At 36.0% G+C, this 115,343-nt stretch carries 106 protein-coding genes, 1 pseudogene, 1 riboswitch and 1 other annotated feature (1 of these 109 only partly in view); of the genes and pseudogenes, 70 read left to right on the forward strand and 37 right to left on the reverse strand.

Annotation, left to right across the window (positions count from 1 at the left end):
• Positions 1-191: 191 nt before the first annotated feature.
• Positions 192-1,703 carry a histidine ammonia-lyase gene (gene hutH, locus ACQKNZ_RS01425; RefSeq protein ID WP_340862439.1) on the reverse strand — a complete coding sequence of 504 codons (1,512 nt, stop codon included), beginning with the start codon at positions 1,701-1,703 and terminating at the stop codon, positions 192-194.
• 276 nt (positions 1,704-1,979) lie between these two features.
• On the opposite strand from hutH, the gene ACQKNZ_RS01430 reads away from it, so the two are divergent.
• Positions 1,980-2,864 (forward strand): DUF4349 domain-containing protein, encoded by an 885-nt coding sequence (locus ACQKNZ_RS01430; RefSeq protein ID WP_340862440.1) that lies wholly within the window; start codon positions 1,980-1,982, stop codon positions 2,862-2,864.
• 182 nt (positions 2,865-3,046) lie between these two features.
• Here the strand turns inward: ACQKNZ_RS01430 and ACQKNZ_RS01435 are convergent, their stop codons facing one another.
• The 3 genes from ACQKNZ_RS01435 to ACQKNZ_RS01445 form a co-directional block, all read right to left on the reverse strand.
• Positions 3,047-4,009: a polysaccharide biosynthesis protein gene (locus ACQKNZ_RS01435; protein ID WP_340862441.1), complete on the reverse strand. Its 963-nt coding sequence runs from the start codon at positions 4,007-4,009 to the stop codon at positions 3,047-3,049.
• Positions 4,010-4,049: 40 nt separating this feature from the next.
• Positions 4,050-4,679, reverse strand: a complete 630-nt coding sequence (locus ACQKNZ_RS01440; RefSeq protein ID WP_144538510.1) for a DUF1796 family putative cysteine peptidase — start codon at positions 4,677-4,679, stop codon at positions 4,050-4,052.
• 268 nt (positions 4,680-4,947) lie between these two features.
• Complete coding sequence (locus ACQKNZ_RS01445) at positions 4,948-5,322, reverse strand: DUF4183 domain-containing protein (protein ID WP_229653964.1); 375 nt, start codon at positions 5,320-5,322, stop codon at positions 4,948-4,950.
• Positions 5,323-5,492: 170 nt separating this feature from the next.
• Between ACQKNZ_RS01445 and ACQKNZ_RS01450 the strand changes: the two genes are divergently transcribed.
• The 8 genes from ACQKNZ_RS01450 to ACQKNZ_RS01485 all read left to right on the forward strand — a co-directional run bounded on the left by ACQKNZ_RS01450 (position 5,493) and on the right by ACQKNZ_RS01485 (position 14,509).
• Positions 5,493-5,852, forward strand: coding sequence for a DUF4183 domain-containing protein (locus tag ACQKNZ_RS01450; protein ID WP_154311738.1), 360 nt, complete (start codon positions 5,493-5,495; stop codon positions 5,850-5,852).
• 86 nt (positions 5,853-5,938) lie between these two features.
• Positions 5,939-7,192 carry a glycosyltransferase family 4 protein gene (locus tag ACQKNZ_RS01455; RefSeq protein ID WP_340862442.1) on the forward strand — a complete coding sequence of 418 codons (1,254 nt, stop codon included), beginning with the start codon at positions 5,939-5,941 and terminating at the stop codon, positions 7,190-7,192.
• Positions 7,167-7,814 (forward strand): hypothetical protein, encoded by a 648-nt coding sequence (locus tag ACQKNZ_RS01460; protein WP_340862443.1) that lies wholly within the window; start codon positions 7,167-7,169, stop codon positions 7,812-7,814. The genes ACQKNZ_RS01455 and ACQKNZ_RS01460 overlap by 26 nt, the downstream gene beginning before the upstream one ends.
• A 149-nt stretch (positions 7,815-7,963) precedes the next feature.
• Positions 7,964-8,911 carry an NAD-dependent epimerase/dehydratase family protein gene (locus tag ACQKNZ_RS01465; protein ID WP_154311732.1) on the forward strand — a complete coding sequence of 316 codons (948 nt, stop codon included), beginning with the start codon at positions 7,964-7,966 and terminating at the stop codon, positions 8,909-8,911.
• Between the two features lie 36 nt (positions 8,912-8,947).
• A complete protein-coding gene (locus tag ACQKNZ_RS01470) occupies positions 8,948-9,847 on the forward strand; it encodes an NAD-dependent epimerase/dehydratase family protein (protein WP_427657638.1) in 900 nt (299 codons plus the stop codon).
• Positions 9,848-9,959: 112 nt separating this feature from the next.
• Positions 9,960-11,855 (forward strand): PrkA family serine protein kinase, encoded by a 1,896-nt coding sequence (locus ACQKNZ_RS01475; RefSeq protein WP_340862444.1) that lies wholly within the window; start codon positions 9,960-9,962, stop codon positions 11,853-11,855.
• 108 nt (positions 11,856-11,963) lie between these two features.
• On the forward strand, positions 11,964-13,115 hold the full coding sequence (gene yhbH / locus ACQKNZ_RS01480; RefSeq protein ID WP_154311727.1) for a sporulation protein YhbH: 1,152 nt from the start codon (positions 11,964-11,966) through the stop codon (positions 13,113-13,115).
• Positions 13,115-14,509 carry a SpoVR family protein gene (locus ACQKNZ_RS01485; RefSeq protein ID WP_144538519.1) on the forward strand — a complete coding sequence of 465 codons (1,395 nt, stop codon included), beginning with the start codon at positions 13,115-13,117 and terminating at the stop codon, positions 14,507-14,509. The genes yhbH and ACQKNZ_RS01485 overlap by 1 nt, the downstream gene beginning before the upstream one ends.
• Before the next feature lie 175 nt (positions 14,510-14,684).
• Here ACQKNZ_RS01485 and ACQKNZ_RS01490 read toward each other — a convergent pair whose 3' ends face one another.
• On the reverse strand, positions 14,685-15,557 hold the full coding sequence (locus ACQKNZ_RS01490; protein ID WP_144538520.1) for an SDR family oxidoreductase: 873 nt from the start codon (positions 15,555-15,557) through the stop codon (positions 14,685-14,687).
• A 149-nt stretch (positions 15,558-15,706) separates the two neighbouring features.
• Here ACQKNZ_RS01490 and ACQKNZ_RS01495 point away from each other — a divergent pair, with 149 nt between their 5' ends.
• The 8 genes from ACQKNZ_RS01495 (at position 15,707) to ACQKNZ_RS01530 (ending at position 22,604) form a co-directional block, all read left to right on the forward strand.
• Entirely contained in the window at positions 15,707-16,432 is a 726-nt protein-coding gene (locus ACQKNZ_RS01495) for a gamma-glutamyl-gamma-aminobutyrate hydrolase family protein (RefSeq protein WP_427657641.1), read from the forward strand.
• A 25-nt stretch (positions 16,433-16,457) separates the two neighbouring features.
• Positions 16,458-16,601: a hypothetical protein gene (locus tag ACQKNZ_RS01500; RefSeq protein ID WP_427657643.1), complete on the forward strand. Its 144-nt coding sequence runs from the start codon at positions 16,458-16,460 to the stop codon at positions 16,599-16,601.
• Positions 16,602-16,916: 315 nt separating this feature from the next.
• Positions 16,917-17,081: a hypothetical protein gene (locus tag ACQKNZ_RS01505; RefSeq protein WP_186318161.1), complete on the forward strand. Its 165-nt coding sequence runs from the start codon at positions 16,917-16,919 to the stop codon at positions 17,079-17,081.
• A 335-nt stretch (positions 17,082-17,416) separates the two neighbouring features.
• Positions 17,417-18,289, forward strand: a complete 873-nt coding sequence (locus ACQKNZ_RS01510) for a patatin-like phospholipase family protein (protein ID WP_427657645.1) — start codon at positions 17,417-17,419, stop codon at positions 18,287-18,289.
• Between the two features lie 69 nt (positions 18,290-18,358).
• On the forward strand, positions 18,359-18,775 hold the full coding sequence (locus tag ACQKNZ_RS01515; protein WP_154311717.1) for a pyridoxamine 5'-phosphate oxidase family protein: 417 nt from the start codon (positions 18,359-18,361) through the stop codon (positions 18,773-18,775).
• 179 nt (positions 18,776-18,954) lie between these two features.
• On the forward strand, positions 18,955-20,409 hold the full coding sequence (locus ACQKNZ_RS01520) for a spore germination protein (RefSeq protein WP_427657648.1): 1,455 nt from the start codon (positions 18,955-18,957) through the stop codon (positions 20,407-20,409).
• 30 nt (positions 20,410-20,439) lie between these two features.
• Positions 20,440-21,510 (forward strand): GerAB/ArcD/ProY family transporter, encoded by a 1,071-nt coding sequence (locus ACQKNZ_RS01525; protein WP_427657650.1) that lies wholly within the window; start codon positions 20,440-20,442, stop codon positions 21,508-21,510.
• Complete coding sequence (locus tag ACQKNZ_RS01530) at positions 21,507-22,604, forward strand: Ger(x)C family spore germination protein (protein ID WP_427657652.1); 1,098 nt, start codon at positions 21,507-21,509, stop codon at positions 22,602-22,604. Before ACQKNZ_RS01525 ends, ACQKNZ_RS01530 begins: the two co-directional genes overlap by 4 nt.
• 79 nt (positions 22,605-22,683) lie before the next feature.
• Here ACQKNZ_RS01530 and ACQKNZ_RS01535 read toward each other — a convergent pair whose 3' ends face one another.
• From ACQKNZ_RS01535 to ACQKNZ_RS01545, 3 genes are all read right to left on the reverse strand, one after another.
• On the reverse strand, positions 22,684-22,833 hold the full coding sequence (locus ACQKNZ_RS01535) for a YfhD family protein (protein ID WP_186318162.1): 150 nt from the start codon (positions 22,831-22,833) through the stop codon (positions 22,684-22,686).
• Positions 22,834-22,916: 83 nt separating this feature from the next.
• The gene (locus tag ACQKNZ_RS01540) at positions 22,917-24,203 is read right to left on the reverse strand and encodes an ATP-binding protein (protein WP_427657655.1); all 1,287 of its coding nucleotides are present in this window, start codon (positions 24,201-24,203) and stop codon (positions 22,917-22,919) included.
• A gap of 33 nt (positions 24,204-24,236) precedes the next feature.
• Positions 24,237-25,172 (reverse strand): histidine kinase dimerization/phospho-acceptor domain-containing protein, encoded by a 936-nt coding sequence (locus ACQKNZ_RS01545; protein WP_427657657.1) that lies wholly within the window; start codon positions 25,170-25,172, stop codon positions 24,237-24,239.
• Positions 25,173-25,717: 545 nt separating this feature from the next.
• Between ACQKNZ_RS01545 and ACQKNZ_RS01550 the strand changes: the two genes are divergently transcribed.
• Entirely contained in the window at positions 25,718-26,869 is a 1,152-nt protein-coding gene (locus ACQKNZ_RS01550) for a retropepsin-like aspartic protease (protein ID WP_427657659.1), read from the forward strand.
• A 77-nt stretch (positions 26,870-26,946) separates the two neighbouring features.
• Positions 26,947-27,444, forward strand: coding sequence for a DUF6985 domain-containing protein (locus ACQKNZ_RS01555; protein ID WP_427657661.1), 498 nt, complete (start codon positions 26,947-26,949; stop codon positions 27,442-27,444).
• 226 nt (positions 27,445-27,670) lie between these two features.
• Here the strand turns inward: ACQKNZ_RS01555 and ACQKNZ_RS01560 are convergent, their stop codons facing one another.
• Positions 27,671-28,108 carry a hypothetical protein gene (locus tag ACQKNZ_RS01560; RefSeq protein ID WP_427657663.1) on the reverse strand — a complete coding sequence of 146 codons (438 nt, stop codon included), beginning with the start codon at positions 28,106-28,108 and terminating at the stop codon, positions 27,671-27,673.
• A gap of 436 nt (positions 28,109-28,544) precedes the next feature.
• Here ACQKNZ_RS01560 and ACQKNZ_RS01565 point away from each other — a divergent pair, with 436 nt between their 5' ends.
• Both ACQKNZ_RS01565 and ACQKNZ_RS01570 read left to right on the forward strand, forming a co-directional pair.
• Positions 28,545-29,066 carry a sigma-70 family RNA polymerase sigma factor gene (locus ACQKNZ_RS01565; protein ID WP_427657665.1) on the forward strand — a complete coding sequence of 174 codons (522 nt, stop codon included), beginning with the start codon at positions 28,545-28,547 and terminating at the stop codon, positions 29,064-29,066.
• Positions 29,059-30,438 carry a DUF4179 domain-containing protein gene (locus ACQKNZ_RS01570; RefSeq protein WP_427657667.1) on the forward strand — a complete coding sequence of 460 codons (1,380 nt, stop codon included), beginning with the start codon at positions 29,059-29,061 and terminating at the stop codon, positions 30,436-30,438. Before ACQKNZ_RS01565 ends, ACQKNZ_RS01570 begins: the two co-directional genes overlap by 8 nt.
• A gap of 80 nt (positions 30,439-30,518) precedes the next feature.
• Here ACQKNZ_RS01570 and ACQKNZ_RS01575 read toward each other — a convergent pair whose 3' ends face one another.
• Entirely contained in the window at positions 30,519-31,427 is a 909-nt protein-coding gene (locus ACQKNZ_RS01575) for a DL-endopeptidase inhibitor IseA family protein (RefSeq protein ID WP_427657669.1), read from the reverse strand.
• 140 nt (positions 31,428-31,567) lie between these two features.
• On the opposite strand from ACQKNZ_RS01575, the gene ACQKNZ_RS01580 reads away from it, so the two are divergent.
• The 3 genes from ACQKNZ_RS01580 to ACQKNZ_RS01590 all read left to right on the forward strand — a co-directional run bounded on the left by ACQKNZ_RS01580 (position 31,568) and on the right by ACQKNZ_RS01590 (position 32,340).
• Complete coding sequence (locus ACQKNZ_RS01580; protein ID WP_427657671.1) at positions 31,568-31,816, forward strand: hypothetical protein; 249 nt, start codon at positions 31,568-31,570, stop codon at positions 31,814-31,816.
• Positions 31,817-31,892: 76 nt separating this feature from the next.
• Positions 31,893-32,138, forward strand: coding sequence for a hypothetical protein (locus tag ACQKNZ_RS01585; RefSeq protein WP_154311697.1), 246 nt, complete (start codon positions 31,893-31,895; stop codon positions 32,136-32,138).
• The gene (locus ACQKNZ_RS01590) at positions 32,110-32,340 is read left to right on the forward strand and encodes a hypothetical protein (protein WP_229653959.1); all 231 of its coding nucleotides are present in this window, start codon (positions 32,110-32,112) and stop codon (positions 32,338-32,340) included. The genes ACQKNZ_RS01585 and ACQKNZ_RS01590 overlap by 29 nt, the downstream gene beginning before the upstream one ends.
• A 53-nt stretch (positions 32,341-32,393) precedes the next feature.
• On the opposite strand, the gene ACQKNZ_RS01595 is transcribed toward ACQKNZ_RS01590, so the two are convergent.
• Complete coding sequence (locus tag ACQKNZ_RS01595; protein ID WP_144538535.1) at positions 32,394-32,696, reverse strand: nucleotide pyrophosphohydrolase; 303 nt, start codon at positions 32,694-32,696, stop codon at positions 32,394-32,396.
• 206 nt (positions 32,697-32,902) lie between these two features.
• On the opposite strand from ACQKNZ_RS01595, the gene ACQKNZ_RS01600 reads away from it, so the two are divergent.
• The 7 genes from ACQKNZ_RS01600 (at position 32,903) to ACQKNZ_RS01630 (ending at position 40,455) form a co-directional block, all read left to right on the forward strand.
• Positions 32,903-34,039 (forward strand): MFS transporter, encoded by a 1,137-nt coding sequence (locus ACQKNZ_RS01600; protein ID WP_427657674.1) that lies wholly within the window; start codon positions 32,903-32,905, stop codon positions 34,037-34,039.
• Between the two features lie 113 nt (positions 34,040-34,152).
• A complete protein-coding gene (locus ACQKNZ_RS01605; protein ID WP_340862457.1) occupies positions 34,153-35,148 on the forward strand; it encodes a LacI family DNA-binding transcriptional regulator in 996 nt (331 codons plus the stop codon).
• Between the two features lie 109 nt (positions 35,149-35,257).
• The gene (gene hisD / locus ACQKNZ_RS01610; RefSeq protein WP_427657676.1) at positions 35,258-36,535 is read left to right on the forward strand and encodes a histidinol dehydrogenase; all 1,278 of its coding nucleotides are present in this window, start codon (positions 35,258-35,260) and stop codon (positions 36,533-36,535) included.
• A gap of 26 nt (positions 36,536-36,561) precedes the next feature.
• Positions 36,562-37,884: a GntP family permease gene (locus ACQKNZ_RS01615; RefSeq protein ID WP_154311686.1), complete on the forward strand. Its 1,323-nt coding sequence runs from the start codon at positions 36,562-36,564 to the stop codon at positions 37,882-37,884.
• An 84-nt stretch (positions 37,885-37,968) separates the two neighbouring features.
• Positions 37,969-38,916 (forward strand): 3-hydroxyacyl-CoA dehydrogenase family protein, encoded by a 948-nt coding sequence (locus ACQKNZ_RS01620; protein ID WP_151111511.1) that lies wholly within the window; start codon positions 37,969-37,971, stop codon positions 38,914-38,916.
• Positions 38,909-39,673 carry an SDR family NAD(P)-dependent oxidoreductase gene (locus ACQKNZ_RS01625; RefSeq protein WP_151111509.1) on the forward strand — a complete coding sequence of 255 codons (765 nt, stop codon included), beginning with the start codon at positions 38,909-38,911 and terminating at the stop codon, positions 39,671-39,673. Before ACQKNZ_RS01620 ends, ACQKNZ_RS01625 begins: the two co-directional genes overlap by 8 nt.
• Before the next feature lie 17 nt (positions 39,674-39,690).
• Entirely contained in the window at positions 39,691-40,455 is a 765-nt protein-coding gene (locus ACQKNZ_RS01630; RefSeq protein ID WP_151111507.1) for a 3-hydroxybutyrate dehydrogenase, read from the forward strand.
• Positions 40,456-40,544: 89 nt separating this feature from the next.
• On the opposite strand, the gene ACQKNZ_RS01635 is transcribed toward ACQKNZ_RS01630, so the two are convergent.
• A complete protein-coding gene (locus ACQKNZ_RS01635) occupies positions 40,545-40,943 on the reverse strand; it encodes a hypothetical protein (RefSeq protein ID WP_144538543.1) in 399 nt (132 codons plus the stop codon).
• A gap of 274 nt (positions 40,944-41,217) precedes the next feature.
• Here ACQKNZ_RS01635 and ACQKNZ_RS01640 point away from each other — a divergent pair, with 274 nt between their 5' ends.
• The 4 genes from ACQKNZ_RS01640 (at position 41,218) to ACQKNZ_RS01655 (ending at position 45,002) form a co-directional block, all read left to right on the forward strand.
• Positions 41,218-41,343 (forward strand): hypothetical protein, encoded by a 126-nt coding sequence (locus ACQKNZ_RS01640; RefSeq protein WP_263619331.1) that lies wholly within the window; start codon positions 41,218-41,220, stop codon positions 41,341-41,343.
• Between the two features lie 490 nt (positions 41,344-41,833).
• Positions 41,834-42,508, forward strand: a complete 675-nt coding sequence (locus ACQKNZ_RS01645; protein ID WP_427657680.1) for a response regulator transcription factor — start codon at positions 41,834-41,836, stop codon at positions 42,506-42,508.
• The gene (locus tag ACQKNZ_RS01650) at positions 42,505-43,878 is read left to right on the forward strand and encodes an ATP-binding protein (protein ID WP_427657682.1); all 1,374 of its coding nucleotides are present in this window, start codon (positions 42,505-42,507) and stop codon (positions 43,876-43,878) included. The genes ACQKNZ_RS01645 and ACQKNZ_RS01650 overlap by 4 nt, the downstream gene beginning before the upstream one ends.
• A 134-nt stretch (positions 43,879-44,012) precedes the next feature.
• Positions 44,013-45,002, forward strand: coding sequence for a YecA family protein (locus ACQKNZ_RS01655; RefSeq protein ID WP_427657684.1), 990 nt, complete (start codon positions 44,013-44,015; stop codon positions 45,000-45,002).
• Between the two features lie 178 nt (positions 45,003-45,180).
• Here ACQKNZ_RS01655 and ACQKNZ_RS01660 read toward each other — a convergent pair whose 3' ends face one another.
• Positions 45,181-48,969, reverse strand: a complete 3,789-nt coding sequence (locus ACQKNZ_RS01660) for a S8 family serine peptidase (protein ID WP_427657686.1) — start codon at positions 48,967-48,969, stop codon at positions 45,181-45,183.
• 422 nt (positions 48,970-49,391) lie between these two features.
• Between ACQKNZ_RS01660 and ACQKNZ_RS01665 the strand changes: the two genes are divergently transcribed.
• The 6 genes from ACQKNZ_RS01665 to ACQKNZ_RS01690 all read left to right on the forward strand — a co-directional run bounded on the left by ACQKNZ_RS01665 (position 49,392) and on the right by ACQKNZ_RS01690 (position 54,785).
• Positions 49,392-49,631, forward strand: coding sequence for a hypothetical protein (locus ACQKNZ_RS01665; RefSeq protein ID WP_144538547.1), 240 nt, complete (start codon positions 49,392-49,394; stop codon positions 49,629-49,631).
• Positions 49,632-49,704: 73 nt separating this feature from the next.
• Positions 49,705-50,145 carry a YusW family protein gene (locus ACQKNZ_RS01670; protein WP_427657688.1) on the forward strand — a complete coding sequence of 147 codons (441 nt, stop codon included), beginning with the start codon at positions 49,705-49,707 and terminating at the stop codon, positions 50,143-50,145.
• A gap of 235 nt (positions 50,146-50,380) precedes the next feature.
• The gene (locus tag ACQKNZ_RS01675; protein WP_427657690.1) at positions 50,381-51,232 is read left to right on the forward strand and encodes a general stress protein; all 852 of its coding nucleotides are present in this window, start codon (positions 50,381-50,383) and stop codon (positions 51,230-51,232) included.
• A gap of 623 nt (positions 51,233-51,855) precedes the next feature.
• Positions 51,856-52,770, forward strand: a complete 915-nt coding sequence (locus tag ACQKNZ_RS01680; RefSeq protein WP_427657692.1) for an exonuclease domain-containing protein — start codon at positions 51,856-51,858, stop codon at positions 52,768-52,770.
• Positions 52,771-52,986: 216 nt separating this feature from the next.
• The gene (locus tag ACQKNZ_RS01685) at positions 52,987-53,838 is read left to right on the forward strand and encodes an MBL fold metallo-hydrolase (protein WP_427657694.1); all 852 of its coding nucleotides are present in this window, start codon (positions 52,987-52,989) and stop codon (positions 53,836-53,838) included.
• 101 nt (positions 53,839-53,939) lie between these two features.
• Entirely contained in the window at positions 53,940-54,785 is an 846-nt protein-coding gene (locus ACQKNZ_RS01690) for a DUF1028 domain-containing protein (RefSeq protein WP_427657696.1), read from the forward strand.
• An 88-nt stretch (positions 54,786-54,873) separates the two neighbouring features.
• Here ACQKNZ_RS01690 and ACQKNZ_RS01695 read toward each other — a convergent pair whose 3' ends face one another.
• Positions 54,874-58,176: a DUF6359 domain-containing protein gene (locus tag ACQKNZ_RS01695; RefSeq protein WP_427657698.1), complete on the reverse strand. Its 3,303-nt coding sequence runs from the start codon at positions 58,174-58,176 to the stop codon at positions 54,874-54,876.
• Between the two features lie 404 nt (positions 58,177-58,580).
• On the opposite strand from ACQKNZ_RS01695, the gene ACQKNZ_RS01700 reads away from it, so the two are divergent.
• Genes ACQKNZ_RS01700 through ACQKNZ_RS01715 form a run of 4 tightly spaced genes read left to right on the forward strand, consistent with a single transcriptional unit; the run spans position 58,581 to position 63,239 of the window.
• Complete coding sequence (locus tag ACQKNZ_RS01700) at positions 58,581-59,600, forward strand: ABC transporter substrate-binding protein (protein WP_144538592.1); 1,020 nt, start codon at positions 58,581-58,583, stop codon at positions 59,598-59,600.
• Between the two features lie 16 nt (positions 59,601-59,616).
• The gene (locus ACQKNZ_RS01705; protein ID WP_144538554.1) at positions 59,617-60,747 is read left to right on the forward strand and encodes an ATP-binding cassette domain-containing protein; all 1,131 of its coding nucleotides are present in this window, start codon (positions 59,617-59,619) and stop codon (positions 60,745-60,747) included.
• On the forward strand, positions 60,744-62,447 hold the full coding sequence (locus ACQKNZ_RS01710; RefSeq protein WP_144538555.1) for an ABC transporter permease: 1,704 nt from the start codon (positions 60,744-60,746) through the stop codon (positions 62,445-62,447). The genes ACQKNZ_RS01705 and ACQKNZ_RS01710 overlap by 4 nt, the downstream gene beginning before the upstream one ends.
• Positions 62,448-62,456: 9 nt before the next feature.
• Entirely contained in the window at positions 62,457-63,239 is a 783-nt protein-coding gene (locus tag ACQKNZ_RS01715; RefSeq protein ID WP_313955893.1) for an HAD-IIA family hydrolase, read from the forward strand.
• Here the strand turns inward: ACQKNZ_RS01715 and ACQKNZ_RS01720 are convergent.
• Positions 63,234-63,797, reverse strand: a complete 564-nt coding sequence (locus ACQKNZ_RS01720; RefSeq protein ID WP_144538557.1) for a glycerol-3-phosphate responsive antiterminator — start codon at positions 63,795-63,797, stop codon at positions 63,234-63,236. The genes ACQKNZ_RS01715 and ACQKNZ_RS01720 overlap by 6 nt on opposite strands.
• A gap of 162 nt (positions 63,798-63,959) precedes the next feature.
• On the opposite strand from ACQKNZ_RS01720, the gene ACQKNZ_RS01725 reads away from it, so the two are divergent.
• The gene (locus tag ACQKNZ_RS01725) at positions 63,960-65,606 is read left to right on the forward strand and encodes a glycerol-3-phosphate dehydrogenase/oxidase (RefSeq protein ID WP_427657702.1); all 1,647 of its coding nucleotides are present in this window, start codon (positions 63,960-63,962) and stop codon (positions 65,604-65,606) included.
• Between the two features lie 47 nt (positions 65,607-65,653).
• On the opposite strand, the gene ACQKNZ_RS01730 is transcribed toward ACQKNZ_RS01725, so the two are convergent.
• Both ACQKNZ_RS01730 and ACQKNZ_RS01735 read right to left on the reverse strand, forming a co-directional pair.
• Positions 65,654-66,094 carry a hypothetical protein gene (locus ACQKNZ_RS01730; protein WP_154311669.1) on the reverse strand — a complete coding sequence of 147 codons (441 nt, stop codon included), beginning with the start codon at positions 66,092-66,094 and terminating at the stop codon, positions 65,654-65,656.
• 97 nt (positions 66,095-66,191) lie between these two features.
• Positions 66,192-66,689, reverse strand: coding sequence for a TspO/MBR family protein (locus tag ACQKNZ_RS01735; RefSeq protein ID WP_427657704.1), 498 nt, complete (start codon positions 66,687-66,689; stop codon positions 66,192-66,194).
• A 136-nt stretch (positions 66,690-66,825) separates the two neighbouring features.
• Between ACQKNZ_RS01735 and ACQKNZ_RS01740 the strand changes: the two genes are divergently transcribed.
• A complete protein-coding gene (locus ACQKNZ_RS01740) occupies positions 66,826-68,217 on the forward strand; it encodes a bifunctional metallophosphatase/5'-nucleotidase (RefSeq protein ID WP_427657706.1) in 1,392 nt (463 codons plus the stop codon).
• Between the two features lie 14 nt (positions 68,218-68,231).
• Positions 68,232-69,278 (forward strand): P1 family peptidase, encoded by a 1,047-nt coding sequence (locus ACQKNZ_RS01745; protein WP_427658889.1) that lies wholly within the window; start codon positions 68,232-68,234, stop codon positions 69,276-69,278.
• 161 nt (positions 69,279-69,439) lie between these two features.
• Here ACQKNZ_RS01745 and ACQKNZ_RS01750 read toward each other — a convergent pair whose 3' ends face one another.
• Positions 69,440-71,581, reverse strand: coding sequence for a DNA topoisomerase 3 (locus tag ACQKNZ_RS01750; RefSeq protein WP_427657708.1), 2,142 nt, complete (start codon positions 71,579-71,581; stop codon positions 69,440-69,442).
• A gap of 364 nt (positions 71,582-71,945) precedes the next feature.
• Between ACQKNZ_RS01750 and ACQKNZ_RS01755 the strand changes: the two genes are divergently transcribed.
• Entirely contained in the window at positions 71,946-73,100 is a 1,155-nt protein-coding gene (locus tag ACQKNZ_RS01755) for an MFS transporter (protein WP_427657710.1), read from the forward strand.
• A gap of 23 nt (positions 73,101-73,123) precedes the next feature.
• Here the strand turns inward: ACQKNZ_RS01755 and ACQKNZ_RS01760 are convergent, their stop codons facing one another.
• A complete protein-coding gene (locus tag ACQKNZ_RS01760; RefSeq protein ID WP_144538564.1) occupies positions 73,124-73,450 on the reverse strand; it encodes a general stress protein in 327 nt (108 codons plus the stop codon).
• 137 nt (positions 73,451-73,587) lie between these two features.
• Between ACQKNZ_RS01760 and ACQKNZ_RS01765 the strand changes: the two genes are divergently transcribed.
• The 5 genes from ACQKNZ_RS01765 (at position 73,588) to ACQKNZ_RS01785 (ending at position 80,945) form a co-directional block, all read left to right on the forward strand.
• The gene (locus tag ACQKNZ_RS01765; RefSeq protein WP_154311660.1) at positions 73,588-74,085 is read left to right on the forward strand and encodes a flavin reductase family protein; all 498 of its coding nucleotides are present in this window, start codon (positions 73,588-73,590) and stop codon (positions 74,083-74,085) included.
• A 398-nt stretch (positions 74,086-74,483) separates the two neighbouring features.
• Positions 74,484-75,356: a response regulator gene (locus tag ACQKNZ_RS01770; RefSeq protein WP_427657713.1), complete on the forward strand. Its 873-nt coding sequence runs from the start codon at positions 74,484-74,486 to the stop codon at positions 75,354-75,356.
• Positions 75,347-76,396: a HEAT repeat domain-containing protein gene (locus ACQKNZ_RS01775; RefSeq protein ID WP_427657715.1), complete on the forward strand. Its 1,050-nt coding sequence runs from the start codon at positions 75,347-75,349 to the stop codon at positions 76,394-76,396. Before ACQKNZ_RS01770 ends, ACQKNZ_RS01775 begins: the two co-directional genes overlap by 10 nt.
• Complete coding sequence (locus ACQKNZ_RS01780; RefSeq protein WP_427657717.1) at positions 76,396-77,817, forward strand: glycosyltransferase family 2 protein; 1,422 nt, start codon at positions 76,396-76,398, stop codon at positions 77,815-77,817. The genes ACQKNZ_RS01775 and ACQKNZ_RS01780 overlap by 1 nt, the downstream gene beginning before the upstream one ends.
• Positions 77,818-77,822: 5 nt before the next feature.
• Positions 77,823-80,945, forward strand: a complete 3,123-nt coding sequence (locus tag ACQKNZ_RS01785; protein WP_427657719.1) for a hypothetical protein — start codon at positions 77,823-77,825, stop codon at positions 80,943-80,945.
• A gap of 164 nt (positions 80,946-81,109) precedes the next feature.
• Here the strand turns inward: ACQKNZ_RS01785 and ACQKNZ_RS01790 are convergent, their stop codons facing one another.
• Both ACQKNZ_RS01790 and ACQKNZ_RS01795 read right to left on the reverse strand, forming a co-directional pair.
• Positions 81,110-82,147, reverse strand: coding sequence for a PTS transporter subunit IIC (locus ACQKNZ_RS01790; RefSeq protein WP_427657721.1), 1,038 nt, complete (start codon positions 82,145-82,147; stop codon positions 81,110-81,112).
• Between the two features lie 561 nt (positions 82,148-82,708).
• Positions 82,709-83,446: a metallophosphoesterase family protein gene (locus tag ACQKNZ_RS01795; RefSeq protein WP_340862472.1), complete on the reverse strand. Its 738-nt coding sequence runs from the start codon at positions 83,444-83,446 to the stop codon at positions 82,709-82,711.
• Between the two features lie 205 nt (positions 83,447-83,651).
• On the opposite strand from ACQKNZ_RS01795, the gene ACQKNZ_RS01800 reads away from it, so the two are divergent.
• The gene (locus tag ACQKNZ_RS01800; protein WP_144540032.1) at positions 83,652-84,767 is read left to right on the forward strand and encodes a hypothetical protein; all 1,116 of its coding nucleotides are present in this window, start codon (positions 83,652-83,654) and stop codon (positions 84,765-84,767) included.
• 63 nt (positions 84,768-84,830) lie between these two features.
• A pseudogene (locus ACQKNZ_RS01805) lies at positions 84,831-85,474 on the forward strand (SMI1/KNR4 family protein).
• Between the two features lie 293 nt (positions 85,475-85,767).
• Here the strand turns inward: ACQKNZ_RS01805 and ACQKNZ_RS01810 are convergent.
• From ACQKNZ_RS01810 to ACQKNZ_RS01825, 4 genes are all read right to left on the reverse strand, one after another.
• Entirely contained in the window at positions 85,768-86,826 is a 1,059-nt protein-coding gene (locus ACQKNZ_RS01810; RefSeq protein ID WP_427657724.1) for a sensor histidine kinase, read from the reverse strand.
• Positions 86,823-87,509, reverse strand: a complete 687-nt coding sequence (locus ACQKNZ_RS01815) for a response regulator transcription factor (RefSeq protein ID WP_427657726.1) — start codon at positions 87,507-87,509, stop codon at positions 86,823-86,825. The genes ACQKNZ_RS01810 and ACQKNZ_RS01815 overlap by 4 nt, the downstream gene beginning before the upstream one ends.
• Before the next feature lie 34 nt (positions 87,510-87,543).
• Positions 87,544-88,101, reverse strand: coding sequence for a class I SAM-dependent methyltransferase (locus ACQKNZ_RS01820; protein WP_427657728.1), 558 nt, complete (start codon positions 88,099-88,101; stop codon positions 87,544-87,546).
• A 314-nt stretch (positions 88,102-88,415) separates the two neighbouring features.
• The gene (locus ACQKNZ_RS01825) at positions 88,416-89,102 is read right to left on the reverse strand and encodes a TVP38/TMEM64 family protein (RefSeq protein WP_427657730.1); all 687 of its coding nucleotides are present in this window, start codon (positions 89,100-89,102) and stop codon (positions 88,416-88,418) included.
• 124 nt (positions 89,103-89,226) lie between these two features.
• Here ACQKNZ_RS01825 and ACQKNZ_RS01830 point away from each other — a divergent pair, with 124 nt between their 5' ends.
• The gene (locus tag ACQKNZ_RS01830) at positions 89,227-89,964 is read left to right on the forward strand and encodes a class I SAM-dependent methyltransferase (protein WP_427657732.1); all 738 of its coding nucleotides are present in this window, start codon (positions 89,227-89,229) and stop codon (positions 89,962-89,964) included.
• On the opposite strand, the gene ACQKNZ_RS01835 is transcribed toward ACQKNZ_RS01830, so the two are convergent.
• On the reverse strand, positions 89,961-91,166 hold the full coding sequence (locus ACQKNZ_RS01835) for an MFS transporter (RefSeq protein ID WP_427657734.1): 1,206 nt from the start codon (positions 91,164-91,166) through the stop codon (positions 89,961-89,963). The genes ACQKNZ_RS01830 and ACQKNZ_RS01835 overlap by 4 nt on opposite strands.
• A gap of 63 nt (positions 91,167-91,229) precedes the next feature.
• Positions 91,230-91,489, reverse strand: a binding site (T-box leader).
• A 103-nt stretch (positions 91,490-91,592) separates the two neighbouring features.
• Here ACQKNZ_RS01835 and ACQKNZ_RS01840 point away from each other — a divergent pair.
• The 4 genes from ACQKNZ_RS01840 to ACQKNZ_RS01855 all read left to right on the forward strand — a co-directional run bounded on the left by ACQKNZ_RS01840 (position 91,593) and on the right by ACQKNZ_RS01855 (position 97,385).
• Entirely contained in the window at positions 91,593-92,843 is a 1,251-nt protein-coding gene (locus ACQKNZ_RS01840) for an erythromycin esterase family protein (protein ID WP_427657736.1), read from the forward strand.
• Between the two features lie 165 nt (positions 92,844-93,008).
• Positions 93,009-94,493: a D-alanyl-D-alanine carboxypeptidase/D-alanyl-D-alanine endopeptidase gene (dacB, locus tag ACQKNZ_RS01845; protein ID WP_427657738.1), complete on the forward strand. Its 1,485-nt coding sequence runs from the start codon at positions 93,009-93,011 to the stop codon at positions 94,491-94,493.
• A 119-nt stretch (positions 94,494-94,612) separates the two neighbouring features.
• The gene (locus tag ACQKNZ_RS01850; protein WP_186318226.1) at positions 94,613-95,188 is read left to right on the forward strand and encodes a TetR/AcrR family transcriptional regulator; all 576 of its coding nucleotides are present in this window, start codon (positions 94,613-94,615) and stop codon (positions 95,186-95,188) included.
• A gap of 100 nt (positions 95,189-95,288) precedes the next feature.
• Positions 95,289-97,385: an MMPL family transporter gene (locus ACQKNZ_RS01855; RefSeq protein WP_427657741.1), complete on the forward strand. Its 2,097-nt coding sequence runs from the start codon at positions 95,289-95,291 to the stop codon at positions 97,383-97,385.
• Between the two features lie 92 nt (positions 97,386-97,477).
• Here ACQKNZ_RS01855 and ACQKNZ_RS01860 read toward each other — a convergent pair whose 3' ends face one another.
• From ACQKNZ_RS01860 to ACQKNZ_RS01880, 5 genes are all read right to left on the reverse strand, one after another.
• The gene (locus ACQKNZ_RS01860; RefSeq protein ID WP_427657743.1) at positions 97,478-98,212 is read right to left on the reverse strand and encodes a polysaccharide deacetylase family protein; all 735 of its coding nucleotides are present in this window, start codon (positions 98,210-98,212) and stop codon (positions 97,478-97,480) included.
• A gap of 250 nt (positions 98,213-98,462) precedes the next feature.
• Positions 98,463-99,032: a manganese catalase family protein gene (locus tag ACQKNZ_RS01865; protein ID WP_144540007.1), complete on the reverse strand. Its 570-nt coding sequence runs from the start codon at positions 99,030-99,032 to the stop codon at positions 98,463-98,465.
• A gap of 15 nt (positions 99,033-99,047) precedes the next feature.
• Positions 99,048-99,314 carry a spore coat protein CotJB gene (locus ACQKNZ_RS01870; protein WP_144540005.1) on the reverse strand — a complete coding sequence of 89 codons (267 nt, stop codon included), beginning with the start codon at positions 99,312-99,314 and terminating at the stop codon, positions 99,048-99,050.
• The gene (locus ACQKNZ_RS01875; RefSeq protein ID WP_144540003.1) at positions 99,311-99,529 is read right to left on the reverse strand and encodes a spore coat associated protein CotJA; all 219 of its coding nucleotides are present in this window, start codon (positions 99,527-99,529) and stop codon (positions 99,311-99,313) included. Before ACQKNZ_RS01875 ends, ACQKNZ_RS01870 begins: the two co-directional genes overlap by 4 nt.
• Before the next feature lie 120 nt (positions 99,530-99,649).
• Positions 99,650-100,555: an AEC family transporter gene (locus ACQKNZ_RS01880; RefSeq protein ID WP_427657746.1), complete on the reverse strand. Its 906-nt coding sequence runs from the start codon at positions 100,553-100,555 to the stop codon at positions 99,650-99,652.
• A 378-nt stretch (positions 100,556-100,933) separates the two neighbouring features.
• Here ACQKNZ_RS01880 and ACQKNZ_RS01885 point away from each other — a divergent pair, with 378 nt between their 5' ends.
• Together ACQKNZ_RS01885 and ACQKNZ_RS01890 are read left to right on the forward strand one after the other, a co-directional pair.
• Positions 100,934-101,353 (forward strand): MarR family winged helix-turn-helix transcriptional regulator, encoded by a 420-nt coding sequence (locus ACQKNZ_RS01885; RefSeq protein WP_427657748.1) that lies wholly within the window; start codon positions 100,934-100,936, stop codon positions 101,351-101,353.
• Complete coding sequence (locus tag ACQKNZ_RS01890) at positions 101,341-101,688, forward strand: DUF3147 family protein (RefSeq protein ID WP_144539999.1); 348 nt, start codon at positions 101,341-101,343, stop codon at positions 101,686-101,688. The genes ACQKNZ_RS01885 and ACQKNZ_RS01890 overlap by 13 nt, the downstream gene beginning before the upstream one ends.
• Before the next feature lie 24 nt (positions 101,689-101,712).
• Here ACQKNZ_RS01890 and ACQKNZ_RS01895 read toward each other — a convergent pair whose 3' ends face one another.
• Entirely contained in the window at positions 101,713-102,405 is a 693-nt protein-coding gene (locus tag ACQKNZ_RS01895; RefSeq protein WP_427657750.1) for a Crp/Fnr family transcriptional regulator, read from the reverse strand.
• A 145-nt stretch (positions 102,406-102,550) separates the two neighbouring features.
• On the opposite strand from ACQKNZ_RS01895, the gene ACQKNZ_RS01900 reads away from it, so the two are divergent.
• The 4 genes from ACQKNZ_RS01900 (at position 102,551) to ACQKNZ_RS01915 (ending at position 104,481) form a co-directional block, all read left to right on the forward strand.
• Complete coding sequence (locus ACQKNZ_RS01900) at positions 102,551-103,237, forward strand: HAD-IIB family hydrolase (RefSeq protein WP_427657752.1); 687 nt, start codon at positions 102,551-102,553, stop codon at positions 103,235-103,237.
• 144 nt (positions 103,238-103,381) lie between these two features.
• Positions 103,382-103,582 carry a helix-turn-helix transcriptional regulator gene (locus ACQKNZ_RS01905; protein WP_427657754.1) on the forward strand — a complete coding sequence of 67 codons (201 nt, stop codon included), beginning with the start codon at positions 103,382-103,384 and terminating at the stop codon, positions 103,580-103,582.
• Entirely contained in the window at positions 103,582-104,280 is a 699-nt protein-coding gene (locus tag ACQKNZ_RS01910) for a DUF3169 family protein (protein WP_427657756.1), read from the forward strand. The genes ACQKNZ_RS01905 and ACQKNZ_RS01910 overlap by 1 nt, the downstream gene beginning before the upstream one ends.
• Before the next feature lie 21 nt (positions 104,281-104,301).
• Positions 104,302-104,481, forward strand: a complete 180-nt coding sequence (locus ACQKNZ_RS01915) for a DUF6019 family protein (protein ID WP_144539991.1) — start codon at positions 104,302-104,304, stop codon at positions 104,479-104,481.
• Between the two features lie 48 nt (positions 104,482-104,529).
• Here the strand turns inward: ACQKNZ_RS01915 and ACQKNZ_RS01920 are convergent, their stop codons facing one another.
• The 5 genes from ACQKNZ_RS01920 to ACQKNZ_RS01940 all read right to left on the reverse strand — a co-directional run bounded on the left by ACQKNZ_RS01920 (position 104,530) and on the right by ACQKNZ_RS01940 (position 110,489).
• Positions 104,530-104,832 (reverse strand): hypothetical protein, encoded by a 303-nt coding sequence (locus ACQKNZ_RS01920; RefSeq protein ID WP_144539989.1) that lies wholly within the window; start codon positions 104,830-104,832, stop codon positions 104,530-104,532.
• Between the two features lie 156 nt (positions 104,833-104,988).
• A complete protein-coding gene (locus tag ACQKNZ_RS01925) occupies positions 104,989-106,095 on the reverse strand; it encodes a 5-methyltetrahydropteroyltriglutamate--homocysteine S-methyltransferase (protein ID WP_427657758.1) in 1,107 nt (368 codons plus the stop codon).
• On the reverse strand, positions 106,092-107,276 hold the full coding sequence (gene metC / locus ACQKNZ_RS01930; protein WP_427658891.1) for a cystathionine beta-lyase: 1,185 nt from the start codon (positions 107,274-107,276) through the stop codon (positions 106,092-106,094). The genes ACQKNZ_RS01925 and metC overlap by 4 nt, the downstream gene beginning before the upstream one ends.
• Positions 107,277-107,284: 8 nt before the next feature.
• The gene (locus tag ACQKNZ_RS01935) at positions 107,285-108,403 is read right to left on the reverse strand and encodes a methionine biosynthesis PLP-dependent protein (protein WP_427657760.1); all 1,119 of its coding nucleotides are present in this window, start codon (positions 108,401-108,403) and stop codon (positions 107,285-107,287) included.
• A gap of 169 nt (positions 108,404-108,572) precedes the next feature.
• Positions 108,573-108,677, reverse strand: a riboswitch (SAM riboswitch).
• A gap of 69 nt (positions 108,678-108,746) precedes the next feature.
• Entirely contained in the window at positions 108,747-110,489 is a 1,743-nt protein-coding gene (locus ACQKNZ_RS01940; RefSeq protein ID WP_427657762.1) for a dipeptide ABC transporter ATP-binding protein, read from the reverse strand.
• Between the two features lie 245 nt (positions 110,490-110,734).
• Here ACQKNZ_RS01940 and ACQKNZ_RS01945 point away from each other — a divergent pair, with 245 nt between their 5' ends.
• The 3 genes in view from ACQKNZ_RS01945 to ACQKNZ_RS01955 are tightly spaced (at most 27 nt apart) and all read left to right on the forward strand, a layout consistent with a single transcriptional unit that may run on beyond the window.
• The gene (locus ACQKNZ_RS01945; RefSeq protein ID WP_427657764.1) at positions 110,735-112,159 is read left to right on the forward strand and encodes an ABC transporter permease subunit; all 1,425 of its coding nucleotides are present in this window, start codon (positions 110,735-110,737) and stop codon (positions 112,157-112,159) included.
• A gap of 15 nt (positions 112,160-112,174) precedes the next feature.
• The gene (locus ACQKNZ_RS01950) at positions 112,175-113,665 is read left to right on the forward strand and encodes an ABC transporter permease (RefSeq protein ID WP_427657766.1); all 1,491 of its coding nucleotides are present in this window, start codon (positions 112,175-112,177) and stop codon (positions 113,663-113,665) included.
• A gap of 27 nt (positions 113,666-113,692) precedes the next feature.
• Positions 113,693-115,343: the 5' portion of an ABC transporter substrate-binding protein gene (locus ACQKNZ_RS01955; RefSeq protein ID WP_427657768.1), read on the forward strand. 164 nt of this gene lie beyond the right edge of the window; 1,651 of the gene's 1,815 nt are visible here — the first part of the coding sequence; it begins with the start codon at positions 113,693-113,695; its stop codon lies off the right edge, out of view.

The raw sequence follows: 115,343 nt of genomic DNA on the forward strand, positions 1-115,343 counted from the left end.
TATTATATGTGAATGGCTAGGAAACGTTTAAAGAAGAGAAGGATGAATGCATGGTCCCTGTCTAAGGGTGGGCGAGTTATTCCATAAATCGAATATGGTTCAAGAGGATTGAAAAAAGTGAAAAGGCTTTTCTACTAGCGACTATAACACTGTAGAGGATGCCTTTTCACAATTCTATATAAGAAATTATTTTAACTATTATTAAGCACTTTGCTTTTTATAGTTTCTTCTTTTAAATATGCTTGCATAAGTTTTATATCATTACTAAAGACGCGATCTTCTTTTATAGATGGGATGAAGGAACGGATTTCTTGCCACTTCTTCAGAAGTCTTGGAGACATAAGATCCTTCCCGCGATATTCAGTACCTTGAATAGCACAAATAGCCTCGATAGCAATAACATGACGAGTATTTTGGATAATTTGAAAAGCGTGCCTTGCACCTATTGTTCCCATGCTTACATGATCCTCTTGGTTTGCTGAAGATGGAATGGAATCGACAGAAGCAGGGTGGGCAAGTGTTTTGTTTTCTGAAACAAGACTTGCGGCTGCATATTGTATAATCATGACTCCAGATTGTAGGCCAGGCTCAGGACTTAAAAAGGGAGGAAGTCCATTGTTTAACTGTGGATTTACTAATCGTTCAATACGACGCTCCGAAACATTTGCAAGCTCTGCCATACCCACTTTTAAAAAGTCCATAGCAAACGCGATGGGTTGCCCATGAAAATTTCCTCCTGAAATAACAGAACGTCCGTCTTCAACAATTAACGGATTATCTGTAGCCGCATTCATTTCAATCTCTAACTTTTCCTTCACATAGGAAAGAACCTGCCATGTAGCTCCGTGGATTTGGGGGATACATCTTAACGAATAAGCATCCTGCACTCGTTCCTCCCCTTGCTTAGTGACGAGTTTGCTTCCCTCCAACCATTGGAGCATTCGCTTAGCCACTTCTACTTGTTCTATATAACCTCTTGCTTCATGGATTGCGGGATGAAAGGCATCTGTTATTCCATGCAAAGCCTCCATAGTAATAGCAGCAATCCACTCACTTTGGTAAGCGAGTGTTTCAGACTCTAACCAGTTAATCACGCCTTGCGCAGTCATCGCTTGGGTTCCATTTATGAGAGCTAGACCTTCCTTTGCCTCTAGAACTATTGGATCTAAGCCATGTCTTTTCCATATCTCTGCTGAAGAGATATGTTTGTTATTCTCCCAAACTAGTCCTTCACCGACTAGAACAAGAGCTAGATGAGATAATGGAGCTAAATCTCCTGATGCTCCAAGTGAGCCTTGAGATGGAATTACGGGATGAATGCTATGATTAGCCATATATGCTAGTCTTTCCAAAACCTCTAAACGAATGCCTGAAAACCCCTTCAATAACGCATTCAAGCGAAGTACAACCATTGCTCTAGAAACCAACTCATCAAAAGGAGCACCGATTCCACAGGCATGTGATCGGATAAGGTGTAGCTGGAGTGCATGAACATCTTCTTCATTTATACTCACATCACTAAATTTTCCAAATCCTGTATTAATTCCATAGACAGTTTGCTTACTACTAACAATATCTTCTACAACTTTTCTACTATTAAGTACGCGGTTGACAGCTTCCGTGTTTAAAGCTATTTTTTCATTATTATATAAAATAGCTCTCATTTGTTCTAATGTTAGGCAATATCCATTTAAATGAATCATTTTTCACAGTCCTCACGTCATTGTGTAATTTATATAAAATAATTCTTTAGCTAAGAGTAGTGTAATTTCAGCGCTGATGTTTTCAACTGCTTTATCACAGCAAAAAAATTCTCTTCTTTATTCTATCGAAATATTTAAATAAATTAAGTGTTTTTACTATAAAAGTAAAAATTTCTCATCTGCTAATAAAATATCCTGTTAGTGTACTAAAACAAATGGCTGTAACTAAACGAAACTATATCCGTCTATTTATACAAAGAAAGGGGATATTTGGAAATGGTAAAGTGGATTAGACATGTTAGCTTCCTATTCGTCTTTTTATTGGTAGGTTGTAGTGCAAACGAAGAATCTGCTAAAAGTGATATGCTTGAAACAGATTCAGCCGATTATTCCAATGAAGTAGCGAATATAAGTGAAGAAGCAAAAGAAGAGAGCTTAACAGATCAAAGCAAAGAGACAGAGAGTTCCAATGAAACAAAAACACAAAGAATGATTATTCATAATGCAGCCATAAGTGCAAATGTTAAAGAGCTTTCGGTTGCCCAAGAAAAAATCACGCAAAAAGTAAAAAAATATAATGGATACATTGTAGAATCAACCGTATATCAAGAGAGTGAGTCTAACAGTTATGGTAAAATGGTTGTCCGAGTTCCAGAGGAGCATTTTGAAACCTTTTTAGTAGAAGCAGAATCCGAAGTAACCAAGGTACTAGAGCATAATGTTACTGGAGAGGATGTAACTGAGCAATATGTTGATTTAGAATCAAGACTAAAATCAAAAAGAGCAGTGGAAGCCCGTTTACTAGTGTTTATGGAAAAGGCAGAAAAAACCGAGGATTTACTTAAAATTTCAGATGATTTAGCGAAGGTACAGGAAGAAATAGAAATAATAGTAGGGAAAATGAAGTTTCTAGAAAATCAAACTTCGTTATCAACGATTGAAATGACCTTGTATGAAAATAAAATAGTTGTTCCAAGCATTGAAAATGATGACTTAAATACATGGGAGAAGATAAAGAAGCAATTTGTTACAAGTATTAATTTTCTTTTATCCATAGGTTCCAATATTCTTGTCATACTACTTGGTAATTTGCCGGTGTTAGTTATTTTAGGTGTGCTTGCATTTATCTCGTACTCGTTATTTAAAAGAAGAAAGAAATAACTAAGCAATATCATCTAAAAATCTATTCTTTATAGTTTTTGTTTTTATGTAAATTGAAATAATAAAATTTAGTGGATATTAATAACTAAAAGCCAACTCTTATTTGATCTTGTCTCTTGAGTTGATCAGATAAAGTTGGATTTTAGTTATAATCTAATTTTGTAGTAGGTATTTTTATTTGCTTATGATAAGAAATTGCCTTCTATAAGCATTTGTTTTATTTCTTCCTTAGTCATGATTATGTTATTAGTATCTAGTAGCACGTCAGGTATGGCTTGGTCATTATTAGAACCTGTATTAGATATAAGGATTAAGTTATTGTTAAAGATGCTCGCTAATGGTCTCTCATTTTCAGCTATTAGAGCTTCGTGAATTTTCTCTCCTCTTCTAGCACCTATTTCTATTAGACTTACATCTTTCTTTTGGTAATACTCAATAAGCACCTCTGCTAGGTCGAGGATTTTACATGCACCCATTTTCATGACAAAAATCTCTCCCCCATTACCTAACTCAGCTGCCTGTAGTAGAGTTTTAATGGCATATTGGGGTGTAACGAAGTACCTTGTCATAGCTTTGTCTGTGATAAGAATCTGGTTATCTTCTTGTAATTGCTTTATAAATAAAGGAACTACGCTCCCGTTGCTTCCTAATACATTTCCACCTCTAAGGCACATGAATCTAGTAGTTGATGAAGTGTTATTAGCATGAATAATTAATTTTTCACCAAGTGCTTTAGTCATTCCGTAAGTATTAGCTGGATCAGCTGCTTTATCGGTCGATACATAAATCACTTTTTTCACCTTGTTAGCAATAGACGCCTCGATAACATTGTAAGTACCTAATACATTTGTTTTAAAAGCTTCTAAAGGGTTTTCCTCACATACAGTAACATGCTTTAAGGCAGCTAAGTGAAAAATATAGTCAACTTGCTGGCAAGCGTGATTTAATGCCTCTCTGTCTCTTATATCACCAAGGAAAAAATGTATTCTTGAATCATCGAGGCTTCTACGTAAGGTAACTTGCTTATCCTCATTTCTTGAGAGAATAATAATCTTCTTCGGGTTAAAAGGTAGTAGCTGATCAGTTAACTCAATACCCCATGAGCCTGTCCCCCCGGTTATCAGTATCGTTGAATTTGTAAACACTGCATTTCCTCCTGAATTAAATTTATTTTGTTTTGATATGTCATTTACTTTTTGTTAAATAAATATCACTTAATACCTCTTTCCACAGTTCTCCATTCCCTTCCCAAATATCTTCATTTGGAAATTCCATCATGCAGACTTTTTCTAAAGGACAGTGTTTTTCGACCATCCATTTGACTGGAGTATGATTAATTAGTAATACATTAAAATCGTGTTTGACCATTTCAGATAAAGTATTTTGAAGTGATGCTGCATCCTCTAAAGTTCCTTCTGTTCTAACGAAAAGTATACGTTTAGCTGTCTGCATTTGATGAAGAAACCTTTGGATTCTTCTTTCGTATTTCTCCATCACTTCTAGATATGATCCTAAAAATTCTAGGGTATTTTTTTCTCTACTAAAATCATGGTTAGAAACTAGGTTGTAGGCATCATCTGACACACAAATATTAGAGTCAGCATAGCCTATAACACGTAAGTTATCGTAATCCATGAATCCAATGAATCGATTTTCTAAAAGTTCATTTACTGTTGATAAAGTAGGACTCGCCATCCAATCAAGGACACCAGAGAAGGGTCTCAGATTATGTTTTTTTAACTGAATAGATGCTAAGCATAAATCTCCTAAACTGAAAACTGCATCGTAGCCCCCTTTTAGCTTCGATAGTTCCATAATTTCACCTCCTTATATTTTTAAAGGTTTAAGAATGAGCAGAAAGCATAATAACCATACTTTTCATTCCTATTTGTATTAGATGCAGCAAATGAAAAGAGAACAGGGGCTGATTCCTACCTTTTTTAAATATTTAATAGAGAAAATGGTTTCCAAAAAGTTTTACTTATTTCTTTACTGGAGCGAGTCCATGTTTAATAGCGCTTCATTTAAATAGACAAAATAAAAGAAGGCTCGTGAACAATTCACGAGCCTTCTTATCTTTATATCAATCTGGTGTATTAATTTCGGGAGCGAAGTTAATGATTTCCATAATAATTGGCGTTCCTTTAGGAATTTCAGCATCCTCTGGTAGAGAAATTAATAAAGAGCCTACTCCATCTTCTCCAGCAGTATAGGCAAAATTGTCATCCATCTGTAGTACACCATTTATATATACATTAAAGTAGCTATTGTTTAAATTGAGTAAAGGTAAATTTTGAGCAACCTCTCCACGATCATCTAAAAACATAGATGTATCAATCTTATGGGTACTGACATCCGTTATGATCTCAGGAACTTCATGAAAAAGCCGCGTTACCATCGGTGAAGCTGAAACACTTTGTTTAGGGCCAATAGCAAGTTTAATTATTTTTAATGACAAGTATTTTCCTCCTTTGAACTTCTTTAACAACATATGTGTCCAAAGGAATTCATGTTAAACAGGGACATGTACTTTTTTGAAAATAGGAATAAAGACCTTATGTGTACACATAATGATTTACTTATGGATACAATATGGCATATAAATTTATCTGTATGATGGGGGATATAATGAATAACCAGCCATATATACCACGAAAATCCATTGAGAGACACTCGCGTCCGATATTATTTCCTGTGTCTGTCAACAAAGCAGAAAGAGAGGTTTTTAGCCCTAAGGAAGTTAATACTTATGAATTTTTTGTCTTGTCAGATGGAAGTAAAAGGATTTACTCAGAGAATGATGCAATGTTGGAATATGGAGTTCAAAAAATACCTGATCCTTCTACAGTTTCCTACATGAATTTATTTATAAATGGAATTTTACAGCCTAAAGCAAATTATGAAATTGCACAGGGAAAAATAACGTTATTGACTGAAGATGTTCCATTAACAGGCTGTCCTATCATATTGCAGATGATAAAAATATAAATGCTAAAAAAAGTTTAATGCGCCCAATCTCTTACATGGTGGAAAAATAAATTAGAATAAGTGGTTAAAATAGGGGGATGTATACATTGAAAATACTGTTAGCGACGTACTGGCCTGTTCCTCATTTAGGCGGAGTGTGGAATTACATGGTGCAGTTGAAAAATAAGCTAGAGTCAAATGGCCATGAGGTGGACATAATTGGCTACGACGAAAATAATATAAATATTTGTCTTTATAATCAAAATAAGATTGTTTCGAGAGACAAGTTGCTACCTTTGCTACAGGCTAAGATTAATCAGCAAAATTTTCCGGAATTATACGAAAACAAGCTTATTGAATATACAGAGTTCCAAAGGTACGTGTTTGAATTGGGAGTGGCGTATTTTGGGTTAGAGAAATATGACATAATTCACACGCAGGATGTTATTTCTAGTGCTTGTATAAATCGGATTCGTCCAGATCATGTTCCGCTGGTTGCGACTCTACACGGCTCAGTAGCACATGAAATTCACCATCAGTTGACTACCATTCATAAAACTCCAAATGCCTACATGGCTAGAACTTATTATGATGCTTTAGAAGAAGAGGGAGCAACTTCTCCGGAAGTAACAATTGTTGCAAATAACTGGTTAAAGCATATTTTGGTAAACGAATTTAATGTACCAGATGAACAAGTGAAAGTACTTCATTATGGTTTTGATACTGAAAATTTCATTAAGCAAATGAAGGTGAAGTCTAGTGTTCCTGCTGCTAAAAATAAAAAAGTTATTATTTATACAGGTAGATTAACAGATTTAAAAGGAGTACAGCATCTCATCACGGCATTAGGGAAACTTAAAAAGAAACGTCAGGATTGGGTATGTTGGATAGCGGGAGTTGGAGATGATGAATCTAAGTTAAGAGTTAAAAGCAAGGTATTTGGATTAGAGGACTATGTTGTTTTTTTAGGAAAACGAGATGATGTCCCGTATCTTTTAGGGAAATCAGATATATTTGTTCTGCCAACCTTATTAGAAAACCAACCTTTATCTCTTATTGAAGCCCAAATTGCTGGGAGAGCATCCATTGTAAGTGATGTTGGTGGAATAAATGAAATGATAGAACATAAAGTTACTGGTTTATTAATTCCTCCAGCAAATCCTGATCTATTGGCTGAGAATCTTGACTTGCTTTTATCGGATGAGCAGCTCAGAAAAAATTTAGGATCTAATGCAAAAAAATGGGGAATGACACATTGGTCCATTGAACAGGGAATCAAAGATCTATTAAATGTTTATAATGAAGCAATATCCATGAGGAAGAACGGTGTTGAGAATGTCACAGATGTTTCAACAAATTAAACTTTGGATATTGTCGTGGCTAGTAAAGGGTAGGGATTTTTGTCAAAGAGTTTGGAAATCATTTTTTCCTTCAAAGATTGATCATCTTAAAGAAGACAAGGTAGAGATAGAAGAAAATGTTTTTGCCACTAGTCGAAAATACGATCGTCTTTTCCCATTACAGCAGTCAAAAGAGCATATTTTAGTATCTGAAACGGTTTGGAATAAAATTCAAGATTCAATACCGAGTGGTTATATAATTCCCAATGAACAATCTCTTCACTTGCTATCAACTATGAGTTCCGACTACTACAATAATTTCTTCCATGATCCTCCTTCTACGCCTCACCTATTTGTAGAAGGGGAAGTTTGGAAAAAGATTATGGAGAATATAAGAGAAGATTATATTATTCCTACCTCTTTGTTTGAGAAAGTTATGACACCCATGAGTAGTGATTATTACGATAAACTTTTCCCTCAATCATATAAAACCTCCAAAGTTTTTGTAGATAATCAGATTTGGGAACAAATAATTAAAAATATACCAGAATCGTATAGTATACCTAGTAAACATACAGATAGTCTAATTTCTAAACTCTCTCATAGTAACCATAACTCTATTCTAATGAAGCCCCAATTTTAACTAATTTATCTAATTCAAAATCCTCTTTTGTCGATGAATGGAATACCCAAGCTACCCTTTTCCTTCATTCATCGATTTCTTTGGGAATATGTCCATGAACGATACTATTTTGCGGCATATGATAAGGAAAATCTTAAGGAGGACAAATTTTGAAAGTAATTGTAACAGGTGGTGCAGGCTTTATTGGATCCCATCTTGTTGATGAGCTTATTTCTCGAGGGATAGAAGTTCATGTTTTAGACAATTTAGTCTCAGGTCAGCTACATCAAGTTAACCCAGAAGCCCATATGTATGTAGTAGATATTCGAAGTGAAGAAGCAAGGCGAATTATTCTACAAGTGAAACCAGAGGCAATATTTCATTTAGCAGCGCAGGCGGATATTGGAAGATCTGTACAGCATCCCAATTATGATGCTGATGTCAATATTATTGGTACCATTAATTTATTGGAAGCAGCAAGAAATGCCAAGGTAAGAAAGTTTATATTTGCTAGTACTTCGGCTGTTTATGGTAATTCATACAATGCGCTTATTTCTGAAGCCGATGTAACGATTCCTTCTTCTTATTATGGTTTGTCCAAGCTCACTGCGGAGTCTTACATAAGACTTTATTATGAGCTTTATAGACAATCATACACTATTTTAAGATACGCGAATGTATATGGTCCTAGGCAAATACCGAAGGGAGAAGGAGGGGTTGTATCTGTATTTCTTGACCGTATAAAAAAAGGAGAAAGTTTAAATGTTCACGGGGATGGTCAACAGACGAGAGACTTTATCTATGTAAAGGATGTTGTAGCAGCTAATCTTGCTGCAATGAATAGCGGTGACCAACAAATTCTCCAAGTTAGTACCTCACAGAAGACTTCTATTAATGAAATACTAAAGCTTTTATCCAACAAATTTGATGTAAGTGTCAAAAAAGTATTCACCTCCCCAAGAGAAGGAGATATTATGCACAGCTGTCTATGTAACAAAAAGGCTGCTGATATATTAAATTGGCAACCTCATTATACGATAGAGGATGGATTAGAAGAAATCCGTGCTTTTGTCTCTCAAACAGAAGACGCTTTAAAGGAGATGGAAAGGTATGAGTAATCCATTTATTGAAGTTGAGCGGAATGTTAAGTGACTATGAAACAGAAAATAATGATAACAGGTGCCACTGGTTTTACGGGAAGTCATGCTTGCCAACATTTTAAAAGAAATGGTTATAATGTGATAGCTGTTTCAAGAAGCATAAAGACTTACGTAAACGAAGAAAACATTTTGGTTGAGCAATGTGATTTAACAAACAAATATGAAGTTAATAAATTGATTCAAAGAGTGCAACCAAACTATTTACTGCATCTAGCTGGGCAAAATCATGTGCAAGAATCTTGGTTAGACCCAATTGCTTCTCTTGAAGCAAATGCTCTATCTACTGCTTTTTTAATGGAAGCACTACGACAATATAGTCCCCCTTGCAAAGCAATTGTAGTAGGATCAGCTCTTCAATTTAATTTAAGTAATATATCCTCTCTTTCTCACCCTTATAGCCTAAGCAAATCGCTTCAAGTACTAATAGCCCAATCATGGGAAGCACTTTTTGATATGAACATTATTATTGCCAAGCCCTCCAATTTAATAGGACCAGGAGTATCTAATGGAGTGTGCTCCATACTGGCAAAGCAGGTGGCTGAACTGGAGATACTTAAAGGAGCGGGAAACATTACAGTAAATAATTTATACGCTCAGAGAGACTTTATTGATGTAAGAGATGCAGTTCTTGCGTATGAGAAAATATTACAATATGGACAGTCAGGAGAGGTTTATGATATTTCCTCTGGAACGCCAAGGTTTGTAAAGGATATTACTGATTGCTTAATGGCCCTTTCTAACGTGCCATTGGACGTCAATGCTGTAGAGAATATTCCAGAAAAAATACAAGCGGTTGAACCTAAGGCGCTTTTAGACATAGGATGGAATCCTAGTATTCCATTTGAAAATTCGATGGAGGACATCCTTAACTATCATCGAGAATTATTAAAGTAGCTTGGTTGAGTTAGCTTATTAATTTTCCAAGCAAAAGGAACCCTTATAAACGTGTATCATTTATATAATCTTTTCATACAATGTATAAACTAAGCCCTGAATGGAGGGAAACATGGACATTTTAAACAAAGTGAGAAATTACCGGGAAGCAGAAAATGATCTGAAATGGGAAGGTACATTCAGTGAATTTTTAGACATTGTAAAAGAACGACCAGAGGTAGCTCAAACAGCACATGCACGAGTATATAGTATGATTAAAAGTGCTGGGAGTTCGAATAAGAACGGAAAGAAAAGTTATCACTTTTTTGAAAATGAAATGTTTGGTCTTGATGAAGCATTAGAGCGTCTCATAGAAGAGTATTTCCATCCAGCAGCGAAGCGATTAGATGTTAGAAAGAGAATTTTGCTGTTGATGGGTCCAGTAAGTGGTGGCAAGTCGACGATTGTAACTTTGTTGAAGAGAGGTTTTGAGCAGTATTCTAGAACGGATGCAGGAGCAGTTTATGCTATTAAAGGCTGTCCAATGCATGAGGATCCGCTTCATTTAATTCCTTCACATCTACGGGAGGACTTTTTCGAAGAGTTTGGTATTCGTATAGAAGGAAGCTTATCGCCCCTTAACTCTATGCGCTTGGAGCAGGAGTATGGCGGAAGAGTAGAAGATGTTTTAGTAGAAAGAATTTTCTTTTCAGAAGATAAGAGAGTAGGTATTGGTACTTTCACTCCTTCTGACCCTAAGTCACAGGACATTGCAGATTTAACAGGCAGTATAGATTTTTCAACGATAGCAGAATTTGGTTCAGAATCAGATCCACGTGCTTATCGATTTGATGGAGAACTAAACAAAGCCAATCGAGGAATGATGGAATTTCAAGAAATGCTAAAGTTGGATGAGAAGTTCTTGTGGCATTTACTTTCTTTAACGCAAGAAGGTAATTTTAAGGCTGGTCGATTCGCATTGATTAGCGCTGACGAACTTATCGTTGCCCATACGAATGAAACGGAGTATCGATCTTTTATATCCAATAAAAAAAATGAAGCCCTGCATTCTCGTATTATAGTAATGCCTATTCCGTACAATCTGAAGGTTAGCCAAGAAGAACGTATATACGAAAAAATGATTCATGAAAGCGATATGGCTCATGTGCATATTGCACCTCATGCATTAAGAGCGGCTGCAATTTTCTCTATACTAACTAGACTAGAGGACCCTAAAAAACAGGGTGTAGATATCGTAAAGAAAATGAAATTATATGATGGAGAAAATATAGAAGGCTTCAATGAAATAGATGTGGAAGAAATGAAGAAGGAATCCTCGAGTGAAGGTATGCATGGAATTGACCCAAGATACGTGATTAATAGAATATCCTCTGCCATTATTCGTAAAGAGGTACCGTCTATTAATGCATTAGATGTATTACGAGCACTTAAAGAGGGCCTTGATCAGCACGCCTCTATTTCAGATGAGGACAGAGAAAAGTATTTAAATTATATTGCAATTGCTCGGAAGGAATATGACGAAATCGCTAAAAATGAGGTCCAAAAAGCATTTGTTTATTCATATGAAGAGTCTGCTATTACGATGATGAATAACTATTTAGACAACGTAGAAGCATTTTGCAATAAAAATAAGATGAGAGATCCTCTAACTGGAGAAGAAATGAATCCAGATGAAAAATTAATGCGTTCTATTGAGGAGCAAATTGGTATCTCTGAAAACGCTAAAAAAGGATTCCGAGAAGAAATCTTAATCAGGCTTTCCGCATATGCGAGGAAAGGCAAACGTTTTGAGTATAACTCTCATGAACGGTTGAGAGAAGCTATTCAAAAGAAGCTGTTTGCAGATTTAAAAGACGTAGTGAAAATTACTACCTCTACTAAAACACCTGATGAAGCTCATTTGAAAAAGATAAATGAAGTAGTTGCTAGGTTAATTGATGAGCATGGCTATAACTCCATATCAGCAAATGAATTATTACGCTATGTAGGAAGTCTTCTTAATCGATAACATCATAAACACAAGACTAATATGTTTCATTGGTCTTGTTTTTTTTATACTTTGGCAATAACTCTGTCGCACCGGCATATGATAAAAAAATATAGGTAGGTGTTAAGGATGGATGAAAAAGAAAAAAATCAATTTGTTATTTCACAGGAAAACTGGTCGCTACATCGAAAAGGACATCAGGATCAGCAACGGCATGCAGAAAAAGTGAAGGAAGCAATAAAAAATAATCTACCAGATTTAATAAGTGACGAGAGTATTATCATGTCAAATGGACGAGACGTTATTAAAATTCCGATTAGATCGTTGGACGAATATAAAATTAGATATAACTATGATACTTCTAAGCATGTGGGTCAGGGTAAGGGTGACAGTAAAGTTGGTGATGTTGTAGCGAAAGGTCCAGGAGAAGGTAATGCTTCCGGCAATGGTAAGAAGGCGGGTGACAAAGCAGGTCAGGATTACTATGAGACAGTTAGTATGGAAGAAATAGAAAGTGCCCTTTTTAGTGATATGGAGCTGCCTAGCCTAGAAGACAAAGAAAAAGCTGAAATTCTCACAGATCATATCGAGTTTAATGATATACGCAAAAAAGGATTAATGGGTAATATTGACAAAAAAAGAACGCTTATAACAGCTATCAAAAGGAATGCATTAAAAGGAGAAGCTTCCATTTCTCCTATACATCAAGATGATCTACGATTTAAAACATGGGATGAAGTAGTTAAGCATGAATCTAAAGCAGTGGTTCTTGCTATGATGGATACAAGTGGTTCTATGGGAGCATTCGAAAAGTATTGTGCACGTAGCTTCTTCTTTTGGATGACGAGATTTTTACGTTCTAAATACGAAGCAGTAGAAATTGAATTTATCGCTCATCATACGGAGGCAAAGGTCGTTTCTGAGGAAGCATTTTTTACAAAAGGAGAAAGTGGGGGCACTATTTGTTCCTCTGCTTATAAAAAAGCACTTGAGCTTATCAAGGAAAAGTACCCTCCTTCACGATTTAATATATATCCTGTTCATTTCTCGGATGGTGAGAATATGACAAGTGATAATGAAAAATGTCTAAAGCTAGTTAACGAATTGATGAGTGTTTCACAAATTTTTGGCTATGGGGAAGTAAATGAGCATAGCAGATACTCATCATTGATGAATACCTATAAAACAATAGAAAATTCCAAGTTCCGTCACTATGTGATTAAAGACAATAAAGATGTCTACGAAGCATTGAAAAGTATTTTTAAAAAGGGAGTTAAGTGATGGACACAAAACTTCAATATGCAATTGCTGAAATTACTGAAATTGCAACTGGTTTTGGTTTGGATACATTTCCGATGAGATACGAAATATGTCCCGCAGATATCATTTATACATTCGGAGCATACGGGATGCCAACTCGATTTGCTCATTGGAGCTTTGGTAAACAATTTCATAAAATGAAAATGCAATATGATTTTGGGTTAAGCCAAATCTATGAATTAGTAATTAATTCTAATCCCTGCTATGCATTTTTGTTGGATACAAATAGTTTGATACAGAATAAGCTAATCATTGCTCATGTGCTTGCCCATTGTGACTTTTTCAAACATAACGTTCGCTTTTCCAATACAAGACGGGACATGGTCGAAAGCATGACTGCTACTGCTGAGAGAATTGCCCACTATGAAATGATTCATGGGAAAGAAGAGGTAGAAAGCTTTTTAGATGCTGTCCTTGCGATTCAAGAACATATTGATCCATCTATTGTGCGTCCCAAGCTCCCAAGCTACGATTTAGAACAAGAAGAAACAGAGGAAGTTAAAAAGAGTGAATATGATGATTTGTGGAATATAGATAAGAAGGATAATCCTAAGCTTATTCTTCCTTACCGAAAAAAGTTTCCTCCGCGCCCCGAAAAGGATTTACTACTTTTTATAGAGCAATATAGTAGAGAATTAGAAGATTGGCAAAGGGATATTTTAACCATGATGAGAGAAGAAATGCTTTATTTTTGGCCACAGCTAGAAACTAAAATTATGAATGAGGGATGGGCAACTTTTTGGCATCAGCGGATTATAAGAGAAATGGATTTAACCTCAGATGAAACAATTGAATTTGCTAAGTTAAATGCAAATGTGGTTCAACCTTCTAAAACATCTATTAATCCTTATTATTTAGGACTTAAAATCTTTGAAGATATAGAGAGAAGGTATGATTCCCCAACAGAAGAAATGAGAAAGCATGGTATCCTAGCCGGACAGGGAAGAGAAAAAATATTTGAGGTAAGGGAAATTGAATCTGATATTTCTTTTATACGAAATTATCTTACGAAGGAATTGGTTAAGCAGGAGGATCTGTATCTTTTTGAAAAGAAAAATGGGAACTATGAAATAACAGATAAGGATTATGAGAATGTTAGAGATGAAATTATAGCTATTCGGGAAAATGGAAGTTATCCATATATAGTAGTGGAAAATGGTGACTACTCAAGAAATGGAGAACTACATCTAAAACATAATTATGAAGGAACGGAACTTGATGCACATTATTTGGAGCATGTGCTTCCGTATATTTATCAGCTTTGGGGGCGATCTATTCATATGGAAACGTACATGGATAAAAAGCCTGTCTTTTATACTTATGATGGTAAAAAGGTTTCAAGGAGTCTAATGTAATGAAAAATAAAGAGGTTTCATAAAAGGAAGTAAAGCGTTTTAAACAAGGGGGGACGCCCCTAAAAGGTAGAAAAGCGCACCTAAATAGCTGGAAACCGCCCCTAAAGAAGGTGGAAGTGGCTCATAAAAGGGACTGTGAGTATTCACAGTCCCTTCCTCTATATTTTATGAAGTTTTATGAACCTACAAAATCTCCACCATCTACGTGAATTGTTTGCCCTGTAATATAGCTTGAATCATTGGAAGCTAAGAATACATAAGCAGGTGCATTCTCTGCTGGTTGACCTCGTCTGCCAGTAGGGTTGCTATCACCATGCTTCTCTACTGTTTCAGCATCAAAAGTTGCCGGAATTAGTGGAGTCCAAATTGGACCAGGTGCAACTGCATTTACGCGAATTCCTTTTTCTACTAAGTTTAGTGCTAAGGAACGTGTAAATGAAGTAATTGCTCCCTTGGTTGCTGAATAATCGATTAACTCAGGCGCACCTCTGTAAGCTGTGACGGAAGATGTATTTACAATTGTGTCTCCTTTAGACATATGAGGAAGAGCGGCCTGTGTTAAATAGAACATAGAGTATATGTTGGTAGAGAATGTCTCCTGTAGTTGATCAGGAGTAATCTCTAAGAAATTTTTTGTAGGGAACTGTTTCCCTGCATTATTTACTAAAATATTTAATTGGCCAAATTCTCCAATAACCTGTTCTACTAATTTCTCGCAGTTTTCATCATCACTGATATCTGTAGCAATACTTAGCGCCTTCACGCCATAGTTTTCAATTAGCTTCACAGTCTCTTTTGCATCCTCATGCTCATCTAAATATGCAATAGCTACGTTTGCTCCTTCTTTTGCAAATGCAATAGCAACCGCTTTACCAATACCGCTATCTCCACCAGTAATTAAAGCAGTTTTTCCTTTTAGCTTTTCAGATCCCTTATAATTTTCATCATCAAAAATAGGTTTAGGATTCATCTCATTTTCAAAACCTGGTTGACGATCCTGAGTTTGTCCAGAAATTTCATTTTCAATTTTTTCGTATTTATTACTCATTGTAAGTCCTCCTTTAACGCTGTCTAGTAAATATATTCCCCAAAGAATTTAAAAACAAACGTGAAAATAAAAAGGGATGAGTAGTTTGTATACTCTAAGATTAGGGTATTAATATAAGGCGTCAAATTATAAAGAGCGGAGAGTTTAATATGAAACCAATAATAGGAATTACAGCTGAAGTTAAAGATGATAAAAGTTATTACTTATCTTCAGTTTATTCAGATACAGTTTTACAAGCGGGAGGTGTTCCTTTACTAATACCATTAATACCTGACAAGGATATGAATCAGCTATGTCAGCAAATAGATGGGCTAATTATTACAGGCGGAGAAGATATTGACCCGGCATATTATGGTGAATTACCACATCCCGCATTAAAACGAATAACTCCACAATTAGATGAGATGGAATTTGCACTTGTACAAAAAATTCTAGAATTGGACAAGCCATATATAGGAACATGTAGGGGTCTGCATATGCTAAACGTTGTGATGGGTGGTTCTTTACATCAATCAATACATGATCAAAGGGAGGAATATTCATTCCTGCACAGACAAAATGCTATAAGAACTCATAGATCCCATCCTGTAAAGTTAGACAAGAAAAGTAAAGTTTTTCAAATGTTTCAGGAGGAAGAATTTAAGGTGAACTCTTTTCACCACCAAGGGGTAAATAGAGTAGGCGAAGGCTTAAAGGTAGCTGCTACAGCACCTGACGGCATAGTGGAGGCAGTGGAGAGTGAGAACCATACATTTATCTATGGTTTTCAATGGCATCCAGAAGAGTTTGCTCTTATTGGAGATGAACCATCCAAAAAATTATTTGCTAAGTTTATCGAAGCGGCTATTGAAAGAAAAAATAAAGAACGAGCATAGTCACTAATTAGGAGGTGTGCCTTATATGGGAAAAGATAAGAAAGAAAATGATATTCAATATAATTCAAATTTAAATCCAGATGACTTTAAAGAAACCGATAAAGACAATGCAGATAAGAAAGATATTACTAAGCCAGGGGAAAAGAAAGAAACTGAAAAGAAATGGTAAAGGAAGAGTCAGTTTGAACGTTAAGTTCAAGCTGACTTTTTAATATTTGTGCAAATCAATACATCTGATATGAAAAGCGACAAATAATAGATGGTAGATTTCTGCTCACGAGCTCCAACGGGAGTCGTCGCCTGCATGTCCAATCACATGTTATGTACGAAATATTAAAAGTGGAGAATCCAAAATTTACTGAAATAAAAGAGAAATAGTGGCAGGAGCTTCCTTATTGCTTGTTAAAGCAGAAAGAGACGTTTGTGCTTTTTTAGCATAAATAATACAAAATAGTACAAGTTATTCTTCAGGAGGTGAAGTCTCATGACGGATAAAAAGAAAAAGAAGGAAAACACTTTAGATCGTGAAGAATACGGTTATGGTTATGATATTAGTCCGAAAGATTTAGGTGTGGTCGGCCAAAATGAAGCCGCGAAAAGAAAAAATAATGGCAAACAACAAGAATACGCTAGTCCAAAATTAAAATAATAATTTTAGAGCCAGTAGAGGATATCTGCTGGCTCTTTGAAGAATAAAACAGTACTAAATAGCACTTTACCAATCAAACACGAACAATTATTTTTGTTGATTGTTGCAGCAGGTTGGCGGGAACAGTGAGATAGATAAGACATCACAATGCGCACGTAGAGGTGAGTAGGGTCATCACAGTTTTGTTCAAAGCCATCCCAAGAAAAGTGTTATTTTAAACTTAAGCACTTTGGAAAAATTCATACATAGACAATATATTTGTCGATTATTGTTCTAATCATCCTTCCTCTTTCTTAGAGTGATATAACAACATTTTAGAAAAGAAAGGGTTGTGTATGTATATAGATGGAGTATTCTCAGGCGGGGGTATGAAAGGAATTGGTTTAGTAGGTGCTTACCAGGTGTTGGAGGAGAAGGGATATCGATTTAAAAGAGTCGCTGGCACAAGTGCTGGTGCTATTTTAGCCTGCTTGATAGCTGCCGGATATAATGGCAGAGAGATGGAAGAGCTTATGATGGAACAAAATTTTCAAAAGCTCTTAGATCAACGTAGGAGAGTTATACCTCTTCCTTTTATGAAATGGCTCAATTTGTATTGGGGTTTGGGTCTATACCAGGGAAAAGCATTGGAGGATTGGTTTCTAGAAAAATTGGCGGTTAAAGGTATTTATACGTTTGGAGATTTACCTAAAGGTTCCTTAAAGTTAGTTGCCTCCGATTTAACAAATGGAAAGATGATTATTCTTCCGGATGATTTAAAAAATTATGGCATAGAGCCTGATACCTTTTTAGTAAGTAGAGCCTTGCGTATGAGCTGTGGAATTCCCTTTTTCTTTGAGCCAATAAAATTACAAACAGGTCTTGGTGACGTCGTAGTTGTGGATGGGGGCGTATTAAGTAATTTTCCAATGTGGATATTTGATAATGGGTTAAGAGAGAGACCGGTATTAGGCATTCGACTTAGTGCAAACATTGAGGAACCACAACCAAAGCAAATAAAAAATGGGCTAGACCTATTTGAAGGCTTATTTACAACGATGAAAGATGCACATGATACAAGGTATATATCGAGGAAAATTGAAAAGAATATTATTTTTATACCAGCCGATGAATATAGTGCTACCCAATTCGATTTAGATTATGATTCCAAATTAAGCTTATTACAAAAGGGGAGAACGTCCTCAACTCAATTTTTAAAAACATGGTAGTGTGATAAATGTTTAATATTATCAGGTGAAGGAATAATACTAATAAATATAAAAGTGAGGGGATTTATAATGACAAATGCTAAAGAACAAGCACTGAAAATTCTAAACGATAATATGATTGGAACAATGGCCACTGTGCAACAAAATAAACCACATTCTCGTTATATGACTTTTTTTAATGATGATTTCATCCTCTACACAGCCACTAGTAAAAAAACTCATAAAGTAGAAGATATTGAACAAAACCCATATACACATATCCTTTTAGGATACGATGGAAATGGACTTGGTGATTCATTTTTAGAAATTGAAGGTAAAGTAGAAGAATCGGATGACGAGTCTATGAAAGAAAAGGTTTGGAATGATGCATTAAAAGGCTGGTTTGATGGCCCAGAGGATCCAGACTTAGTCATCCTAAAGATTGTACCAACTCAAGTCCGCGTCATGAATTCAAAAGGCAAAGAGCCAGAGGTAGTTAAATTTTAAATACTAGAAACGCTCAAGACCAAAAGGTCTTGAGCGTTTTTTACATTTTGGGAGAAATTCTACAACAATTATCAACTAAATGCAGTCGCTTGTTCTTTTCTTATCGACGAGGTTTGTTTGAATACATAATCAATAAATGGACAAACTAATCAAATCTATAGGAAAGGCAAGTGATTCTTATGAAAAAAATGATATTAGTAAAGAAGAGTTTGCTTGCTTATTTTACGGATCGCGGAGTATCAAAGGGAGATTTAGTTGAAAAAAATATTCAATATTATAAAAAAGTTACACGAGAAAATAATGATATTATTTATAAAAAAGTACCGACAAGCGAAGGAATTGTAACACTTATTTATTCAAACTCCTTAACAGATAAAATGACCTTAGAAATGATTGTCATGATCCCTATAGCAAATTACATCCATCAAATACACCAAGTTGCAGAAAGCGTAAATCCTTTTAATATAGCTGACATTACAAAAAGGCTTTCAATCGGAGAAACTCTCTTGTACTTCCATGAAACAAATCAATTATTGAGTATGGACACTTACAGTGTGAACACTCGAGATATTTCTATTTCTGAGATGGAAAGTACATTCATTGGTCCACAGGATGTTTTTACAGAATCATTGGAAACAAATCTTTCACTTGTAAAAAGAAGAATACAAAATTCCATGCTCAAAGATGAAGAACTAATAATAGGCAACGTCACCAATACGAAAATTGCTCTCTTATATATTGATGATTTGGTGGAAAAAAAGAAACTAAAAAATTTAAAAAATCGTTTGGACAAGATTGATTATCCTACATTTTTGGATATTTCCATTCTAATGCAGTTAATTGAAGACAATCCATATTCCCCATTTCCCCAATATTACATGACGATAAAACCTGACACTATTTCTCACTATTTAGCAGATGGAAGAATAGTTATTTTAATGGATAATAGTCAATCTGCTCTAGTATGTCCGACCTCTTTCTTAGAAATGTTTATCACTATGGAGGATTACTATAATCGCTGGCCATCTGCGAGTTTAATGAGACTACTAAGGTTTTTTGGTTTTTTCTTAACAATTATGATTACTCCAACTTATGTTTCCTCCTTAACTTTTCATCAGGAGGTGCTTCCTTATGAGCTCTTACTTAATCTGCAGGAATCTAGAATGAAGGTACCTTTTTCTCCTCTATTTGAGGTTTTATTTATTGAATTAATTATTGAGGTATTAAGAGAAGCAGGTGCTAGGATGCCTGCAAAAATAGGACAAACGATAGGGATTGTTGGCGGGATTGTTATTGGGACTGCAGCAGTTGAAGCAGGACTCGTAAGTAATATTTTAATCGTAATAGTTGCAACCTCTGCACTACTATCCTTCCTGCCGCCTGTTTTTCATATGAGTAATACGAGCAGGTTTATACGTTATATTTTTATTCTTGCAGCGGGCATTTTTGGTTTATATGGTCAAATGCTTGCATTCGCTTGGCTTATTGCTCATTTATTAAGAGTAAATTCTCTTGGCACACCTTTTATGTCAACGGTAATACCTAGAAGAATTTCTGATTTGAAAGATAGTGTTGTGCGTTTTCCGACAGCGTATTTAAAGAAGAAAAGTGGAATCTCTAGTGAAAATAAATGAAGTATATAGGTTGGTGAGAGCAACTTGAGTGTGAATAAAGAAACGCTAAAGGGCTACCATGTAATTTTTTTAGTACAAAGTATTATGTTTGGCACAGGAGCGCTTTCACTGCCTGAAAGATTGAGTATTCTTGGATACAGCCAGACATTAATGCCAATCTTTTTTGGAATAATTGCGAGTATTTCTATATGGCCGATGGTTTGGATTTGCTCCAAATACCAATCAAAGAACTTGTTTGAAATAAATGAAGAAGTTCTAGGGAAAAACCTAGGAAAGTTTATTAATGTCTTTATAGTTATTCAATTAATTTTACTTCCAACTGCTAAAGTAAGTAATTATGTCCAATTGATACAAAGTACAGCTCTACAAGAGCAAACAACAACTATACCACTTATTTTATTGTTGCTATTAGTGTTATACATCGTAAATGGTGGAATAAAAAATATTGCTAGATTTTGTATTATGGCTTTTTTTATTACTCTACCAATGGTCTATTTCCTGAAATGGTCTCTAGAAAAGGGAGATATAAGCCATGTATTTCCTGTCTTTAATCATAGTTGGAGTGAATTTTTTATAGCGTTTGACCGAGGGTACAATAGCATAGCGGGCTATGAGGTAATATTAATATTTTTCCCATATATTATATCTAAACAAAAAGCATATAAGCATGCGTTAATAGGTATTTGGATTAGCGTATCGCTGTGTTTCATGACAATTTTGGTAAGTGTAATGTATTTCTCCGAATGGCAATTAAGGAATGTACAATATTCGGTTCTACATCTATTTAAAGCAGGTGGTTTTTCTTTTGTAGAAAGAATAGATATTTTCGGTATTACTTTATGGGTATTTTTAGTCATTTCAACCGTTTCAGGTTATATATGGGCAGCTATGAAGGGAGTAAATTCCATTATATCTAAAAGAAAAAGCTCTCATATTTATATAATAGGGGTCATCATTTTTGTTATTCTTTCGCTACCGCTCTCCCATGAAAATTTGGAAAAAGTTTTTATCGTAAGTTATAGGGTTGGTTATGCACTATTGTTATGGCCCATAATTTTAATTGGAATTTATTTCATTAAGAAAAAGCAGGTGCAATCATGACTAGGAAAAAAATTTCAATCTTACTAATAGTTATGGTTATCCTTGGGGGATGTAATTTGAGGGAAAAGAAAGTACCAATCGAAGGTATTGATATGGTTGGAATATTAGCTTTTGACTTTGAAAGTGACGCAACCTTTAAGCTAACTGCGGCCATTCCACAAAAATCTAAGGATTCCAATCAAATAACACAAATTTATACCACTTCTACTGATTTAGTGACAGATGGCGTAGTGAAAATTGAGCAGGAAACGGAGAAAAAAGTAGTTTTAAATCAACTGAGAGTAATTCTTCTTAGTGAGGAATTTGCAACTAGTGGGAGAGTTGAGGAAGTGATAAAGCATCTATATCGAAATACTCAAATAGGAAACGAGATATTAATGGCAATCGTAAAAGGTAGCGCTGAGGAATTATTACGACAGGATTATCCTGATAAGGCAAGTATCATTAACTACGTGAGTGACCTCCTTCAGCCAAGCGTAAACTTAGCGTTTAACCCAAATACAAATATTCATGACTTTATGTATACGCAAACTAATCCGAACTTTGACCCAATAATTCCAGTAATTGAAATGAAAAAGGAGAAAGTTGAGTTAACGGGTGTTGCTTTATTTAAAGATAAAAATATGAAGACCATATTAACTCCAGATGATGCTTTATTTATTCAAGCTATACAGGGCAAGAGAAAGCTAGCACCTATTAACCTAACGACGAAGGAGGGAGATAGGTTATTGCTTGATTTTATTGATAATAACGTGAAAATTATAAGCAATAAAAGTTTAAAATCACCAAGGCTAAAAATTCTACTTAACGTAGAAGGGACGATGACAGAATTTAAAGGGAAAGAAGAAAGCTTTAAACATCCTGATAGCATTCAACGATTAGAAAAAGAAGTGGAGAAGGAGCTGGAAGATAAAATAAACACCTTGTTAATGGAATTGAAGCAATTACAAGTAGATCCAATTGGACTGACGGAAAATGTACGTAGACATCATCGAGGAAAGTGGGATACGGAGCTTACACGGGAAACTATCAGTAAAATGAAGTGGGATATTAAAGTTGATGTGTCTATTCTGAGTACTGGTATTCTAAATTAATTAGGTGCTCGGGTTAAAAAAAAAGAGGGAGGACCTGTACAGAATTTATGTTCTGTCGTCCTCCTCTACCTATTGAAAATTATTTTTTCTTTTTAGAGGAACGGCTTAGTTCTGCAAATTCACGAGCAAACTCTTCTTGAACATCTTTAGGCTTAATTTTCATGTTTTTTGGTGTTTGAGGTAAAGATCCAGTGTTATTGCTGCTTCCTTTTTTATCGTCTCTTCCCATAGTTGTAGCTCCTTTCTAAGGAAATTCTTTCTTCCTTAAGATGTAGTAGCTAGCGTGGTTCTACACATGGAAATATCGAACAATTAATTGTGCACCATATTCCTTTTTTCAGTTTCGTTTTCACTTAAGCAATCTTCGGCCAAAGAAGACCTAAAGACAAGTTCAAAAGTTGTACCTTTACCAAGACAAGAATCTACATGTATATTCCCATTCATTGACCGGATAACGCTAAAAACAACCATTGTTCCAAGACCTGTTCCTTGGTCACCCTTTGTAGAGTAATAAGGTTCACCTAAACGGTCTAGTTGTTCTTCCGTCATACCTATTCCTGTATCTTGAATGGTTATTATAACGTTTGTAGTTGTGGTATCGGTCTCCACTGTTAAAGTTCCTCCATAAGGCATCGACTCTATACCATTTTTCATAATATTTACTAGGCATTGATGAAATTTTTGGCTATCGCCGATTACGATTGATTCTTTCGAAAAATTTGAGATGATTTCAACCGTATTTTTTTGGGCTGAGGGGCGGAGCATTTGAATAACATTATTTAAAGCTTCGTTAATAAAAATTGTGTCTTCTGCGTCTGCTTTTGCCTTAGAGAATGTAAGGTAATCTTGAATAACTCTTTCAGCTGATTTAAGTTCACTCCTTACTATCGCCAAGTATTGTAATCTACTCTCAGGTGAAAGAGAATCACTATGTAAAAGTTGTACGAAGCCACTCGCAGCAGTTAATGGGTTCCTTATCTCATGAGAAATAGCAGCACCCATCTTTTCAACGACCTCTTGTCTTTCAATAGTAATAAGTTGTTGTCTATAAATGATAAACTTATCAAACTCCTCAACAAAGTAGGCAATCATACCAACTCCTAAAGGCTGTATCAATAAAAAAGCAAGATTAACATCAAGTATTGGATGTCCTTCCAAAGCAATATTTAAAGGAAGAGTTTGATAAATGCTGACAATGTACATAAAACCTATAGCAATCAAAATTCGTTGTTTTCTACTTTTCTCTAAAAACCAAGGGTGTAATTTCCAAAACATTAAAGAGAAAACAGTATAGAATGGTAAAGATACCCAAAACCCTAAATCTATTCCGAAAAATGCTCGAATAATAATTGCTGCTAAGCCGAGGTAAGGCCCTATCCCAATATAAAGAGAACCAATTACAAAGGGAATGTTTCTTAGGTCAAATAATATGTAATCTGTTACTGGGTAACTAAATCCGTAACAGATTAAAAGACTAGAGAAACAATAAAATATTCCTGCAGATTGTACCTTTTTCGTGTTCTCGGTCCATATTAAACTAAAAAAAAGTAATACTATTAAAAGAGATAAATTGAATAAAAAGTGTAAAGTCAGCTCCATAGCATTACCTCTCTTCGATTAGACTGGTGTGTATCAGCTAAAACTGATTATACATTTAAGTGGTGTCTTCATAGATCGAAAGGAAAAATAATAAGTAGTTCCGTTTTCTGTTATTTTTGTTTGGACAGAACCTTTCATAGTTTTAATAATACCAAAATCGATAGACATATCTAATGTCATAGTTTTCATCTGAATCATTGGAGTAGAGCTATTAATTGTGATAAAAATATTGGTCTTAGTTTCCTCTGTGTTAATGAATATGGTGCTTCCGTCAGACATAACTATTAAATTTTTAATAATATTTATAAAGGAATGCTGAAATTTAGCTCGATCTCCTTCTATTAAGCTCATAGAGGAAAGATTGGAGATAATTTCTACTGAGTAATAGTTAGCTAGTGGTTGTAAGAGCTTTAGTATAATGGGAAGTTCTTCTTGAATATTTAATTCCTTTGAAGTTTCTACGCTAGGTTTAGAATAAGCTAAGTAATCTTGAATAATCTTCTCTGCAAAATCTAGTTCCTCTTTTAAAATAGTCAAATATTGTTTTCGCTTATCTGATTCTAAGGGTTCTTTGTTTAACAATTCTAAAAATCCAATAGCGGTTGTTAGAGGATTGCGAATTTCATGAGAAATAGCAGCACCCATTTGTTCTACAGCCTCTCTCTTTTCAGCTTTTATAAAAAGCTGTCGCTGGAGTAAAATTTTTTCCACCATTTCTATAGTATACGCATGAATCGCAACTCCCAGTGGAGGAACAAAAACATATGCAATAAATAAGTCTAGTGTATGACCAGCCCCAATTGTGTTTAAAACCAATGTTAATGTAAATATACTTACTATGAGCGTTAACATGGTAGAGCTAATAATACGATATTTAGAGCTTAATTGTAAAAAATGAGGATGCACCTTCCAAAGGAAAATGCTGAGAATTCCATAGATAGGTATACTTAAGTAGAATCCTAAGTCCATACCATAAAAACCCCTAAGAGAAATAACTATTAATCCTAATATAGGGCTTAGTCCTAAGTAAAGCCCACCAATTATCAATGGAATAATTCTTAAGTCTAATATAACCTCATCGTTTAAGGAATAGGAGAATAAATAGCATAGCAATAAGGATATGATGAAATATAAAATAGAGGTGCGTTTTCGTTGTAGTATACTCCCGGATATTCTTAGGATAGAAAAATAAAGGAAAAAAAAGATGACTAATAAGGATAAATTGAAAAGAAAGTGAATTGTAATTAATTCCACTATTAAACCTCATCTCACCGGTAGGATTATAAATTTATATTATCTTTAAACCAAGAGGTATTCAAGTTTTTAATTAACTATTTTGAAAATTTAATAAAATCACTCAGAATATATTCTCTGTATCAAATAGTATAGTTTCATTTCAATAAATATTATATTAAATTCTGGATAATTCTGTGAAGAAATATACTTGAAATAATAGAGGAATTAACAGAATTATATAGAAATATTAACTATCTAGATTTATTGGAGGGAAAAAGTTGAAGGTTATAGAAGAGTTGGAGAAGTTTGATTTTGCAATGGTGGAAATTAATGATGAACAAAAAAAGTTTGTATCTGCTTTAAAGTTAATTACAGATGGAAAAGAAAGTTTGGGTGCGGAAAGGTTAAAGAATCTATATTGTGAGTCTCAGGATCCTTCATTACGAAGTAGCTGTGCCAAGATTTTATTTGAGCTGTATTTTACTAAATCAAAATGGAAACAACTAGAGACGCTTGGACTTTTGGATGATCACAGCATTGATCAAAGCAATCGTTTAATTGCAAAAGCGTGTAGCCAGTATGAAACTCCTTCTTTCTCCTTCTTAAAAGAACAAATATGTGTTCCAATGAAGTTAAGCAACTCTGGCTCTCCGACTATTGATATTATGATTAATGGAAAGAAGAAATGCTTTTGGCTAGATACTGGAGCAGGGATGACGGTCATCTCAAATTCTTTAGTGAAAGACTGTGATATTAACATTAAGAAAATTGAAGAATTAGAGGTTGGAAATTCAACAAACCAAAATTTCAGTACCGATTTGGCAATAATCGATTCAATCGTCATACAGAGCCTGACGATTCTTAACCAGCCTACATTAGTTTTAGCGAATGAATTGTTAATGATTCAAAATCCTAAAACGAAAGAAATAATGAAGATTGACGGTATCATTGGATGGGATATTATACAACATATTTTTCTGGAAATAGACTATGCACGAAAACAGGTTATTATTCAGAAACCGGTACGAAAAGAAGGGGGGGAGAACAACCTTTTCTTCTGTGGGTATCCAATTATAAAAGTCAAAGGAAAGAATCAAGTACCCTTGTATTTCGGTTTAGACACTGGTGCAAATAAAACCCATTTTGGACAACCTCTTCTATCGAAAATCGATGATCTTAAAATAGAGAAGAGAATGATACTTTCTGGTGGCTTCGGTAGTGTAAAAGAAAGAGAATTAGACAGCATAGCAAGTTTAATAGTTTTCCTGAATAGGAATCAATCCATCAGCTTACAAAACGTGAGAGAGATGTTGACAGATCTTGCTACTTTTTTTAAGTTAGATGGTGTTTTTGGTAGTGATATTGCTAAGGATGGGCGTTTGGTGATTGATTATACAAATAGAAAAGTTGAGCTTGTATTTAACAATTGATACTTCTATATTTAAGCAATGATTGCGACATCTTTATTGATTTAATCTTTTTTAAGATTTTATAATTAGAAGGATGAATGCTAATTTGGCTAGGGGGAGTAATTACAGTGGTTATTAAAAACCTTAAAACCAATGAATATTTCGAAGTAGAAGGAGAAGCCTACTTAGAATTATTTGATCAAAATATTACTGTATATATAGAACAAGAGTCAGATATTGAATACGCGGAACTATGTATAACTTACTTGAACACTTTAAGTGATGGACTAATAGATGATATTTGTAACGCATCTATTAGATACTGTAATGAATTTCTTGATGATATTGGTGAAGATATTATAGAATTCAATAAACCGACAGATGTTTTACCTTATATTACACCAAACACTATATGTATTCCGAATCCTAAGAATAAAATAGAACCTGTCATTGATTTAGAATTAAATTGCGAATGGGAAGAAGAGCATGGTATGGAATGGATCATACGCAATGGGGTAGTTATGTATGTTGGACCGTATAATGGAATAAATCCGTATGGGCATTGTGATATCGGAAAAGAATGGAATTATACTTAATGTACAATATACATTAATAAACATTTATATAGTGTTTAACGAGCTAGGTGTAAATCGAGTGTTAAGAAAAACAAAGAAAGTGAAGTACAATGAGCTTGGAGATATATTTCCAAGCTCATTTTTATATTCCAGTCACTAGAATTCAACCTTACATATCGTGCTATATCTTTAACGTAACCTAAATTAATACAAAAAAACCAGACCTATTTGCTAGATCTGGTTTTTATTAAATGTTTTCTTTACCAAAAAAAGAAATTAGCTGTTTATTGGTAGGGGCTTGAATTTTAAAAGTCAACTCTCTATCACCGCTATTTTCTATACGTGGAATGATTGATTCAATTACATGAAACTTCCAAAAGGATGGTTTACTTTTCGTACTCTTTTCGGTTTCTGTAGTCATCATTTTTCTTTGGAAGGGATGTAATTTGCACATTAAAAATTTTTCTTTAAGACGAATGAGCAAATAACCTTCATCCGTTTCAGGATTGAACTTTTTCATAAGTGATTCACCTAGTTCAAACGTATTTGATTTATTTTGAACGGAAGGAGAAATGACAAAATAATTCCCTTTACGAAATAGGGAAGTATTGGAAACCTGTTGAAGACCTAATTCATTAATTAAAAAATCGAGATTTACTTGTGATGCTTCACTAGCGACTGACATAAAGTGCCTCCTTTACAAATCCACAAACTCATTACTATTAAGTATACCCCATTTTGTCAGTAATATCTTGGATATACCTAATAAAATTAGTAATATACTGATTTTTCTTGAAAAAAACTAATAAAAATGTAAAAGTAAATCAATTCATAATTCCTATTTAATAAAAATAGCGCTAACAATAGTAAAGTAGAACAAATAATTACATACTTTAACCCCAAATTATAGGTGAAATTAATTTAAGTACCTACCTTTAAGTATATCTTTAGGAGAAACACTTAATTCCACTATTATTAAAAAACTTTTTATATCGACCATTACTTTGTACTTCCGCCAATCTTCTTAAAATAATGAAGCAAATATAATTGTTTATAATTGTCAAAACTTTTCTTGCTTTAGGAAGTCTAATTAATAGGGAAATTTGAAATGAGGTGATGTTTTGAGCGAGCATCAATTAGAAAGGAAAGCGATAAAGGGAAGCGAGGATGCTTTTTTAGATCTGATGCATACTCATCAGGAGGCATTATATAGAACTGCCATGTCCTACTTAAAAAATGAAGAGGATGCTTTAGAGGCTGTTCAGGAAGTAACCTATAGGGCCTTTAAACATATCAAAACACTTAAAGAGCCAGCATATTTTAAAACCTGGGTAACAAGGATCATGATGAACTATTGTCAGGATACGATAAAAAAAAGTAAGAGAGAGATTTGTGAGGAAAGCTTGCTACTAGTATTTGGGAAAAAAGAAGATTATACGTTTTTGGAAATAGAGGAGGCACTTGCCCATCTATCTGACTACGAAAGAGAGTTACTCCATCTCAAGTACTTTGAGGACGTCAAAATTAAAGACATAGCAGTCATGTGGAAGACACCGGAGGGAACGATCAAAACTAGATTACATAAGGCACTCCGTTCATTTCGACATTATTTTGAGGAGAAAGGGGAGATGAAACGTGTTTGAAGAGGAAAAACAAAAATTGGAGAAACGAAAAAATGTGATCAATCAGGTAGATGTTCCTTTGGACAAGGTACAGATGTCCGTAAGAAACGGCTTTGAAAAAGCAAAACAAGAGAAAAAAAGGAAGAGAATAATTACTCAGCGTAGTCTGTGGTCTGTCGCAATGGTAGCTCTATTATTTATAGCATTTGTAACCTCTATAAACGTTTCTCCAGCCTTTGCAAACAAGGTATCAGCAATTCCTGGCATGGAGCGTGTAGTAGCTCTTGTTCAAAATGATAAGGGTCTGCTGGCCGCTGTAGAAAATAACATTTATCAACAAATAAATGCTTCTCAAACCGAGCATGGAATTACGGTCACGTTGGATGGGGTAATTGCTGATGAAAAGGGAATGGTTGTTTTTTATACGGTGGAATCTAAGGAAAAGGATTTGAGTGAGTTAGGTTATAAATATTTGCGAATAAAATCAAACAATAGATCACCATATCAGTATAGTATGGAGATCCATAATCGCTTTTATCCTTTAGCTAAAGAGAAGGGATTGAAGGTATTTAGCTCTAGCCAACGTATAGAAACTAGCTATAGGTCTCTTCTACCCACAGAAGAACATAATTTTGAATTGGGAGTTATAAATGGAGATACAATTGAAAACTTTAAAATACCTTTTTCCTTTAAAAGAATGGATAATTTGGATAGCAAAACTATTACTGTAAACAAGGAAATGAAGATTGAGGGGCAAATAATAAAAGTGAAATTTATCTCCGTAGATCCCACTGGTATGAAAGTGTATTTAAAGACAAAATCAAGTAATACTAAAAAGTTTTTATATGGTGCTTTTAATAAAATACAATTAGTAGACGAAGATGGCAGAGAATGGTCGGCTTACTCAGATAGCTATTATTGGGAGGAAAATAAATTTACCGTCTCAATGCCGGAGAGCTTTTATTTCTATAACCCTAAAAAGCTGACATTAAATTTTGGGAAAATAGCAGCAATGGATAAAGATGAGGCTTACTTACTCATTGATACAAATTCGTCTGAATTTATAAAGCAACCAAAGGATTCTATCTTCTCTGATTTAAAAATAGAAAACAATAAAGGAAGCTTTATTATCGATGCAGATAGAAATAAAGAGTTTGTCTATTTTCCAAAATTAATAGATGCAAATGGAGAGGAATATACAATAAAGTATAATGACCAGCCCTATTATCCAAGCTCTCAATATGTGAACAGCTCTTTTACAGATCTCCCAGAGGGAAAAACAAAATTTGAATTTCAGATTCCTTCAAATAGCAATCAGATTAGATTAGACTTAGATTTTTATCCTTCTTGGATTGAGGATGAGGACGTAAAAATTGAAATAGAAATCCCGTAAACAGCTTTTAATTTTAGAATTTCTTATCTTAAGAGAGACAGTAAATCACTTATGATTTACTGTCTCTTCAGTAATTTTATCTAATACATACTAATCAGCCCGACCTGATGAATTTTAAAGTCCATATATCCATTAGGCTCCACGATAAAATACATTCTATTTTCACCAGAGACTAGGGGGCCATTATAGTCTTTTTCGAGTTCAACGAAAATTGTGGCAACAAACTCCACGTGGTAAGATCCCCTATCTACCTCTTTAAGCTTTGATAACTCTATTTTTTTTATACCCGTCTTAAATTCATTTACATCAAAATAAGAAGTTGGCAATAGCTGTTTCTGAGAAATTTGTGGGTTGTTTAATAGGTTGGTGAAAAGAATATTAATGGGATTTGCTTTATCTGGGATGTCAAGATCAACAGCTGGCTGCTTGCTAATACGCCAGCCAACCTTTTCAACAAATTGATACTCTACAACGTAGGTTGTTTTATCAGCGCCTTCCCCAAAGGGAACAGTTAGTCGATATTGAGCTTTATCGGACTCTTTCTTGATAATTTCTGCTGTAGCTTTTTCCCATTTCTCTTGGGACCCCATGTCGGCTTCTTTTTGAGCCAGTTTTCCTTTATACTCCAGGATTTCTAAATCCTTTATAAACTGTTCCGCTGTTTTTGAGGTCAAAGTTTGAGTTAAATACTTCAAGAGCTTAGTCTTTGTATCAATCTTACTGGATAGGTACCGGTAAGCGAAGTCATTGTAAAGAAAAGTATTATATTCTCTATCTTTATAGCCCCCGCCACTACTAACGAATAGATATGCCTCATGATATTTAGCTGCTAAATCAATTGCCATTTTCTCTGTTAGTAATTGGGCGTTTTGCGTAACTGTTTGGGAAACCTTAGTATTTTCTTTGGTTGTAGCCTCGGTAACACCAGTAAATGTAGTGCTTAAAAGACTAACTGCTGTAAATGCAATTAATAGTTTTGCTGTTTTCATGATAGATCCTCCTATTTGTGATTTGTTGTTGGTATAAGCAAAAATGTTAGGAAGGGTATTTGTAAAGTTTCTAGAATAGGTAATTAATAAATATTATGTAGAGGGAGCAAAGATTATGTCTGATGACTTAAAAGTAGCTTATGGAAATTGGAAATTACTTAATTCCGAAAGAAATCTTGCAGCTGATTCAGTTAGAGAGGAATCTAACTAAGGAAAATTTATCTATAGATATGATTGGATTCAGACCAGTTACCGAGCCTTCTCCTTACTCAATCACACCACCTGATTTAATACCGTTTGCTGAAAGTGGAGGAGGAGGGATTCATTTTGGTTTTCTGACCGACTTTCATAAAACTACCGATTTAATGAAAATGCGTTTCACCTACTAACGACCCACCAATACGTTATTTAGCAAACAATTTCCAGAGATTTATTAGTCTAGTATTTTCAGTACCTCATGCTGAAATGCTTGAGCAATTAAGTACTATTTCAAATAAAGAACAAGAAAAGGCAATACTAGATGAATATATAGTCGATCTTCCATTTTCATGGAAAATAAAACAAGAAAAAGTTTTCTCTGCATTAAAAAACATCTATCCTTTAGGAGAAAAGGTAGATGTTATTACTACTATTACTTCAGCGAAGCGGAAACGGGAGGATAAAGTAGTTATCACTACCTTTGATGGATTGGGTGTTATTAGGGAAAAGTAGTGGAGAAAGATATGAATTTTTGGAGAGTCGAAATAGTGATGCAGAAGAGTTATTAAGGATGCGTCAATTTCTTCAAGAGGCAACACTAGAAGAAAAACAAGCCTTTATAAGAAATATACAGTATTGGTATATAGTAGATCCTGATTATAACTATGAGATTTGGTCATTAGTTCAAGAGGTAATCCATACGTTTAATGAGTAGATTTAATATAAAAACTACCACTATACATTTTATCTCATAGTGGTAGATCAACTTTAGTTAGGTATAGGGTATTTTAACGCATTCTTCTGGATTTTCTTTTTTGCAGCTTCCTTTAAATCTATATCTAATAAGTTCGCCAGCTGTAAAAGGTATATTAAAACATCTGCTGCTTCTTCTTCAATACCTTGTTTATTATTTGCTATAGCTTCTTCAGAGGAAAGCCATTGAAAGTGCTCTAAGAGCTCACTTGCCTCTAATGAAACAGATATAGCCAGACTACGAGCACGACCATCTGTATTGCTACCCCAGCCTCTTTCTTCATTGAACTTCATAATTTCCTTTGTCAATTCATCCATATTATTAGTCCTTTCTTTCAGTAATTTTAAGTGATAGATATGTATTTTGTTACCATATTTATTTTATCAAACGGTAAGCAGTGAATCCATAGCTGAACCCAATACCTAGGAGTACATTCAAGCAGAGTTCTATATGATTTTTTGTTTCAGAGTATTGTATTGGTATAATAATTGAATAATTACTATCTATGGATGGAGGGGGATAAATGAATCTTAAAGGAGTCTTATTGTTAATATTCTTGTTTCATACTGTAGTAAACGCAACTAGACCGGTTATTACTCTTTCCGCGGATGAGTATGGAGCATCTATTTGGATCATTGGTATTTTAACTTCCACATTTGCTTTTTTGCCATTATTATTTTCGATCCATGCCGGAAAAATTATAGACAAGATAGGGGATAGGCTTCCCATTATTATAGGCTTTGTCAGCTTGATTGCCGGTATGATTGTTCCTGCCGTTTATTCTACTATTTGGTCTTTGTTTGCAAGTCAGCTGCTTTTAGGGATAGGAAATATAAGTATTCCTATTGCTTTGCAAAATCAATTGGGACATCAAACAACCAAAAAAAATAGAGATTATTATTTCAGCATGTTTAGTCTCTGTGTTGCATTTGGAGCGGTAGTAGGACCTCTAATGGGGGGGTACTTGTCGGAACATATTTCCTTTCAAATTGTATACATTTCGTGTGTAGGGATTGGACTAGCAGGGATTGTCTTTTCCCTAAGAATCCCCAAGGTAGAGCGTCAAATACATAGCTCCCCTACTAAAATGCTGGATTCGATAAAGCTTCTCGAAAGCCCGCTTATACGAAAGGCTTTGTTTTCAAGTGCCTTGGTTTTATATTCAAAGGACATATTTGTTGCATATTTTCCGTTACTAGGGAAACAAATGAATTTGTCTACATCAACTATAGGATGGATAATTGCTCTACAAGGGTTGGCAACTATGTTTGTTCGTTTTGTGTTGCCTAAGCTTTTAGAAATATACAAGAGAGAATTTATATTATTTGTATCTATATTTGTTGCAGGGGTTGCCTTTTTATTGTTGCCTTTAACTAGTTCCTCCATCATTATTGCTTTTCTCGCTATTATGATGGGATTAGGTCTTGGATGTGGACAGCCTATATCTATGACAACAACTTATAATGCATCCCCACCAGAACGTACGGGAGAAGTTTTAGGCCTACGAATAACTATTAATCGTCTATTTCAATTAATCGCACCAGCTTTTTTTGGCGTAATTGGTGGCTCTGTCGGGATGATTGGCGTATTTCTCTTTAGTGGGGTCCTTTTGGTAGGAGGCTCTTTGTTTTTTAAGGGAGGTAAGGAAGTAGAAGATTGAATTCGTTAGTAAACACTAAACTTTAAAAGAAGATTAGTGTTTATTATTTCCAAAAATATAATCTCATTGTATAGTTTGAAATAAGTAATATTTTTAAGAAGGTAGTGAGTAAGGTGAAACAAGGAATTACTGCAAAGGACGTGGCAAAGCTTGCTGGTGTTTCTCAATCTTCTGTCTCACGTGTGTATTTTGAAGGAGCTACTGTATCTCAAAAGACTCGTGAGAAGGTGTTAGCTGCTGCAAAAGAATTGGGTTATAGACCGAATGAATTTGCTCGTAGCCTAATAACAAATAGAACGAAGATAATTGGTCTAGTTATGAAGGGAGTTCAAAACCCTTTTTATCCACAGGTTTTAAAACAATTTACAACCGCATTTAAAAAGTTAGGCTACAGTATTTTGTTTGTGTATACGAATAACGATGAGATTCAAAAAGATGATATCGATACATTACTTAATTATAATGTTGCGGGTGTTATTATTACTGACGCAACGTTGTCCTTACAGGCAAACGAAGATCTATTTAACAACAGAATTCCTTTAGTGTTATTTAATAGAAAAATTGTTGGTAATAAATTTTTTTCTGTTTGCTGTAACAATTTAGAGGCAAGTAAACAGATTGCACAGTACTTATTGAAGACGGGTTGCTCTAATATGATTTATATTTCGGGTAATGAAAATACATCGACTAGTAAAGAGCGTGAGAAAGGTTTTGTAACGGTATTAGAAGAAAATGAAGTGAAATATAAAAAATATATTTCCGATTATACATATGAAGGCGGGTACGAAACAATTGAGGAAATAGTTTCTCAAGGTAAAATACCAGAGGCAATATTTGTAGCGAATGATATTATGGCTCTGGGTGTGATTGATGCTTTAAAAAAACATCAAATATCTGTCCCAGATGAAGTAAAGGTTGTTGGCTTCGATAATATTGAGATGTCTGCTTGGCCATCGTATAGCTTAACAACATGGGAGCAGCCAATAAATGAAATGGTCAAAAGAACAGTTGATTATTTAACCGCAGAAATCAACGAATACTCTGGTTTCACCAAAAATATAGAGGTTGATGGAAGGTTAATTGTACGAAATTCGACATATAATAGTTGACTAATTGATTTTTTTAGAATAATCTTATTTGTATATATTTTTGCATACGTATGCAAAAATAAAATGAATGATTTTGAATGCGTTTTCAAACAAAGGGGAGGAAGAACAAATGGTTAAAGTAATAAAGGCCGGAAAGTCACAAGAAGAGGTAAGTGCTAATGATTTAAAGGTATCACAAATAGTTTCAGAAGCCTTACAGGATGTAGAAACAAGAGGAGATCAAGCAGTTCGTGAATTATCAGAGAAGTTTGATAAGTGGTCACCTCAAACATTTCGTTTATCCACAAAACAAATTGAAGAAATCGTAGCTAAAGTACCTTCAGAGGTATTAGAGGATATAAAATTTGCCCAAAAAAATATACGTGAATTTGCTGAGGCACAACTAGCATCCATGCATGATGTGGAAGTAGAAAATATACCAGGAGTTACTTTAGGACATAAAAATATACCAGTCAATAGTGTGGGTTGCTATATTCCAGGAGGACGTTACCCAATGGTGGCTTCGGCTCATATGAGTGTTTTAACTGCAAAAGTTGCAGGTGTAAAACGAGTAATCGCATGTACCCCGCCTATTAACGGGGAAATTCCACATGCCACTATTGCTGCTATGTCTTTAGCTGGTGCAGATGAAATTTACTTGCTAGGTGGTATTCAAGCTATGGCAGCTATGGCCATTGGAACAGAATCTATCAAAGCAGTAGATATGATCGTAGGGCCGGGTAATGCATTTGTTGCAGAGGCAAAACGTCAGCTTTATGGACGTGTGGGAATTGACTTATTTGCTGGTCCGACTGAAACGTTAGTGGTGGCAGATCATTCAGCGGACGCTGAAATGGTTGCTACAGATATTCTTGGTCAAGGAGAACATGGTCCGACCTCTCCAGGTGCTTTAATAACAACATCGGAGAAACTTGCAGAAGAAACTTTGAAAGAAATTGAACGCCAGCTACAAGTTTTGCCTACAGCAGATGTTGCTAGAGTATCGTGGGAGGATTACGGACAAATCTTACTTGTAGATTCTATTGAGGAAGCACGAGTGGAAGCAGACCGTCTGGCATTTGAACATGTAGAAATCTTAACAGAGGACCCAAACTACTTCTTAGAAAATATGACCAACTATGGCTGTCTTTTCTTAGGACCAGAAACAAATGTGGCCTATGGGGATAAAGTAATTGGTACGAATCATACGCTACCGACTAAGGGTGCGGCAAGATATACGGGCGGTTTATGGGTAGGTAAGTTTATTAAAACAGTAACCTATCAAAAAGTAACACCAGAGGCAAGTGCATATATAGGGGAGTATGCTGCACGCTTATGTCAGTTAGAGAACTTTGCTGGACATGCTGAGCAGGCGTTACTAAGAGTAAGAAGATACGGAAATAAATAATTCTTAGGGGTTTAGGGGGAGAAAGTATGTTAGGTCTCATAGGGTTATTCGGTGGGCTAGCTTTATTGATTTATTTAACTATGAAGGGAATGAACCTTCTCATTGCCGCACCACTCACAGCACTGCTAGTTGGGGTATTTAATGGGCTTCCGTTGTTTCCGCAGCTTGTAGAGGAAGGTGCTGCCAATTTCTTAACTAATTACATGGGAGGGTTTACTAGCTTCATAGCTTCTTGGTGGCTAATGTTCTTAGCTGGTGCCATTTTTGGTAAAGTCATGGAGGATAGCGGGGCAGCAGATAGTGTGTCCCAATGGATCGTCAGCAAAATAGGTATTAAACGTGCAGCGTTAGCTGTAGTGATTGCCTGTGCTGTTTTAACTTATGGGGGAGTAAGTTTGTTTGTCGTGGCATTCTCCGTTTATCCAATGGCTTTAAGTTTATTTAAACAAGCGGATTTGCCAAGAAGGTTTATACCGGCTGCACTTGGTTTTGGTTCTACAACCTTTACTATGACATCAGCGGGATCACCAGAAATTCAAAACTGGATTCCTATCCCATTTTTAAAGACAACACCTTATGCAGGATGGGAAGTTAGTTTTATTGTAGCTGTTTTCATGATGGCGTTTGGTTATTGGTGGCTGAAAAAAATGATTAAAAAAGCAATGGCTAATGGAGAAAAGTTTGTTAGTAGGGAATCAGATGTAACGACGGTTGCTCGTAAAGAGTTGCCTAATCCTTTACTAAGTATGGTTCCTTTAGGCGTAGTATTAATCATCTCGTTTTTCTTACATAAAGAGCTTGAAACGTCAGCATTAATCATTGCCTTGTCTGGTGGTATTCTTGCTACCTACCTGTTAAACAAAAAGTATTTTCATAATTTCGGTGGAGCTGTTGCAGAAGGGGCAATGGGAGCTGTAATCGCCATTGCAAATACTGCTGCTGTTGTAGGTTTTGGGGGTGTAGTAAAGGCAACCCCAGCATTTGAATCGGCGGTTGATGTAATGACATCTATTCCAGGTAGTCCTCTGATTGGGGGAGCAGTTGCTGTGGCGGTTATTGCAGGTTTAACGGGATCATCATCGGGTGGGCAAGCTATAGCCTTACCTCTTTTGGCCCCACATTATTTAGACCTAGGCGTAAATGCAGAAGCCCTTCACAGATCCGTGGCCATTTCTTCTGGGTCTCTAGATTCGTTGCCACAAGGAGGCTATGTTGTTACTACCATTCGCTCTATCTGTGGAGAAACGCATAAGGATGCTTACCCGGCCTTTGGTGCTTTAACAGTTGTTGTACCGATTCTCGGTGTAATATTAGCAGTAATTCTATTCTCCTTTGGAGTAGGGATTTAATAATACATTATAATACCCGACAAACATAAGTATGATGTTTGTTGGGTATTGATTGTTATAGAAACAATTAAGGGGTGTGAACAAATGGAAATCGTATCAATTTTAGGTTGTGGAACGATGGGGCACTCTATTGCTCTATCCGCAGCTTGGGCAGGCATGCAGGTAAAGGTATATGGAGTTAGTGAACAGGACTTAGAGATTGCTAAAAAAGGTCTCCACAATAAATTGAAAGTGATGAAGGATAATGAATTGTTTGATGAAAAAGAAGCGTCACGCATTATGGACCTCATTGTGTTATCTCCTTCTCTAGAAGAGGTTGTAAAAGAAGCAACCTTTATTATTGAAGTAATACCTGAAGTACTAGATCTTAAAAAGGGCATGTACAAAAAATTAGAGGAACTAGTTGATAAAGACGTAATTATTGCAAGCAATACCTCTGGCTTCATGCCAAGTTTGCTAGCAGAGGGAATGGATTACCCTAATCGTTTTGTTGTAACTCACTTTTGGAATCCCGGTCATCTAATCCCGCTAGTTGAAGTCGTAAAAGGTGAAAAGACGGATAATGGTACAGTTCAGCGAGCTATGCAGGTACTACAACATATGAATAAGAAACCAGTATTACTGAATAGAGAGATACCAGGGTTTATAGGAAATCGTTTACAGTATGCGTTATTTCGAGAAGCCCAATCACTACTTGATGCAGGTGTAGCGACTAAAGAGGACATAGATGCTGCAGTAACTTATAGCATAGGGCGTCGTCTTCCGATAACTGGTCCATTAATGACAGCAGATTTGGGAGGGCTTGATGTTTTTTCAGCTATTTCAAATTATCTATTTGAGGATTTGAGTACCGATCAAAAATCTGGTCGCGTGCTCACACAGTTAGTGGAAGAGAATAAGTTTGGAGACAAGAGTGGTGAAGGGTTCTATTCATGGGACGAGCAATTCTCTATGTTAAAAAATGTGGAACGTGAACAAATGCTTATTCATTTTCTTAAGGGTGACTTGAAGTTAGGAGGTAGCAATGAATAACTTCTTTTCAGAATTAGAGCATAAAACAGTAATCGTAACAGGCGGTAGTAAAGGGATAGGGAAAGATATAGCCCTGACATTTGCTAAGTTAAAAGCAAATGTTGTAATTTCTGGTCGAGATAATCAGGTGTTAGAGGAAACGCTGAAAGAACTAAAAAATTATAATAATCGATGTATGGCAGTACAAGGAGATTTAAGTATAATCGAGAACATTAAAAATCTAATTGAAACGACTGCAAAAGAATTTGGAACAATAGATATACTTATAAATAATGCTGGAGTAAATATTGCAAAGCCTGCCTTAGAAGTAACAGAGGCTGACTGGGATACTGTCTTAGACTTAAACTTAAAATCTGTGTTCTTTACAAGCCAAGCAGCGGCTAAATACATGAGTAAACAAAAAAATGGTAAAATTATAAATATAGCATCTCAGATGGCATTTGTAGGCTATTACAATAGAGCAGCGTATTGTTCTAGTAAGGGTGGTCTAGTCCAATTAACGAAAGCACTTGCAGTTGAGTGGGCAAAGCTTGGCATAAACGTTAATGCAGTAGCACCAACATTTATAGAAACAGAATTGACTGCCAAGATGTTTGAAGATGAAGCCTTTAAAAAGGATGTGGAAAATCGCATTCTCTTAAAGGGACTTTCTCAGCCGAAGGATATCTCTGGTGCAGTACTATACTTAGCATCTGATTTGGCGAACTTCGTTACAGGAGAAACCTTAAAAGTTGATGGCGGCTGGACTGCAATTTAAGGATTGGGGGATTTCAAGTGAAGGATAAAGTTGTATTTATAACTGGGGCAGCCAGAGGAATTGGTTTTGATGTGGCTAAGGCATTTTTAGAGGCCGGAGCGAGCGTGATTATTTCTGATGTGGATCGCGAGTCATTAGACGAAGCTGTCTTCACTCTAAATGGGCCAGTAAAGGGAATCGTCTGTGATGTAACGAAAGAAGAGGACATTAAAAATGCAATCGAATATACAGTAAAATCATTTGGGAGAATAGATATACTGATAAACAATGCGGGGATGCAACATGTATCGTATATAGAAGATTTCCCAACAGAGAAGTTTGAATTGCTAATAAAAATAATGCTTACAGCTCCTTTTGTAGCGATGAAGCATGCATTGCCATATATGAAAAAACAACAGTTTGGTCGAATTCTTAACATGGCTTCTATAAATGGATTAATAGGATTTGCTGGAAAGGCCGCATATAATTCGGCTAAGCATGGAGTTATCGGTTTAACGAAGGTAGCAGCATTAGAGACTGCAGCCGATGGAATAACAGTGAATGCAATATGTCCAGGTTATGTAGATACCCTTCTTGTACGCAATCAGTTTAAAGATTTAGCAAAGACAAGGAATATTGAAGTAGAGCAGGTGCTTGAAGAAGTGCTATATCCACTTGTTCCTCAAAGAAGGTTGTTGGATGTTCAAGAAATTACAGACTTGGCTTTGTACTTGGCAAGTGATTCAGCCAAAGGAATGACGGGTCAAGCAATTGTTTTAGATGGTGGTTATACAGCGCAATAATAAAAAGGTCCTTAAAGTAAAACTTACTTAAGGACCTTTTGTATATACAAAATAACAGATTGTTTAAACAGAGATAGCTTCTTTTTGCTTTATGCTTTATTTGTTTTTTCCGTAAAGAAGGTGATAACTAAAAACATAAAAAATGCAAAAAGTAAGATTGTTCCTCCAACGATAAAGAAGACCATGACCAATGTTTCGTTAAGGTTGAATGGATTTATATTATACATCCACATCCCCAATGTTAAACCTAATGCACCAATCATGGCGCTTATACTTTGTAAAGTAACCATCCATTTATGCTTTACTGTAAATACTTGATAGAAGATGCCCCATGCAAATACAGATAACCACCCTACTAAAAGTACGTGAGCGTGAATCGGTCTTAATGAGTAATCCATCTGACCAGCCATATGCGAGCCAAGATAAGTTCCAATAAGGCCGAATAGTGCTGCAAATCGAATTAGTCGTATACTCCATGTTTTTTCCATTTCAATCTCTCCTCTCAAGCAATCAGTCTAATGACTTCATAAGTATTAAACAAGTAATTATTAAACTTTGACTTGAATAATTCATATTTGAATAGAAACAATAAAAAGTAGAAGAAAAGTTCATAGAGAGTTCATATAACAGATGTACACTAACCCTTTGAAGGAAATTTGAAGGAGAAAATACTCTACGAAAAATTTTGCACCTTATTACTGATTGGGTTTCTACTAAAGCTGTAATCTCTTCAGCGAGTATTATTCTTGCAGCAGGACGACTATGCCGATAGCAGATTTATTCGTCTTTGGCTTTATCGTCTCAATAGGAATAATTATCAATACATTCCTAGTACGAGGAATGCTACTTCCATCCTTAATACTTATGTACGAAAAAGATAAAAAATAACAAGAAAAGCGTAAGCGCCTGTCTCTGCCCCGACAGGCAAATGGGGAAAAGCGAGGAGGCAGCCCCACAGCCACCGGAGCTTTTTTTCATTTGACCCCGAGGGGCAAGGCGCTGAAGCTAGACAAAAAGAAAAGCGTAAGCGCCTGTTTCTGCCCCGACAGGCAAATGGGGAAAAGCGAGGAGGCAGCCCCACAGCCACCGGAGCTTTTTTTCATTTGACCCCGAGCGGCAAGGCGCTGAAGCTAGACAAAAAGAAAAGCGTAAGCGCCTGTCTCTGCCCCGACAGGCAAATGGGGAAAAGCGAAGAGGCAGCCCCGCAGCCACCGGAGCTTTTTTTCATTTGACCCCGAGGGGGCAGTGCGGTCGTTCCCGAACAAGGAAAAAAGAGGGGGTTGTTTCGTAAGGTCAACTTACAAAACAACCCTCTTTTTAAATAGAAAGTATAATTTAAATAGTAATGTGGATAGTGAAAAGGGAAGGAAGAAATCCAATGAATATTTTAGTAGTGGATGATGATGTAAATATACAAACACTAGTGATGATTCACTTAAAGAGGGCTGGCTATGAAGTGATTGTTGCAAAAAATGGAGAGGAAGCTCTTTCATTATTAAAAGATAGTTGGGCTGATTTAGCGGTGGTTGATGTGATGATGCCAGGAATGGACGGCTTTGCTTTAACTAGAATTTTAAGTGAGGAATATGACATACCCGTAATTTTACTAACTGCTAAAGGAGCCTTGGAGGATAAGGAACAAGGTTTTTTAGCAGGATCAGATGACTATTTGTTAAAGCCTTTTGAACCAAAGGAATTGCTCTATAGAATTGCTGTAATCTTACGTAGACTCGACAAGACCTTCAAGCCAATTATGATGATTGGAAACGTTACGATAAATCGCTCTACACATGAGGTTACAGTAGGAAAACAAACCCTCTTACTACCTTTGAAGGAGTTTGAGCTTTTAAGCGTATTATCTTCCAAGCCAGAACAGGTTTTCACAAGAACTAATTTAATGGAAAAAGTATGGGGCTATGATTATGAAGGAGATGATCAAACATTAAATACACATATTAAGCGTTTAAGGCAAAGATTAGAGCGTGCGGGGGCCTTGATGGAGATTCAAACGATTCGTGGGATTGGATATAAGTTGGATGTGAGGGCACAATGAGATCTTTATATAGACAATATACATTAGCGACTTTATTTATTATTACGATTAGTATTTTAGCTGGTTTACTAATTGTGAGTCTGGTTTATAACATTCAAATTAAAGAAAAAAATGATGAGAAGAACGTTGAAGTAGCAATAGAAATCACTACTGTATTAGAGGAAATGCACGGAGGAGGTTTTGATAAATATTTAGAATCTATTACTAAGCTGGGCTATCAAGCTTATGTCATTAATGAAAAGGGGGAAGAATATTCATTTGGAGAACCATTTTCGGACAAGGAGCTAAGCGATGAAACCCGTTTCCAAGTATTAAATGGAAATATTTATCACGGTATGCGTGATTATCAAGGTAAACTTTTTATCTTTAATCATTATGCGAATAGTGTTAGTAATACAGTTGGTATTCCCTACGAGCATGAAGGGATGGTTTACGGATTATTTATTCGACCAAATAATCAGTTATTGTTCTCTGACATGCACCTGTTACTACTCGGCTTCTTACTTGCACTTGCAGTAATAATTCTAACTTCTATGCTAGTATTGGCACAGCAACTCGTTAAACCGATTAAGCAATTGAATGATGCAACCAAACACGTTATGGAAGAGAACTATCGAGTAGATTTAGACATTACACGTAAAGATGAGCTTGGGCAACTAGCTAGAAATTTCTCTAATATGGTTAAGCAGCTCGAGCTTAACGATGAGTCCAGAAAGGCTTTTATAAGTAATGTGTCACATGATTTTCAATCACCTCTTTTAAATATTCAAGGATATGCGGATTTGTTAAAATCAACTGATCTTAATATGGAAGAAAGAGAAAGCTATCTACAAGTTATTGAACAGGAAACAAAAAGATTATCTAATCTGACTAAGCAATTGTTATTATTAACATCACTTGACCAATCTGCCAGACCTGTCAGAAAATCGAACTTCAAATTAGATGAACAGCTCAAGGAAGTCATTTATAAATATAGATGGCGACTAGAGGAACAGAATATTGATCTTTCTTATGAAATGGAACCAGTTATGTTTTATGGAGACGCAGATCTTTTGGAAAATGTTTGGGATAACGTACTAACAAATGCTATTAAATATAATATGGCTAATGGAGAAATTTCTATAAGAGTTATAGAAGATAATGAATATGTAAATATATCCTTTCAGGATAGTGGAATTGGTATGGAAGTAGAGGAAATAAACCAGATTTTTGAACGATTCTATCGTATAGATAGTTCTCGAACAAAAGATGGTTCTGGTTTGGGTTTAGCGATTGTAAAGGAAATTGTTGGTTTGCATAGTGGCAAAGTAGAAGTAACGAGCAATGGAAAAGAGGGTACTTTATTCGTCATTTCTTTACCAAGGAATTGAACGGAGTGCGGAATTGATTTTTATAGAGTTAAGTTTTTTAGTCAGTCCCATTTAACTATTTCAAAGGAGATTTTAATTTAAGGTGTATTTCGTGTTAAAATAAGCACTTAGTAAACAAGAAGGAAGTGTTTTAAATGGTAGGACGAAATGATCCTTGTCCATGTGGTAGTGGAAAAAAATATAAAAAGTGCTGTGAGTCTAAAGAGACTATTTCTATAGAAGAAGTAAAAACCGAAGAATTAGAACGTGTGCTACAAACCTTCTATGATGAATATCCAGAAAGAAAGGATTATGCTACTTTCGGTGATTTTGCAACTGAGTGGACCAAATCCTTGAAGAACTTTATGGAGCAAGAAATGATAGAAGCTATAGCAATGGATGAGTTCTTCTTTCACCAACGTATAGATATTTGGACAGGATATCTAGAAAAACAAAGAAAGAAAATAGCTAGACCTTCCACGTTAAAGGTACTGGATAGCTGGAATGAACCACGTGCATTTGTAGGAGAAGTAACTGTTGTAGAAGAGCAGTACTTGACCGTTAAACATGTATTGTCTAATGAAACGATTTTATTAAGAAGAGAAAATGATAAGCCTGTTCCAGTTGGAATGCATATATATTGTTTTATACTGCCAGATGGACAAGGAGACGGTCATTACTTGGCTGTCTCTAGTCTTGTATTTTTCCCTACTGACCACAAGGTAGTATTTGAAGACTTTACGAAAAAATTTAAAGCACTCGATGATACGACTGAGCAAGTTTTCCTAAAAGAGAATGGTATGAAGCTTTGGATCGCTCTTGGAGAAAACGGCTATGAGGGCGGAGAGTACACATTTTTTGAAGCAGGGGTACTCCAACAGGCTATGGATTTTCTTGAAAAAAATAGTCGAGAATATAAGAAGTTAATAGAAGTGGTAGAAGATTATTTGTTTGAGCAACAGCCAAATGCAAGAAAAGAAGTGGCTATAGCTGCGGGAGCAATCCGATTTGGGCAAGAAAATGGCTTCTTTGAGCCCTTAGGCTTTACAGTGAAAGAAATTGCAGAAGCTTTTGACGTTTCAACTTCTTCATTAAACAAATATTATCAGGAATTAAATGCATATTACGCAGAGATGAAAATTTAATTAGAAGGCTATGTAGATAATTTCTACATAGCCTTTTTCAAAGAACTTTTCAAATTATTTGTCTAAATACAGTGACTTGGCCTCAAAGAATAAACAGAGAATGATTGCTCAAATGAAAAAGCCAATCATGACCAATCATGATTGGCTTAAAAATATAGAATGCTATAATTTTAAAAACTTAATTGCTTTTTCCTTTACCATTTCCGTTGCCATTGCCATTGCCATTGCCATTGCCGTTCCCGTTCCCATTTCCGTTACTATTCCCACTACCATTTACTTTCTTTTCAACTGTAATGGTTTGTGTAGATTCATGACCTACTAAATCTACTACTTTTAATACAAATTCATTGCTTCCTTCCTCTAAAGGAAGCTCCACATCTACAGTTTTACTATAGCCATTCATAGCGTATGGTGAAGAAACTGGGTTATAGAAGACTTCGCTATCATTTAGATACAGACGCACTTCGTCGAAGTTATCTCCAACCTTCACTTGAATAACAGGATTTTCTGCATCAGCATTAAGTTTCCCTTTTGGAAGAGATTTCTTCACAGCTTCTACAGTTGGTTTTTGAGTATCTACAATGATTTTGCGAGTAATCGCCATTTTATTGTCGAATTCGTCAATAGCTTCTACGTTTACACTTTGTACTCCATCTTTTAAGGACAAGGTATGAGAGAATGCTTTTCCATCAAATGAACTAGCAGGTACTCCATTGATTTTTAATGACTTAATCTTAGAGTCATCTTCTACTGTTCCTTCTACTAAAACATCACCAGTCTGATAGTAGCCGAAAAACTCAGGTGATTGGATAAAGATAACTGGCTCCTTTGTTTCTTCCTCCGGAGCTGGTTCAGTCTCAGGTGCATCTTCTACAACAATTTCTTCTACTGTAGAGTTTCCAGCGATATCCCATACTTTAACTGTTATCTTATCTCCAGTTTTAGCTTGCTCTACTACATAGCTCTCAAGTGTTGCAGCTTCTGTAATTTCTTCATCATTTAAGTAAACTTCGATACGATCGATTCCAACACCTTGGTCGCTTGCATTAGCAAGGGTCAGTGTTTTTGTTTTTGCATCAAATGTAATTTCTGCAGTAGGAGCCTTTGTATCTAAGATAATAGGGTACTCAATAGTTTGCCATTCGGCACCTGCATGATCAATGACACCTCTAAGCTGAATCTTATATTGACCATCTGCAGCAGGTTTTCCATTGATCATTCCATCCCATGCATTAACGCTAGAGAACGTGTATGCATTAGTAGAGATGTAGTGTTTTCTTAAATATTTTTCAGTACGAATGGTACGGAGTTTCTTACCATTTGCATCTAATATATTTATTTGGAAGTCCTTCACATTACGCATTAGAGAATAAACAGGAATCACTTTGTCTAATGTGCCATCTCCGTTAGGGGAGAATGCAAATTTAGTAGGATCGAATTCTTCGCTTAAAGAAGATCCATTGATAAAGTCACCTTTGTCATCAGCTAATGCTTGGAATCCCCAATAAGTTAAATCCTCCCAAAGGAACTCATCAAAGATTGGTGCATCGTCCCAAGAACCATTGAAGCCAAAGAATGGGACAGTTAATGGTACATTTCCAGAAGTCTCTTCCGATGGGTCAGTCAAGCGTACGAAACCATCAATGAAGTAGCCATTAGGGAAATATTGGTATAACCAATCAGAGTTAGAAGCATCAACGGAAACCTGAATGGTAGTTTCCCCATTAGCAGGAACCGTGACAGTAGCAGGAACTGAAATGCTAGCATCTGATTCCTCTAAAACATAGGAGCCGTAAGCTTCATTATTAGGAATAGTTACGTAGTTTGCTCCAGCATTTACTGGACGATCTACTTGTAATTGAACATCGACGTTATAAGTTTTAGCTTCATCGCTATAATTTTTAGCTTTTAAAGAGAAGTTGAATTGACTTCCGCTAATTTCTTTTAGTGCAACTTTTGCTTCACCAGTGGATGAATTAGTTACTAATACATCTGTTTCTAAAGCATTTGCAAGTTGCATAATCCCAGCCCCTTGACGACGTGGAGACACATATTCTCCAGCTTTTAACTCAATCGGCTTAGCTGTGTTCATCATAAGGTTTTTAGCAAACTGAACACGTTCTGCACCAGTTAATCCAAATTCTTCATTTACACGTTCCAATACTAATGCAGTACCACCAGCAACATGAGGAGCAGCCATAGACGTACCACTCATTAGTCCATAGTTATCATCATTTAAAGTTGAAAAAATGTTACCACCAGGAGCTGTAATTTCAGGTTTGAAATCTAAGTTAGGTGTTGGTCCCCAAGATGTAAATGAACTCATTTTACCTTTAGATGGGTTTGGAGTATCAATATACTCGCCATCAAATGATACTGTGACTGTTTTTCCAGCATCAATGCCAGCTTTGATAGCTAGTCCATCAGCTTGTAAAGCAGACATAAATGGAATGCGAATAGCAGGGTCGGAAGCCATATTAATAGTTCCCTCTGCATTGTTATAGATAATAACTCCTACAGCACCAGCTTCTTGAGCATTTAAACCTTTTTCTACAAATGAAATACTACCTCGGGAAACTAAAGCAAACTTTCCGGATACATCTTTACCAGCGAAGTCCTCAGGTGTACCGAGCCCAGCTTCCACTACTTCGTAAGAATCGGCAGGTAGAGAAGCAGGATCCTTGTCATTTGCCAATAAGAACATTGCTTGACCGCTTTCGGCTCCATCAAAAGCATATTGGAAGCTAGAAGCAGTGATAGAATCATTTTCGTAAGAAGCAACACCAAATGAATCTTCCGAAACAGAAGGAGAACCAGTTAATCCGTAGTCTTGGTTAGAGGCATATGGATACCAAGTACCAGAACCAAACATGTCAGAGTTACCTGCAGATATTGCTACAAGTAAACCATTATCCTGTGCACGAGTAACTGCTTGCTGCTCAGGGCTGTTACTATCAACAAATCCGGCAGTAGATCCAAGAGACATATTTAAAGCATCCGCGCCTAGCTTAATAGCATCGTCCATTGCTTTAACATAAACATCTCCGTATGTGGAAGGGAACAATGGGTCGTTACCAAATACTTTAAGTGCAAGAAGCTGTACCTCTGGAGCAACCCCCTTGATACCGCCGTTTTCTTCATCCCCATTAGCACCTACAGTACCGGATACATGCATCCCATGCATTGAAGCGTCGGGACCGATGTCACGAATTTCTGTATTTTCATCCATATAGTTATAACCGAATGGAACCTTAGGAGTGAAATACAAGCCAGGTTCAATAGAGCCATCACTTAATAATGTGCTTACTTCTGCAGAAGTTATTTCCCCCGTATTTTCATCTGAAAGAATCATATCTCGGTGGTTAGGGTCAATTCCCGTATCGATAACACCTACAACCATGCCTTCTCCTTTAAAGGAGTATTTCTCCCATGCTAGCTGCGCTTGTACAAGTTCCTTCGAATGAACCATCTGTGGTGTTATTTTCGGACGGTCATATTCAGTAGATTCATACACTCGTTTAACGCCGTCAATCAATCCAATACCAGCAACATCTCTAGCATCTACCTCTGCCGAGAAGCCATTAAATATAGCATTAAATTCTTCTTTGTATTGTATATTCTTTGAAACTCTCTTAACTTTATCCTTTACATTTCGTTGGTCTGTTTCAATAGCAGATTCGACAGACTTTCTTTCAGACTTAGATAAATTTTTGTAGAGAACTCCTTTTTTTGTCGCAGTCTCAATTGCCGGAGCCTTCTCGAGTTCGACAATGATTCGAACTTTTTCGCTAGGATTCTCAGGAACTAGTAACCTCTCTGGTATTTGTGGTAATCTTTGAACCTGAGTATTGGTGAGTTGTTTTTCAATCTGTTTAGCAGATGCTGGACTTGCCAAACCAACAGATGTCGTACTGAACATAAGTGAAGTGACCACAGCTAGAATAGTAGTATTTTTCTTAATTCCCAATTCCCTTTCCTCCTCATATTTTCATAATGTCTATTTGAACTTATCATATATTCAGAACATTTAAAATAGAGTGTGTAAGCAAGCATTTTACTTAAATAAATCAATTTGGAAAGAAAAGTAATCATTAAGATACTTATCCATTTATATACTGTAATCTTATGTGCTCAATTTCAGAGTAAAAGAATATAGTATTATACTATTATTTTTGTAGAAATTAGTCCCAGGTTATAAAAATAAGTATAAATTACAGCAAAAAATTCCTGAGATAAAGGAAAAAATAAAAAAAAGAGAGTAATTTACAAAAATAGTTCAATATATATAGCGGTGAGACTATAGTCTTGTATACTATCAATATTTTCTAAAAATGTTTATTAAATTTAAGAGAGGTTATATAAATAGAAACCACGAAGGAGTGAGTAAAGATGGATAAAAATCATTCAATTAACAAGGATAAAGATTCTGAAAGACAAGATATTCCTGGACGTATTTTGGATAATCCAGATTTACTGGATACAGAGAAAGAAAGTATTTTTGATAGAGACGAAGAAATGAAAAATGTCGATCCGATACCTATGGAAGAATTAAACCAAAAAGTGAAAGATGAAAAAAATCATAGTAAGACAAAAAATACTTCCGCTACCGATAAACGTTATCCTGGCTGAATTAATGTTTAAGAATACGCTTTCCGGAGAATGCTAATAATATAAATTAGAAATTAGCTGAGGAGTGATTATAATGGTTATGTTAAAAAGAAAAATATTAGGAAGCGCTTTTCTTTCAACAGCTCTAATCTTAGGAGCATGTGGGGATAAAGAAGAGGTAAGCGATCCCCCAACTGCTGATGCGGTTGAAAGTGAATTTGGGTTTACCTCTTTTGACCTAGATATCGATACTGCAGAACAACGTGATGCTGTTGAAGCTTCTTTTGAAGTAGATGCCACTGGAGTAGAAGCAGAATATGTAAACTCTTTAGATTCTAAGAAACTACATGGAGATGAAGCATATGAGTTTCTGAAGCCTATTTTTACTGATCTTGTTTTAACGAAGGATATGGAGAAGGAAGAAGTAATGGAAAAAGTTTTAACAGCTTTTGGAATAAGTGAATATACAGAGTTTGACCTAGAGGTACAATATGAAGATGGTCAAGAAATAGAGTATAAGGATCTAAAGAAATAAAAGACGGTTTGTGAAATAAAACAAAAAAATTACAGCCAAAAGGTATTGTTAGGAAAGTCCTAGCGATACCTTTTCTTATTTTTGAAAACCTAGTTGATTTCAATATTATTAAGAAGAGTTTATGTCAATTATTACAAATCGATTAAAAGGATGATAAATAGGTTAGTGATGTGAAAGAGGGGGTATTCATCTAATAACACAAACCACCACATAAATTAAAAGGGAGGCTTTACAAATGAATTTAAATTCTAATAGAAGAATTGAAATTGCTCGAACAGAAGAAGAGATGTATGAAAAACTAGAGGCGTTACAAAAACAAGGTTTTGAAGAAAGTGATATTCACGTTATATCTTCAGAAAGCAGTGATTTGAATGCATTAAGTCGCCATTCAGAAGTGTCGACACATGAAGCTGGAACTTTCATGGATAAGTTTAAATCTTGGTTTACAGGAGAATCTGCTATCGTAGAAGGCTTAAAAAAGTTAGATTTAAACGAGGAAGAAGCAGAACAATATGCAAGAGAAGTGTCTTCAGGAAGTATAGTATTATATACTGACTCCGACACTCTTGACGAAGGTTATTTAAATAACGCTGCTGACTCTGAAGTTGCAGCAACAACAGAGTATACTGATACTATTGGAACTGATGTTGTGCAAAACCGTTTCACGGAGGGAGAGGCACCTATATCCGACTATGCAAAGGAAAGTGGATTTACTCCTTCGACTAATGAAGTAGTTAACAAAACTGATGGACGGTTGGATGAGCAACAGGATAAGTTTGCGAGGGGAGAAACTTTTGCGACTGATCCTCTACTAGCAAGAGATGAAAATCATTTTGGTCATACTATGCAAGAAGACGAATTGGTCCAAAATAAGCGTCCTGCCATTGATGAAAGTGTAACAATGGAAGAAAAAACATATGGGGCACATTCTCCAGGTGCTGATCCGAACTTGGGACCAGCGGCATTTAGTGATGATGAGGTTGAAATGGATGAGGAAGAAAGAAGAATCAATAAACAACAGCGGGAAGAGGAGCTGGAGCGTCAGCAAAAATTGGATGAAACTTCTCCTATAAATCGATTATATTAATAAGTATTTTCAAAGTGCCCCTCTATTGTTAGAGGGGTTTTTGAGTTTAGTAAGGATTACTTACATAATTTCAGAAATATAATTTGATCATAATGTATGAATTATAGATGGCAGATTTCCGCTTTCGGCGGTCGCTTTCCGTGGGGTGAGCGATAAGCCATCACCACCCCTAACACGTCGCATGTGATGGCTTATCTGACTCACTAATCCCACAGGAGTCGCCACCTGTCGCTTCAATCATATATGGTGTAGTAATGAGAAAGTAGCGCGGAGAAATTATCGCAAGAATAAATTGTATCGTTATTAGAGCTATCCTATTAATAAATTTATAGGAAAAGCTTGAACAATAAATAACTGATTTCCGCTTTCGGCGGTCGCTTTCCGTGGGGTGAGCGATAAGCCATCACCGTCGCTAGTGCGTCGTATGTAATGACTTATCTTTCTCACTGATCCCACAGGAGTCGCCGCCTGTCGCTTCAATCTCATGTATTGTGATGTATGGTGAAATAAAATGATTTAAAGTTACTCCAAAATCTTGTCATGGTAACCTAAGTGTTTGCGCTTCTCTTAATTATTATTAGTATGAGATAATAGAAGTATTCAAGATATTTGAGGTGGTATAAATGGATTTTGTTGCAATAGATTTTGAAACTGCAAATAGTCTACGATCTAGTGTTTGTTCAGTAGGGGTTGTGGTTATAAAGAATGGCAAAATACATGAAGAAGTACAAACGCTTATCAATCCACTTAGTGAGTTTCACTATTTTAATACAAGAGTACATGGAATAACAGAAAATATGGTGCAAGATGCTCCAACATTTGAAGAGTTTTGGCCGCAGCTTAAGCCTTATATAGACAAACAAATGATCATAGCCCATAATGCAAGCTTTGATATAGGAGTATTAAAGGAATCCGTGAGCAGATGCTATGAAACTCAACCAGAATACCAATATTCTTGTTCCTATAGAATTGCAAAGAAAGTATGGCCTGATTTGTATAATCATAAATTATCCACAGTGGCAAACTACTTAAGTATAAGTTTAAAGCATCATGATGCTTTAGAGGATGCCAGAGCTGCAGCTTTAATTGTATTAGAAGCTATGAAAAAAACAAGAACCAGTTCTATTAATGAGCTGTCTCATTTGCATAAGATTAAAATTGGAGATTCCGTGACATTTAAAAAACCAAATTCTCGTGCAAAGAAAAATATAGAGGACAAGCCTCTAACCTATATAGAGACTCAAATAAATGAACCGAATCCCCGACATCCATTTTACGGAGCGCATATTGTCTTCACAGGAAAAATGGACTCTATGACAAGGTCGAGCGCAGCCCAATATGCAGTTGACCGTGGTGCTATTTGCAAAGGTACTGTTGATGTAGATACTAACTTTTTAATAGTAGGTGATCAAGCTCTGACTAAATACGTAGAAGGAGTGAAGAGCTCAAAAATGCTAAAAGCAGAGGCGCTAATCCAAAAAGGAATTCCTTTAGAAATCGTTGGAGAGCAAGATTTTTTAAAATTGGTTAGACATTAAAATAAAAGGAGCGATGGATAATTAGTTGATTATCTATCGCTCTTTTTGCCATTCGTCTGCAGTTTCTTTATGCCAACATAATAAATTATAATAGGTATTTTATAACAAAAGAAGAAGAGAATGTTTAGAATGCACTAAATCAGTGTAAACGATAATAAAGTATAAATTTTAGGAGGGAAGAGAAACTAAGAAAATATGGAGAGGAGCTTGAACATAATGGACAATTCGATATCTTATGGGGACGATTATAAATACATTCCAACTACATCGGTTGGCAGTGGGGTAGGACTAGAAATTTTGCCAGATGTATATTGTTACACCGTTCAAATAGTAAATATTTGTTTGGTAGGCAAGCCAGGTTCGGATGATTTTGTATTAGTAGATGCTGGAATGCCTCATTCGGCTGAGAAGATAATCGGGGTAGTGGAGGAGAGATTTGGGGAGCATAAAAAACCTAAGGCTATCATTTTAACCCATGGTCACTTCGATCATGTAGGAGCGATAATAGAATTGATAGAAAAATGGAATATACCTGTCTATGCACATCAATTGGAATTACCATTTTTAACTGGGAAAGAGGACTATCCAGAACCGGATCCAACGGTTGAAGGTGGGATGGTGGCAAAAATGTCTTCTATGTTTCCTAACGAAGCAATAGATTTGGGGAGTCATGTAAGAGCATTGCCAGAGGATGGCTCTGTTCCTTTTTTGCCTAGTTTTAAATGGTATCATACACCAGGACATTCGCCAGGACATATTTCTCTATTTCGTAAGGAAGATGGGCTTCTTATAGCGGGTGATGCTTTTGTTACAGTTAAACAGGAGTATTTATACAAAGTGTTGACTCAAGAGCAAGAAATAAGTGGGCCTCCTCGTTATTTTACAACGAATTGGGAGGATGCGGAGTACTCAGTGAAGGTATTAAAATCATTAAACCCCAATACTGCTATTACAGGACATGGCCTTCCAATGAGTGGAGAATTGCTTAAAAGTAATCTTCATTTACTAGTTAGCGAATTTCAACGAATTGCGAAACCTAGTTATGGAAAGTTTGTTGATAATGAATAATTGCAGAATTCCTATCAGCCCTTTGGAGAGGATAGGATTTCTTTTCATTTTCTTATAGAAAGATTAGAATATATACAATTATGTAGGAATGGGGGATGTGTATGACGTTTTCGATAATTGGTTTTGACCCAGAAACGAAAGAGTTAGGTATAGCGGTGGCTTCCAAATTTTTAAGTGTCGGTGCAGTAGTTCCTTTTGCTAAAGCAGGGGTGGGAGCAATTGCGACTCAGTCTTGGGCTAACCTGGAATACGGTAAAAGAGGATTAAGCCTTTTAAAACAAGGGCTCGAGCCAGTTGAAGTGTTAAAAGAACTTATTAAGGACGATGATAAGTCTTCTGTGCGACAAGTTGGTATTGTGAATGCGAATGGTCGAAGTATCACATTCACAGGAGAAGAATGCTTTGAATGGGCCGGTGGTGTAGCGGGTACTAACTATGCGATTCAGGGAAATATTCTAGTAGATTCAGAGACTGTAAATGAAATGGAAAAAACTTTTATAGAAACAGATGGTAGTCTAGCCGACCGGTTATTGGCGGCCCTGTGTGCAGGGGAATTAGTGGGTGGCGACAGTAGGGGCAAACAATCTGCAGCTCTTTATATTGTAAAAGAAAAAGGAAGCTACGGGGGATATACAGATAGATTCATAGACTTACGAGTAGATGACCATAGTGATCCGGTAAAGGAACTATTAAGATTGTTGAAGCTTCATCGCCTATACTTTGAGCATTCGGCAATAGAGGATATTGTAGCAATAGAAGGAGAATTAGAAGAAGAAATACAAAATTTACTGTTTGAAAATGGACACTTGGACCGAGATCTAATAGAACGTGATGACTTGTTAGACGCTGTGCAATCATATCATCTTATTGAAAATTTTGATGAGCGATTACAAGAGAGAGGATACATCGACTTAAAGGTAGTAGAATATATGAAAATTAAAAAGTAAAGAGGCAGATGGTAGTTCTATTTTGATTCTAATCATTAGTAAGAAACCTGACCAACATATATTGGTCAGGTTTCATGGTCAAGAGTAACTATTTAGTTTTGCCATTTTTAGCTTTTACTGTAACCTTAATAGAAACCGATTTATTGCTATAAGTAGCTTTAATTGTAGTGCTTCCAGCTGCTTTAGCAGTGATAACCCCTTTTTGGTCAACAGAGATTATATTTTTATCATAGCCTGTATAGGTTGCATCTGCGGTTACATCAATAGTCGAGTTTTTCTTCCCTTTATTTTTCACCATAGCAGATACTTTAATAGTTGCTGTTTTACCAGAGTCTAATTTAATATGCTTTTTATCAACTTTTAGGTTTAAGATTTTAGGAACCCCTGGTTCTTGCTCTTGCTTCTCCAAGTCTATTTGGATTAGAACTGGATCATGGTCAGAAGCACGTCCATGGATATCCATATAGTTTGCATTGATGTGGATCATATCTACCACTGTTTTTTCTGATAAATTATTCGTTACTAAAATATGATCTAATACTTGGTTGTTACCTTGATAATAATAAGAGAACCGTTCGCCTACTGGAACTTTCTCTACCATATTTGTTAAAATTCCACCTTTTAAAGCGGCAAGAGCAGGAGTGAATTCAAAGTCATTCATATCTCCCGCAACAATTACATTTAACTCTGGATCTTTAGCTTGTCCAGCCTTGATGAAGTTGTTTATCATTGTTGCAAGCTCAATTCGCTCAGCCTCTGAACCCAATACAGGAGGTTGGTTTTGGCCAAATAAAGGCTGGTCTCCTCCCTTAGAATTTAAGTGAGCACCAATTACAACTACTTTTTCCCCTTGGAAATCAAATTGGGCAGCTAGTGGTTTACGAGTTTCTTCCTGAGGTAAGTCAAGGATACGTCCAGGGTTTAAGGTTAGATTTCCTTCTTCACTCCAAGCAACTGGGTCAGTTGAACCACCCTTTGTGCCTTCAGAAAGTGTCACTCTATCCGGATTGTATAGGTAGCCAACTCGTATGTTACCTCCAGGTTGTCCACCATCGCGGTTGTATTCAGGTGCTATATCAGTCCATTCATACGCTGGTCCGCCTTCTGCTATGATAGCTGCGATCAATCGTTCATAGCTCGCAGATGCATCTGAGTTACCAGAGGCTGTAGGACCATCATTGTCTTGAACTTCAACTAAAGTAATGATATCCGGTGCTTTCATATTTTCAACAAATGATCGAGCTATTTTTATTACTTTTTCATCAGGAGTGTTTTCTGCATTAGCAGAGAAATTCTCTACGTTATAAGAAGCAACCGTTAGTTTTTCTTCGGTAGGAACAATATCTGTCACCGTCACTGGTTTTTCAATGCGTGTAATTGGAGGGAGTGATTCCTCTTCTACCCATAACTTAAAGTTTCCGAAACCAAACCCCAAGACTCCAATGATGTCTTCCGTAAAGTAATCACCTGATTTAGCATCGTATTTATCATTATCAATAAGAACTGTAATTCGTTCTGGATTATAATCATTAACGGAAATATTAATTCCACCTAAAACATTAAATGTAGTATTAGCCGAGTTTCCTGCCACCACCACAATTTCGCCATAATCCTGCGGCCCTACAACTTTAGCATTTGGTACGGCTAATCGCATTAATTCAACAGATTCCCAAAAATCAATTCCATCCTCTAATGCATCGAAGGAAGTCAGGCCATCATTATCAATGATTTCAGTAGGTGGATTAATATCTTCACCAATTACTAGTGGTGCAGGCAATTCTGCAGTTCCTATTTTACTCGTTTCTGAAGCTCTAATTCTTGTGATGGGTAGGTCGTTTGTTTTCATATCGGAATAGCCATCGTAATACCATTCCTCTACTGTACCCGCAACTGTTACTAAATCTCCAACCTTTAATCCATTATTTGCTTTATTTACGATAATAGCTTCAGATGTATGATTATTATCATCTGGATTTATGTCTTGAATAACAAAGTTTGCTGAATTGTACAGATGAGTGACTACGCCTGTAATATTTTGTACTATCGTACCTTCATAATCAGAGAAGTGTCCTTGTCCTTGAATATCACGGATAGAAAGGTTCTCTGTCTTTAAGACATTGTACGTAAATATAAAGACTTCTGATGTAATATCGCCTATTGCAACAGCTTTAATTGTTGTGTCTTTTGTTAATGTGATAGGCTCAACATATTTTTTACTTGAAGCAGTTGGGGGAGAGCCATCTAATGTGTAATAGATACTAGCTGCTTCCCAGGGGGTTGTTAATGTAATTTTTGTCCCTTCTGAAACAGTTCCAGGGAAAATGTTTGGATATACAGCAGGCTTGTTCACTTGTTCAAAGCTTTCTAAGCCAAGTGTTTTAACTTGGAAAGTGGTATTAAAAATAGATCCAATACCGGACACATTTATTAAATCACCATTGTTGTATTGTTTAGTAAATGTCTCATAGTCTAGACCATTGCGATTATCATTTCGAATAATGACTGATTCGCCATTTTCGTGTGTTGCTGTAAACTCAAACGTTCCATAATCATTAGTAGCTACTAGATTAGAAATAGTTACATTGTTTAGTAAAACTCTTTCACCCTGAGTATTTTCATTCACTCCCGCTGGCGTGATTTCTTGAACAGAGGGTAGTGGATTATCTGAAGAAAGCTTACTAATAGTTGTTGGTTGAATTTGAAGCTCTCCACTATAAGGACTTACCTTTCCTTCCAACTCAACAAGATCTCCAGGTTGTACATCTGCTGAGGAAGTGTATGCATAAAGCCCACCTGTTTCGTCTTGAATATAGAAAGCTTTTCCGCCCCATAATCCTTGACCAGTTGTAACTGTCCCAGTCACACGGACAACTTTATTTTGATCTGTTATAGCTCGTGCTGCAGAAATATTTTCTAATACCTCAACCTCAGTAGGAGGGGTTTCTCCTTCAGAAATGATTGTATAAGCACTGGCACTTCTCATTCCAGGAACAGAGAAATAGGCAGACAAGGTTCCTGTCACAGTAACCTTTCCTTGAAACAAGCTTGAGTTGTCTACTAAATTTAAACCAGCACGGACTGCTCCGGTAGGTAATTGCACTGGTAGAATGTTAGCAGGATTGGTTTCCTCAGGAGAGTCAGCTAAACCTATATTTGTTGCAACTGTAAAGGGAGCTTCCTGATCATAGGAAGTCCCTGAGGAGGCAGTTCCTACTATATAGCCTTGTACTGTTGCAATGCCAGTATTGTTGCTAATCGCCTCTGCCACAGTAATGGGTTCAGCAGCCTGGGTTTCGGTCACGAAGATAAACGGGAAAACCATAGAAATAACTAGCAGTAAAGATAGTGTTATTTTATTAAAAGGACCTGTCCAAAAATCTTTTCTTACCATTCATTTCACTCCTTGTAATGTATTATGTTCAAAAGGAGTATAGCAGAGGAATATTAATAAATTATTTAATTTCTACAAATTTTTAGTTTTCTGGCTAAAAACAGGATAGAAGTAGGGGAGCTGTAAATATATTGAGGAAAATAGAATTACTTTAAAATGGTAAAAAAGATTCTGCAAAGAAATACTTAACTGAATAAAAAGTATTGCAATATAGTTTAAATATTTTGTATTTTAAGTGTTGTAATTGTCAGAATTTGTTGTATACTTTAAATTAAGTTAAATAACTAGGCAGAGACTATGAGATGAAAGCCTAAATGTAAGCCTTTTTGTAAAGGCTTACATTTGGTGTTCATCTTTATTTTTTTGCCGTTAACTAAAACAAAGGGGGATATACAGTGAAGAAAATGACAGGTCTAGTAGCAAGCGTATTGCTTGCGGGAAGTATTTTAGCTGGCTGTGCAGGCGATGACACTAGTGAAGGGGGAAGTGGAGGAGAACGAATAACTCTTTATTCTCCTGAAACACCTGATTTTACTAAAGAGTTGGCAGCTAAATATGAAGAAGTGCACGGTGGAAAAGTAGATGTACAATACGCTGGAACAAATGTACTTGTTAATCAAATGTTAGCAGAAAAAGATAATCCAAAAGCTGATGTATGGTATGGCGGAGGAGGAATACTACCTTTTGAAGCAGCAGTCGAGCGTGGAATTTTAGCAGAGTATATTCCAGATTTTGCAGCAGATTGGGACGTAGTTGAAGACGGCATCAAGATGAAACATGAAGACGGTAAGTATGTTGGAATTGAAATTTTCGTATTGGGATTCTCTTATAATACGGAGCTAGTGACTGAGGAAGAGGCTCCAAAAACGTGGGAAGATCTGTTAGACCCTAAATGGGAAGGGAAAATCCAGTTTCCAAATCCTGCAGCCTCTGGAACAGCGACTTTAATGGTTATGGATCAAATGATGAGAAAAGGTGAAGATGAGGCTTGGAAGTACTTTGAACAATTAGTGAAGCAGTCTAACTCTATGCCAGACTCTGGTTCAGCTCCAACGAAAGGGGTAGCAATGGGTGAAGCACACATTGGAATTGGCTTTGACTTTATGGCGTATGAACAAAAAAGTAAGGGAGAAAGCGTAGACTTTATCGTACCTGATCAGACACCAGTTCTTGTAAATCCTGCATCACTAATTGAGGGTGGCCCAAATGCTAAAGGTGGTAAAGAATTTATAGATTTCCTTCTATCTGAGGATGCTCAACAAATCATGGCGGATTGGTATCATATACCGATTAATCCTAACGTAGAATCTAAAACACCTTTGACTTTGGAGAAGGTAAAAGAGGTAGCAGTTGATCTCGATATAGATTGGGTTAACGAAAACTATGACCGAGTAAGAAACGAGTGGAAAGATAAATTTCAATAAATAAGGGTGAATATAAATGGGATCAGTAAAAATAAGTAACATCACAAAAAAGTTTGGGGACGTTACTGCGCTTCATGATATTAACCTTGATATCAAGGAGGGCGAGTTTTTCGCTCTTCTTGGTCCTTCGGGATGTGGAAAAACGACAACAATGAGATGTATTGCTGGTTTTGAAAGTCCTACTTCAGGAAAAATTTACATAGGAGATAACGAAGTAGAGAACATTCCCGCAAACAAGCGTAATTGTGGCATGGTTTTTCAAAGCTATGCATTATTTCCTCATATGAACGTATTTGACAATGTCGCCTACAGTCTAAATATTAAAGAGTTAAACTCTAGTAATCCAGTTAAACAGCTAGGTATTTATGCGCGTTTACTAAATAAAAGATTAGGAAAAACGCCAAAAACAATTCAAGAAAAGGTTATGAAGATTCTTCAATACGTCGAGCTAGACAAATATGCAAATCGTTTAACTAGCGAGCTTTCTGGAGGTCAGCAGCAGAGGGTTGCTCTAGCTAGGGCATTAGTGATGGAGCCGGCCGTTCTATTAATGGATGAGCCACTTTCTAATCTCGATCAAAAGCTTCGCCACTCTATGAGGAATACTATCAGATCTATTCAACAGGATTTAGGTATTACAACTATTTTTGTTACGCATGACCAAGAAGAAGCGATGAGTATGGCAGACCGTATTGCGGTTATGGACAAAGGGGAAATCGTACAAATTGGTACACCGACAGATCTATATAGTAATCCATCAACACCTTTTATAGCAGACTTCGTTGGTACTTCCAATATATTGAAGGGTGAAGTTGTAGGGGATGAAAATGGCTTGCTAATTGTTAGTGGGGATGGTTTTAAATTGAAATCCTCTAATAGCACTGCTAAGAAAGACGTGGATATCATTATACGTCCAGAGCACGTGATGGTTGAGCCTGTCGATAGTATAGTAGATTCTTCTACAACGAATGTTATAGAAGGTACAGTCCTTATGTCTACATATCTAGGTTCGATTGTTCGCTATGATATTCAGGTTGGGGAATATCAATTGATCGTTGATACAACTTACTCCACAGGAGCTAATATATTTGAAGAAGGAAAAAAAGTGAAGCTAACAGTAGAGTTTGAAAGGGTGCTATTGATATGAAGAAATCATTAAAAAACTTCAGTGGATTATCAGTAGTAAAAATATTTATATACGTATTTTTTGGCCTTTTCATGATACTACCACTATTTTCAGTATTTCTTGTGAGCTTCACAGGACAGCCAATAAATATTTTGGGTTCCATAACGGATCCCTCAATTTTTAGTTCAACTATTGAAAAGTTGAAAGGCTCGTCATTAGACAATTATAAAAATATATTTACAAACTCAGGCTATTTAGATGCCTTAAAAAACAGTCTATATTTGGGTTTTTTAGTAACAGTTATTGTCATTACCCTTTGCATTCCTATGGCCTATGGAATAGCACGTACTAAAATGCCTTTTAAAAAAACAATTTCCGCCTTGTGTACAATTCCGCTAATTGTTCCAACTTTTATATCAGCCTACGCTTTTATCATAATGTTCGGGAGAGCGGGCTGGGTAACGGAAATTTACAACCTATTAGGCGGAGAGGGGATGCTTCTCAACCCCTACTCCATGGCAGGTGTAGTAATGGTGCAAGTGTTTTTCTTCTTCCCTTACGCGTTATGGCCATTAGTTGCGGCATTTAAAATAAGTGATATTAGTTTAGAAGAGGCTTCACAAAATTTAGGTGCAAAGAGTTGGTTCACATTTACTTTTGTGACTTTTCCATTGGCACTTCCAGGCATTATCTCAAGTGCATTATTAATTTTTACGGTGAGTTTTTCCGATTTTGGTACCCCTATTGTGCTAGCTCCGAAAGAGTTAAACCTTTTAGTAGTAGAGGCTTATCGTGAAATAGCTGGTTTCTTTAACTGGGGTGGTGCTGCGATTCTAACGGTAGTTATGGTAATTGTTGCTGCATTCTTTTTCTGGCTTCAACACTTATTTACTAAAAGTAGAAACTACGGTTCTGTTTCTGGTAAACCAAAAAAACAGAAATTAATAGAAAACAAATTATTAACAAGAGTTTTATCAGGTTACTCTTTTTTAGTAGTATTAATCCCACTTTTAGCAATGTTATCAGTAGCACTACAATCTGTGGCTACAACTTGGGGGAAAGATTTGTTGCCTAACGGTTATACACTAAATCACTATAAAACAATTTTTTCCACCTCTATGGGGAATATTCAAAACAGTATTATGCTAGCGACAGGAGCACTTGTATTAAGTGTTATCATAGCAACTTTTGTTTCTTATTTTGTAGTAAGACAAAATTCATCTAAGTTAGATTTCATGGCTTCTATACCTTTAGTTGTCCCTGGAATTGCATTCGGTATAGCATTGATTCAAACATTTAACACAGCTCCTTTGCAATTAACTGGTACAGCTGTTTTATTAATTATTGCATATACAATTCGAAGACTGCCATATATGGTCAGGTCTACTATGGGAGCGATGAGAGCGATTAAGCAAGACATTGAAGAGGCGGCTATCAATCTTGGAGCGACTCCTTTAACTGCTGCTATAACCATTGTTGGGCCGCTTATGCTACCTGGGATAGCGGCTGGATCAGTATTGGTATTTATAACCGTCATTAAAGAGGCGAGCGTATCCATATTACTTGCACCACCTGAATGGGCGCCCATGAGCTTAGCTATATTCCAAAATATACTACGTGCAGAGTATTACTCTGCTGCTGCGATGTCCATCGTTCTTATAGTACTCGTGCTCCTTTTACAAGGGGTAGCTAATTTCTTGTCAAGAAAACAACAGTTATAGTTTATTGGAGTGAAGACTTTGAATGGATATATATTTGATCTAGACGGTACAATCTACATTGATAATGAGATAATCGCAGGAGTTCCGGAAGCTATTAAAAGCTTGAAGGCAAGAGGAGATAAGGTAATCTTTCTCACAAACAAATCTATAGCGAGTAGAAAAGATTATGTAGAAAAGTTAAAGAAGTTAGATATAGAAGTAAAATTAGAGGAAGTTATTAATTCAAACTATATTACTGCTCATTATTTAAAAAAGGTTATGAAGCCAGAGGACTCCGTATATGTGATTGGAGAAGCCCCCTTATTCGAGGAGCTTAGAGGAGAAAATATAAAACTAGCGGAGTGTTCAGCTAGAGCTTCCCATGTTGTATTAGGCTGGGATAGAGATTTTACTTATGATAAGCTAAACCAAGCCTATCAAGCTTGGAAAAATGGTGCAGAAATTATAGCTACCAATCCCGATCGAACCTGTCCTGTTAGAGAGGGGGACATACCAGACTGTGGGGCAATGATAGGTGCTCTAGAAGGAACTACGGGTGAACCTATCAAGCTCATTACTGGAAAGCCCTCCTCTCTGATGGCTAATTATGTATTGAATGATGTATTACAAATGGAAGCTTCTAATTGCTATATGATAGGAGACAGATTAGAAACAGATATAAAAATGGGTAATGATGCAGGAATGCATTCAGTTTTAGTGATGACAGGGATTACAACTCTGAATATGTTAGAAAATCCTGTCCATAAACCTAAATACATTTTAGAAAGTGTACGGGATATCCTTACTTTATAGATTAAAATTCCACATTTCTGGGATTCCAGCAGAGACAGCTAAGGCACCATTTTCTAGGGCCTGATGGACCTCAGAAATGTTATCAATAAGACCTCCAGCTATTATAGGAAAAACAAGGCTCGTAGAGAGCTGGTCAATTACTTTAGGCATAATACCAGGCATTACCTCTACAGCATCTGGTCTGCAGGAGTTTACCATTTCAATTCCTTTAGTTATCGCACTTCTATCAAGCAAAAATATTCGTTGGATGGTCATTAGTCCGGCTTCTTTAGCCAACTTAACCACATGGCTCTTTGTGGTAATGATACCTGTAGGTTTCCATTGGTCTGCTACAAAGGTTAAAGCTGTTTTTGAACTAGAAATACCATCTATGAAGTCAAGGTGGACAAAGACATATTTATTCGCTTGTTTTAGTTGACTAATGTAACCGCCTGCTGTCAGCAGGTTTCCTGTTAGCAGAAAGACAATATTTGCCTTACTATTAATTGCTTGTTTTAAATCTTGTTCATTAGTAACGGAAGCTATTATCTGTGACTCTACCATGTCTACTAAAATCATCGTTGCTCACCTTTTCTATCTATTAGTTTTTAAACCATTGTAACATATTTAAAATATTCAGAAGAAAATAATTTTGGTTAGAGAATGTAGAGAAGACCATTACAAGGCTTGCCTAGGTGCAAGTTTATTGTAATGGTCTTTTTTAATGCAAAGGAGAAAATAATGGAAAATTTTTCATATATCGAAAGAGAGAAACGACTGTCGACACTAAAAGGGAACCACTATGATGTGATAGTCATTGGTGGAGGTATTACTGGTACGGGAATTGCTTTAGACTGTGCTACGAGAGGTTTAAAAGTGTTAGTAGTAGAAATGCAGGATTTTGCTGCTGGAACTTCTAGCAGATCAACCAAACTTGTCCATGGTGGTCTTCGCTACTTAAAGCAGCTAGAGGTTAAAATGGTCGCAGATGTCGGAAAAGAAAGGGAGATTGTTTATCTTAATGCGCCTCATGTAACTCATCCAGAGTGGATGCTCTTACCTATTTATAAAAAGGGGACCTTTGGAAAATACTCAACTTCTGTTGGTCTCATGGTATATGACTTTTTAGCAGGAGTGAAAAGACATGAAAGAAGAAAAATGCTTACTCGAAATGAGACCATTGAAAAAGAGCCTTTGTTAAAGCAGGAGGATTTGGTTGGCGGAGGGTACTATGTCGAATATAGAACAGATGATGCAAGACTCACAATAGAGGTTGCCAAAAAAGCTTACGAAAAGGGAGCTGATCTCCTTAATTATGTGAAAGCCGAAAAGCTAATTTATTCGGAAAATGGGAAGATTTGTGGGATTACAGTGAATGATCTTATATCTGAATGTCAATTCGATGTTTTTGCGAAGAAAATAGTTAATGCTTCGGGGCCATGGGTAGAAAGTATAATTGGTTTAGACAAAAAAATAGCAGGAAAAAGTTTGCTGCATACAAAGGGTATTCATATAGTAATAGATCAGAAAAGATTTCCTTTAAGGCAGGCTGTCTACTTCGATACACCAGATGGAAGAATGGTATTTGCCATTCCTAGAGAAGGCAAAGCTTATGTGGGAACTACAGATACTGTCTTTGAAGAAGATTTAGTCAATCCAAGCATAGATAAGGACGATCAAAACTATTTAATTCAATGTATAGATTTTATGTTTCCTCAAACGAAACTTACAATCAATGATATTGAATCTAGCTGGGCTGGGGTTAGACCATTGATTCGAGAGGAAGGGAAGGGGCCTTCTGAAATATCGAGAAAAGACGAGATTTGGACATCTGAAACAGGTCTTATAACAATTGCAGGAGGAAAATTAACTGGTTACCGAAAGATGGCTGAAACGATTACTGATTTATTGTGTAAGGATTTACAAAAAAGCGGCATTTCGGTTGGAAATTCAATTACTAAAACCTTGAAATTATCTGGAGGTGAATTTAAAAGCCCGACAGACTATGCGAGCTACATATCAAGGAAAACAAAAGACTTAATGACTTTAGGTTTAACCAACGAAGAAGCAACCTCGCTGGCTGCAATGTATGGTACTAATACGGATAAAATTCTTAAGCTAGCGGATAATGTATTAGAGGAAACAAACTTACCGATGATTATGAAATTAACTCTCCATTATGCAATTGACCATGAGATGGCAATAACTGCAGTAGACTATTTATTAAGAAGGACAGGGAGTATATTGTTTAATATTACTATTGCTCAAAAATGGAAACTAGAGGTAATAGACTACATGGCTATAGCAATGAAATGGGATGAAAAAACAAAAGAGTTTATGTGGGCTGATTTGGAGTTAAAGCTTCATCAAGCTACAAATAACAAATAAAAGTAGGGCCTGGAAAAATACAGGTCCTAACTGTTTTTTGTAATTAATTATTGGAATACTACAATAGGATAGATTTTTACTATAGACGAGGCAGGGTCTAATGCTTCACGCTCATATTCCTCTACAACCCAGTTGATAGAAAGAAGTTGTCTTAAGGTACTTAGCTGCTGGGGGGTGAGTTCTAATAATTCTATAGTATGATTATTAATCTTATAATCTTGGTCTTCTATTTTTTCAAATTTCATCTTTAGTAAGTTTTTCAATCCGTTAATGGTAATAAATTTTACGGAGTACCCATTTTCTAATAACTCTTTAAATTGAGGTTTGTTTTGTACATACACGTTTAATAGTGTTTGATATTCATTAGAGTAGAGATCCTCCCATGAATGGCTTTCTAAATTATCTATTAGTTCCTTGTTTGATACACCATTGCTTCGTAAAACTTCCAATAGGACGGCTTCCTTCATGGTTAACTTAAAATTTTCCATTGTCTCACTCCTATGTTTGTCTTTTTATTCTATTAAGTATATCAAATCAACAGGACATAAAAACACCAGATTATTTTAGACATCTGGTGTTTTGGTTTTATTTATTTAGTTTCCACACAGAGTGATTTAAGCCTAAAGCAAACGTCACCCAACCGATGTATGGAATCATCAGAGCACCTGCAGTAGTATCTTTCTTCTGAAATTCGTATGCTGTCATAGCGATTGCACCTAACAGAATGGTCATTTCTATAAGAGCTGTTCCTCTGAGACCCCAACGGAAAAATAAGAAAGACCATAGGAAATTTAAACCTAACTGTAAGTCATAGAAGGGAATGGTGGGAGAATCGGAATCCTCCTGCTCAACTTTTTGGTCGGCACGATATTTAGCTAATCCCATAATTGCGTATAAAGAAGTCCACACAATAGGGAAGACAGGAGCGGGGGGAGCAAAGGAAGGCTGCTTTAATTTTTTATACTTCTTTTGTGCATTTCTATTTGCTAACCAGCCAGTAACCGAACCTCCGATGATGGGTACTAGAATACTAATTGCTAGTTTTTTCTTGTCTAACTCTCCGTTTATTTTTAATAATTCCATTTGGTTACCTCCTTAATAATATTAGTAATATTATTCCCTGTTTTTAGGGGAATACGCTTATATTTTTTAAAATTATTAAGTTAATAGAATTGTTAGAATATGGTATGATTAGAAAATAATTAGGGGGCTGAAGTTCATGACAAGATTAAAAATATTACATACGAATGATTTACATAGTCACTTCGACAATTATAAAAAAATAGTTTCTTTAATTCGAGAGCATCGTGACGCTGATACCATTGTGTTAGACGGGGGAGATTTTGCAGACTTTAAAAGTATTGAATTGCAGGGAACAAAAGGGATTGCTGCAATTGAATTGCTAGAAGCTGCAGGCTACGATGCGATTACAATTGGTAACAACGAAATGTTCAATGGGGTAGATACATTAGAGCATATGGCTAGCAAAAGTACGATTCCTTTTATTAGTAATAATTTAATGAAAAAAGACAAAACAGCTATTAAAGGTGTTTGTAAGAGTACTCTTCTAGAGAAAAATGGATTACGTCTTCTAATTACAGGTTCTTCTCCAGATATGGGCGTGTTTAATGAGGGGCTAGGCCTTCACATGACTGATTATACTGTTGCCATTAAGGAAGAAATTCATAGAAACAAAGGTAAATATGATGTATGTATCTTGCTTAGTCATGTTGGCACTTTTGCTGACGAACCATTAGCAAATGAAATAGAGGAAATTGATATTATCATTTCGGCTCACGATCATAAACTATTCAACGAGGCAAAGCTTATTAATGAAACAATTATGAACAGTGCCGGAAACTATGGGGAATATTTAGGAATAGTCGAAATAGAAGTGTCGGATGGAAAGGTTCAGCTTATTAACTCTCAGACAAAATCAACTAAGGAAATACAAGAGGATCCACAAATTGTTTCAATCTTAAAGGTAAATAAAGATAAAGCAATTAACACATTAAGTCAGCCACTATATTCTTTAGCCCTTCCTCTATGGCATGATGTAGTGGAGGAAAATCCTATTAGTAATTTAATAGCTGATGGCCTGAAGGATTTGCTTAAGGCGGATATTGGCCTTATCAACAGCGGTATTTGTAACGCTGGTATTTTCCGTGAGATGTCTAGAAAAAAACTAATTGAAGTATGTCCGTCTCCGTTGAACCCTACTCTTTTTGAGATTCAAGGGAAGAATTTAAAGGAAGCCCTTGAATCATCCTTAGATGCTCAGATTTGTTTGGCTGAAGGACGTGGACCGGGATTTAGAGGAAGATTTGTAGGGGGATTACATGTCTCTGGACTAGAAATCGAGCACGATGGAAAACATATTAAAACTATCTATTTAAATGAGATTCCACTTGAAGATGAAAAATGGTATTTAGTCGCAAGCTCGGATTATTTACAAAGAGGCTCTGGTTACCCTAGTCTTGCCAATAATCGGAACGAACAATATTGGGCAGAAGAAATTAAGGATATTATTGAAATATATGGAGAGAAATCTGATTTTGTTGAATCTGCACATCAAAATAGATGGAAGGAACTAGCTAATATAAGGGGATAGATGGTATGAAGCCGATGAAAATACGACAACGTGGTGTCACAATAGGAAATCTTCCTGTGGGGCAGAAGAATTGCATTACAGATGTGGCTGGAGTCAAAGTGGGCCATATAACGCTCGAGCACGAACTTGGAGAGGAAAAGTATGCATGTACCGGTGTTACAGCTATACTGCCTCATGACGATAATTTGTTTCATCATAAGGTAGTCGCTGCTAGCTACATATTAAATGGATTTGGCAAAACAACCGGCTTGGTACAAGTAGATGAGTTAGGTGTAATCGAAGCACCTATTATGCTAACTAATACTTTTGGTGTACCAGCGGTTACTCAAGGTGCATTAATGTATATGTTAAAAGCAAATCCTGATATTGGAGTATCTACCGGAACTATTAATATTGTCGTTGGAGAATGTAACGACGGAAGATTAAACTCTATTCGTGAGCTTCCAGTGGAACCAAAGCATGCAGTAGAGGCAATCCAAAATGCTAAGATGGAAGCTGCTGAAGAAGGCGCTGTCGGGGCTGGTAAGGGAATGATTTGTTTTGGATATAAGGGCGGAATAGGATCATCATCTAGGGTAGTTTATGATACATCCAGTGATACTGCCTATACGATTGGATGCATGGTCTTAAGTAACTTCGGACAGAAAGAAGAATTTCAAGCGGAGCGTTACAAGGCAACAGAAGAGAATTCTGTACCAGCCTATCCAACGCCTGCAGATGGTTCAATAATAATCGTGTTAGCAACTGATGCACCGCTTGGCAGCAATCAGCTTAAGCGAGTTGCAAAGCGTTGTGGTATTGGTTTAGGAAGAACAGGCAGTCATTTTAGCAACGGAAGTGGTGACATTGTCATTGCTTTTTCTACCGCCCATAAAATTCCTCATATCTCTGAAATCAGTGTTGAAACAAGGTATATGCTGAGAGATGACCATGCTGTTATGAATGACCTCTTTCAAGCAGCATCAGAAGCGACGGAGGAAGCCATTATAAACTCTTTATCTCAGGCCGTTAAAACTAAAGGCCGTCAGGGTGAAACAGTCTATGCATATCCTTTCGATTAGAAGATTATTAAATTAAAAGGCTGCCAATTTAATTACAAATTGGCAACCTCTGTTTTTTTTACACGAGAAAGTATCAGCAATAACTGCTAGATTTAGGAATTACTGATGGTAGTGTTTTTGGGATTTTTAAGTATATCCTACCATTCCGCTTTAAAAGAAAATCACTTAAATTCTAACTTTACTTTGCCTTCTTCTAGAGCAAGCTTTGCATCAAATTTTTGCCCATTTTCTGCTTCAAAACCTTTAATAATATTTGTCATACCCTTTGTGCAAAGAAGCTTTATCTGACTTGGGGTTATCTTTTTCTTTAAGAAGAAGCCATTGAATGTCTGTGTGCATCCATTTTTATAATTAGTACACCCATAAAAATTCTTACGGGCTACAATAGAACCTTGTCCACATTTAGGACATGGAGCGATAGGTTCCAGTTTAAACCTCGCATACTTTGAGCTTGGCTCCCTAAGAGGAAGCTTTATAGTGATATTTTTATTTTTTAACTGACTTGGTGTTTCATTAATTAGGCTATAAATAAACTTTGCAATGCTTCCAAGAAAACGGTCCTGAGAGCCTTCTCCATTCCCTATTTTTCGAAGATAGTTTTCCCATTTTGCAGTCATAGAAGGACTAGAGAGTAGATTGCCTTCGATCGCTTGACATAGGACGCGACCTTTATCTGTTATTGAAACAATATTTTTAGTTACCTGTATATAGCTATGTTTTTTTAGGGTTTCTATAATTCCGCTACGAGTAGCCTCGGTACCTAATCCTTCTACTTCCTTTAGAATTTCGGTTTCACCCTTGTCCTCTATAAGTTTTCCACAGGTTTTCATCATCGCTATTAACTGACCTTCTGTGTATGGTTTGGGAGGTGTGGTCTTTCCTTCTTTAATTTCAATTTTGCTTGAAACCTGCTCCTTCTCAGTTAAAGGAGGGAGAGTGGGTTCTTCTTTTTCTTTTTCATTAGAAGAACGAACAAAAAGAGCTTTCCAGCCTTTGTCGACCTCAGTTTTTCCAGTTGTAAAGAAAAGCAGTCCATTTACATCGGTTGTTACCTTAGTTTCCGTATAAAGATAGTCAGTATGAAACATACATAGAGTTGTTCGAACAATCTCTTCATAAAGATTTCGCTCCATCGGTGAAAGCTTGGCAATAACCGATGGAGAAGGAATCTTTTTGGTTGGAATAATCGCATAATGCTCCTGTACCTTAGAGCTATCTACATAGCGTTTTTTCGGAGAACGGGAGGCTATAGGAAACGGTTGATTGATGAGTCTTTGATAATCTTCTACTTGCCCAACTATATAAGCAAACTCATTGGGCGTGATATGGCGAGAATCAGTTCTAGGATACGTCACTAGTTTTTTTTCATAGAGTCCTTGCATTGTTTTTAATACATTAGCAGGGCTAATTTTCCATAATCTATTAGCTGTAGCCTGCAAAGTCGATAACGAATGAAGCTGTGGAGGCGGAATTCGCTTATCTTGCGTCACTACAGAAGTAACTATGCCTGGCGAATTAGGTTGAATGCCGTGCTTTGCTAAAAGAGCTTGAATAATTTCTCTTTTTGGCTCCTTTGCTTTTGTCTTTCCCTTATAGCTTCCATGCTCAGCTGTAAAAACGGCTTCTACCTCATAAAACGGCTCTGATACAAAGTTTTCAATTTCTATATGACGCTGATAGATCAAATATAGTGTAGGCGATTGAACTCGGCCGATTGGAAATACATCTTGAATCCCTTGTTCTTTCAATAAGAGAGAATATAGGCGAGATGCATTCATACCGACAAGCCAATCACTGATTTGTCGAGCTCTTGCCTCCTCATACATTAGTAAATCCTTTTGGTTGTTCTGTAGATTGGCGAATCCTTTTCGCACTTCATCTATTTCTAAAGAGTTAATCCATAAACGTTTAATATTTTTTCCTCTTGCACCTGTTTGGTTATAAATACTATAGAAAATATTAGATCCTTCGCGATCAACGTCACAGGCGTTAATAACCGTGTCGGTAGATTTAATCAATTTTTTAACGATTGTAAATTGCTTGGATTTTCCTTTAGCCACTTGAAATTCATAGCGCTCAGGCAATATGGGCAGGCTTGCAAGTGACCATCTATTCCATTTGGGATCGTATGCCTTAGGTTCCTTCAATTCTACTAAATGTCCGATTCCCCAAGTGATAAAAGCTCCTTCTGGAAAGATAGGTGAAGGTAAGATTTCAATATAGCCTTCATGACGCTTAACTGAAAAAGCATCTGCATAGGCTTTAGCTTGACTTGGTTTTTCAGCAAGTATTACTGGTTTCATGATTTCACCTCTTCAAGATTCATATGTTTATTGTGCAACAAACGGACTTAAAACACAAAGGACTCAAGGGAAAATATATAAGTTACCGTACTAAACTCGTTATTTAAACTACTAGAGCTATTTCTAAAAACCCAATACTTTCCCTATTTTATTTACCAAAACTTATATTCTTTAGGATAAATCTTATGAGTTTTGCTATAATTATGACAATTAAATACGGAGCTAGGTATGATCACACCACCTATAGTAGTAAATCTCTTGTAGTGAGTGGCATGTGGCTTCCTGAAAGAATGGGATAATATTGAGTGACTCAAGAAATTTTAAAGGATATTCTATTAGAGATTTTCAATTTTGGAGAATAGTAATGAGCCTGGGGTTTGCATCCATGTTTATCTTTGGTGCTATGTATTCGGTACAGCCAATACTTCCAATGTTTACGGAGGAGTTTAATGTTAAGGTCTCATACTCAAGTATGGCGATGTCTTTAACTACATGTGGTCTAATTATAGGGTTAGTTGTTTTAGGTTTTTTCTCAGATCGAATAGGAAGAACTATCTTTGTGAAAATATCCCTTGTTGGATCACTCCTACCTTTTATTCTCATGCCTCTAACAGAGAGCTTTGGTTGGATTATCTTTTTACGATTTGTTCAAGGTTTTTTATTGGCAGGTGTACCTTCTACGGCTCTTGCCTATATAAGTGAGGAAATAAATAAGAAATTTATAAGCGTAGCCACTGCCTTATATATTTCCTGCAATGCTTTAGGAGGAATGATAGGTAGAGTAGTTACAGGCTATGCAACTGAGCATTTCTCTTGGGAAATAGCTTTCTATATTTTAACGGCCAGTGGTGTGTTTGTGTTTATTTTAGTCTTGTTTGCTTTACCTAAATCTAGGAACTTTCAGCCTCAAGAAGCTAGCTTTAGGGAAGACTTTGAGGGTTTTACTTATCATTTAAAAAATCCATCCTTACTTTTGATGTTCGGCTTAGGAATTGTACTTCAATTATCTTTTACTGGGATTTGGACATATATCCCATTCCATCTTACTGAAGAACCTTTTTTACTTTCCATTGATGCTGTTTCTAATTTGTTCTTCGCTTATGGCCTTGGAGTAATTGGTTCTCCCCTCGCAAGCTGGCTTGCGAGCAAAATTGGTCAAAGAAAGGTACTAATAACAGGAGTTTTTGTATTAAGTGTAGGTGTACTATTTACAATGAGTAGCTCCGTTTGGATAATTGTGGTTGGTTTATGTGTGGCGTGTTTAGGCTTTTTTACAGCCCATTCTTTAGCGGCGTCTTCAGTTAGCAGGGAGGCAAATCATCATAAAGGAAGCGCCTCTAGTCTATACCTCGTGTCCTACTATATAGGAGTAGGAGCCGGGAGTACTTTACTTGGACCGATATGGGAACAATTAGGATGGAGAGGACTTGTAATACTAACTACTTTAGCCCCTACACTGTACATATTACTTGTAACCTTGGTGCGGCTTCGTAAGACAAAAAAACAGCCCATTGTTTAACAATGGGCTGTTTTTGTTTATTCTTATTTAGGGTCGTGAGCGACAATAACTAGCTTACCTTCATCTAGTTCTCTTTCAGCAGCCTCTGCCTCTTGAGTAGTCAAGCCTGCTCCGCTCATTTTTGCTCTTAATTCATCTCCACGAGAAGTGAACATATTTTTCATGGATTGTAGGAATCCCATTTCCTTCATACCAACATCAGATGTATCTAATGCATCATTTACATCATCTGCACGTTCTTTTGAATGAGCGAAAATGTGGATATGGTCTTTATGGTATCCTTGAGTTTCTAATCGTTCGATTTCTTGCTTAGCCTGTACGGCATTTTCTACGGTTAATTTGACTGTCATATAAAATCCCTCCAGTTGTTTGTTCTACATAGATACTTTACCCGTAAGAACAAAATTTAAACAAAAGATAAAACTTATTATGTGAAAGAATATAGGTCATTTGATATGATGAAAGAAAAAAGAATGGAAGTTGCCAGATGGAAAATGAATCTAAACAAATAGAAAATTTCAAAGCAGCTATGGGGAACTATCCAACAGGAGTCACGGTGGTCACTGCTTTAAATCAGCAAGGCAAGCCAATGGGGATGACGGTTAACTCATTTGCATCTGTTTCTCTGGATCCATTACTTATATTATGGTCCATTGATAAAAGAGTTTTTTCATATGAAGAATTTTTAAAGGTAGATAAATTTGCAGTAAATATATTAGCTGATGATCAAAGTGAATTATGTAATTTATTCGCTAGTCGAATAGAGGACCGTTTCTCAGGATGTGATTGGAGTGAATCTGAGTTAAATCTGCCCATTTTAACAAATAGTCAATCTGTTTTACAATGTACCTTATTTAAGCAGGTGGATGCAGGAGATCACACTATATTAATAGGTAAAGTTGTGGATATAAAAAATGAGGAAAAGAATCCATTACTTTATCATCGTCGTACAATAGGAGCAATACCTAAAGATTTTTATCAATAAGTTATAAATAGATAAAGCAGTCAGCAGACTATTCTTCAAAAAGTAAAATACCCGGAGAGTTTCGCCTCTCTGGGTATTTTTTGTTTTTAAATTTTTTTTATGAATCGTCCCTACGAGCACGTTTCGAATTGCTTGCATGAACAAGTTTAATTGCTCGTAGGGTTGTTCAATATTAGTCGATTGGATTGAAGGCTGAGGCCATGGTGCTCGCGGAAAGCGTAGTACTTGAAACGGAAATCGACGATTTTTTACTACGTGTAGGAACTATGTAAGGGATACATATAAAAGAAAATTTAAAATTGTCTATTCTTCAATAAAATGGGTATATAAATGGTAAAATTATATTATTTGTAAATAAAAATTAATTAATGGATAATATTTCTAAAAGAGGTGAAGGAATGAGCTTAACTAAAAATAGGAGTGAAGCTGGGTCTCAACAAAATTTTACTCAAATTAAAGAATTCTTTAATGTATTAAAAGCTAATGTCGTCCGCTCTCGCACAACTATTACTGCAGTTTTTTTATCAGCTTCTTTAAAAGAAGAAATATTTCAGCAAGATGATTTAACTTCATATTTAGGCAGCAAGATTAGACAGACTGATTTTCTTTTTGAGTTAATGGAGCCAAACAACTGGTGTATTATACTATCTCAAAGTGGTGAAGAAGAAGCGCAATCATTTCTTAACAGATTATTTAAAGATTCAAAAACAGTGTCGATCTCAACTCTCTATGCAAGTGTTGTAGAGATAGGAAACAATCGTGTAGATTTTGAAAAACTATTAGAGGTTGGAGTAGGGGCTCTAAAGGAAGTAATTAATCGCGGTGGCTCCTTTGAAGTTAATTACATACAGGATTTTAAAGAAAAAGATATGGAAAAAATTAAGATAAGTATATTAGAGGAAAATGAGATATTCCGTAGAGTACTTAGCTCATCGTTGGAAAAGATGAATGTGGACTATTTTGAATTGGAGATCAAAGCATTTTCCGATGGCTATGAGTTTTTAAAATCTGATTGGTATTTTACTAGTCATACGCACATTATTATTATGAATGATATTTTACCGAGAAAAAATGGCTTGGAAGTTTTACATACGGTTAAACAGCTCCCTAATAGTCAGCGTTTTATAACCTTCATGATGACTAAGAAAAAAAACGAGGAGGACATGCTCTATGCCTATGAAATAGGGGTAGATGAGTATTTAATAAAACCTTTTAATCTTAGGTTATTTGAAGCACAAATTAAAAGAACATTTGAAAGGCTATGGCTATGATTCAGATATCGATTAAGTTTGTCCTTCTGCTTATCTTTCTATTAACTCTGATATTAATATCAATTGGATTATATTTAATTTTTAAGAGAATAAGAGAAGTAAAAGTTAATGGGAAAATTGAGTCTTATGTTCACGACTATGAAGGGGATTGGCATCGCTTTTTAATAGACGGGATACCTTTTACCAAGTATCTCATTCCTCGCAGTAGAGAAGAGATAATGGGCATAGAAGAAATTTTTGCTACATATTTAAAAAATCTCTCTAACGAATCTATACAAGTTAAAATCAGTGAATTTTCCAATAGATACCTAAAGGATTACTATAGCGATCTTTTGCATAGTAAGAGTTGGAGCAAGCGAATGAACGCTATGTTTCGTATAGAGGATTTTAGGATTAGTTCTCTTCAAAAGGATTGTGAAAAGCTAGGTAGAAAAAGAATTTCAAGAGAAGAATACTTTCAGCTTTTAAAGATATATTCGCTTTTTAATAAGAAATTATTTTTACAACATATGTTAGTCAGTACTGTTCCTCTATCAGAATATGAGTATAAAAAGCTTCTTTTAAATCTCACACCAGAGCTAATAGACAACTTAACGGATAAAATAGGTGATTTACCTAAGACTTGTCGCTACTCCTTAATTGAAACGATGGGACTTAAAAGAGATATTGAGTATTTACCTCATTTAGAAATGCAATTGAAGCAAGAGGATGTAGAAATTCGTATAAGGTCCCTAAGGGCAATTTATGAAATTGGAGTTATTATAAATCCGGAAACTTATTTGCCGTTTGTGAAATCTCCTATTTGGGAGGAGAGATTAATGATTGCTAAGCTTTTTCAGTTATTACCACTATCCTACACATTACCCCATTTACAAATATTGTTAGAGGACGAGTCCTGGTGGGTTCGCTCACAGGCTGCCAGAACTATGATGAATGATAAAAATGGGAGAGAGAGTTTGGAGGAGTATATAGAAAATTCTAGTGATCGATACGCAATTGATATGGCCTATGAGGCACTAGGGAAAGGACAAAAACCATAATGGGCTTAGCTAATATTTTGGAATATATTCTATTATTTTTTGCAGGAATAATATTATTTTATATGCTTATCGTTATTTTAACTTACAGTATTATGCTATTAATGGCCTTCCACCAGCTAAGAAAGCAATCTAAGCTGGACAAGGATGAACTAGACGATGATTATATTGATGTCATCTATTCAAAGCCTGTGTCTATTATTGTGCCTGCATACAATGAAGAAGCGGGTGTCATTGATAGTATACATTCTCTCTTGAGCCTACGTTATCCACAAACAGAAATAATAGTAGTCAATGACGGCTCTACAGACACTACACAACATAAAGTAATCGAACAATTTAAAATGAAAAAGATAAAAAAAATTATAAGAGATCAGCTTGCTACCGAACCTATACTAGATATTTATCAATCAGATATTCACCCTAATTTACTTTTAGTAAACAAGAAGAATGGGGGAAAGGCAGATGCGTTAAATGCTGGCATCAATGTAGCAAGGTATCCTTATTTTTGCTCCATAGATGGTGATTCTATACTAGAAGAAACCTCTCTGTTGAGGGTGATGAAGCCAATTATTTTGTCTAACGGCGAAGTAATAGCGACTGGAGGAAATATCCGTATAGCTAATGGGTCAGATATTCAATTAGGATCTATTTTTAAAACCGGCCTATCGGATAATTTCTTGGTAGTCATGCAAGTAGTTGAATATTTGAGAGCTTTTCTTATGGGAAGAATTGCGCTTAGTAAATTTAATTTGGTACTAATTATATCCGGAGCCTTCAGTGTTTTCTCCAAGCAATGGGTCATAGAGGCTGGAGGATATTCCAAGCATAACATTGGAGAAGATATGGAATTGGTCGTTAAGCTACATCGCCTATTAAAGGAAAGAAATTCTAAGAAACGTATAGAATTTGTTCCAGATCCGGTTTGTTGGACAGAGGCTCCACAAGATTTAGCTACTTTAAGAAAGCAAAGAAGAAGATGGCATCAAGGTTTAATCACAAGCCTATGGAAGCATAGAAAGATGACCTTCAATCCAAAGTACGGTGGGATTGGTATGATTTCTTTTCCTTATTTCTGGATTGTTGAATGCTTGGGGCCAATTATTGAGCTAGGAGGATATGTATATATTATCGTTGCCTTCTTTTTAGGAGACATTTATTTTGAAATTGCTATATTACTCTCCCTATTATTTGTGGTTTATGGGGCAATTTTTTCAGTATTATCGATATTATTGGAGGCATGGAGCACAAATACATTCCCAAAAGTGAGAGATGTCTTTCGGTTAATTGTTATCTCCCTCACAGAAATTTTTTGGTACAAGCCACTAACTCTATTTTGGAGATGTGAAGGAATTGTCCATTTCATGCTAGGGAAAAATGTGTGGGGAACTATGCAGCGTAAAGGTCTTTCTCAGAAAGGATAGTGGAGATGAAACGATTTTATTTAGTTTGTGTTATTATTCTCTTCATCTTACTTCTACCAATTATTCTTTGGTTTATAGAGCCAGCTAATAAGATGAGTATAGCTATCATAGATAAAACGGTACCAGATGAGTCTTATCGAGAGCATTTAGGGCTTACTTGGCTATTGAATCATTTGAAATATTCAAATGGCAACGATGAATATGATGCTACATCAGACTACTATGGGTATATACCAAACAAAAAAGAGGGGCAAACACGACAATTACCCAAAGATTACTCAAATTATGACGTGATTTATTTGGCAGATACTTACGGTGTCTATGAGGGTAGCAATAAGGTGTATGGAGGACTTGAGCAAGAGGAATGGAATCATATTCTTGAAAGACTAAATGATCAAGAAAAAAGCTTGTTAATTGCCGAGTTCAATACTTTTGCATATCCTACCGAGCCTAAAGTTAGAGAGAGTATAGAAAATTATCTAGGACTCAATTGGACTGGGTGGACAGGGCGATATTTCGCAGATTTGGACCCAAAAAGCAATGAAGAGATTCCTAAGTGGATGATTGACGCCGTAGAAAGTTGGAACTATAAAGGCGGAGGTTTTGTTTTAGTAAATGACAAAAATGAAGTTTTAGTTTTAGAAAGTGATAAACATTTTGGGGAGAAAGGAATTCAAGTAGCCTTAACGGAGACTGGGGAATCAAAGTTTGACCTAGACCAAAGTACAGATTACCAATATTGGTTTGACATTGTCCTTCCCAAAGAGGGTGCAAAGGTTTTAGCTAACTATCAATGGGATCTAACAGAGGCTGGTAAGAGTTTACTAGAGGAGCACTCTATACCTATAGAGTTTGCAGCAGTTTTGGAGAAAACACATTCGCATTCTTCCAGTTATTATTTTGCAGGAGATTTTAATGATGTTGCAAAGGTACCGTCTTTTTATCAGCTGAAGGGTCTTTCTCATATCTATAACTTAGCAGAGAGATTTGCGGAAAATGCTTTTTATTGGTCCACATATTTTCCTATGATGAAGGTTATATTAGAAGACTTCGATACAAGTGAGGAAACCGTAATGGAAACTGACTTACGCTATACCGCAAGAATTCAGGGTGAGACATTTGAAGTGTTTGAGAATGACAAGTGGACTCCTTTAACAGTCAAGGGAGTAAACATTGGTATGGGAAAACCAGGCTACTTTCCAGGTGAAGCTGCCATCACTGAAGAAGAATACTATCGCTGGTTTGAACAAATAGGTGAAATGAACGCGAACATGGTACGTGTTTATACACTGCATCCACCAGGCTTTTACAATGCCCTAAAACGCTATAATGAAGAACATGACAATAAAATCTATGTGCTACACGGGGTCTGGATCAATGAGGAAAAGCTCGAGGAATCATTAGATGCCTTCGATGAAGAAAATTTAAAAGATTTTCAAACAGAGATGAAGACCATTGTGGATGTTATTCATGGAAACAAAACAGTGAAGGAAAGGGCTGGTCATGCTTCAGGTGTATATACTGCAGACGTTTCTGAGTATATCGCCGGATGGGTGCTTGGAATTGAGTGGTATCCCTATATGGTGTTAAATACGAACGAGAAGTATAGCTCCTTAGGAGAATATAGCGGTACATATTTTGAAACTCAGGGAGCAAAGCCATTTGAATATTGGCTAGCGGAGCAAATGGATACTATCGTTAAGTACGAAAAGGAACGTTATAACTGGATTAGACCTATGAGCTTTACAAATTGGGTGACAACAGATATTTTAGATCATCCTGCAGAACCTGCTGAGCAGGAAGACTTAGTAGGAGTGGACCCAAACGTAATTTATACTAAAAATGAAATGAAGCTAACTAACCAATTTGCTTCATATCACGTATATCCTTATTATCCGGACTTCTTTAATTATGAAGAATCTTATCAAACTTTTGTTGACCATCGTGGAGAATTTAATAGCTATGCTGCATATTTAAAAGAATTGCATGAGGCACATCGTCTCCCTGTTTTAATAGCCGAATTTGGGGTGCCCGGTTCGAGGGGGCTAACACATAAAAACCCATTTGGGTGGAATCAAGGATTCCTTTCTGAAGACGAGCAGGGAAAAATAATTAGCCGTCTATTTGAAGATATCATGGCAGAGAAGCTACTAGGTGGTTTGGTTTTCACCTGGCAGGATGAATGGTTTAAGCGAACTTGGAATACAGTTGACTATGATAATCCAGATAGACGCCCTTATTGGTCTAATGCTCAAACAAATGAGCAACAATTTGGTTTGTTAAGTTTTGACCGACATAAGGTAAAAGTGGATGGAGAAACGGATGAGTGGGAAGTAGAGCCTCTATATAAAAAAGAAGATGGAAGCATCAACTCCTTATATGTGGACCATGACGAAAGGTACCTTTATCTAAGGCTTGACTATGAGACTAAAAATGATGGATATCCTATCTTCCTTTTGGATATTGTTCCTGATCAAGGGAATACAAAGATTAACGGTATATCCGATCTTTCTTTTAATAACGGCATAGATTTCATACTAAATCTTAAGGAAAGTGAATCTAGACTGTTGGTCGATAAATATTATGATTTTTTCTCGTATCAATATGGTCATGTTTTAAATTTACTTAAGCCAAAGCCAAGTACCACTTCACTAGATAGCGGTGAATTTGTAGTAGAGCAGTATGCCTTAAACAAGGAATTATACTTGCCTCAACAAAATACTACACTTCCCTTTGAAGCCTATGAAGCTGGTAAGCTGAAAAGAGGTAATGGAGACCCAGAAGCCGACGATTATGATTCTTTGGCCGACTATTATATAGCGGACGGTAAGATTGAGCTTAGAATCCCCTGGCTATTAATACGTGCAAAGGATCCAAGTCAAAAAGAGTTTACTGGTGATTTATATAGGGACGGAATAGAGGCAAGCAAGTTTGTGGATGAAATATATATAGGAGCCTTATTCATGGACAAGCAGGACAGTATTCAAGATACGTTGCCATCCATGGAAGCTGGCAAGTTGCAGACTTTGAAAAGCTATAAATGGGATAACTGGGATTTACCAAAATACGAGGAACGTTTAAAAAAATCCTATTATACAGTCCAAGACTTGTTTGATAGTTATAAATAAATAAAGAGAGATAGCATAATCGCTATCTCTCTTTTTATTTTTTAGTCATAAACGTTAGTAGATGTCTGATTCAAATAGGATAGCTCTTTATGATTGAAAAATAGTATGATGCTGATAGGAGTTTAATTCTAATTAAGTCACACAAAAAATCCTCGTACGTACACCTATTCAAAATCTAGCTTGTAATCCTGTGATTTAATCATTTTCAGCTTACGAGAAAACAAATATATCAACCCAATATTTAATGCAATGGGAAGAATCAGAAAAGTACTCAGCATAATTGCAGTATTCTCTAGGTTCCATCCGCCCTCAGATAGATTTATGTAATTTAAAGGACCAATAAGACCAGATAATCCAAAGCCGGCACTCATCGGTGTACCTTGTATATTTAAAGCTCCTGCTAATCCACCTAGGATGGCAGCTGTTATAATCATTGGAAAAACAATTTTAGGCTTCATAAAAAAGTTGCGCATTTGTATTTTAGGAGAACCAAGCACGTGTGCTAGTGCAGTACCTAGGTTATTTGCTTTGTAGCTAGCAATTGCTAGGCCGACACCTGTGGCTACAATCCCTAAATTAGCTGCCCCAGAGCCAATTCCAGATAGCATAATGACAGTTGCAACACCAACAGTTGATATAGGAGATAAAATGATAAGACAAAATGCAACTGCAATTACTGCTCCCATAACAACTGGTTGTAAGGTTGTAAGATAAGCGATGCCATCACCTAATAAGCCTGTTGATTTTTTCATGAACGGCAATAGATTGTAACCAATCAAACCTGGAAACAAAATAGTTAAGGTAGGGATTAAAAGAATCGCATAAGCTTTCAGCTTATCTCCGATAAATTTCACAAATAATACCGCTAATGCAGCTGTTATACCTGTGTTCAATACCACTCCTATACCACTTAAGGCAAACAAGCCATCTGCTGTTTTTGTAATGGCCCCGCTTCCAACCATAGCAGCTAAGCCAACGCTAGCTGTTTGAATAGGAGTCAGCTTAAAGGTCATTCCAACCATCACCCCAATTAAAATAGAAAGCATACTCATTAGATATACAGTTATATCGAATATTGGCTGTAAAACAGGAAAGTGTGGAATTAACAATTTTAGCATTTCGCCTAGCAATGCATTTGGTATTAGGGCCACCACAATTCCAATACTCATACCAGTAAGTAGTTTACTTATAAAATCTTTCATTATCGCTGTCTCCCATCCTTACAGATTGTTGTTAATTATAAGAACTATTCAGAATAGGGTCAATACACTTTACTGATTTAAAGTGAAAAAGTGTTAATGAGTATCATTAAAATACTATTACTTAACATTTAATTGATATAATCAAAGGTGAATTAAAAATAAAAAGAGGCTCGGACAAAATTCACCTTAGAAATTCAAAAGTCCCGAAATTTACTATTAGTAATTTCCGGGACTCTTTTCTACTACTAAATCGTTGTTCTCCGCTACAGCGGACGCTTTCCTGGGGGGACGAGTCGAGCCTGTAGTCTCTCCCACGCGCGTGTCCCCTAAGAGTCGCCGCCTATGCTCCGAACAACTAAAATTCTTTGATATCAAGTGAAAACTGTATATAATCTCAGATATAAAAGAGAACATCTTTAGTTAAATTAATATTTACCAAAACGGAATTCATTCAGAACGAGGTATCCTTATAGTTATGGATTAGTACAAGAATTAACTCACTGCCTCTTTACTTAGCTTCAAGGGAATTAGTGTTTAAAATATAATTTGTAACATGAGCGCTTATTCTCCTACATAAAATAATTTAAAAAGTATTTCTCTTTGGGGAACGTCTAGCAACTTAAATTTTTCCAGAAATTTTCTTTTATCATAATTTACATGGTGAATAGTAACAGTTGTTTTGCCAGTTGAAACGTCAATAATTGCATATGGAGCAGTGCTTCCTTTTGATACTCCGAGAGCTCCTGGATTTAAATAAATCTGCTTGTCATTTGAGAAAAAATGTTCAGGATGATGATGTCCAAAACAGATTATGTCTGCGGGATATGATTTAAACATTTTCTCCATGTTTTCTAATGTGGCATCTAAAATGGTGTAAAAGGGCTCATCCTTTATATGGGCGAATCTCTTTTTTTCTTCTATATGATAATGAATGCCGAGAATATGCACTCCATTTATATCTTTTTCAAGAATACGTGGAAGATTCTTAAGTCTGTCTGCATTTCTATCGCTTAATTGGTCAGCTATCCAATGATGATGTTCGCGAGTATGCTTATAGCTATCTGGATGACCTTCTCCTATTTTGAGCGATAGTACAGCCTCATCATGATTACCTGTAATCATTCGGATATCCGGTCGAGAAAATAAAAGATCTAGCACTTCGTTTGTATCTGGTCCCATTGCAATCATATCGCCCAAGCACCAGATTTCTTCTATATCTGATCTTGCATCAATATCCTTTAAGGCGGCTTTCAGTGCAAGTCCATTTCCATGGATATCTGTGAATATGGCAATTTTCATAGCTACTATCTCCTATATTTACATAAATTTTTCCTTCTTTTTTATTATATCAAATAGAGATTAGGGGGCATTTAGCATTCATAAAAGAATTAAATAAATTGACCGAAAGGGATATAGAAAATATGTTAAAATAAGTATAAACGAATTTACAGAATTTTTAAATATAGAGCGCTGATTAGCAACTAAGGTGGGGGGATAAAGTGATATGAAATCTAAATTGATAATTTTAGGAGTAAGCCATGCATATCAGCTAGTTTCAAGAGAATGTCAACCTGCCGTTTATCGTGCATTCTTTGATCGAGTAAAGCCAGATTTAATAGGAATAGAAAGAAGTCCTGAAAAATTTGCCCGATTAGACTTTCAGGATTTTACTTATGAGCAGCAGGAAATTATTTTACCGTATGCGCGACAAAGGGGAATACCTGTTTTTCCCTTTGATTGGAATGCCTCCCCAAATGATCAACAATTAGCACTCGGTATAAATGATATTGACCAACCAGCATTTGTCAGAGGAGAAAACTCTTTTAAGAAATTTGTATCTTTTCCTAACTTAAAAGAAGACTTCTTTTATTCCGAAAGAAAAGAAGTCATTAAACAGATGAATGAGTGGATTCAAACGAAATCATCAGGGGAAAAGGATTTTTCAAGAAGACTCTTTCAGTATAGAACTTATATGCAGGCAATGAGTATTAAAGCCATAGCCAAAGAAAATGCAGGTAAAACATTATTAATCATTGTTAACCACCTACACAAGAACGATATAGAAAATATATTATTTAACAATCCATCCGTTGAGATTATCCAACCTTCCAAATTTGGCTACCCATCAGTAGAGGAAATCAAAGAGCATATAGAGGTAAAGGATGCGTTTGCTATTTGTTCCTTTAATATTTTAGGCTTGCAGTCAGACTATGGAGTAGATGTAAAGTGGGTAGAAGAAAACTTAAACATATTAAGAGAACATGATTATACAAGTGAAGTAAAGCTAATAGAGACTAAATTAGAGCTATTAAAGGAAACAATTACGGAATCCGAGGCGATAAAAAGATACATTGAGCTTGAGAAGGAGTTAAACTACTACCAACGCTTTACCTACACAGGGGTGAAGGATAAATCGAGAATAGATTCTTATTTCGATCCCTTTGGTAATTTATCTGTAAAGAACCGATTAAGAGTAGAACTTGGTAAAAACTTTTATAATATAAAGCAAAAAGATAAAGTTCAGGTTTTAAAAGAAGAAATATTAAATATGAGTAGCTTAACCATTTTTCAAGAAAGACAGCTAGAGGCCTATTGGAGTATGTATATTTCAACCATTTAAAAAGATAACCCTTTCGTTTATATAACGAAATGATGATAGGATGTTATTACTTTGAATGATTTAATGTTTAATTCCTTTCTACAAAAAGAAGACATTGAAAGGAACTTGAAGCAAATCAATTTAGAGTATGAAAAAATTAAAGACTATGAGACTTTGATGTATTCTTTTTTGAACAATTAGGTAAGTATCAAGTGGGCTATAGTTTCGATTTAGATGGAAATTCTCTTATAACCGGTGAAGAGGATTCCTGGGATGATAACTGGATTGTTATTGCTTATGAAACGCTGTGCGGTGATCTAATTATTATAGATTTAAATCAAGAAGGTTACCCAGTGTCATTATTGTTGCACGGATTAGGGAGTTGGGGAACTGGTAGTTTCCTTGCGAATTCAATGGATTCATTCATAAATATTCTAAAAGAAATAAAATGTTTTCTTGAAGAAAAAGAATTATTATTAGGAAAGCAATCAATAAAGGTAAATGATGTAAAATCACTATTAGCAAAAATAATAGCAAAAAATAATTTCTCTGATTATGAGATATGGGAGTCATTATTAAACCCTTTGTTCATTATTGCCGAAGAATATGAAGAAGCAATGGTGTACAAGGTGAGAGAAATGAAAACAGCTGGAAAGAAAATCACTGAAATCTCTTCTTTACTTAATATACCGCCTAAAAATGTATATGAGTACATGAAGAAAAATTAAACACTACATTCAAATAGTCAAAAAGGGACAACAAAACTTAATTGATTAGTTAGGATAGATAAAACCATTAAATTAAAAAGGCTATGTTAAAGTTAGATTTAAAAATGTTCATAAATAATGAGCTGGGATATGTATCTCCAAGCTCATTTTACTTTACTAAGGCAACCGTTAGTCTAAGTGCGTTCTTTCACAATCCAGTTTAACTATCTGGAAATCAACTTTTCACCATTCCATTTTAATAAATCCACTAAAAAAATTCCAATAATATACAGTTTGCCGTTTCCCATAAAAAATTATTCTTTAATGATATTTTCAATTGTAAAGGTTAACCAACCTTCTCTATAATTAGCCTCAATCGTTCCACCATGAAGCTCTATAATCCTTTTAGATATGGCAAGTCCAATACCAGACCCTCCATCTTCCTTCCTTGCCATATCTCCTCGATAAAAGCGTTCAAATAATTTATTTACGTCTTGTACTGGTAAGTTCTCTACTTGATTGGATATAGTAAAAATAGCTTTAATGCCAACTATATGAAGATCTACTTTTAATATAGAGGGTTTCTTGCTGTATTTTATTACATTCATTAGAAGATTGTCATAGACACGCACCATTTTTTCAATATCCATAGATACGTGTATATCTTCTTCAGTTATCGATTTTTGAATGTCCAGTTCTTCCTTTTCTAAAATTGGCATGTACTCTCCTAATATTTGTTCTAATAATCCGCCTAACTCAACTTCAGTAAAGTTTAATTTTAGATCAGGACTTGTAAGTTTGGTGTATTCAAATAGTTCATTAATAAGTTTGCTGAAATTTTGTGATTTAGAATAAATGGTTTCCAAATAATCATATAATTGTTCGTCATCTCTATATTCTTTTTTTCTCAACAAATCTACATATCCAATGATAGAAGTTAAAGGTGTACGCAAATCGTGAGAAATATTTGTAATAAGTTCATTTTTTGCACTCTCTATTTGCCTCTCATGTTCGAACTTACTTTTCAACTCTTTTGACATATAGTTGATATTTTTAGCAAGCTGACTTAACTCATCATTTCCCGTAATTTCAATAGTAGTACCTAGATTTCCATTTGCAATGGTTTGAACACTATCTGTAATATGTTGAAGATATTTTATTTTTCTACGAATCATTACTAAAAGACTTATAATAAAAGTTAAGATAACAGTAGTTATCCAAATAAAATAATAGATAGTTATCCCAATAAAATTAGGTTTTTTTAAAAAAATATCCATGACATATAGTATAATATTACTAACAATTGGGACCGAGATAAAAAAGCTTATTGCTATTGCTGTAAGGAGTTGAACGCTTAGCTTTTTACTCCTCATATTTTATACCCCACTCCCCAAATGGTTTTGATGTAAATAGGATTTTTCGGATCATCTTCAATTTTGAATCTAATTTTTGTAATATGAACCATTACAGTGTTATCAGATTTAAAGTAATTCTCTTTCCAAACAGCTTCATATATTTTCTCGACGCTTAGAACAATGCCCTTATTACGTGCGAGAAGTTCAAGGATATCAAATTCTTTTGGTGTAAGCCTTACTTCGCTACTCTTAATCCATACTTGGCGAGTATCTGTATTTATCGTTAAATCAACAATTTTAATAACACTCTTATTACTTTCTGTTTCAATATTATATTTTTTATACCTTCTGAGTTGAGATTTGACCCTGGCTATTAATTCTAAGGGGTTAAACGGTTTGCTTAGATAATCATCTGCACCAGAAACTAGCCCTTTAATTTTATCGATATCCTCGGATTTAGCTGATAGCATGATGATAGGCATATTACGTGCTTCCCTAATTTTCAAACATGCCTCGATTCCATCCATTTTAGGCATCATAATATCCAAAATAATCAAATCATAATTAAGGGCTTCCAATAATTCCAATGCTTCTAGGGCATCGCTCGCCTTGGTTATTTCTAGCCCTTCATTTTCTAAATAGATGGAAATTAGATTTCTAATTTCTAGATCATCATCAACAATTAAGACCTTTCCATTCAAATCAATTCACACCTTCTATAAGATTCTCCATATGTTAATTACTACAACCGAATACATATGCTGGGGGAATATTTCTATACTCACGTGTTATATTAATATGCTTAAAATAGTGACCAATAAGTCCTTTCTTAAATAACGTATATTGGAAAGTAATAAAAATTCCATTTTTCCTTAACAGATTTTTCGTATTAATTAATATATCTCTTGAGACTCTTTTGGGCAAACTTGCAAAAGGAAGACCAGAAACTACATAATCTAGATATGGGATATTAAATTCCTTTGTATACTTATTGATATCCTCAGCAGAACCATGAATAATAATCAGATTCCTTTCGTACTTATACCTTTCTTCTAATAACATACAAAACTCTTTATTGCTCTCAATCAACATAACAATCGTAGGTTCAATTCTGCTTTTAATAATCTTATTTGTAAAAACTCCTGTACCCGGACCCAATTCTACGATGTATTTTGCATTATGGAAATCAATACTATCTACCATTTTATCCGCAAGATAATTTGAACTTGGCAAGACTGCACCAATCTCCCTAGGGTTTAATAAATATTGAAAAATAAAATTGAAAGCTTTCATGTACACTATCACTCCATAGGTTTGAATTTTCTACGGCTTTAGAATACATTTCAAACCTAAAGAAACAGTAGGGAAAATACTTAAGAATCCTTAAGATTTTTAAAGTACATAGTGATTAGTTTTATTAGATGTTGAGAAGTTGTCATATTACCATTTTACGAAACAACTTCTACCTTTACCTTTAACAGAGCCATTAAAAAAAGAGGGTGGCCGGAATATTAGTCACAGCCATCCTCTTTTTAAGTTTTTTGAAAATGTGTAATAAGAAGACCCTATGTTGCAAGAGAAATTGTGCTTTTCTTATGCGCGTATGATTACTCACTATTTTCAGACTCAGCAAGTGGCTTTCGTTTATGCTTTATGTGCTTAAATACGTAATATAAGGCAATAGATACAAATATAATGCCTAAAATCAAATATTCATCTAAATCTGCAGACAAAATTCCAGCGGGGATTAGAGCAAGCACAAAGAAGTATATGAAATTACCAACTGTTGTTGCGATGGTAAAAGGAAAAATTCGTAAAGTACTTAGCCCACCTAATATATTCACAAGGCTTGTTGGAACGAAAGGAAACAGTCTAGCTTGAAAAACGTAAGCAAATCCATTTACGTCTACTTTTTCAATTACTTTTGTATTAAACTTATGAATAATCATACTTTGGAAAATGTATCGAACTCCATAAAAAACAATGATGGAAGCAATAACACTAGTAAACCAGCTCCATAAAAATCCGTTTATAAAACCAAATAAAGTAATATTAATCGTTATAACTAAGATTAGAGGAAATACAGTAAATGAATTTTGAATAAGCATGACCAGTCCCATAAAAAATAAGGCATAGCCAATGTTTTTGTCTAAAAATTCTTTTGCTTTATCTACATCTCCTTTTAAGAGAATATTGATTAGGTCTTGGTTAAATAGGAAAAAGAATAACAGGAATAGAAATCCGCCTACTAGTATCCATTGTTTTTGTGAGAGATTTACTTTTTTCTTTTTCATAACTCACCTGTTTCTTTCTAAATTGAAATAAACCTTATTTTATTCCCTCATCGTACCATTTTCTGCTCGTTATCTAAACTTTGATGTACCGCTATTTTACTAAAATTATTGGGAGGTTATTGTATTGTCACATAAAGGGTCCGATGTTTATAATCAGCCAGATTTTTTTTCGAATTATTTAAATAGAAGAGGTCGACCGGATAGTCCAAATAATGCAATTGAAGGACCAGTTATGTTTGAGCTAGTAGGTAATTTTAAGAATAAGTCCATATTAGATTTAGGCTGTGGTGATGGTTTATTTGGTAAGGAATTATTACGAGATGGGGCAGCTAAATATACAGGTGTTGAGGGATCCAGTAAAATGGCAGATGCTGCGACAATAAATTTAAAAGATACAAACGGAGAAGTGATTTTAAATACAATGGAATCCTATTCTTACCCGGAGAACTCGTTTGACTTAGTTACTTCAAGATTTGCTATACATTATGTGTCTAATATAAATGAGTTATTCCGTTCTATACATAAGAGTCTAAAGAATAATGGAAAACTAGTGTTTAGTGTCCAACATCCTCTCACGACCTCTTCCTTTTTAAGCAAGCAAACAGGAGAGAGACGTGAGAATTGGATTGTGGACAATTATTTTATAGACGGTGAAAGAGAAGAACCTTGGATTGATCATGTTGTGGTGAAATTTCACCGCACAATTGAACAATACTTTACAGCGTTACGTGAAGAAGGCTTTACTATCCTGGAATTACGCGAAGGTACACCTAAGCGTGAGCACTTCTCGAGTGAGGAAGAATTTAAGAGAAGGCAAAGGATACCTGTTGTATTAGCCTTTTCCTGCGTAAAAAATAGTTAAATGTTATCTATTATCTTTTGGTTAGAGAACTTCCATACAACAGTTAATAGATAGCATGACACGATGAGCATGAGCAATGAGCCGCCAATAACAACAGCTTTGACAGATATCCAGCCTGCGAATATACCAAAAAGCAATACTGCAATCATTTGAACGAAGCTGGAAGCCATTTCATATAAGCTTGAGATTCTTCCCATCATATTAGAGTCGATATGAGATTGTATAAACGTCATATAACCGGTATTGGCTATTGAAAGAAAAAATGACAAGATCAGAAATCCGAGACTTGCAACAAAATAGGTAGTAGAAATACTATAAATAAAATATCCAGTTGCTACTAAAAGTGTCCCAACGCTCATTAAAGCTTTAGGTGAAAGAAATCTTACTAATAGATTCGTACATATGGCGCCTAATAGAAAGCCTACCCCTCCTATGCTTACAAGTGAGCCATAAGCAGCGTCCGTAAGGGAGAGAACCTCTTTAGCAAATGCAACTTCTGTAGAGTCTAGTGCAGCAGTCAACAGCATTGTTCCTTGGAAAGTCATATAAATTAAGAAAAAGGGTAATGATTTTTTACTGAACTTCCAAACTAATAACCAATCTTCTCGCACCTCTTTTAAATCGAGGTGTTTTTTTGCTCCTATTGTAGCATTGAGTTTATTGGGCAAGAACGAAGTCCATATGCCGCAGCAAATAAAAATAATAATATTTATTAATAGAGAAAACTCAAGTGGGGCAAGCATAAATAGAATCCCAGCTAGGAAGGGACCCGTCACAAAGGCACCTGAATGAACAAAGCTTAGCAAGGCATTAAATTTGTTTCGCTCCTCTTCTGGTAGCAATAAAGTCATATAAGTAAATGAGCTTGTTTCAAACATAGCACCAGCCATTTGAATAAATAAAACCATCACGTAGATTGCCCATAGCGAATCGACCAAGAGCAATGACCCTACAAGAAGGGCTCGTAGTAAATCTAAAAATATCATTAAATGCTTTGTAGATACTCGGTCGATTACACTTCCAGCCCAAGGCCCTATTAACATACTAGCAAATGGTTTAATTATATATAATCCAGTAACGGCTAATACAGACCCGGTTTTCTCCAAAATAATTAAATTGAGGGCAAGTAAATAAATCCAGCCTCCAATGTTTGCAAGCCCCACTACACCTAAATAGAGTGTTCTTGTTTTTCGATTACTCATTTATATTCCTCCCGACATGATAATTATTTACAAATAAAAAAATCCCACCCCCAAGACGTTTGTCTTGGGGACGAGATTATCATGTCGTGGTGCCACCCCAGTTTGTTCCATTGTCACCAATGGAACCTTTTCAAGTACGGCATAGAATATGCTTATACTTTAGCTCTATAACAGGAGCACCCGTCACATCATACCCCGTATAGAACAGGTCCTATGTGAAGCTCAGAGGCTTGTTTCAGTAATTTCTTCTTCATCCCTTTTCAGCTACGGGGACTCTCTTTGGAAGACTTTAAATTACTTACTCTTCTCTTCGTCGCATTTAATTTACAATATCATACCATAAATTCGTTTAATTTCTACTTAGAATTTAAAATGGAATAAAATAATTTTAGATTACTCAAACTTTATGGGAGAGGAGTGCTTTTATTGAAGAATTTAAAGGAGTCTATTCAAAGGTATGCTTTACCACTATCTATGAATGAGGACTTTAACCCTCTTTTAGAGGCAATTGGGGAAGCTAAAATTGTTTTACTTGGAGAGGCGAGTCACGGAACCTCGGAATTTTATAAAGTAAGAGCAGAGATTTCCAAAAGGTTAATAAAAGAAAAAGGTTTTACGTTGATAGCAGTTGAGGGGAACTGGCCCTCCACCCAGCAGGTTAACCGATTTGTAAAAGGTTACAGTAAATATTCCAATGTTAAAGAAATGCTCCAGTCTGCATTTGAACGATGGCCAGCTTGGATGTGGGCAAATGAAGAAATTACAGAATTTACGGCATGGTTAAGGACTTATAATGACAATAAGGTTAAGGAAGACAAAGTGGGATTCTATGGAATAGATGTCTATAGTCTATGGGAATCCTTAGATGAAGTCATTCGTTATTTGAAGGAAACCGATCCAAATGGAGTGGATCTACAATTTGCTCAAAGAGCCTTTTCTTGTTTTGAACCGTTTAACGGTCATCCGGAAACGTACGCGCTATCGACGTTAGATATTTCGGAAGCTTGCATAGAAGAAGTGTCAAAGCTTATCAAGTCCATTAGGGCACATGAAGACAATTTTAAAGACGAGGAAGAAAATGACTTAAATTTAAAGATGAACGCTATGGTTGCACAAAATGCAGAGGAGTATTACCGAGCGATGGTTCGAAGTGATAACCTGTCTTGGAATGTGCGGGATGAACATATGGTAGAAGCAATCAATGAAATAATGGATTATGACGGAAAGAATGCAAAAATAATTATTTGGGAGCATAATACGCATATTGGTGATGCTTCAGCTACAGATATGAAAGATGCAGGTATGCTAAACGTTGGTCAAATTCTTCGACTTCAAAATAGAAAAGATAACGTATTTGCTGTGGGATTTGGTACTTACTCTGGAACAGTTGTTGCAGCAGATGAATGGGGTATTCCGTACAAAAAGGAAAAGGTTCCCCCAGCACGAAAGGATTCTTGGGAGGATGTACTCCATGAAGCAGGAGCAGAAGATAAGATGCTGATCTTTAATGAAGAGAATCGTTATCTGTTCAACCAATGGATCGGTCACCGAGCAATTGGAGTAGTGTATAACCCTGCATTTGAAGCATATGGAAATTATGTGCCCTCCAAAATAAGTGAACGGTATAATGCGTTTATTTATTTGGAACATACTCAAGCTTTAAGGCCTTTAGATTAGGGTGAGAAGAGTAGGAGACTTTACACCGCTTCTTTTAATATCTAGAACTTGAAAAGTTAGACTATAGGAAATTAGACCGTATTTTTGTAATATATTATATTTTAACTTATTATCTTACAATTACGTGTTAAACTAACAGAAAATAGAAAAGATGGAGGTAGAAAAGTGCTGGTTTGGAAAAAACTATTTTTCACAATAGTATCTATCATGTTACTAGTAAGCGCTGTGTTAGTGCCAACTACAGCTTCTTCATCAGTAGAGGCTGCTACATCCTATGCTAGTTTAACGAATAAATTAAATACGATAATGGCAGATACCCGCATGAAGAATGCAACAACTAGTATTACGATTAGAAAAGCATCGACTGGAGAGGTTATCTATGAGCGAAATGGGGATAAAGGCATTACTCCTGCCTCATCCTTAAAATTATTAACTGGCGCAGCCGCTTTGGATACTTTAGGTGAAAATTTTCAATTTTCTACTGCTGTATTAATGGATGGAAAGATAAATAAGGGTACCTTGCAAGGTAATCTTTACTTGAAGGGTCAAGGAGATCCAACGTTATTGAAGAGCCATTTTGACAATTTTGCCGCTGGTTTATCTAAAAAAGGTATTAAACACATTTCAGGAAATCTAGTAGGTGATGACACTTGGTATGAGAGTGTTCGGTTGTCTGCTGGTATTTTAGCAGAGGACGTGCCTTATTATTATGCAGCTCCTATTTCTGCGCTGACCTTATCTCCAAATGGAGACTTTGATGCGGGCTCTGTGATTGTAGAAGCGAAACCGACTAGCAATGGAAAAGCTACAAGAGTAACCTTAACTCCAAATACAGGCGTATTACAGGTCGTCAACAGATCCAAGACAGTACCAAAAGGAAATAAAAATACGTTAAAAATTACTCGTGAAGTGGGAACAAACAAAGTTATTGTAACAGGGAATTCTCCTATTGGGACATCCGGATCTAAGGAATGGATTGCTGTAAAAGACCCAACGATGTATGCTTTAGATATTTTCAAGCGATCTTTAGCTGAAAAGGGGATAAGCCTAAGCAAGAGTACTAAATTAGTGAAGGGGAAAGCTCCAGCGAGCGCAAAAACTTTACTATCTAAAAAATCTCAGCCTTTAAAAGATTTAATCGTTCCATTTATGAAGTTAAGCAATAATGTGCATGCAGAGATTTTAGCTAAGGAAATGGGTAGAAAGGTTTATGGTGAAGGAAGCTGGGACGCGGGCTTACAGGTAATGCGTGACTATGCATTTTCAGTGGGGATAGACGTTTCTAAATGGAAATTCGAGGATGCCTCTGGGTTATCATACTCTAACAAAATTACATCTAGCGAGCTTTCTCATTTGTTATACGTGATTAGAAAAGAGCCTTGGTATAACACGTATTACAAGAGCCTACCTATTGCTGGATCTAAGGATCGATATGTTGGGGGAACATTACGCTACAGACTAAATACAGCCCCTGCTGCAGGAAATATCATGGCGAAAACAGGAAGTCTTAAAAACATTAAAGCACTTGCTGGCTATGCCAAAACAAAAGACGGAGAACTACTCATATTTACCGTACTAACAGAAAACAACAAAACAAGCACAATCCCTTCCATCGACCAAATTGCAACAGCCATAGCAAACCATAAATAACTAGATTACAGCAATGTTGCAGGTGCCTGGCACCTGCAACATTGCTGTAATCTTTTTGTGTGTATGTTTATGCTAATAGAATTTTGTAATATACTGAAGAGAATAGTGAGGTGTTGGATGTGGCTCGTGAGCGAAAATTTACAGATGAGCATCTTTTTCAGGAAACAAAGGAACTAATTATCCATGATGGTTATGAGGCTTTTACTTTTAGTAAGCTGGCTTCTAGGTTGAAGGTTTCAAGAGGAAGTATTTATAAGTATTATGAAAATAAGGATGAACTTATCTCAGAGTTTTTAATGTATGAAATGGCTAGATTTTTAAGTGACTTTGAAAAATTAAATAAAACGGCAGATTTTCCAACTCAATTTAATGAGTTAATTGATTTTATTTTTACGCAAAGTAATATTTATGGTGTGTTGGAAATCATCGGTCAAATCCCGGCACCTACAACAAAGCGAGCATTGAATAATAAATCTAAAATAAGCGAATACTATATTAGTATGTATCAGCAATTTGAAGGGTTTATTGAGCTGGGAAGAAAAGAAGGAGTTATTAAAGAGCATTTGCCTACGGCTATTTTGTTGGGGATGATCTTTCAAATTATTGCTATTCCTAATCATTTTAATATTCCAGAGAAAGAATGGATTGGTTCTATCAAGGAAATTTTAAGTAGTGGGATGTTCAAGCACGATTAATTGACAGGAAAAGGATAGAAAAGGATAATGTAAATGAAAATGTTTTTTTATTCAAAGTGACACTAGTGTCACTTAAATAAGCTAGTAGGGAGTGGAATTGTTGAAAAAGTTACTAGGAAGTGTAACAGATTTTGTGACCACTAAAAAAGGGATGTGGACCACAATTGGCGTATGGCTAGCCATCACAGTCTTACTGACTGTATTTGCACCTAGCGCAGGAGAATATAAAGTATCAAGCGTAGCGTCTTTACCGGAGGATGCTCAATCAGTAATTGCACAGAATCATATTGATGAGCATTTTAAGGATGCGGAAAGTCTTCCGGCCATTCTGGTGTTACAATCTAAGGACTCAGAAATCGATGTTGCTGCACTTGGGGAAGCGTTGGATAAAGTAAGTGCTGCAAATATTAATGGTGTTAAGGAAGTTGTTCCTTTTAGTAGCCTGCCACCTCAAGCTTTAGCTGGATTCTTTTCAGAGGATAAAAGGACAGCAGTTGTGCCATTAAACTTTGTAACGTCTTTGGAAACGGCTGAATTAGAAAAATCCTTAGAAGATATTAGAGACATTGTTTCTGAAGAATCTGGGACAGAGGTATATATTACTGGACCAGCAGGTATTGCTGTAGACACAACTAATTTGTTTGAAAGAGCAGATTTAGTTTTAATTTTAGCAACTGTTGGTATCATATTAATTCTTTTAATCGTTATTTATCGTTCTCCATTGTTAGCAATTATTCCATTATTGGCTGCAGGTATTGTGTATCAGGTAGTTAACCAATTGCTTGGTATTTTGGGAGCTGGTGGTTTAGACTTAGCAGTCCAATCCGTATCGATCATGTCTATTCTGCTATTTGCAGCAACCATAGACTATTCTTTATTTGTTTTCTCTCGTTACCGAGAAGAACTAAAGAATTACGATAGTAAGTTTGATTCGATGAAGTGGGCTATGAGAGAAACAGGTATTCCTGTATTCTTCGCGGGTGGAACTGTGCTTGCTGCAATGCTAGTATTGTTCTTTGCGAACTTCGGAGATTATAAAAACTTTGCTCCGATTTTTGGTACAACAATGTTTGTTATTATGTTTGCTTCTGTAACATTAATCCCTGCATTGTTCACATTATTTGGTCGTAAATCATTCTGGCCACGCATTCCTAAATACGGGGAAGGGGAAGAGAAGGTCAATAGACTATGGAGCAAAATTGGTTCATTCGTTGCAAAGAAACCAATAGTAGCTGCTCTTATTATATTAGTTATTTTAGTTGTTTCGGCTTTAAATATGTTCAATCTGAAATACGAATTTGACACGATGAAGTCATTCCCAGCAGATATGCCATCACGTCTGGGTTATGAAATTATGGAAGAAGAGTTTGCTAAAGGTGATTTAGCACCAACTACTGTACTTTTTGAATCAAAGGAAGAAGTTACAGAGGAAGTTCAAGCCAGCATTCTGGAGCAACTTCAAAAACAAGATCGAGTTAGCTCTGTACGTCCAACAGGTGTATCAGAGGATGGCTTAGCAGTTCAATATCAACTAACCTTTGAGGAAAGTCCTTATTCTACTGAATCAATGGATGCTCTGGAAAAGATGGTAGAAGAGAAAGAGGATATTGTTTCATCTATAGATGCTAACGGCGAGTTATACTTTGCAGGAGAGACAGCTTCTCAAGTGGATGACCGCGCTGTAAATGATCGTGATTTAATAGTTATTGTAGTACTAGAAACTATCCTAATCTTCATCCTATTAATCGTATTAACTAAGTCTATTAAGATGCCTATTTATATGATGGGAACGATACTTTTATCATTCTTGGCTGCATTAGGTTTAGGGATGTTCTTATCTAATTTATTCTTTGACATTGATACGATTAGTAACCGTGTTCCGTTGTATTCCTTTGTATTCTTGGTCGCGCTTGGTATAGATTATAATATTATTTTAATCTCTCGTTTCTTAGAGGAAAGACAGAAGCATTCTGTGAAGGAAGCTGTTCAAATAGCTGTGGCGCACACAGGTGGAGTAATTTCCTCGGCTGGTATTTTATTGGCAGCTACATTTGCTGTGTTAATGACTCAGCCAATACAATTATTATTCGTCTTTGGATTCATAGTAGCGGTAGGTATTATACTCGATACTTTCTTGATTCGCGGTATTTTACTACCAGCATTAATTGTTTTGTTTGAAAAGGATAAAAATAAATAAACTAAGAAAAAAGCTTGAATCATTAGTTATTTAATGATTCAAGCCTTTTATTTTTGGAGTAGAAAAGGTAATTGTACTCATACTAGGTTTTATTAGGGGTTAGCAGGCATAGTGTAAATTTCAATAAGTTCAGAAACTGTGACAAATTTATAACCCTGTTGTTGAAGCTCTGGTAGTATTTCCTCCAACGCTCGGATGGTTTGTGAGCGGTCTCCTCCTGAATCATGAAACAAAACGATATTCCCTGGCTGAACTCCAGACAATACTTTTTTTACTATCTTTTTGACACCTGGGGTTTTCCAATCCTCCGTATCTTGATGCCAGGACCACATGATCACCTTATAACCTTCATTTATCGCTGTATTAATAATTTTATCGTTATACTGTCCACCTACCGGTCGATAAAAGATTGGGTAAGTACCAGTAATGTCGTGAATAATATCATTCGTTTTTTTTAATTCTTCCTTTAACCTTGCAGGGGAAATGCTTAATGGGTGGGTATACGTATGGTTGGCAATCTCATGGTTCTCTTCCCCAATTCTAGATACAACTTCCGGATATTTTTCAGCTCTTTCTCCAATTACAAAAAAGGTAGCTTTGGCATCGTATTTTTTCAGTAAATCTAAAACCTGCGGAGTGTATGTAGGATGTGGCCCATCATCAAAGGTCAAAGCAATGACTTTTTCATCTGTTTTAATCTCCCAAAGGACATAACCCTTTTCTTCGTAATATGGTCGTCCCTTATCCTTGGCAGAAGTAGCGAAACCAATACCAATACCAAAGAACACAAGGAATACTACTCCAACTTTAATGACTAATGATTTCATCTCGCTATATTCCTCCTTGCCATTCTAATTGGGCGGAAGTAATACATTATCCTTCAAGTTATTGTTGCCTAAGCCAAACTGAATATACAAACCAAGCTCTCCCAAAAAAATACAGAAGTATGATCAGATGCAGGAATGTTTCTAGTTTTAGGAATGTTACAGGTGCCTGGCACCTGTAACATTCCTAAAACTATAATTAGCAAAAATAAAAGGCTTAGAAACTAGAAAACTAGTCGCCAAGCACTTTAAATTAAAATATCTTTTTCCGGTCTCGCTCTTCTTTAAGTATCTCCACAGATTCTCTAAACCGTAAGGAATGAATGTTTTCTCTTTCTCTTAAGAATCGAAGAGCATCATTAATACCAGGGTCATCTGAGATATCAATCAGCCATTGATAAGTTGCACGGGCTTTTTCCTCCGCTGCTATATCCTCATATAAGTCAGCAATTGGGTCTCCCTTAGATTGAATATACGTAGCAGTAAAGGGAACACCACCAGCATTTTCATAGAATAAAGAGTGTCCATGATTCACAAAATGAGCTCCTAAGCCTGCTTTTTCTAATTGTTCAGGAGTAGCATCCTTTGTCAGCTTATAAATCATCGTTGCAAGCATTTCTAGATGAGAAAACTCTTCCGTAGAAATATCTGTTAGAACACCTATTACCTTATCAGGAACAGTATATCGTTGATTCATATATCTTAATGCAGCAGCCAGCTCTCCATCAGCACCGCCATATTGCTCCATAAGATACCTAGCAAGCATCGGATTGCATGTGGTTACCTCAACAGGATAAAGCAGCTTTTTCTCATAAACCCACATTATTTATCCCCTTTCTTAAATTTGCCATGGCCATGGAGTAGAGTTCCATCGCCAGCCAACCTCTAATGCCTGCTTGGAGGGAATAGTATTTAATGAAATTGGTCCATATTGTGCTTCATATTTCTTTCTGACAGCAGCTGCATTTTTTATAGCTTCTCTCCATTGTTCTAGAGCATCCATATCATCCGGATGTGTATCTGTGTAAAGTGTTAGTTCCACAACAACAAAGTCCATTTGTTGAACCTGTTTCAATAAATTCCATTGGTGATCGCTGGACGTCAAGAAATTCCCTCCTCCCTATAAAATCCATCAACAAATTGTGGCCATAAAGAACCTTGCTTTAAAGCTTCTGCTGGTGTATTTTGCGGCAGTCCTGGTGGTTGAAAATTAGTAAATAGCTGTGGAGGAAGTACAAATTTCTTAACTAAAATAGGAGGGCAAGGGTCCCGTGGAGAAACGTATGGCTTATAACTACCTCGAAATTGCCAATTTTCCATCTGTTATCACTCCTTCAAATTAACCTATGAAAAACAAATCCTATTCATACTTGAAGGACTAGCAATAATTTATAGAGTTCTATTATTACAGGTGCCAGGCACCTGTAATAATAGAAGGAATCATATTCCTAGGAAAAATAGTGTTAATGGGATAGTGATAATGCTTAGAATGGTAGTGATAAAGGTCATAAACGAAACGAGATCCGGTTCGGTGCCAAACTGTAGGGCGAGGAGAGTTGTGTTGGCAGCAGTTGGCATAGCTGATTGGATAATAAACACGGTTTTATATAATTCATCTAAAGGCATAAATGAAACAATTACTGCTGCAACTAAAGGTGATACTGCCATACGTATAATGGTCGCTGCTGATACCAAACGATACGCTACCTTCTTTTTAGAAATAACGGCAAGCTGCATACCTAATACAAGCATAACTGTAGGGATAGAAGCGTCCGCGGCAAGGCCAACTCCCTCCATTACTGCTTGAGGAACTGTTATATCTACTAACTGGAGTAAGATACCGAGTGCTGAAGCATAAGCCAAAGGCATTCTTAACACTTTATAAATAGCCTGTTTACATGTAGCTTTTTCCTCTCCACCTAACGATGCAAAGAATATTCCGATCGTATTAATGATTAACCCGTGGAAAACCATAATTACGACAGCATAATCAAACCCAACTGCTCCTAAAGCGAATAGAACTACAGGAGCCCCATAATTACCGCTATTCGGAAAAACGCTTCCTAAAATCAATGCGGACAACTCTGAACGCGTAGTTTGCATAAAAAGAGAAGACAACCAAGCGATTAATAACAGAGAAAATGTTAGTCCAAGACAAGCGATAAGAATATATACATAATCTATGGATAGCTCGTGTGTATAAAATGTTCGGAAGGCTAAAAAAGGAGACATCAAATAAAGAGCGGCAGAGGAAATAGATTTAATATCAAATCCTATCAACCGTTGTCCTATAAAACCAATAGAAAATATAATAAAGACCGGCAAAATTATTAAAAGCAAATCCATTCTATTATCACCCCAAATATTATTACTATTGTTACAGGTGCCAGGCACCTGTAACAATAGTAATAAAAAAATATAAATAAGTTCGATATCCGTAATATATAAAACTATATCATTTGTTGAATCTTTTTTCTGAAATAATTAAATGATGAGGAGCCAGGTTTTCTTTAGCTAAGCTTTTAGAAATCGTAAAGTTTATGATTTTATAAGTGTTTCTACCCTCAGTGCCTTGTAATCGAGGTGAAACAGAAGTGCTATAGTCATAAGAACTGCTTCCGAAAATTCCCTGTTCGCTTGTCAGGTAAGACATAGGCACTTGTTCCTTTGTTATTCTTATGTTATATTTATATCGTATTATACGATATAAAAGGGGGTAAAAAAATGAGCATACAAGTCAATCAATTGAATCAGTATTGGACAGACATTTATTTTTATTTACATTATCCACATGTGGATAAAATAACTCATCAAGCAGTACGTATACTTCAGCTTATAGATAAACAACCGAATACCGGGATAAATGAAGTGGCAATGGTTTTACAAATATCGCATAATACTGCCTCAGAACATGTGAAAAGACTAATAGACAAAAAATACATAATAAAAGAGAAGAGTGGAGAGGACCATAGAAGGGTCATATTACGCTTATCCGAGCTAGGGTCAAATGTTTTATATCGAAATACAAGCCTGGATGATGAAAAATTAATGAAAATAGTAGAACAGCTTTCTAAGGAAGAACAAATAATAATTGAGAAAGCATTCAAGACCTTAAGTGAGGTAGCTAAAAAATGTACGTTATAATGAAAGTCGTTATTTCTGCCATTATAATAGCTATTGTAACGGAGATTTCGAGGAGATTTCCTACATATGGAGGAATTATTGCAGCTTTGCCTTTAGTAAGCTTACTAAGTATTATCTGGTTGTATGTTCAAGGAGAACAATCCCCCGCCTTGAGTAAGTTTGCTTTGGGTGTATTATGGGGTTTCCCAGCTACCGCAGTAATGTTACTTATTGTATATTTGGCCTTACAAAATTCTCTTCATCTATTTATATCCATTTTGTTAGGGATAGCAGGGTGGTTGTTCTTTTTATACATACAAGACATTGTGGTTACTTACATAAAACATATAGTCTAAAGGGGCGGACGTTAGACTATCCCCTCATTCATATTTAACACCATTAGAAAGCTCTTCTAAAAATCCCCAATCCAACACAATTAATATTTTCTTCTCTTTTTTAATTATTTTCTTCTTTAAAAATGAAAGGATAATTCGATTTAAGTGTCGATGAGTTGTTCCGATGAGAGAGGCAATTTCCTCTGTTTGGTATGTCGTTATTTCTTTGCCAAAGTAGTTGTGGATATCTCGAGTAGTTAATAAGTAGCTTGCAAATCTGGCTTCCACTGTGGCCAACAAGTTTACGCGAGATGCTGTAGTGCAGGTTTGCAATTTATAGGATAAATGCTTAGATAGCTCCCCTAAAAATAAAGGATCCTTCATTAAATATAATTCTACTGATAACTTGTCTAAAAATAATAAAGAGGTTTCTTCTACTGCCTCTACCTGTGACTGTATTTCTATCTTTTGCAAGAGCTCTATGTCACCAAAAATTGCATGAGGATGACAAAAGCGTAATAACAGCGATTTTCCTGTTTCTATACTAGAGGTTACCTTTGTCCTCCCGGTTACCTGAAAATATAATCCATCCAATTCATTTCCTTCTTTAAGTATAGCTTCACCTGGATTATAGTGACGTAGCTGAAAAGAGAGATTTTGGGGAGAGGTAATTTTCTCCTGAATATTAAATTGAGATAGATACTGGCTAATAATTGTTGGAGTTTGAATAATCTTCATCTTTTTCTCCTTTTCGGACATATGTCCTTTTTTTATTATATAGCAAATTGTTATGATTATTTTATAAGAGGAGGGATATAGGATGAAGTTTGTTTTTGATTTGGATGGAACAATTTGTTTTTAAGGGAAGCCCTTAACTCATGCAATGGTGAAAGCATTAGAAGATTTAGGGGCGATGGGGCATGAAGTAATTCTAGCCTCTGCAAGACCGATTCGTGATCTATTGCCTATTCTCCCTAAACACTTTCATCAGCTACCGATGATTGGAGGTAACGGTGCATTTGTAGCGAATGAGGGACGAATTATATCAAGCACTCATTTTGACAAACAAACCTCTGATAAAATTATACAGCTTCTAGGAAAATATAAAGCAGAGTTCCTAGTAGATAGCGAATGGGACTACGCTTACACAGGTGACGAAAACCACCCTATAAAAAGGAATTTGGATCCAAAGCAACAAGCTAAAAAATTGGAATTACATAAGTTAAACGAAATAGTAAAAGTAGTCATAATACATAGCAATGATCAAGAAAGCCTACTAAAGGAACTCCAAGAACTCTCAGTTGTGATTTATAACCATGGACTCGAAAAGATTTTAGATATAAGTCCATTGGGTGTTGATAAATGGAATGGATTACAAAAGCTTGGAGTACAGAGCAAGCAGTTTATAGCATTTGGAAACGACGCAAACGATGTATCTATGTTTCTTCAAGCACAAAGCTCAGTCTGTATAGGAGACTATGCAGAGCTTATTACAATTGCTAGTTCTCATGTGGCAAACGAGGAAGAGCTAGTTATAAATAAGCTTAAAGATATTGCAAGAGATTTATAAGTGTCTTTAAGAATAAAGGAGGCGCATGCTTTTAGTGCGACCTCCTTTTAAAATTAAATATTATAAATTATAATAGTCATTATGACAATTATAGTTGTCAAAATGACTATTATTGTATATATTAAAAAGGAGGAGGCGATGATTGTGAAAAGTCGCTTAAAAGAATTGCGAGCGAGAGAGGGGCTCAATCAAACCGAGCTAGCTAAATTAGCTAAAATTTCTAGACAAACGATTAGCTTGATTGAACGTGAAGAATATATGCCATCCATTTTGATTGCTGTTAGAATAGCAAGAATTTTTAATGAGTCTGTAGAAAACGTCTTTTTGATAAGGGAGGATGAATGATGAAAAAGGTATTTACAACTATTATTAGCTTACTGCTTGGAGGATTAGCTGGCTTTACTATCACACTTGCTATAATGATGGGTAAAAATAAAATAGATGAAGCATGGGCACAGCCAGTAAATATATTATTATATATTGTTTTAGCCATTCTCTTGATTTTGTTAGTGGCTAGTCTGCTATTAATCAAAAAGTTGAAAAAAGTTAATGCTCAAAAGTTTGTTGGAGAGCAAGAGGATTTGATGGAAGAATTTAAGTACAAAAAATTTGCTGATTTGAATATAACAGCTAATACATCTTTGATTCTATCAATCTTAGCTGTAGCGATATCTATTCTTATGTCGAATAATTCAATCCTTCAAATTGGGTTTATTCTCTTGTTTATTGCTAGCAGTGTCATTTCCATTTTTGGTATAAATCTCGTAAGAAATATTTACCCAGAAAGAAACCTTCCGAGTGTTACTTCAAAGGATTATGAAAAAGAGTTAATGGAATCTATGGATGATGGAGAGAAATATGTCACATTACAAGGTCTCTACAGGGCTCATCAGCTATTTAACCTTTTCATGCTCATAAGTATTATTTTGGCTGTAGCATTTTCTTTCTTTAGTGAGCAATCTCAAATGTTTTCTATTGCATTGATGTGCTTAGTCATGTTGGCTGTTAATACAAGCTATCTAGTTGTTGTACGAAACAAATAAATGGAGAGTAAGGTGAATTAAATGACTACAGGGCAATTGCTACTTTGGATATTGGGTGTTTCTATCCTGCTATATTTTGTTATCAAGTGGGGTGTAAAAAATGGCATCAATGAGTCTTTGTTAATTTCTGAAGAAGCTAGAAGGAAGAACCAGCAGGAGAGGGAAGTGCAAGCCCAAAGCTACTGGAATGATTTGAAATAATAAAAAGCTGATACATGTCTGTTAAAAAGACTAGTATCAGCTCATTGGTTATCCAGCGTGTGACCAAGTTGTAGGAACACCGGATTTAGGGCAGTTTGGGAAAATTGCTCCAGCCTCCAGAAATGCTTCATCTCCATCTTCGTCTACATATCGACCAGATTCTAAAACTTCCTGACCAGAAGCGTGAGAATGACTATTAGCGCGCTTCCAATAAGTAACTACTTCTGTATCAGGACATGATGGAAACTTCGAACCTTCTTCTAATGTTCTAGTTACACCAGATTCACAAATATAATCTCCAGTTTCCTCTACAATATCATCTGTTGTATATTCATAAGCTTGTTTACTCATCATACATTCCTCCTTAAAGAAGTTAACGTCTTACTCTATAATTACCCCAACAAATAAAGTAAAAACCTTCTTTAAGGAAGGTTCATTTTAGTTAAAAGAGGTTAGCCGGACTTTAGTCCAACCAACCTCGCTTAATTTTTTGGTTATCCACATGTCTTATTTCCAAACATCCTGTGCTATTTTCACCACATGGCGAATTTTCGCCCATTGTTCATCTTCTGTTAATAAGTTGCCTTCCTCGGTAGAGGAGAACCCACATTGAGGGCTCAAGCAAAGCTGTTCAATTGGTACGTATTTGGATGCCTCTTCTATTCTAGCTTTAACTAAATCCTCTTCCTCGAGTTCGCCGTGCTTAGAGGTGATCAGCCCTAACACGATGTAAAGGTCTTTTCTGTTAACATGACGCAATGGCTCAAAGCCACCTGAACGATCATCATCAAATTCTAAAAATAATCCATCCACATCTAATCCACCGAATATAGTTTCTGATACTAATTCATAGCTGCCGCTCGTAATATACGTGGAGCGGAAATTTCCTCGACAAATATGCATTGTCACAAGCATATCGGCAGGTCTTTTTGAAATAGACTCATTAATAGCTCGTGCAGAAAAGGACAAGGCTTGCTCTAATGACAATCCTTTGTCTTTCAAAGAAGCAATTCCTTCCTCGGAAAAGGAGGTTGCCCAGGAAGTATCATCGATTTGTAGATAACGACAGCCTTCATCGTATAATGCTTGGATAAAACCTTGATAAGCTGTGATCAAGTCGGCGAATATTTCCTCATCGTTGTTATACACACCTTCCTCAAATGCTGCTCTATAATAAAGCATATTCGGGCTTGGGATAGTGAATTTTACTACAGCATCACCTGCAACTTCTTTTAAGAACTTGAAATGCTCTATCATATAGTGAGTGCTAAAGCCAATTTTTCCTGTTACTTTAATGCCATGAGCTTTTGTTTGGACTCCCTTAAAAGACAAGCCTTTATCGGGTTCATAAAACTCTACACCATCTAGTCCTCCTAAGAAATCGAAATGCCACCATTTACGACGGAATTCGCCGTCTGTAATGGAAAGTAGCCCAGCTTCTTTCTGTTTTTCAACCAGTTTAATAATTTCTTCATTTTCAATCTGAGTTAGCAACTCTAAAGTTATCTCTTTCTCTTCAAATTGAGCTCGCGCTTTTTTTAAGCGTTCTGGTCTTAAGAAACTTCCTACATGATCTGCTTTGAAGGGTGCTTTTACTAGTAATTGATTGGTCATATTAAACTCCTACTTTCTTTATAATGTGTAGTAACTATTTCCAATGATTGTTCAAAGTCTGCTAACAGGTCATCCACATGTTCAAGCCCAACCGAAAAGCGAAGCAGTCCATCAGTAATTCCACGCTTTTCTCGTTCCTCCTTGGGCATTGCTGCATGGGACATAGTAGCGGGGTGGGAGAGAATAGATTCTACTCCACCCAAACTTACTGCAAAAACAGGTATTCTTAGATTTTCAACAAATATTTTTGTAGCTGCCTTGCCTGGCAAACGAAAGGAAAATATAGCACCAGAGCTGGCCGCCTGTTTTTTATGAATTTCATGTCCTGGATGAGATGATAATCCAGGATAGAAAACTTCCTCCACTAATGGGTGATTTGCTAGATAATTGACCAAACTAATAGCCGTCTCCGTAGATTTTTCGAAGCGCACACTAGTTGTTTTAATGCCCTGTATGAGTGTATAGGAATCTTGAGCACCCAGTATGGCTCCAAAGGAATTTTGAAGAAAACCTAACTTGCTACCAAGCAACTCATCCTTTGTAACAGCAAGGCCGGCAATGATATCACTATGTCCAGACAAGAACTTAGTTGCACTATGCAAAACAACGTCTACACCTAATTCGAGCGGCCTTTGGTAGAGTGGTGTCATGAAGGTATTGTCTAAAAAGGTTAGACAATTATTGGCTTTAGCTATTTCTACAATACCGGCAATATCAGTTATACCTACTCTCGGATTTGAGGGAGTTTCTATATATATTAGTTTGGTATTGGACTGAATTGCCTGCTCAACAGCATCTAAATTAGAAAGGTTAACAAAAGAATGCTCTATACCAAAGCGAGGTAAAACCTCGGTCACAAAGCGAAAGGTGCCACCATAAACGTCCTCCGTCATGATTATATGGTCTCCGGCAGATAACAGCATTAAAGAGGTTGATATCGCTGCCAGACCAGAAGCGAAAGCAAATCCTCGCGTACCACCCTCTAGCTCTGCTATGGTTTTTTCTAATGCTTCTCTGGTTGGATTACCAGACCGACTATAATCAAATGGGCCGAAGCTATCCAAACTTTCCTGATGGAAGGTAGAAGATAAATAGATTGGAACATTCACAGCACCGGTTCTTCTTTCATAATCACCTCGAGTTGAAGCAGTAATTAAACTAGTTTCAAGTTGTTGATGAATAGATTCCATTAAACAATAACCTCCTTCTCTAAAGCTACAAATACTTGCTTTAAGTCATTGATTAAATCTTCCGCTTCCTCAATACCAACAGAAAACCTTAATAAACTATTATCTACTCCCCGAGCAATTCGTTCAGATTCTGGTATATCTGCGTGTGTTTGAGTGGCAGGGTAAGTAATGAAGCTTTCCACACCACCAAGACTTTCAGCAAATATGATTAACTTTAGCTTTTCTAAAAAAGGACCTACCAGTTCGCTTCTTTGAAGACGGAAGGAGAGCATGCCACCCTTGCCTGCATAGAGAACATCTTTTATTAAATGCTGTTGCTCTAAAAATTTTACTAACTTCTTTGCGTTTGCTTCATGCTGTTTCATTCTTAGATGGAGAGTTTTTAACCCACGTATCAACAGCCATGAATCAAATGGTGAAAGGACTGCACCTGCTGCGTTATGGTTAGCCTGTAATTTCTCGCCCAATTTAACGCCTTTTGATACAACCAACCCAGCCAGTACATCATTGTGACCTCCGATATATTTAGTAGCACTATGTATGACAATGTCTGCGCCAAGTTCTATTGGCCTCTGTAAAAAAGGAGTTAAGAAGGTATTATCCACAATTAAAAGTAACTCATGCTTCTTAGCTAACTCCGCGTATAGCTGAATATCAATCTCTTGCATTAACGGATTAGTAGGTGTTTCAAGAAAGATTGCCTTCGTATTTTTGGTAATAAGAGATTCCACCTCTACGTAAGAGGTAAATTTACTATAAATAGTCCTAATATTATAGGAGTCAGAATATTGATTGAAAAGGCGATAAGTACCTCCATATAAGTCCTCTGGGGCAATCAATTCATCACCTGAACGGAAAAGGGAAAGGACCAATTGAATGGCTGCCATTCCCGAACTACAGGCAAATCCTGTATCGCCTTGCTCTAGCTTGGCTATTCCCTCCTCTAAAATAGCTCGTGTAGGGTTTTTAGTTCGAGTATAGTCATAGCCGGTAGATTGGCCAAGACCATGATGTTTATAGGCTGTGGATAAATAGATAGGAGGATTAACTGCTCCAGTTTTTGGATCACAATGATTACCTAATTGAACTAATTGTGTATTAATGTGAGTTTTGGACATTGTTATTCACCTCTTATTATTAATAGGTTCAACATTTCGAAAATAAATCACAAAGTAGATTCTAAGATAAAAAAATTCAGGATAAATATAGAATAGAAAAGCATTTTGCCAAATAAAAAGAGGGCTCTCTTCATAAGAAGAGAACCCCCAATATAGATTGAAGTCATTCTTCTTATCTTCAAGACAAAAATGTCTATTGGATTTAGCACCACACCTATAATGGCTGGTTGCTGAGACATCATAGGGCCAATCCCTCCGTCTCTCTTGATAAGAAATAAAAATATATAATTTTCAAAATTTAGCGATAAGTAAGTTTATCATGGGATGAATTTAAATTCAAGAGTTATTTCACATTTGGAATTGCTACCCAGTGACCGGAGGAAACTTCCACAAGCTTAGATTGCTTCAATTGATATCTATCCTCTACATTTGATTCCTCCAAAAGCTTCCTTTTTTTCTTAGCTTCTACCTTAGGATCAGGAATAGGGATTGCTGCTAATAGGGATTTTGTATAAGGATGTTGTGGGTTAGAATAAAGCTCTTCACTTTCCGCAAGCTCCACAATTTTACCAGCATACATCACCGCTACCCGATCACTAATATGCTTAACCATAGATAGATCATGTGCGATGAAAAGGTAAGTTAGACCTAGTCTATGCTGTAAATCCTCTAGTAGTTCTACAATTTGTGCCTGTATAGAAACGTCTAAAGCTGATAGTGGTTCATCACAGACTATAAAGTCAGGCTCTACTGCCAGTGCTCGGGCAATGCCGATTCGTTGTCGTTGGCCACCTGAAAACTCATGTGGATAACGCATGGCATGGGAGGAATCCAACCCTACCATTTTTAGTAACTCTTCTACACGTTGTTTTCTTTCCTCTGTATTTTTGCTCAAACGATGAATATCTAATGCCTGGCCGATAATATCTAACACCTTTAAACGAGGATTTAAGGAAGAATACGGATCCTGAAAGATAATCTGCATATGTCGTCGCATCGTTTTTAATTCACTTTTACTCAAACGGTTGATGGCCATTCCCTGATAAAGCACATCTCCATCCGTAGGCTCATGTAACCGAAGAATGGACCGACCGGTAGTTGATTTTCCTGAGCCAGATTCTCCTACAAGTCCAAGGGTTTCTCCAGGTTTGATGAAGAAGCTGATATCATCAACGGCCTTCAGCACATTCCCTTTGCCTAATTGGAAATGCTGCTTCAAAGATTTGACCTCTAATAACGGCTTGCCATTTTCTAAACCAATGGAACGAAGCGGTGGTCTCTTGGGTTTCTTCCTTTCATCTAAACGAGGAAGTGCATTTAATAATTTTTTTGTATAGTCATGCTGAGGATTTTCAAATATCTTTTCAGTTGTCCCGGTTTCTACAATTTCGCCGTTTTTCATAACTGCCACTCGATCGCACATACCTGCAACTACACCCAAATCATGAGTGATTAAAATAATGGAGGTGCCAAATCTTTGCTGCATATCCTTCATTAAATTCAAAATCTGAGCCTGAATGGTAACGTCTAGTGCAGTTGTCGGTTCATCTGCTATTAATAGCGTTGGCTTGCAGGCAAGTGCAATAGCGATCATAACTCTTTGGCGCATACCACCTGAAAATTCGTGAGGATACTGGTTGTAGCGCTCTTCGCTATTCTTAATGCCTACTAGCTTCAAGATTTCAACTGCTTGGTTCTTTGCCTCTTTTTTAGAAAGCTGCTGGTGCTTGATAAGACTTTCTGCAATCTGTGGGCCAATTCGAATGGTAGGGTTTAAAGATGTCATGGGATCCTGGAAAATCATACTGATATCTCTTCCTCTAATATTCTCCATTTCCTTTTCGGTTTTTGTCTCAAGAGATTCTCCTAAAAATTCAATGGAGCCATTTTTCATGAAGGAGGGGGGAGAAGGCAGCAGGCGCATGATGGAGCGGGCAGTGACACTTTTTCCACTACCTGATTCTCCTACAATGCCAAGTGTTTCTCCTTTTCTTACTTCAAAGCTTACGCCTCGAACAGCCTCAAATTCATTGTCGTTTGTTAAAAAAGAAATCTGTAAATCTTTTACTTTTAAAATAGTTTCCATGAAAACCACCTATCTGATTAAAATCTTCAATTTATTATTTATGATTCATGCTCTTTCAGTAGAGAGCGTATATTTTAAGTAATATGAGCGGTTTCTACAAAAAAGAAGACTAAACACGCACAATTATGGCGCATTTAACCCTACGCTTAATAGAACCAAATTATTTGCGTTGACTTAATAGTAGTTCGAATCTATACTATACTATACCACTCGGATTTATACAATATAGGGAGGGGGTATTTGGTATGGGAAGAAAATCTTCTTCCAACGCACTAAGTTTGACCTATGGAAGACTACAACATCATTCTTTCTTTAGAATCTTATTATTTTTACTTGGCTTGCCAGTTCATATAATAACCTTTCTACTTTTTTACCTAAAAAAGCAGAAGGATCCTAGTTCTTCCTTAAATAGCGATCTAAAGTCTTCACTTGTGGCAAGGGGGATAAAAGAGGAGCTATACGAGGAGTTTAAGGAGCAGTATGAACGAAAGCATGCCTTTTTTAATGAAAAAATTAATGAAGAAAAAATGACAGTAGAAATAAATAAACTCGTGGAAGATAGAGTAGAAAAGCTTGTATCCAATGAAATGAATGAAATACATGAGTTAAATGGTACTAAGCCACTCACTTATACAACATATTTTTTAGGTTTATTAGAGAATACTGCATTTCTAATTGTTTCGTTTATTCCTGGCTTACTGATGTATATTTTATTGGGTCTTTATAGTAATGCGTTTAGTAAATTTATTTTTGAAAGATTGATCATGAGTATCTTTGTTATAACAGGCGTTTCGGTTTTGGTGTTCACCATTTTATATTTATCGCCTTTTGACCCTGCTGCTAACCTTTTAGGAGAAAGTGCCACTAAGGAACAGATTGCTGCGTTCAATCAAATGCATGGGTTAGACTTGCCTTATCTCAATCAGCTATGGAATACAATAAAAGGAATTGTAACATTTGATCTAGGAGCATCCTTTACAGGTAATGAGGATGTTGCAACAAGTATTGCCAATAAGTTCCCAGTTACATTAATGATTGCAATCTTCTCTTTATTAATGGCAGTAGTAATAGCTATTCCTGTAGGAATTATATCTGCAACTAGACAAAACTCCTTCTTAGATTATGCCTTTATGTTCATTGCTTTAATTGGATTGTCCATACCAAACTTTTGGCAAGGTCTTATATTCATCTTGAACTTCTCTATTAAGCTACAATGGCTTCCTGCAACTTATAGTCCGCAAAACTGGTTATCAATTATTATGCCAGTGATTGTGCTTGGTACAGGACTTACTGCTTCAGTAGCTAGGATGACTCGTTCCTCCGTATTAGAAATTATAAATGAGGATTATATTATCACTGCAAAAGCAAAAGGCTTAAACCAACGCCAAGTGCTTTGGAAACACGCCATTGGAAATGCAATGATTCCGATTGTCACTGTTATCGGCTTACTGTTTGGTGGAATGCTTGGAGGAGCGGCTGTAACAGAGAAGGTATTCAATATTAGCGGGATTGGTAGCTATATTGTCGATAAACAATTTATCCCCGATATACCGGCTATTATGGGTGGAGTAATCTATATTGCAATAACCATTTCCTTGGTTAATGTGCTCATCGATATTTTATATGCGTTTTTTGATCCGCGTATAAAATCTAAGATGAAGCAATTGTAAGAAGTAGGTGTAAAAGTGGTAACTAAAAAACAACATGCATTAAAGCTGTCACGAGAATATACACAGGCGAACTTTGCAGGAGTACTTTCTCTTCTAGTAACTATAGTTTTATTATTTAATAGTTTTGATTTTGAGATGGGCACGATTAAGCCGATTGCTTGTAGTATTTTTGCTGTGTATGCCTTTTTTACAGCACTTCAATTTTTTATTAACTGGAGAATGAAGCGAGAGCTTTTGGATCTAGGACATTTAAAATCATCTACAAGAAGGCTTGGCTATGTCCAAATAATTGCGATATTAACTGCTAATGTCTTTGTATCCTCGTTTGGTTTTAACTTGATAAAAGAAAAGAAAACACCGGAATATACATTTAGCATTTGGATGATTTTCACCCAGCTGTTTATCCTAGTTATTTCTGCATTTAATCTTTTTAAACCATATGTGTCAGACACTTTTTTAACCTCAATAGGTATTTTAATCGTTATTTTAGTTCTTCAAGTATTTACTTTGATAGCTGTTGCCAAGTATGTCAGAGATGAAGGGGCACCAGGGTGGATGCAAGGCCTAGCCATTGTATTAATCATTACGTCTCTAACGGGTAATATTTTTAACTTTGTGCTTGGTATTAGTTTAATCATTAAAACCCGAAGTAACAGTCTTTCACGCATAGTGAAGTGGAACACGATGTGGGATAAAATCACTCGTAATTCTACTGCTATATTAGGAATGTTTTTTATCGTTCTTATGTTCGCTTTGTCTGTAACTAGCAGGTTTACGTTTGACTATGATTTTGCAGTAGAGAACAACTATGAGGCATTGCTCCAGCCGCCAAGCTTGGAGTATCCATTTGGTACAGATAATTACGGAAGAGATTTATTTTCTCGAATTATTTTCGGGGCAAGAATATCCCTAATAGTGGGCTTTGCTTCGACCCTAATTCCATTCGTGGTTGGAGGAGCATTAGGAGCGTTGGCAGGCTATTATAGCAAGCGTACAGATAACATCATTATGCGTTTGCTAGATATCTTGTACGCAATACCAGGAATATTACTAGCCATCGCTATTATTGCAGCATTTGGAGCAAATACTACGAATCTTATACTAGCTTTAAGTGTTGGTTCGATTCCGACTTATGCCCGAACAATGCGAGCTAATGTAATGATGGTATCGAACTACGAATATGTAGACTCGGCTCGAGCTTTAGGAGCTTCCAATCTATCAATCATCTTTAAGCAAATTGTTCCCAATTCACTTGCACCTATGATCGTCAAAGCTACACTGACGATAGGCACAGCAGTAATTGCAACAAGCAGCTTGAGCTTTTTGGGTCTTGGAGTAGAACCCCATATACCAGAATGGGGCAATATTTTAAAGATAGGCAGTACTTATTTAGAGTCCAATTCCTATTTGGCGATTATACCGGGTTTAGCAATTATAGGACTCGTATTATCTTTCAACTTTTTAGGTGACGGACTTAGAGATGCATTCGATCCGAGAATGGATTAAAGCAAGCTCAACAAGGAGGAAAAAAATATGAAGAACACAAAAGGATTATTAGCTTTATTGTTCACTCTAGTTTTAGTATTGGCGGGCTGTGTTAATACTAAATCAGATGTTGATAAAGCAACTGACAAATCCGATTCCAAAACAGAGCAAGGTGACGTTGTAATTGAATTATTAGGCATGAGTTCTAGTGAAGCGGATATGAACATTGTACGCGACCAATTAATTAAAAACGGCTTTGAAGTAAAACTAAACATACAACCTGATTACGGTAGTTTTACAGCTCAAAAAGATGCTGGAAACTATGATTTGGCATTATCAAGCTGGACGACAGTTACAGGTAACCCAGATTATGCAGTACGTGCATTATTTAAATCAGATGGCGATAACAGTATTATGTCTGATAAGAAAATTGATGAATTAATTGAAAAAGCAAGTACAGAAACACCGGAAGAATACACAAAAACGTATAAAGATTTTGAAGAACTTCTAGTTTTAGAAAAAGCTTATATTGCACCTTTGTATAACTCTTTTAAAGCGCAAGGAGTAAACAAAGAATTGTTGAATGAAGAGACAGTAAGACTAGCTAAATCTCGTGCAATAGCATGGGAGACAATTGACTTTACAGACACTTCTAAAAGAAACTCTGAACCATTGGTTATGCAACAAGGTATTGCATCGTTAACTTCTTTAGATCCTATCAAAGGCAATGACGGTTCTATCAATACATTGAATACAAATATGTATGTCCGTTTAGTTAACTTAACAGATGATGATAAAGTAGTTTCTGATGGATCGCTATCATTGAATCATGCGATAGCAGATGGCAACAAAGATTATTATTTCTTACTAAGAGATGATATTAACTTCGCTGCAGTAACAGATAAAAAGGCAGTAGACACTGGTGAACGCGTGGGTGCAGAGGATGTTGTATTCTCATTAAACCGTGCAAAAGACAGCAAATCAGTTCCAGATCACCGCACATACAGCTTACATGAAAGCATGGAAAATATAGAAATCGTTACAGATCTTTCAGAACTTGATGTGAAGCAATCCGGAAGCGAGACTTCTGTAAAAGAAGCTTTAGAAAACGGTGTGGATTCTGGCATTAACGAATTAGTGTCAAATAAAACAGAAGCTGATGCAGCTGCTGGAAAATACCAAGTAGTAAAAATTACTACTACGAATCCATTCCCGCAAGTTTTAAACTACCTGGCTCACCAATCAGCAGGTATTGTTTCTCAGAAACAAGTAGAAAGCATTAACACGTATGAAGTAGATTCATTTGATGTAAAAACAGATATTCCTTATGGGGATCAGAATACTGTAACGGAAGGCTCTTCTTATAACAATACTTTATATGCAAGTGGTCCTTATATTCTGACTTACAAAAATGATTACGAAGCAGTATTCATGAAAAACCCAGCATATATGCCAGGTACAGAAAATGAGGCGAAAATTACAAATGTGACCGTACGCTTTATCGCGGATGCTGACAGTGCATTATCAGCTCTTCGCAATGGCGAAATTCATATATTTAATGGAGTACCAGAAACTAAATACGATTTAGTTGAGAACGACAGCAAGCTATCCCTTCAAAAAAATGATAGTAATGCAGTAAGTTACTTGTTATTTAATACGAAGGATCGTGAAGTTGCGAAAAGTGAATCCTTACGTAAAG

The organism is Psychrobacillus sp. NPDC093200 (assembly GCF_050280345.1).
In the GTDB taxonomy this organism is placed as follows: Bacteria; Bacillota; Bacilli; order Bacillales_A; family Planococcaceae; genus Psychrobacillus; species Psychrobacillus faecigallinarum.

Bases quoted from the DNA above. Each gene is read 5' to 3' on its own strand.
- ACQKNZ_RS01460 (WP_340862443.1), top strand. From the start codon at position 7,167: ATGTCACAGATGTTTCAACAAATTAAACTTTGGATATTGTCGTGGCTA.
- ACQKNZ_RS01795 (WP_340862472.1), bottom strand. From the start codon at position 83,446: ATGAAAATTGCCATATTCACAGATATCCATGGAAATGGACTTGCACTG.
- ACQKNZ_RS01430 (WP_340862440.1), top strand. From the start codon at position 1,980: ATGGTAAAGTGGATTAGACATGTTAGCTTCCTATTCGTCTTTTTATTG.
- ACQKNZ_RS01520 (WP_427657648.1), top strand. From the start codon at position 18,955: ATGAAAAAAATGATATTAGTAAAGAAGAGTTTGCTTGCTTATTTTACG.
- ACQKNZ_RS01450 (WP_154311738.1), top strand. From the start codon at position 5,493: ATGAATAACCAGCCATATATACCACGAAAATCCATTGAGAGACACTCG.
- ACQKNZ_RS01500 (WP_427657643.1), top strand. From the start codon at position 16,458: ATGGGAAAAGATAAGAAAGAAAATGATATTCAATATAATTCAAATTTA.
- ACQKNZ_RS01640 (WP_263619331.1), top strand. From the start codon at position 41,218: ATGCCGATAGCAGATTTATTCGTCTTTGGCTTTATCGTCTCAATAGGA.
- ACQKNZ_RS01860 (WP_427657743.1), bottom strand. From the start codon at position 98,212: ATGAAATCATTAGTCATTAAAGTTGGAGTAGTATTCCTTGTGTTCTTT.
- ACQKNZ_RS01820 (WP_427657728.1), bottom strand. From the start codon at position 88,101: ATGAAAGCTTTCAATTTTATTTTTCAATATTTATTAAACCCTAGGGAG.
- ACQKNZ_RS01515 (WP_154311717.1), top strand. From the start codon at position 18,359: ATGACAAATGCTAAAGAACAAGCACTGAAAATTCTAAACGATAATATG.
- ACQKNZ_RS01580 (WP_427657671.1), top strand. From the start codon at position 31,568: ATGGAAATTGGAAATTACTTAATTCCGAAAGAAATCTTGCAGCTGATT.
- ACQKNZ_RS01705 (WP_144538554.1), top strand. From the start codon at position 59,617: ATGGGATCAGTAAAAATAAGTAACATCACAAAAAAGTTTGGGGACGTT.
- yhbH (WP_154311727.1), top strand. From the start codon at position 11,964: ATGGATGAAAAAGAAAAAAATCAATTTGTTATTTCACAGGAAAACTGG.
- ACQKNZ_RS01680 (WP_427657692.1), top strand. From the start codon at position 51,856: ATGGATTTTGTTGCAATAGATTTTGAAACTGCAAATAGTCTACGATCT.
- ACQKNZ_RS01670 (WP_427657688.1), top strand. From the start codon at position 49,705: ATGGTTATGTTAAAAAGAAAAATATTAGGAAGCGCTTTTCTTTCAACA.
- ACQKNZ_RS01655 (WP_427657684.1), top strand. From the start codon at position 44,013: ATGGTAGGACGAAATGATCCTTGTCCATGTGGTAGTGGAAAAAAATAT.
- ACQKNZ_RS01615 (WP_154311686.1), top strand. From the start codon at position 36,562: ATGTTAGGTCTCATAGGGTTATTCGGTGGGCTAGCTTTATTGATTTAT.
- ACQKNZ_RS01690 (WP_427657696.1), top strand. From the start codon at position 53,940: ATGACGTTTTCGATAATTGGTTTTGACCCAGAAACGAAAGAGTTAGGT.
- ACQKNZ_RS01620 (WP_151111511.1), top strand. From the start codon at position 37,969: ATGGAAATCGTATCAATTTTAGGTTGTGGAACGATGGGGCACTCTATT.
- ACQKNZ_RS01710 (WP_144538555.1), top strand. From the start codon at position 60,744: ATGAAGAAATCATTAAAAAACTTCAGTGGATTATCAGTAGTAAAAATA.
- ACQKNZ_RS01890 (WP_144539999.1), top strand. From the start codon at position 101,341: ATGTACGTTATAATGAAAGTCGTTATTTCTGCCATTATAATAGCTATT.
- ACQKNZ_RS01490 (WP_144538520.1), bottom strand. From the start codon at position 15,557: ATGAGTAATAAATACGAAAAAATTGAAAATGAAATTTCTGGACAAACT.
- ACQKNZ_RS01750 (WP_427657708.1), bottom strand. From the start codon at position 71,581: ATGAAACCAGTAATACTTGCTGAAAAACCAAGTCAAGCTAAAGCCTAT.
- ACQKNZ_RS01900 (WP_427657752.1), top strand. From the start codon at position 102,551: ATGGTGAAAGCATTAGAAGATTTAGGGGCGATGGGGCATGAAGTAATT.
- ACQKNZ_RS01835 (WP_427657734.1), bottom strand. From the start codon at position 91,166: ATGAGTAATCGAAAAACAAGAACACTCTATTTAGGTGTAGTGGGGCTT.
- ACQKNZ_RS01755 (WP_427657710.1), top strand. From the start codon at position 71,946: ATGAGCCTGGGGTTTGCATCCATGTTTATCTTTGGTGCTATGTATTCG.
- ACQKNZ_RS01945 (WP_427657764.1), top strand. From the start codon at position 110,735: ATGGGAAGAAAATCTTCTTCCAACGCACTAAGTTTGACCTATGGAAGA.
- ACQKNZ_RS01530 (WP_427657652.1), top strand. From the start codon at position 21,507: ATGACTAGGAAAAAAATTTCAATCTTACTAATAGTTATGGTTATCCTT.
- ACQKNZ_RS01590 (WP_229653959.1), top strand. From the start codon at position 32,110: ATGGATTGGGTGTTATTAGGGAAAAGTAGTGGAGAAAGATATGAATTT.
- ACQKNZ_RS01700 (WP_144538592.1), top strand. From the start codon at position 58,581: ATGACAGGTCTAGTAGCAAGCGTATTGCTTGCGGGAAGTATTTTAGCT.
- ACQKNZ_RS01440 (WP_144538510.1), bottom strand. From the start codon at position 4,679: ATGGAACTATCGAAGCTAAAAGGGGGCTACGATGCAGTTTTCAGTTTA.
- ACQKNZ_RS01635 (WP_144538543.1), bottom strand. From the start codon at position 40,943: ATGGAAAAAACATGGAGTATACGACTAATTCGATTTGCAGCACTATTC.
- ACQKNZ_RS01625 (WP_151111509.1), top strand. From the start codon at position 38,909: ATGAATAACTTCTTTTCAGAATTAGAGCATAAAACAGTAATCGTAACA.
- ACQKNZ_RS01495 (WP_427657641.1), top strand. From the start codon at position 15,707: ATGAAACCAATAATAGGAATTACAGCTGAAGTTAAAGATGATAAAAGT.
- ACQKNZ_RS01665 (WP_144538547.1), top strand. From the start codon at position 49,392: ATGGATAAAAATCATTCAATTAACAAGGATAAAGATTCTGAAAGACAA.
- ACQKNZ_RS01780 (WP_427657717.1), top strand. From the start codon at position 76,396: ATGGGCTTAGCTAATATTTTGGAATATATTCTATTATTTTTTGCAGGA.
- ACQKNZ_RS01675 (WP_427657690.1), top strand. From the start codon at position 50,381: ATGAATTTAAATTCTAATAGAAGAATTGAAATTGCTCGAACAGAAGAA.
- ACQKNZ_RS01785 (WP_427657719.1), top strand. From the start codon at position 77,823: ATGAAACGATTTTATTTAGTTTGTGTTATTATTCTCTTCATCTTACTT.
- ACQKNZ_RS01920 (WP_144539989.1), bottom strand. From the start codon at position 104,832: ATGAGTAAACAAGCTTATGAATATACAACAGATGATATTGTAGAGGAA.
- ACQKNZ_RS01645 (WP_427657680.1), top strand. From the start codon at position 41,834: ATGAATATTTTAGTAGTGGATGATGATGTAAATATACAAACACTAGTG.
- ACQKNZ_RS01695 (WP_427657698.1), bottom strand. From the start codon at position 58,176: ATGGTAAGAAAAGATTTTTGGACAGGTCCTTTTAATAAAATAACACTA.
- ACQKNZ_RS01595 (WP_144538535.1), bottom strand. From the start codon at position 32,696: ATGGATGAATTGACAAAGGAAATTATGAAGTTCAATGAAGAAAGAGGC.
- ACQKNZ_RS01910 (WP_427657756.1), top strand. From the start codon at position 103,582: ATGAAAAAGGTATTTACAACTATTATTAGCTTACTGCTTGGAGGATTA.
- ACQKNZ_RS01895 (WP_427657750.1), bottom strand. From the start codon at position 102,405: ATGAAGATTATTCAAACTCCAACAATTATTAGCCAGTATCTATCTCAA.
- ACQKNZ_RS01475 (WP_340862444.1), top strand. From the start codon at position 9,960: ATGGACATTTTAAACAAAGTGAGAAATTACCGGGAAGCAGAAAATGAT.
- ACQKNZ_RS01825 (WP_427657730.1), bottom strand. From the start codon at position 89,102: ATGAAAAAGAAAAAAGTAAATCTCTCACAAAAACAATGGATACTAGTA.
- ACQKNZ_RS01560 (WP_427657663.1), bottom strand. From the start codon at position 28,108: ATGTCAGTCGCTAGTGAAGCATCACAAGTAAATCTCGATTTTTTAATT.
- ACQKNZ_RS01720 (WP_144538557.1), bottom strand. From the start codon at position 63,797: ATGATTTTAGTAGACATGGTAGAGTCACAGATAATAGCTTCCGTTACT.
- ACQKNZ_RS01535 (WP_186318162.1), bottom strand. From the start codon at position 22,833: ATGGGAAGAGACGATAAAAAAGGAAGCAGCAATAACACTGGATCTTTA.
- ACQKNZ_RS01735 (WP_427657704.1), bottom strand. From the start codon at position 66,689: ATGGAATTATTAAAAATAAACGGAGAGTTAGACAAGAAAAAACTAGCA.
- ACQKNZ_RS01925 (WP_427657758.1), bottom strand. From the start codon at position 106,095: ATGACCAATCAATTACTAGTAAAAGCACCCTTCAAAGCAGATCATGTA.
- ACQKNZ_RS01740 (WP_427657706.1), top strand. From the start codon at position 66,826: ATGACAAGATTAAAAATATTACATACGAATGATTTACATAGTCACTTC.
- ACQKNZ_RS01790 (WP_427657721.1), bottom strand. From the start codon at position 82,147: ATGAAAGATTTTATAAGTAAACTACTTACTGGTATGAGTATTGGAATT.
- ACQKNZ_RS01770 (WP_427657713.1), top strand. From the start codon at position 74,484: ATGAGCTTAACTAAAAATAGGAGTGAAGCTGGGTCTCAACAAAATTTT.
- ACQKNZ_RS01800 (WP_144540032.1), top strand. From the start codon at position 83,652: ATGAAATCTAAATTGATAATTTTAGGAGTAAGCCATGCATATCAGCTA.
- ACQKNZ_RS01650 (WP_427657682.1), top strand. From the start codon at position 42,505: ATGAGATCTTTATATAGACAATATACATTAGCGACTTTATTTATTATT.
- ACQKNZ_RS01915 (WP_144539991.1), top strand. From the start codon at position 104,302: ATGACTACAGGGCAATTGCTACTTTGGATATTGGGTGTTTCTATCCTG.
- ACQKNZ_RS01510 (WP_427657645.1), top strand. From the start codon at position 17,417: ATGTATATAGATGGAGTATTCTCAGGCGGGGGTATGAAAGGAATTGGT.
- ACQKNZ_RS01765 (WP_154311660.1), top strand. From the start codon at position 73,588: ATGGAAAATGAATCTAAACAAATAGAAAATTTCAAAGCAGCTATGGGG.
- hisD (WP_427657676.1), top strand. From the start codon at position 35,258: ATGGTTAAAGTAATAAAGGCCGGAAAGTCACAAGAAGAGGTAAGTGCT.
- ACQKNZ_RS01885 (WP_427657748.1), top strand. From the start codon at position 100,934: ATGAGCATACAAGTCAATCAATTGAATCAGTATTGGACAGACATTTAT.
- ACQKNZ_RS01865 (WP_144540007.1), bottom strand. From the start codon at position 99,032: ATGTGGGTTTATGAGAAAAAGCTGCTTTATCCTGTTGAGGTAACCACA.
- ACQKNZ_RS01880 (WP_427657746.1), bottom strand. From the start codon at position 100,555: ATGGATTTGCTTTTAATAATTTTGCCGGTCTTTATTATATTTTCTATT.
- ACQKNZ_RS01575 (WP_427657669.1), bottom strand. From the start codon at position 31,427: ATGAAAACAGCAAAACTATTAATTGCATTTACAGCAGTTAGTCTTTTA.
- ACQKNZ_RS01505 (WP_186318161.1), top strand. From the start codon at position 16,917: ATGACGGATAAAAAGAAAAAGAAGGAAAACACTTTAGATCGTGAAGAA.
- ACQKNZ_RS01875 (WP_144540003.1), bottom strand. From the start codon at position 99,529: ATGGAAAATTGGCAATTTCGAGGTAGTTATAAGCCATACGTTTCTCCA.
- ACQKNZ_RS01555 (WP_427657661.1), top strand. From the start codon at position 26,947: ATGCTAATTTGGCTAGGGGGAGTAATTACAGTGGTTATTAAAAACCTT.
- ACQKNZ_RS01760 (WP_144538564.1), bottom strand. From the start codon at position 73,450: ATGACAGTCAAATTAACCGTAGAAAATGCCGTACAGGCTAAGCAAGAA.
- ACQKNZ_RS01745 (WP_427658889.1), top strand. From the start codon at position 68,232: ATGAAAATACGACAACGTGGTGTCACAATAGGAAATCTTCCTGTGGGG.
- hutH (WP_340862439.1), bottom strand. From the start codon at position 1,703: ATGATTCATTTAAATGGATATTGCCTAACATTAGAACAAATGAGAGCT.
- ACQKNZ_RS01685 (WP_427657694.1), top strand. From the start codon at position 52,987: ATGGACAATTCGATATCTTATGGGGACGATTATAAATACATTCCAACT.
- ACQKNZ_RS01940 (WP_427657762.1), bottom strand. From the start codon at position 110,489: ATGGAAACTATTTTAAAAGTAAAAGATTTACAGATTTCTTTTTTAACA.
- ACQKNZ_RS01810 (WP_427657724.1), bottom strand. From the start codon at position 86,826: ATGAGGAGTAAAAAGCTAAGCGTTCAACTCCTTACAGCAATAGCAATA.
- ACQKNZ_RS01585 (WP_154311697.1), top strand. From the start codon at position 31,893: ATGCTTGAGCAATTAAGTACTATTTCAAATAAAGAACAAGAAAAGGCA.
- ACQKNZ_RS01545 (WP_427657657.1), bottom strand. From the start codon at position 25,172: ATGGACTTAGGATTCTACTTAAGTATACCTATCTATGGAATTCTCAGC.
- ACQKNZ_RS01600 (WP_427657674.1), top strand. From the start codon at position 32,903: ATGAATCTTAAAGGAGTCTTATTGTTAATATTCTTGTTTCATACTGTA.
- ACQKNZ_RS01775 (WP_427657715.1), top strand. From the start codon at position 75,347: ATGGCTATGATTCAGATATCGATTAAGTTTGTCCTTCTGCTTATCTTT.
- ACQKNZ_RS01935 (WP_427657760.1), bottom strand. From the start codon at position 108,403: ATGTCCAAAACTCACATTAATACACAATTAGTTCAATTAGGTAATCAT.
- ACQKNZ_RS01725 (WP_427657702.1), top strand. From the start codon at position 63,960: ATGGAAAATTTTTCATATATCGAAAGAGAGAAACGACTGTCGACACTA.
- ACQKNZ_RS01540 (WP_427657655.1), bottom strand. From the start codon at position 24,203: ATGGAGCTGACTTTACACTTTTTATTCAATTTATCTCTTTTAATAGTA.
- ACQKNZ_RS01470 (WP_427657638.1), top strand. From the start codon at position 8,948: ATGAAACAGAAAATAATGATAACAGGTGCCACTGGTTTTACGGGAAGT.
- ACQKNZ_RS01485 (WP_144538519.1), top strand. From the start codon at position 13,115: ATGGACACAAAACTTCAATATGCAATTGCTGAAATTACTGAAATTGCA.
- ACQKNZ_RS01730 (WP_154311669.1), bottom strand. From the start codon at position 66,094: ATGGAAAATTTTAAGTTAACCATGAAGGAAGCCGTCCTATTGGAAGTT.